The sequence below is a fragment of the Vibrio sp. SSH13-20 genome (assembly GCF_040104475.1).
Classification (GTDB): Bacteria; Pseudomonadota; Gammaproteobacteria; order Enterobacterales; family Vibrionaceae; genus Vibrio; species Vibrio harveyi.
Genome location: NZ_JBECOU010000004.1, coordinates 172,565 through 287,907, shown reverse-complemented (window position 1 = coordinate 287,907; position 115,343 = coordinate 172,565). Strand labels below are relative to the sequence as shown.

Here is a 115,343-nt window from a genome sequence, read left to right as displayed (position 1 = left end):
AAGGTGAGGTTGTCAGCAATTTTGGCAATGTCGCCCGCCTTGTTCCGCAGTTCCATAGTCTCCCTCCGGTCACTGTTTGGTTGTCGGTTCAAGTCGCGCCAAGTACAAAAACTTGGGTGGCTCGACTATAAGTATAAGCAGTGATGGCTGACTTTTTGGCTTAATAGCCGTAAATAATTTAAGGTTATACCCAAGTAACCTCAAGATGCTAGGTTCAGCGAGAATGACTTGGTTTGTAGACGCGGCGCCGATTTAAAGATCTAGTCATTCTAAATCAAGAATCGGCAACAAAGTATACAAGCCAAGGTCCTTACTATTTGCAAAGAGTGCCCTTTGGGAGCGTGTCTTTGACTCGCTTTTTTAGTCAAACAAATGGCTGCGTCAAACAACTTGGAAAGAGCTAGCTATTACCAAGTTGTTTTCCTTACTCTCGAATCAATGACAACGCTCTGAATCCTGCATCTTGAAGTCACTTGGGTATAATTGGGTGATATTTCACATTGGCGTTGATTCCAGTTCAATATCATGGCGATAGAAGACAAAGTGTGATTTATTGACGCCTCAATCGTTGAGATTTTAGGAACAGAAATGGTGATTCTCGACCACACACTCGCGCAGCAAATCGTCGATCGCACTATGTCGATCATTGGACACAACATCAATGTGATGAACGCGGCAGGCACTATTATTGGCAGTGGTGAAGCTGAGCGCATTGGTCAAAAGCACGATGGGGCGGTGCTAGCGCTCAACCACGGTGATTCGCTGGAGTTGGATGAGCAAAGTTGCCAATCCCTGCAAGGCGTGAAACCGGGCATCAATATGTTGCTACACTTTAAAGGTGAAGTGGTTGGTGTGGTGGGCGTCACTGGCAAACCTGAGCAAATCCGAGCGTTTGCTCAGTTAGTTAAGGTGACAGCGGAACTGACCATTGAGCAAGCTTCGCTGGTGGAGCAGTTGCAATGGGATCGTCGCCACCAAGAAGAGTTTGTATCAGCATGGTTAAACCAACAACTCAATGATTCAGATCTGCACGATTGGGCTCAGCGTCTTTGCATCGATTTAGTAACACAAAGAGTTGCCGTGGTGATCGAGCTTATTGCAGATAATGCTCCTGTTAGTTTGAGCAAGGTACGTGAAGTGGTGGACGTACTGTATCGTTCTGAAGATAAACCGTTGGTGGCGATCATGTCGATGAACGAAATTGTCGTTCTCAAGCCTTTGTGTTCTTCCTCTACCTCGAACAGTGACCAAAGTATACTTGAGCGCATTCAGCGCCGATTAACTGCGAATCAGATTGACGATGTTCGCCTTGCGATTGGGCAATATTTTGATGGCGCAAAACAACTCCCTCTTTCCTACCAAAGTGCCAAGCAGGTGCTTGCCGTTGGTCGCCGTTCTCATCCAGAACAAATCACATTGAGCTTCTCTGAGTATCGCATACCTGTGTTACTCGCCCCGTTAGCCGACTCTTGGCAAGGTGAACAACTCGCTCAGGCGATGACTTCTCTTGCTTCAGCAGACAAATCTGGGCAGTTGGTGAAAACTTTAGAGGCGTATTTTCATGCCAATGGCAACGCTAATGATTGCGCTAATGCATTGTTTATTCATAGAAATACATTGAGGTACCGTCTAGATAAAATCAGTGAAGTGACGGGCATTTCAACGCATGATTTTACGGGGTTGGTTGAGCTTTATATTGCCAGTCATCTCAATAAGTTAAGTTGATTTATTGTGCAGGCGCACAAGATTTAAATGATTAAGCTCAGTGTAATTTGGTTGTTTGCCTAAAGAATGCGCCGAGTTTTTGAGTGAGAATAGCTACATTGATGAGTTGCGACTTGTTCCTCGCAGCGCGCTGTTTTCAGGAGAATGAAATGAAAGTTGTGATTGCCCCAGATTCGTTTAAAGAGAGCTTGACCGCTAAACAAGTAAGTGAGGCGATCAAAGTGGGTTTGTCTCGTGTTTGGCGAGACGCAGAGTTTGTCACGCTACCTGTTGCTGACGGCGGCGAAGGTACAGTTCAATCTTTGATTGATGCGACTGAGGGGGAGCAGGTTTTCGTGACTGTAAAAGGTCCGCTCGGTAATGATGTGAAGGCGTTTTACGGTATTCTGGGGGATGGCGAAACCGCAGTGATTGAGATGGCCGAGGCAAGTGGTTTGCATCTTGTGCCAAGTGATCTTCGTGACCCGAAAAACACCAGCAGCTTTGGTACTGGTCAGTTAATTTCGAATGCGCTTGATCGCGGTATTCAACGTTTGATCATCGGCTTAGGAGGTAGCGCAACCAATGACGGCGGTACGGGTATGCTGGCGGCGTTAGGTGTTAAGTTTCTTGACAGTGCTGGTCAGCCAATCACCCCCAACGGTGGCGGTTTGATTGAGCTAGCAAGCATTGACGTATCAGGTCTCGACGCTCGCTTAGCTGATTGTGAGGTGCTGGTGGCGTGTGATGTTGATAACCCATTGTGTGGAGAGAAAGGCGCATCAGCAATTTTTGGTCCGCAAAAGGGCGCAACGTCAGCAGATGTTGAGCTGTTAGATTCCGCTCTCAACAAATTCGGCGAACTGACAGAGCAAGTGACGGGCAAGCACGTTCTGACTCAAAAAGGCGCAGGTGCAGCCGGTGGTATGGGCGCGGCGTTGCTTGGTTACCTCCCAGCACGACTGAAGCCGGGTATCGAGATTGTGCTAGACACCGTAAAGCTCGCAGAGCACGTAGCAGACGCTGATATTGTCTTTACTGGTGAAGGTCGTATTGACCATCAAACCGTGCATGGCAAAACACCAATGGGTGTGGCGAAAGTGGCGAAAGAATATGGTTTGCCAGTGATTGCCCTAGCAGGCTGTACAGGTGATAACTTCCAAGCAGTCTACGAATATGGCATTGATGCGGTATTCGTGTGTGTGCCACGCGCAATGAGCTTGCCTGAAGCGATGGAAGAAGCGGATACAAACCTAGCCAATTTGGCAGAAAACGTGGCGAGGTTGTGGCAGTTGCCACACTAACTCTCGCTGTGTTTAGGAGCGATGAGCTGTGGAGGTTTGTGGTTTTCGTCGTTGCGGAAAACAGGCACAAAAAAGGGGAGGTGTTACCCTCCCCAAGCTAGCACATGATTGCGCCTACTGTTTTACTTCTTAGTTACCGTTACGATTGGTGCCGCCTTGTCTGCCGCATTGAAGTGGAAGTTGTAGTTTCCTGCTTCAGCAATCGTAATTTTAAGGTTTTTGCTACCGCCACCGGCATTCATGGTGACCGCTTTACCTAGCTCCACGCTGCCGTCACCACCAAAGTTGGTCGCATCAGCCCAGTCTGCGCTTGCGATCTTCATTTCGTAGCTGCCTGCTGCTAGAGCGATGTCTAGTGAGTAAACATCAGCGGCTACGTAAGAGAATTTAGCGCTAGAGTCTTCAGCTGGCGTATCCCAAGTGGTGATAGTGCCGCGTAAGAACAGTGACGTGTCACCAAACGTTGGCGCATCTGCTGCTTTCGTTACTGAAATTACTGGTTTTTCTACGCTTTCATCTTGAACATTCAGTGCGTTTAGAGTGAAGTTGTATTTGCCAGTTTCAGCCACTGATAGCTTACAGTTGCCCGCTGCACCTAGGTCTAAAGAGTCACTTGCTTGGGTTGCTGCATCACAACCGATGTTTGGATTTGACCAACCTGAATCTGCAAACTTGAACTCGTGCTCACCAGCTTCAAGTACACCTGTTACTGAGTACAAGCCATTGCCGATAAAGGTCATTGCCCAATCGCTGCTATCAGACCAACCGTTCATCGAACCCTTCACGTAAACCACAGTTTCGCCGTAAGGAGGAATGCTTGATACGTCTTTGTTGTCTTTGTTAACCGGTAGACCGTCGCCTTGTGCACCGCCCTGAGGCTGTACAAATACCGCTGTTGTTAGCGCAGGAACTGTGAACGTCTCACCCGCGAAGCTTGCACCTTTTACGATGTCGTCTGCTGAGTTCTTCTGAATCTCATGCAGTTCGAAACCTGTTGCACCTTTCACTGTGAAAGATTGCTCTTTAGACGTTGAGTTCACCACTGCCACAACGGCATCGTAGTTGGTGTCTAGGTCTTTACCTGCTGATTTACCGTCATCGATAGACATAACGATCAAGCCTTCTACTTGGTCTTTGCCTACGTTACGGAAATCGACGCGGTTCATTACCTCTTGTGCAGTATCTAAGCGGAACAGTTCGCTAGAGCTGCGGATTTTCAGTAGTTCTAGGAATTGCTTCTTAGTTAGCTCGATATCTTCAGCACTTGGTTTCGCAGAACTGTCACCAACGATCTTCTGGATAAGCTCCCAGTTTGCGCCATCTTTATCTTGACGAGGTAGACCAACGTTCCAGTTGTTGTCCGTACCGTTGAAGAACACACGGTTGAACCAGTCACCAGAATCGTAAGAGTCACGCTGCATCGATTTCGAACGTAGCAGCTCAGAACCCATGTGAATGAATGGAATACCTTGCCCCAACATTACCGTAGATAGAGACACGTTTTGCATACGAGCGCGTTCAGCAGAAGGGGTGCCTGTAGCAATCTTGTAAGCGTTGTTGTCCCAAAGCGTTTGGTTATCGTGCTTAGATACGTAAGAGATGTTCTCTGATGGCATCTTAGTGTAGCCCGCAGGTGCACCGTTGTAGTCTACGTTCTTACCAAGTTTAGTGTCGCCCTTGTAATCAAGAAGAACGAATTCAGCCAAGTTACCCGCCATACCTAGGCGAACAAGATCTTGGTTGTGTAGACGACCGTTTACTGAATCAGCGTCTGTCTTCGTTTCTTCGTTAGCGTATGCCGCGTTACCAAAACCTTGGTTGAAGCGAAGTGGGTGGTTACCTTCTGAGTCTTTACCGCCATCGAATGGGCTGCCGCCACGAACTGCATCACGTAGACGGTCCGAGAAAGTACCGATCTCTGTGCCAGCCATGTTGACTTGCGTTGCTTGGTCGAAGCGAGCGTTTTGTGCCACTTCACCAAAGTCCCAACCTTCGCCGTAGAATAGTGTGTTAGGGTCAACTTTACGTACTTGCTCTAGCGCGTAAACCATCACGTCTTTTGGCTGGTGACCCATCAAGTCAAAACGGAAACCATCCACTTTGTAGTCGTCTGCCCATACTAACAATGAGTCAACCATCAGTTTACCCATCATTAGGTTCTCTGTTGCTGTGTTATCACAACAAGTTGAGTTCTCTACGCCACCCGTGTTTACGTTCAGGCGGTGGTAGTATCCAGGGACAATCTTATCCAGAACCGACTTATCATTTACGCCAGATGCGTTAGTGTGGTTGTACACCACGTCCATGATAAGTTTTAGCTTCATTTTGTGTGTTGCTTGAACCATTTCACGGAATTCAACAATACGCTTAGAACCATTAGGATCGGTCGCGTAGCTGCCTTCTGGCACTGTGTAATGGAATGGGTCATAGCCCCAGTTGAAGCTGTCTAGCATACGTAGGTCATTCATCAGAGCCTGAGCTGAACCCGTTGTTGGATCGTAGCTGTTTAGGACATCTTCAATGACTTTACTTTCGTTTTCTGTACCACAAACAGAAGCGGCTGGTTTAATGTCACAGAGTTTGCCAACCGTGTCAGTAATATCCACGCGGTTTGCTTCGTTTTCATCGACGGTAGCGATATCGAATGCTGGCAGAATGTGAAGCGTAGTGAGACCTGCGTCTTTCAAAGCTTGAAGGTGTGAAACCGATTCACGATCCGCTTCTGTCAGAGCAAGGTACTTACCATTGTATGCTTTGGTCCCTTTGGTATCGCTAAAGCTGAAATCACGTAGGTGCGACTCGTACAGTACGTGGTCTTCGTCTTTAGCAAGTTCAGGACGTTTGTAATCATTCCAACCTTGAGGTTTCAAGCTATCGCTGTCTAGGTCTACAACTTGTGAGTACAGAGAGTTTTGAGACAAGCTTAGCGAGTATGGGTCAGTAACAAGGCGGGTTTCTACAACGCCTGTTGTTGGGTGGTAAACCTTAACTTGGTAACGGTAGTATTTGTTTAATACGTCGCTTTGCGCTTCTGATGCCCAGATACCTGTAGCTGGATCTTCTGTCATCGCAACGGTTGCTTGTTCTTTCAAATCTGCATCGTAGATGATCAGGTCAACGTCTTGCGCTGTTGGTGCCCAAAGCTTGAATGTTGCTGCGTTGCCATCAACAATTGCGCCAAGTTCCTGACCGATTGCGTTACCTGCATCTTTGTTAGCAAATACGGCATCAAGTACACCTGGTTTTTGTACTTCAGTTGCAGAAATAACATCGCCATCTGCGTTGTAAGCCACCATGACGATTTGCGATTTTAGAATGGTGTGAAGTACGTCAGCATCAACATCGATACCTGCTGCTTGTAGGCTAGAAAGGTGACGGAAACGTTTTTTCAGTGCTTCAGACAATTCGCCTGCTTTCGTCAGCTCAACTGCTGTACCACCAGTGATTTGCTTGTCTTCATCCATCTTGATGTCGTTAGTCAAGCTGTAGTAAAGCTTCATTGAGTCTGCATTCGCCGCCGCTTCCCAAGCGATGGTATTAGCATCTAGCCAATGCGCTTTTTGACCGTCAATTTCGACAGGACGTTCTTCAATTGGTTCGTAGTAAAGCTCGCTGCTGCCGTGGAAGCCGAACAAACCTTTCGATTCACCTAGCTTAGTCAGCTCAACTTTTGAGTTTGCACTGCCGAATGCCTTCTCATCGCCTTTGTGTAGGATGAAGTTCATACAGTTGTGTGGGTCAGATGCGTCTGGGTTCACTTTCAGAACGTAGTAAGCACCGTAAGTGTCACTGATGCCGTCGAATGGGCGAGGTGACCCCCAGTCCGTACCGCCCTCTGGGAGCCCCATTTCTTCAAGATCGGTACTTGTACAGCCTTCGCCATTCCAAAGGTGTAGACCCCAACCTTCGTAATCGCTTGCTGATGATGCAGCTGCGACATCGCGTTTGTAATAGATGACAACTTCGTTCTCTCCCGCAGGGTGTAGACCAGAGCCAGGGTTCGTTGTGTCATCGCTTGTGCTATCACTGCCACAACCGCTGATGACTGCCACAGAAAGGAGCGGCAGTACGGTTTTAGCAATCGCTGATAATTTAAATGTTTTATTGTCCACGTTTACAAATCCATTGTTATTGAATTGATAATAGATTGGCAAAATGCCGAAAAGGAAATGTTCAACAAGATGCTAATACACTGAACTATCAGCAAAATGTGAGAGCAGGCAGTTAAGTTTTTTACAAGTAAAAATTTTCTGTCACACTAGATTTTGTTCACAAATTAAATAATAAAACGGTCTCATAGTGAGATATTCAGCACAGCCTAAAGATGTAAATTTTTATAGGAGGAGAAAGGGGGGATGATAGGGGCGGAGAATGTCTAAGCCCCAAAACTGTGACTCATTTCTATAAAATTAGGGGTGTTATTTTTTAATTAAAAATAAGTTGCGGTGATATCGAATAAAAATTCGCCATACTCGACCAGTAAACTTCAGATTTTACCTACATGGTCGTTATATAATAGAGCGGAGTACGCCAAAGATGGCGCAATTATACCCCGAGTTAGAATTTTGCAGATTTTCCCAAGCGCGGAAAGTCTCGGTGAGCACTGACCTAAAAAGAGGCGGTTTATGAGTAGTATGGGCATTGCTATTACAGCAACTGGCCTTTCACTCATCCTGATATTTGTTTGGATGATCTCGTTGTCGATGCGTAAGCAACGTCTAGAGGCAGAGAGGAAAGCGCGTGAAGTGGCGTATCGCAAGGCGATGCAAAAAGCGCGCGAACAAGAACGTAAAGAGCGTGAGTTTAAGGCGGAGACCGGTCATATTCCGACAATTCTCTATTTAGCGAAAGAATCAGAGCGAGACAATCTCAAGCGCGCTCTGTATTGGTACGACAAAGCTGCCAAACTGGATAACGTCACAGGTATGTATGGTGTGGTGCGTTTGGCTGAGCGAATGCGTGAAGATGTTATCTTAAGAGAGCAAGCGAATTTTTGGCGTACTGCGATTGCCGGTATGGAAGGTGATATCGACGCGAAATTTGCAACGGGTAAGGCACTTTTGTCTGGACGTGGTACCGAGAAGAATATTCCCAAAGGGCATCAACTCATCGAAATGGCAGCAGATGAGGGTTGTATTCCTGCCATGTTGTATATGGGGGAATGGCAGTTATCACCGGAGAATACGGCAGGGCGTAGTGCTGATGCTTTGTTCTGGTTTATGAAAGCTGCCGAGCAAGACAGTGCTGAAGGTAAAATCCAAGTGGGTTTGTGTTATCTAAGAGGCACTGGCACTGATAAAAGCATGGTGAAAGCGTGTTATTGGCTTGAAAGAGCGGCGGAGAGTGGCAGCGCAGAGGCAATGTTTCACGCGGGAGAAGCGTGGAAAGATACCGGTAAAACAGGCAATGCGATTGCTTATATTTGGCTGTTTTTATCCGCGAACATGGGCTATGAGCCAGCACGTGTCGTTCGTGATGAAGTCGCAAGCAACATCGGCGTGGATGTTGTAGTGGGGCTGCAATCTATCGCTAAACCGCTGCAGAGGAAGCTCGCATCTGGTTTCGTCAAAAAGCACTCTATCATTCGTGCGTTAAACAAGGTCTACAAACGTGAACCTTACTTCCCAGATCAAGATGAACTCAATGAGTTGCTGAGTGAAGAACATCATGAAGAAGAAAGTTTGCTTGATGGCGCACCAGAGCTGAACTTTGATGCTGAGGTTCCACCACAGCAAGAGTTTGCTTCTCCACCCAAGCAACCATCAAAAGAAGTGCTCGACTTTACTCAGAACTTCTTACAGCCACAGAATCTCAACAAGCCTCATTCGTGAGGCTTTTTTATTGCCCGTGTTATAAGAAATCCCACCAAGTGCATATACCCAAGCATCTCTTAGGTATAAAGAGGTGAGTGATCTTTATGCAATTTTTCAACAGAAATCCATCACTTAATCACCTATCGTTATATAAATCGACAAATAGAGGGAAATCCCCCCTTGTTGGAAATACACGAATTAAGCTCCAATCCAATATTATTGATTAGCCAATAAAATGGCTATGAAAATAATTTGTTAGCTTAATTTGTGTTGATCTATCTAGATTCATTACTTTAACTAATATTAGCTATTAAGTTTTATATTACTAAATCTTAATTTCTATTTTCGGTTTTCTATTATCTCTATTGATCTTTAACTTAATTGAGCGCAATATATCCAAAAATAAAATAGCGCACACTCTGCGTATAAATACAGTAAGAAGCAACCTGTTATTATCCTTTTCAACATAAAGGGGCAAACTCACGCTCTTTTTATGTCTATTAGAGATTTGTGTATGTTGAGAATCATTAGTGCAGATAAGTTCATCTCTTCAAGGTTTATCTTGGAATACAGCAAAGTGGAATTTGCATCTTTGTTGGGAGTTTCCGTTGCTAAGATAACCAATATAGAGAATGGCAAAACATCGATTCCTCCGGTGTATGATTATGCCATCAACCACTTGCTCAGTGAGCACCCGTTTAAAGACAGCGCTGTTGAGGCTCTAAGCTCGCATGAAACGCTGAACTTCGCCCGTCGTGTGGATGTAAACAGTAAGGTGCAGCGCTTGTCTTGTAAGCGCTGTGACAGTCGAAGGTTACATGTTATGGCTGGCATGAGTGGTCTGTACTTTGTGGAATGTATGGACTGTAAGCACACCATGTACTCGTCTGGAATCGCGGTGAAACGGTATCAATTGTGGTCGAATAATGGCGTGAGGCTCGATAGCCATTTGTTTGATTAAACTGGCTCTCGCTGCTATCAAAGTAAAACCACCAAAGTAAAACAATAAAGTAAAAAGCCATCAGCAGAAATGTTGATGGCTTTTTGTTTATACCCAAGTAACCTCGATATGCTAGGTTCAGCGAGACTGACTTGGTTTGTAGACGCGGCGGCGATTTAAAGGTTTAGTGGGTCTAAATCAAGAATCGGTAACAAAGTATACAAGCCAAGGCAGCTCGCCCTTTGGGAGCGTGTCATTGACCCGATTGCTGCGTCAAACAACTTGGAAAGAGCTGGCTATTACACTGCGTTGTTTTCCTTGCTCTCGAATCAATGACAACGCTCTGAACCCTGCATCTTGAAGTTACTTGGGTATATAGTTTATAAATTGTTAAATATAGGCATATTTATTGTGTTTATTCTTGCTATTAAATCAATCTAGTAAAATATAGAGTGATGAAAATCGCAAAATTTTATTTTCTTTTGATTCCTTTTTTAATAATAACTGGTGAGGTCACATAATTCTTCACCTAAATTCAATTTAAACCAGAATCTAATATCATTGGCTTATCGAAAGGAAAGTGATAAAGATCGCGAAATTTTATTTCGAGAAAATAAGAGTTTTAATTATGAACTAATAATCACGAAATTTGTTTTTTGAATTTTAAATATTAATTTCGTTTGTAATATCTGTGCTTGTCGTCTTTACAGAACAAATAAGAGATATTTCAAATGAAACGTTTAATTATCGGTGTTAGTAATTACATGCCAGAAGACTTCAGTTTATTATCTGAATCTTTGGATGAGCAATTTAACCGAACTTTAAAACCACTTGAGCACGTCGAATTAACTGACGTTGGCGCTGCAATTATTACTTCTGCAGATATTAAGGCTGGTCTACACAAAATTATTTCTGAAACGGGTTATGGCATTCCGGTTTTCTTGGTCACAGATGAAAACCCAGTTTCAGCAGAAGATTACGTATGGTTAACCGGCGTTATCGATTTGGAAAGACAGTCAATTGAATACTACGGTCGCCAAATCAATGAGGCTGTCACCAAATACGAATGTCGCCTACTTCCACCTTTCTTCAAACAATTGACTCACTACGTGGAAATGGGCAACTCTGCATTCGACTGTCCAGGACACCAAGGCGGCCAGTTCTTCAAAAAACACCCAGCAGGTAAACAGTTCTACGATTTCTTCGGTGAAAACCTATTCCGTAGTGACTTGTGTAACGCGGACGTTGATTTAGGTGACTTGCTGATCCACGAAGGTTCTGCTCACCAAGCTCAAGCACACGCAGCAAAAGTGTTCAACTCAGACAAAACCTACTTCGTACTTAACGGCACTTCGGCTTCAAACAAAGTGGTTTGTAACGCGTTAGTGACCGAAGGTGACTTGGTGATGTTTGACCGTAACAACCACAAATCAAACCACCACGGTGCATTGATCCAAGCGGGCGGTATGCCGGTTTACCTAGAAACGGCACGTAACCCTTGGGGTTTTATCGGTGGTATGGATGAGCACTGTTTTGATGAAGAATACATCCGTGCTCAAATCGCGAAAGTGTCACCAGAGCGCGCTCGTGATGAACGTCCTTTCCGTCTTGCGATCATCCAATTAGGTACTTACGACGGTACCATCTACAACGCACGTTACGTGATGGATAAGATTGGTCATCTCTGTGACTACATCCTATTTGACTCGGCATGGGTGGGCTACGAGCAGTTCATTCCTATGATGAAAGACTGTTCTCCACTGCTACTAGATCTGAAACCAGAAGATGCCGGTGTGATTGTGACTCAGTCTGTTCACAAGCAACAAGCTGGCTTCTCTCAAACCTCGCAAATCCACAAAAAAGACCACCACATCAAAGGTCAGGCTCGCTACTGTAACCACAAACGCTTCAACAACGCGTTTATGATGCATGCGTCCACTTCACCATTCTATGCGCTATTCTCAGCATTGGATGTGAACGCGAAGATCCACGATGGTGAAGCGGGTCTACGCCTATGGCGTGATGCGGTTAAGACTGGTATCGAAGCACGTAAAGAAATCCTGAAAAGTTGTGAGTTGATTCGTCCGTTCATTCCTGACCAAGTTGATGGTCAACCATGGGGCAGTTACGACACCGATCTTATCGCAACCAATAAGAAATTCTTCATGTTCGAGCCAGACGCAAGCTGGCATAAATTTGAAGGCTACGGCGAAGGTCAGTACTTCGTTGACCCATGTAAATTGCTACTCACTACAGCCGGTATTGCTGAAGATGGTAGCTACGCAGACTTTGGTATTCCTGCAACGTTATTGGCTAACTTCCTACGTGAGAACGGCATCATCCCTGAGAAGTGTGACTTGAACTCTATCTTGTTCTTGCTAACTCCAGCAGAGGACATGGGTAAGATCCGTCATCTTGTGGCGCAGATTAACCGCTTCGAAAAATTCATTCGTGATGATGCGCCGCTAAACATCGTGCTTCCTCGTGTTTACGAGGCGAACAAAGAGCGCTACCGCGGCTACACCATCCGTCAGCTATGTCAGGAAATGCATGACATGTACAAAGAGCTGAACGTGAAACAGCTACAAAAAGCGATGTTCCGTAGCGAATACTTCCCAACTATGGTGCACAAACCAGATGTGGCAACACGCAAATACTTCCGCGGCGAGTGTGATTACTTGCCTCTGAAAGAAGCGGTAGGTCGTGTCGCAGCAGAAGGTGCGCTTCCTTACCCTCCAGGCATTATCTGTGTGATCACGGGCGAAATCTGGACTCAACAAGTGGTCGATTACTTCTTATCTCTAGAAGAAGGCATCAACCGATTCCCAGGCTTCGCACCAGAGATTCAAGGTGTGTACCTAGAAGACGTCAATGGTCGCACCACCGCCCATTGCTACGCCCTTAAAGATTAATCTACCCCGTTCGCATCGTGACTTGGTTGTCGCGGTGCGAACCGTTTATTCGTGGAGAATAATTTATGAGTACTGAAACCAAAAAAATGTCGGTGGTGCAGCTAACCATTCTGACATTCATTAACATGGCTGGCTCGGGCATCATTATGCTGCCAAGTAAGCTGGCGCAAGTGGGCACGATTTCGATTCTATCTTGGCTGATTACTGCGGCGGGTTCATTGGCTCTTGCCTATGTATTTGCAAAGTGTGGTCGCTTTAGTAAACGTGACGGTGGTATGAACGGTTATGCGTCGTACGCGTTTGGTAAATCGGGTGCGTTTATGGCGGGTTGGACCTACGGCTTATCTTTGTTGATCGCCAACATCGCGATTGCGATAACCTGTGTTGGCTACGGATCTGCGTTTTTTGAAGTGACCTTGTCGCCAGTAGAGACCTGTCTGTACACCATCGCTATCCTTTGGATTTGTACCTTCGCTAACTTTGGTGGTGCGAAGATTACTGGTCAAATCGGCTCGTTTACGGTCTGGGGCGTTATCCTTCCTGTGTGTTCTTTGGGTATTGTTGGTTGGTTCTACTTTAGCCCAACCATGTACGTAGAAGCGTGGAACCCACACCACCTACCATTTGGTGAAGCGGTAAGTGCGTCGATCGCGATGACACTTTGGGCATTCCTAGGTCTTGAATCGGCTTGTGCGAACTCAGAAGCGGTAGAAAACCCAGAGAAGAACGTACCAATCGCAGTATTGGGCGGTACGCTGATTGCGGCAGTGGTTTACATTGTTTCAACCAACATCTGTTCTGGTATCGTAGCGAACTCTGAGCTTGCTGCATCTACAGCGCCATTCTCAACAGTATGGACAGTGATGCTAGGTTCTACGGCGGGTAAAGTGGTTGCGGGTATGGCAGTTCTTGCTTGTGCAGGTTCACTACTGGGTTGGCAGTTCACTATCGCGTCAGTATTCAAATCATCTTCAGATGCAGGCTTCTTCCCGAAACTGTTCTCACAAGTTGATAAACGCGGTACACCAATCAAAGGCATGGTGGCTATCACGGTTATCCAATCGGTGCTTTCTTTAATGACTATCTCGCCAACATTGAACGAGCAATTTGAAGCGCTGGTTAACCTGGCGGTAGTGACGAACGTCATTCCTTACATTCTATGTATGGGCGCAATCTTCATCATGCAGCAAGTGGCGCACGTGCCTGAGCGCGAGATGAAGACAACGAACATCATCGCTCTGATTGGTTCTCTGTACAGCTTCTATGCGTTGTACGGTTCTGGCTACGAAGCCATGATGTGGGGCTCTATCGTTACCTTCCTAGGTTGGAGTGCGTACGGTCTGATCGCTTCTAAACACGAACCTCTCGTGAACTAAGTTTTTTCAATCGAGCCTTCCCATACGCGGTGTGGAGGGCTCTTTTGCTTTTATCCATAACCTTTTGATTTGAAACACTAGGTAAGTTGAGGACACAACACCACTCATAACGTGAAAACTCATTTTCGACAATTGGGGGACGAAAGATGATTAGCCAACCTGTTAAAATCGGTGACGATACCGTCGTAGTCATTCCAAGCGTGATCCTGACTGAGCTCGGGATAAGGGAAGGGGACACCCTCGAAATTGCGCTCAATAAAGACAAAATGGAAATTAAGAAAATGGTACTGAAAACCAGCTCTCCAATCGATTCGAGCGAAGAAGGCTAGAATTGAGTTAGAGAATCTTGGTTTGTCGGATACACTACTGGTTTCGCAAATCTGGCGCTCGCCGCTGTCTTTGAACTATTGATAACAACAAGAAGAGGTCTGGTACTATGCAAGGTATCCTCTCTATACAATCTCATGTTTCTTTTGGTCACGCTGGTAACAGCAGTGCCGTTTTCCCAATGCAACGCATGGGCTTTGAAGTGTGGCCTATTCACACGGTTCAATTCTCTAACCACACCCAGTACCAAGAAGGTTGGACGGGGCGTGCGTTCTCGGCTGATGACATCAGCGAACTGGTTCGTGGTCTTGGCAACATTGGTGCGCTAGAAAAGTGCAAAGCGGTTCTGACTGGCTATCAAGGCAGTGCTGAGCAATGTCTGGCAGTTGAAGAAACCGTCTCCAAAGTAAAACAAGCAAACCCAGACGCACTTTATGTGTGTGACCCAGTGATGGGCGCGCCAGATAAAGGCTGTATTGTGGCGCCGGGTATTGCAGAAAACTTGTTAAACCGTCTGATGCCAATGGCAGATGTGATCGTGCCTAACCAGTTCGAGTTAAGCCAATTTGCAGAGATGGAAATTCATACGCTGGATGATGCGATCAACGCTTGTCAGCGTGCACTAGCAAAAGGTCCTAAAGTGGTGTTGGTGAAACACCTTTACTGTTTGTCTGACGATAGCTTCAATATGTTACTTGCGACGCAAGAAGGCACTTATTTAGCGAAGCGCCCTCATTTTGAATTTGCTAAAGCCCCCGTCGGTGCAGGTGATTTGATCTCGGCGATTTTTACCGCTGGCTTGCTGAAAGGTTGGACGCCAAAACAAGCCTTCCAACACTGCCACGACGCGTGTTACGGCGTACTTAATGCGACTTACCAAGCGGGCGAATGGGAACTGCAAACCATCGCAGCACAACAAGAGTTCGTTGAGCCGAGCAAGCACTTCCCATTGGAAGAAGTGACATTAAGTTAAGTCTTATCATTGGTAGGAAAGAGGGAGCACAGTGCTCCCTTTTTTGATCTTCATTAACAGCCAGTGGTGTCAATTCTAAAGCTGTGTCCATCAACGCCTTTGCTGTCCATTCGATAGTAGGCGTAACACTGATTTGCCATCAGTGCCTCTGGTGATTCGTCACTGCCGTAACCGACAATTGAATAACGATTGTTTTCGATAAAGACCAAGTCTGCTTGTTTCATCTCATCAGTGATGGTCAGATTGTCGAAAAATCCAACTTGCTCACCACACTCACTCTGAGTTTCTGGATAACCGTTGTAGAAATCTTGATAGCCAAGAGCTGTCAGGACGCACTGGTTTGCGCCTCGGTCCTGCTTAAACGCTTTTGCATTGTTGTGTAGGAGCGAGACGTAATACTGCATGTCAGCGAACAGAACTTGGATTGCAGCACTGCGGGCAGCAGAAGTACGTTGGTTAGAATAATGGACTGTGGCTATGGTTAACCCTCCGAGTACCACGGCGGTCAACAGCCACTCTTTTGCTGAGAATCCAGACAACAATCTCATTGGTTTTTACCCTATGTACAACTCAACCATATGCGTAACTGAGCGGGATTCTACGCATCGATTTTCGAAAATTTAAGGGCAAATAGCGTGTTTCAGAAAAACCTGACAGAAACTTGAAGTACGATCAAAGTATGAAAAGAGGAGCGTATTGCTCCTCTTGATTTTTGGATTAGTTTGGTGTCGGCATGGGAATAAGGCTAGGTGATACAATCAGTTGGGCCTTCGTCGCCGCTTGTACCTCTTCAACGGAAAACTCCGGTGCGAGTTCGGTTAACATCATGCCTTTATTGGTGATTTCGAACACGCCCATTTCAGTGACAATCAAATCTACCTGACCCACAGCGGTCAGCGGTAAAGTGCAATGCTTAAGCAGTTTTGGATTGCCTTTCACCGTGTGTTCCATGGCGACAATAACTTTCTTTGCGCCGACCACAAGATCCATTGCGCCGCCCATTCCAGGCACCATTTTGCCCGGAATGATCCAGTTGGCAAGATTGCCATGTTCATCCACTTGCAGTGCTCCTAGCACGGTTGAATCCACGTGACCACCGCGAATGATGGCAAAAGAGTCCGCGCTATTAAAGTAGCAAGAGCCTGCTATGGCGGTGATGTTTTGTCCGCCGGCATTGACCAGATCAGGGTCGATTTCTGCCTCAGATGCCAGCTTATCAATGCCAATTAAGCCATTTTCAGCTTGCAGAAGCAGTTCCACGTCTTTGTCTACTTCATTAGCAACCAGCGTTGGCAAGCCTATACCAAGGTTAACGATGTCGCCATCTCTCATCTCTTGAGCAACGCGCCATGCAATGCGGCGGCGAACGACTTCTTTATCTAATTGTGCAGTCATTAGTTGTCCTCCACTAAGATGTAATCGACGTACAAACTTGGGGTATGCACGGCTTCAGGCTCAATATCACCCAATTCCACAATCTGCTCTGGTTCCACCACCACGGTTTCCGCCGCAGTTGCCATTAAAGGGTTAAAGTTCTGAGTGGTTTTGCTATAGAAAACGTTGCCACGACGGTCAACTTTAGATCCACGAATCAGTGCTAAATCGGCCTTCAGTGGCATTTCCAAGAGATATTGTTTGCCGTCAATTTCAATCACACGTTTGTTCTCTGCGACGATGGTGCCAAGTCCTGTTGGTGTTAGTACGCCACCCAAACCTGCGCCAGCACTGCGAATGCGCTCTGCCAATGTACCTTGAGGAACAAGCTCCACTTCAAGTGTGCCTTCATTCATTTGTTTGCCCGTTTCGGGGTTAGTACCGATGTGCGAGGCATACAGTTTCTTCACGCGCTTTTCCGCGATAAGTCGACTAGAACCTCGACCCGGTGAGCCTGTGTCTGTGCTGATTAAGGTAATGTTTTTGATGTCTTTTTTGATCAACAAATCAATTAAACGTTCTGGTGCGCCTGTTGCCATAAAGCCGCCAATCATGATGGTCATGCCGTCGTGCAATAGGCTTTCAATTTGCCCTGTAGTGGCTGCTTTTTTCATGTTTTTCGTGTTCATGAGAGGCTCCTTCTAACAACGTTTCAAAATTAACGCCGTGCCCATGCCACCGCCGATGCACAGTGATGCCAAACCGTAATCACGGCGAGTGCGCTGCAGTTGATAAACCAAGGTGGTCACAATGCGGTTACCTGATGCGCCGATTGGGTGACCAAGTGCAATGGCACCGCCACTTAAGTTACTGCGTTCTAGCAGCCACGCTTCATCGATATTGTGTTGCTCGGTAAGGGAACGAACCACGCCAAGTGCTTGCGCAGCAAAGGCTTCGTTAAGCTCAAAAACGTCGATATCTTCAATCGCCATTTCGGCTTTGGCTAAGGTATTGGCAATCGCAGACACCGGACCTAAGCCCATCACCTCTGGGGCGATAGCACCTTGTCCGTATTCGATGAGTTCAGCTATTGGCTTGAGGTTATGGCGTTTTACGGCACTTTCTGAAGCGAGCAAAATTGCGGATGCACCATCATTAATACCGGATGCATTGCCTGCGGTAACACTGCCTTCTTTATCGAATGCAGGACGCAGTGCTTGTAGACCTTCAAAGGTGCTGTCGGCTTTCGGATATTCATCGTTCTTTACTTCGAATTGGCGCTTGCGATCCACTATCGTAATTGGCGCAATTTCTGCTTCAAAATGACCATTTTCTATCGCGCTGATCGCTTTACGTTGGCTTTGTAAGGCAAAGGCATCTTGGTCTTCTCGGCTGATTTGGAGTTGCTTGGCGATGTTTTCTGCCGTAACACCCATGTGGTAATTGTGGAAGGCATCTGTCAAACCATCTTTGATGATGCTGTCTTCTTGGAGTTGATGACCCATGCGATAACCGCGACGAATCTGACCGGAAGAGATGTATGGTGCGTTGGACATACTCTCCATACCACAAGTAAGCACTAGTTCTGCGTCGCCCGCTCGAATATGGCTTGCACCGTCCATGATGACTTTCATGCCACTGCCACAAATCATATTGAGTGTGTAAGCCGGAACGGATTCTGGAATGCCTGCCTTCATTGCGGCTTGGCGACCCGGTCCCATGCCTGCGCCTCCAGTAAGTACGTTGCCAACAATCACTTCATCGATTTGTTCTGGGGCAATGTCCACTTGTTCCAAGGCTGCCTTGATGGCATGAGCGCCTAGTTCAACACTGGACAATGACGCTAATGAGCCATTAAAGCTGCCAATTGGGGTGCGCTTTGCCGCCACAATAAAGATTCGTTCCATACCGCTGTTTACTCCGTAATCGTTCTGTCATAACCAGTGTAGGGAGTGCGATGTGGTCGCGATATAGCCAGGAATTCAAAGCCGCTTTGCGAAAATGCAAAGTACAAACGAGGCGCAAATCACGAACTTTTACCCCTACCAATCTTAAGGTGAAAAGAAATCAACTTAGGAGAAAAACACATGCTTGATCGTATTGCTTGCGCCCCATGTTGCTGGGGAGTGGAAGAGGCATCTCATGCGACCAATCCAAGCTGGGGAAAGGTGTTAATGGATGCAAGTGACAGTGGCTTTCGTGGTATTGAATTGGGACCGGATGGCTTCTTCCCCGAAGATCCTGAACTGGTGAAAAGTGCGTTTCGTGTACGTGGACTGCAGGTGTGCGCTGGCAAGGTACAAGTGCCATTTTGCGACTCTGCAAACATGTCTGCCATTTTGGAAGAAGTCGACACCGCCTGTCAGCGTTTAGATTCGCTGGGCGTAAAGAATTTACTGATCATGGAAGGCATTCATACGGAACGTTATGGCTATATCGGACAAAGCGTCACTGCACCGCGTCTGAATATGGAAAATAAACGGACCATGATTGTTAACCTTGAGCGAATTATTCGCGTGGCAAGCCAATATGGTTTGCGCTGTTTGCTTCATCCGGGCATTGGTGGCTACATCAGTTATAAAGATGAGATCGATTTTGTCATGAGTCAGATTCCCGGGACCAAACTGGGATTATGTATCGATATCGGGCATGTGTTTTTAGATGGGATGGACCCGCTAGGGATCATTCGTCAGTACGGATCACGCATCGAGCATATTCATGTTAAAGATATCTCGACGGACAAATTGAGACTAGCTATCCGTGATAAGTTGGAATGGGTTGACGCCTATAGTAAAGGATTGATCACTCCCTTAGGGGATGGCGATATCAAGCTGCAACAAGTGATGAGTGCACTTAAAGCAGCCGACTATCAAGGTTGGATCGTGGTCGAGCATGAGCACGGCACCGCAGACGTGAGTCAGGTTTCGCGTGATTTAAAACGCAGTCGCGATTATCTCGCTCAGATTGTGGCGTGATTCGAAACTAGATGATGAAAAGGCAGTAATGATGCTCAGCGATCCTTGGTTCTATCTTTTGGCGATTCCTGCGGTGCTAATTTATGGCATTGGTAAAGGTGGGCTCGGTGGAGCGCTGGGCATTTTGGCTGTTCCTATGATGGCGCTGGTGGTGCCGCCAACACAAGCGGCGGCGATTTTATTGCCGATTCTATTGGTGATGGACGCATTTGCGGTGCGTCATCATTATCGAAATGCCGATGTTCGAGTACTCAAAACTATGTTGCCGGGGGCTTTGCTTGGCGTGGTATTAGCGGGGGTATTTTTGAGTATCACCCCAGAGTCGGGGTTGAAGATCACCGTTGGCGTGCTGTCTTTGCTGTTCTGTTTTCAGTATTGGCTAAGTGGTGAAACTCCATCTCAATCAGGGAAGTTAGGCGCTTGGATTTGGAGTACTCTGAGCGGTTTTTCCAGTACCGCAATTCATGCTGGTGGCGGCCCAGCGAGTATCTATTTACTGCCGTTGAAACTGCCTAAAATCAACCTAATAGCGACCATGGCACTGTTGTTCGGCATAGTGAATGTAGCGAAACTCGTACCTTACATTTGGCTTGGCGAGTTTGATTCGACCAACTTAATGACTGCGTTGGTGTTGATTCCACTCGCGCCTGTTGGCGTTAAGATGGGTGTGTATCTTTTGCATCGCGTCAGTCAGGAAAGAATCTATCAGCTCTGTTACTTGTTCTTGTTTCTTTCAGGCGCCAAGCTGACTTTCGATGGCGTGAGCACTTTATTGTTTTAACTCCAATCCGACTTAACAAGGTTTTTCTAATAAGAACTCTTTGAACTTTATTGCCACTGGAGATGCAGTTTTGGGTGAATGGTAATACAGATTCAAACTCCAAATACTGGTCTCATACTCTTCCAATAGTGGTACCAACTCGCCTTTCTCGACTGCTTTTTCGGTGACGAATTGCGGCAAGTAGGCGATACCAGCTCCTTTTAAGGAGCCACTTAGTAATAGGTCGCTGTCGTTCACTTCGATTGTTTTTGGCACTTTGAGCACCATGTTTTCCACACCTTGGCGGAAGATCCAATCATTGCTGCCTGTCAGTGTAGTTGCAATCAGGCAAGCGTGGTCTCGTAGTGCTTCTGGATGTGTGGGCAAGCCATGTTTTTCTAGGTATTGCGGCGAAGCCACGACGATAAACGGGCACTGCATCAGCTCGCGTTTCACCAGTAATAAATCTTTTTCACGGTAGCCTTGGAAGCTGGCATTGGCACTGATCATCAGGTCACAAGTACTGGCGTGATCCAATGCCCAAGGAGTGACGTTGATGTTGAAGGTCACCTTTGGGTTGAGTTTGGAATAGTCGGCGACTTTATCCATCAGATAGTGATTGGCATAGACGGGCGTGCACGCGATGTTGATGTGACCTTTTTCGCTGTCTTGGAAGTCTTCTAACTTGCGACTGATGCGCTCTGCGCTGTCGACTAAAGGAGAAAACTCTTCGTATAAGGTTTGCCCCGCTTGAGTGGCTTCCAATAACCGATTCGAGCGGCGACATAAGGTCGTACCGAAGTGTTGCTCCAGTTCTTGCAGCCAACGGCTTCCTGCGGAGACCGAAATGTTGAATTTTCGTGCTGCGGAGGAGATAGACCCAGAGCGGATCACATAGACAAAGAACGCCATTTTATCGAGCATGAGTTTTGCCTCCAAAGCAAAAAGGGAACAAGTGCGATCACCTGTTCCCTTTGTAAAACATTAAGTTATCTTATGCACGTGCTTCAGTCGCACTTCCAGATACTTTTTTACCCAGTTTTTTCGCCATCGCTTCTTCCATTTTCTCTAAGCTGACGCCTTTCGTTTCAGGCACATACTTAACTACGATGACCATACAGATGAGTGACAAGACGCCGAATAACCAGAAGCTAAATGCGCCATTGAATTGCTCTTTTAAGTAAGGGTTTTCGTTTAGCATTGGGAAAGATTGCGTCACGATGAAGCCTGTAAACCATTGTGCGCCGACGGCGATGGCCATGGCACGAGAGCGAATGCTGTTCGGGAATATTTCTGAAATCATTGTCCAACATGCACAACCCCATGATGTCGCGTAAGACACTACGTACAAACACAATGCGAACAGTGCTGCGTAGCCTTCGGTTTGTTGGTAAAGCACATAGCCGACCACGAACATACCAAATGCACAACCAAAGGTGCCGTATTTCATTAACGGTAGACGACCTACTTTATCAATCAGGTACATACCAAGTGCGTTACCACCGATAAAGACGATGCCGACAAAGGTAGTTTGGAACAGCGCGTTTTCTGTTGAGCCTGTGATCGGTTTTAAGATCTCAGGTGTGTAGTACATGATCACGTTGATGCCCGTTAACTGTTGAGCCGCCGCAACGAACGTACCAATCACTAAGATGGCGAACAATAATGGCGAACGTAGGCTGACTTTGTTCTTCTTCGCACCGACGGTTTCTTTCAATGACTCTTGGATCTCTTTTATCAAACGATCTGCGTGTTTCGGGTTTGAGATACGAGATAACGTCTCTTTGGCATCGTCTACTTTGCCTTTCAAAACCAGCCAACGTGGTGATTCTGGGATGAGGAACAACAACATTGCGAAAAGCGCGGCAGGAATCACTTCAGAGCCAAGCATCCAGCGCCAGCCCATATCCACTAACCAAGCCTCTGACATGCCTTTTGCGATGAGGTAGTTGACGTAAAACACACCCGTTTGACCGATAACTGCCGATTGCTGGAACATGCTCACCGCACGACCTCGGAAGTCTTTTGGTGCGACTTCTGACATATACATCGGTGATACCACACAAGCCAAACCTACAGCTACGCCACCGACGATACGTAGAACCACATAGAAAGAGAAGGTTTGAGCGAGTGCAGAGCCAATGGCGGATATGATGAAGAGAATGGCGGCGATGAAGAGGGTGTTGCGTCGACCGTATTTTAGGGCTGCCCAGCCTGCGCTGACCGCACCGATGATACTACCTAATACCACGCTGGATACGGCCCAGCCAGTTTGAGCTGGTGACAATCCGAAGTAATCACGGATTGGACCAATTGCGCCAGAGATAACAGCAGTGTCGTAACCTAATAAGATGCCTCCGAGCGCAGCGATACAACAAATCCTAACGATGTAGGCGATATTGTGCTTTCGAGCTTCGGCCTTGGATGTAGCTTCCATTATTTTTTCCTTTATTAGATCCCCAAGCTTTCCTTTAACCATCGAATAAGATCAAGTTGGGTAGCGGCCAATACTCTGTTTTGTAGGGTACGAGTATTGGGTATCTATATTGCCGACTTTTAATGTTTATTAGATGTATGAAAATTATTTTTCATTTGCCGGTTGCATTTATCATATTTACTCTTTTGTTATTCGACTAGGTGTCTGTTCGTTTTTTATCCTAAAGTGTTACCCAAATCAAAAAATGAAAAACATTTTTCATTTTTAAATGTCAGTGTAACTTATTGAAAATAAAGGCTTTAGATAAAATGAGATCTGGCGCAAGTTTGCTTGTAGGGCTTGCTGCGATTGGCTTTTTTCATGATTTAACAATTTGATGACATCGATTTTATGTCGTGAAAAATATTTTTCATTTAAAGTTTTTTTCGCTAATGTAATTTCCAGTGAAACGAAATCGGTGAAAGAAAAGCATCTATAAAAACCACGCTTTTACTTCACGACATTTATTAAATAACGGAAACATTGTCGGAGAATAAAAATGAGCAACGTGCAATATGGAATTAGCCCACTGACTTGGACAAATGATGACATGCCAGAACTGGGCGGCGACATCCCATTGGAAACGTGTCTAAGTGAAATGGCGGAAGCTGGTTTCACTGGAACAGAGTTAGGTACCAAGTACCCACGTGAGCCAGAAGTCCTAATCCCTCTACTAGAAAAGCATGGCTTAGTACTCGCTTCTGGCTGGTACAGCGGTAATCTCATGAAGCTGACTGCAGAAGAAGAAATTGCAGCGATGCAAGAGCACATCAAACTGCTTAAAGCGGCAGGCTGTAAAGCTATGGTGTTTGGCGAAGTGAGCAACACGGTTCATGGAGACATCAACACTCCGCTTTCTCAGCGTGTGATCCTGACGATGGACGAGTGGAAAACCTACTGTGCGAAGTTAACTCAAGTTGCTGAATACCTGCTAAACGAGCACGACATTAAACTCTCTTTCCACCATCACGTTGGCACCATCTGTGAAACCGAAGATGACATCAACATCATGATGGAATTCACCGGCGAAGCCGTATACCTAACTCTAGATACGGGTCACATCACTTACGGTGGTGGTAACCCAGTGACCATGATTAAGCGTTGGGGTCACCGTATTGGTCACATGCACTTTAAAGACCTTCGTCTAGAAGTAATGAAAGCTGCACGTGATGCAGACAAATCATTCCTAAATGCAGTGCTTGATGGCGTATTCACTGTTCCTGGTACAGGTGACGTGGATTACGACGACGTATTCGCAGCATTGAAAGAGCGCAACTACCAAGGCTGGTTACTGGTTGAAGCAGAACAAGACCCAGCGAAAGCGCACCCATTGACGTACGCGAAAACGGCTTACGAGAACATCACAGGCTACGCGAAGAAATACGGTCTATAAAAGCACAAGTAAGGAAGGGGAGATTCGTCTCCCCTGTATCAAGCCGTGGAGACAACGCGGCTACAAAAATGATTGATACTACCGGGGAAGACAATGAAAACTGTACGCCTAACTGTTGCAGAAGCGCTAGCTCAGTACCTAGCCGCACAAATGATTGAAATTGATGGTAAAAAAGAACAGCTATTTGGTGCAGCATTCGCCATCTTTGGTCACGGTAACGTGACGTGCTTTGGACAGCAGCTAAAAAATATCGAAGACAAAATTCCGACTTGGCGTGGTCAAAATGAGCAGTCGATGGCAACAGCGGCAATCGCGTATGCCAAAGCGAACTTACGTCGTCGCATCGGTATCGCGACCAGTTCAATTGGTCCGGGTGCAACCAATATGGTTACCGCAGCAGGTATCGCGCACACAAACCGTTTACCAGTGCTTTTGATTTCTGGAGACGCTTACGTCAGTCGTCTGCCAGATCCTGTACTTCAACAGCCAGAGAATTTCTACGATCCTTCGATCACTTGTAACGATGCGTTCAAACCGCTAACACGTTACTGGGATCGCATTATCTCGCCAACGCAATTGATGCACTCATTGCCTCAGGCAATTGACACCATGCTTGATCCAGAAACCTGTGGTCCAGCGTTTATCGGCTTACCACAAGATATTCAGGGCGTGGCTTACGATTTCCCTGAAGTCTTCTTCCAAGAAAAAGTACACCGCATTCGTCGTCCAGAGCCAGAAGTGGCAGATCTAGAGGATGCAAAAGCGGCGCTGCTTAGCGCGAAACAACCTTTGGTTATCTCTGGCGGTGGCGTGCATTACTCACTAGCAACGGACGAGTTGGCTGCCTTTGCGAAAAAACACAACATCCCTGTGGTTGAGACCATTGCTGGTCGCGCCACGATGCTGCAAGACAATCCTCTAAACGCAGGTCCAATCGGCGTGACAGGTTCAGACTCTGCAAACTACATGGCAGCGCATACGGATGTGGTGTTGGCTGTGGGTACTCGCTTACAAGACTTCACGACAGGCTCTTGGTCGGTGTTCAAGAACCCAGATATGAAGCTAGTTACCATCAATACCGCACGTTTTGATGCCATTAAACATCGTGCTATTCCAGTTAAAGCAGACGCAAAACGTGGCTTAGTTGAGCTGTCTAACCTACTGGGCGATTTCCGTAGTAGTGACGAGTGGGCGGCAACGGCGAAAGCGCAAGCGGATGAATGGAAAGCCGTGGTGCATCGTCGTACTCATCCTCAACCAGGCGACCTACTCGACGGTACGTCTTCTTATGCAGAAGTGATTGGCAAGCTCAACAAATCTATGCAGCCGGGCGACACCGTACTTACGGCAGCGGGTGGCTTACCAGCAGAGCTTGCGATGAACTGGCAGAACTACCAAATTGGTAAGTTCGACATTGAATTTGGCTTCTCTTGCATGGGTTATGAAATCGCAGGTGGCTGGGGCGCGAAAGTTGCGAACCCAGATAACGATGTGGTTGTGCTCGTCGGCGATGGCTCTTACCTGATTCAAAACTCAGACATCTACTCGTCAGTGCTGACGGGTCACAAGATGATTGTCGTGGTATGCGATAACGGTGGTTTCGCGGTGATCAACAAGCTGCAAAACAATACGGGTAACGAGTCGTTCAATAACCTATTGGAAGACTGTCGCCGTCCTGATGGCGAGGTAGCTCGCGTGGACTTTGCTAAGCATGCCGAAGCGCAAGGCGCAATCAGCGAGAAGCTGACCTCAATCGACCAGTTTGATGAAGCATTCCAACACGCTAAAGAAGCCGACCGTACTTACGTGATTGTGGTCGACATCGACCCAGTATCGCCAATGGCTTGGTCTAAGTGTGATTGCTGGTGGGAGGTGGGACTTCCTCAAGTGACACGCAATGACGACACCGCAGAGAAAGTGGCTGCATGGGAAGAAGGCAGAGCAGCACAACGCGCCGGCGTTTAAGCCCAAACCGATTTATGTATCAAAACATCCAGCTTTAAAACAGATTTCAATAATTCGATTTATAGGCTCTTGAGCAAGAGCCTATTAAGGAGTCAAACATGTTTAATGAAGAACGTCATTTTGAGCAACCAATCCGTTGGGCAATGGTCGGCGGTGGTCGTGGCAGTCAGATCGGTTACTCGCACCGTAATGCGGCGCAGCGCGATGGTTTGTTTAAATTGGTCGCTGGTGCATTCGATTTGGACGCGGATCGTTGTCGTGATTTTGGTGAGAACTTAGGTCTCGATGGCGACCGTTGCTACGCAAATTACAAAGAGATGTTTGAGAAGGAAGCGCAACGCGAAGATGGCATTCAAGCTGTTTCGGTAGCAACACCAAACTCAACTCACTACGAAATTTGTAAAGCAGCACTGGAAGCTAACTTACACGTGGTGTGTGAAAAACCAATCACCTTCACGACGGAAGAAGCAGAAGAGCTCAAACAGATCGCAGCAGAGCGCAATCGCGTGATTGGCGTGATGTACGGTTACAGCGGTTTCCCAATGGTTCAGCAAGCGCGTGAAATGGTGAAGCGTGGTGATCTGGGTGAGATTCGTGTGGTGAACATGCAGTTTGCTCACGGCTTCCACAACGAAGAATACGAGAAAAACGATCCAGGTTTGAAGTGGCGCGTCAGCCCAGAAGTCTCAGGTCCAACTTATGTTCTGGGTGATGTGGGTACGCACGCTTTCTACCTGTGTGAAGTGATGACGGGTCTTGAAATCGACCGTCTGTCTTGCATGCGTCAAAGCTTCATCAAGTCACGTGCTCCGCTCGAAGATAACGCTCACATCATGATGCAATTCAAAGATGGCGCAGTCGGTACGCTTTGGGCGTCGGCAGTGAATGCAGGTTCGATGCACCAACAAAAAATCCGCATCGTCGGTTCGAAAGCGTCCATCGAATGGTGGGATGAGCAACCAAACCAACTTCGTTTTGAAGTGCAAGGCGAAGCACCACGCATTCTAGAGCGTGGCATGGGCTACCTATACCAAGATGCGCCGGGTGTGGCTTCTAACCGTGTTGGTGGTGGTCACGCAGAAGGTTACTTCGAATCATGGGCGAACTTGTACCACCGTTTCGCGTTGGCATTCGATGCGGCGGACCGCGATGACCAACAAGCGCTGTCTGAAATTTGGTTCCCAGGTATCGATGCAGGCATCGAAGGCGTGCGCCTATGCGAGAAGTGTGTGGAATCTGCAAACCAAAACGCCGCTTGGGTTGATTACAAATAATAGGAACAGACGATGACAAACATTGCACTTGAAACAAATCGACCATTGGATGCCATCGTTTTAGGACGTGCGGGTGTAGATCTCTACGCTCGCGAAGCTAAAACCGACATGGCGGATATCTCTGGCTTCAACAAATTCGTTGGTGGCTCAGCCGCGAACATTGCGGTGGGCATTGCCAAGTTAGGCGGTAAGGTCGGCTTTATTGGCTGCGTGGCTGACGATGCATTCGGTGGTTACGTTAAAGGTTACATGACGGAGCAAGGTATCAACCTTGATGGCATGAGAACCGACGACTCTGGTTCGCGCACCTCGGTGGCATTCACGGAGATGAAGCCAAAAGATTGCACCGTGCTTATCTATCGTAACAACGCATCGGATTTGACCATCAAGCCAGAAGAGATTGATCCCGCTTACATCGCTAGTTCAAAAGTCTTGGTTGTCACGGGAACGGCATTGTCGGAAAGCCCAAGCCGTGAAGCCACTTTGATTGCGATGCAGCACGCGCGCCGCAGCAATACCTTAGTGGTGCTGGATGTTGATTACCGCCCTTACTCTTGGCGTACGGATACCGATGCTTCGATTTACTACGGCATTGCCGCGGGTCTTTCAGACATCGTGATCGGTAACCGTGAAGAGTTCGACATGATGGAAACCGTCATTGCTCCGGGCAACACCGATGATGACCAAACGGCGGCTCGCTTTCTAACGGAGAACACCCAAGTCGTGGTGGTGAAAGCCGGTGAGCATGGTTCGAAAGTGTATGACCGTACGGGTCATAAGTTCGAGCAAGGTATTTTCCGAGTCGAAGCCAATAAGCCATTTGGCTCTGGTGACTCATTCGCCGGCGGTCTAATTTGGACGCTAGTTACTGGTGGTTCGTTAGAAGAGGGCGTACGCAACGGCACGGCAGCAGCGGCGATTAATGTCAGCGGTCACAGCTGCACAGAAGCCATGCCAACTAAGGAACAACTATTCGATTTTATTGAGACGCGAAGTTAAGCACGGTTTGGTGCTTTCGGGCACCACATTGCTGCGCGTTTGGTCTCCCGGGCCGGTATGTCACTTTGAGGGTAACCAAACAGTGCGCGTACACACCATCGTGGCCCGGCTTTTTTGTTAAGCCACTTTCAGAAGGATAGGGCAGCCTCGTTTCACTACGAGCTGTGAGGAGAAAAGAAAAATGGGAAAACACATTCCACCATTTGATAACAAGAATGAACCAATTATTGGTGCGAACGACGAAGTAACGCCGCTATGTTACTTCAACCAAGTGTTCTTGAATCAGAACGAAACCTTTGACCATGTCATCGAAGGGTATGAGTCTGTCATCGTATTGGCTGGCGGCACTTGCAGCATCACCGTGACGAAAGACGGTGAAAGTGAAACGTTCGACAACATTGGTAAACGTAAATCAGTTTGGGACGGCAACCCAGAAGCGGTTTACGTACCACTTGGCTACCGCGCGACCATCCAATGTGTGAGCGACAAGGCTGACGTTATGATTGCGGGTGGTAAGTTTGAAGCGTCACTGGAGCCTTTCTGTGTTCGCGAAGAGAACGTAGACATGGTTCAGTACGGTTCAGATGAGACTAAAACTCACCGCAAAATCAAACACGTGCTGGGTCAATCCAACGCAGACAAACGTGGTCGCTTATTGGTGAGTGAACTATTCACCGTTGGTGCAGGTGGTTGGTCTGGTTTTCCACCACACAAGCACGATGAAGATCGTGTTAAGCCTGATGGCAGCAAAGAAACCCTTTATGAAGAAGTGTACCAATTCCGCTTTAACCCAGATTTCGGCTTTGGTGCGCAGTTCCTATACGAGCATGAAGACGACTTTGGTCCGGTTTACCATGTGCGCACTGGCTCTGTGATCGCCATCGACAAAGGTTATCACCCAAGTGTGGCGGCGCCGGGTTATGAAATGTATTACTTCACCATCATCGTTGGCAAAACAGAGAAATCTTTGATTCAGCATTTTGATCCGCACCACGAATACCAAGTGGAGACGATCCCTGGTATCAAAGACATGATCGCTAAATTTAAGTAGGGGAATCATCATGTTGGTAAATTTGAATGACCTATTGCCGGAGGCTGCGGCGTCTAACTACGCTGTCCCTTGCTTTAATGTGTTCGGCTTTGAAGATGCACGTGCTGTTGTTGAAGCGGCAGAGCAAGTGAACAAACCTGTAATTCTGGCGTGTAATAAAGACGTTGTGGACTTTTATGGCGTCGAAACCGCTGCGGCGATGTTCCTAAATCTAGCGCATAAGAGCACGGTGCCTGTCGTGCTTCATCTTGACCACACTTACGAAGAAGACATCGTCTTTCGCGCGCTTAAAGCTGGGTTTAGTTCTGTGATGTTTGATGGTTCGCAACTGACGTTGGACGAGAACATTGCTCGCACTAAGAAAGTCGTTGAAGTGGCGCATGCTCTAGGAGCATCGGTAGAGGGGGAAATTGGTTCTGTGCCTTACGAAGAAGGTCGCGACCACATAAAATCTATCTACACAGAACCGGAAGATGCGGCGCGCTTTGCAGAAGAGAGTGGCGTAGATTGTGTCGCAATTTCCGTCGGTAATGTTCACCGCTTAACCGAGCCCACTTGTACTATCGATTTTGGTCGCCTAGACCGTATCGCAAATGCTGTGGCTGTGCCATTGGTGATTCATGGTTCGAGTGGTATTCGCGATGAAGACATGCTCAAGCTGAAGCAAAGTCGTGTGTCCAAGTTCAATATTGGCACCTGTTTGCGTCAGGCTCTGGGTCATAATCTTCGCGATTACATGAATCAGGAACCGCAAAAGTTTGACCGTATTTACTTCATGCAAAAGGCGATGCCGTACGTGAAAGAAGAAGCGGTACGAAACTTTGAATTATTATCTTAAAATAGCAGCCCCTTTTGTTACTATAAGGGGCCTCTATCTCCAAGCGTTCATTGATAGGAGAGCAGTATAACTATGGATGTTGAAGTGAAAGCACCTGCAGATTTAGACACACTAAAAGAGTTAATCGCAAAGCGTTACGACAGTTTGAGCGGACGTTTGCAGCAAGTCGCGGATTTTGTAACCGACCAGCCGATGCTGGTGGCGGTAGAAACCATGGCGACCATTGCCAAGCAAGCCAACGTACCATTGTCGACCTTAAGTCGATTCTCTAATGCGATGGGCTTTGATGGCTTCACTTCTATGCAAGTACTGTTTCGCGATCAATATTTGAATCGCCCGAGAGACTACAAAGAGCGCGTTCGTAAAGCTCGTGAGATGGAGGACGTCCCACATGACTCGCCTCAAGCCATCTTCCAAGATTTCGGACACGCAAACATTGAAGCACTAGAACAGCTTCAAATGTCGGTCTCTCCACAAAAACTGGAACGTGCAGTGGCTCTGATGGATGGAGCAGAAACCATCTACATCCAGGGGACTCGTCGCGCTTACCCAGTGGCCTTCTATCTTTGGTACGCCCTCATGAAATCCGACAAGAGCGTAGTGCTCTTGGATGATCACGGTGGCATGTTGTCTCCGTTAACTCGACGAATGAACGAAAAAGACGTTCTGTTTGCTATCACCTTCAATCCATACGCGGAAGAAACCAGCCAACTGATTGATGATGCTTGCAAAAAGAACGTACCGATTGTCTGCATTACTGATAACCAAATGACGCCTCATGGCAGCAAAATGGATGTCTGTTTTGAAGTGCAAGAAGGCGAATTGATGGGCTTCCGTTCGCTCAGCAGCTCCATGTATTTGGCGCAGGCGATTGCGGTGAGTCTGATTTGTCGAGAAGTGAAGTAACTTCATCGCTCAGTAATCTCAAATAGGGACGCGATCCTGCGAGCGAATAAGCAGTAAAGCGCGCAGATTTTTCCATACCTTTGTCCACTGATTAAGTGCAACTTAGCGGTTGCGCTGCGGGTTTGCTCGAGCTGAATTCGGCTTATGTCCTGCAATGTACAGGGCAGTGAGAAGAGGTAAATCTGATGCGTTTTGCTCTACATGGCATGTGCTCTCTGCACAGCAATATCCTATCTGATGTCCGACTTGCCAAAGAAACTGGCTACCAAGGGCTCGAAATTCACACCGAAAAACTCTGGCGTTATATTCAAGCTGGCTTCTCCGCTGAGCAACTCAAACAACGTATGGATGAGTTTGGCATTGTTCCAACGGCGATCGACATCATTGGCGCGGTTGAAGTGACAGATAAAGCCAGCCAACGTCAATTGTTCCAAGATTCAGAAACGCTGTGCCGTTTTGCGCAAGCCGTGGGTGCACCTACCATCCAGCTCAATGCTTTTGAGGCATTAAATGGCTTAACTAAAGAGCAAAACATCGAACTCACGGCACAGAACATTCGCCAGATTGTCGACATTGGTAAGAGCTATGGCATCCGTTTCCAATATGAAGGCGCGGCTTGGACTCCAATCGCCAAATTGGAAGATTACTTCCGCCTGTACGACGCCGTCGGCCGCGACAACTTTGGTTTTGTTCTGGATACATGGCACTTATGGGCATGTCGCGGAGCAACGTTGGAACAAGTGGCAAATATCGATGCCGAGCTGATTTTCAACGTGCACTTGTCTGACGGTAAGCGTCCTGCACCGGGCGAAGCTTGGCCTGATGAGCGCGCTCTACGTGGTTACTTACTAGGGCAAGGTGAAGTGCCATTGAAAGAGTGGGTCGATGCGATTCGACAAACGGGTTACGACGGATTCTACTCTGGTGAATTCCTCAACGACCAACTCTGGGAAGGGGATTATTACGATATCGCCGCAGATATGTTGGCGGGTATGAAGCATCAATTCGACTAGTCGACACATAAGGGATTTTCTATGTTTAATATTGCTTTATTTGGAGCGGGTCGAATTGGTCAAGTGCATGCGGTCAATATCGAACGTTCACCTGAAACCACGATTTATTCGCTTATCGAACCTTTTGAGGTCTATGCGGATCAGTTTTGTGTGCAGTATCCGCAGACAAAGCGCCAAACCGTAGAAGAGGCGATGGCGGATGAGAACGTTCATGCGGTGTGTATTTGCTCGTCAACCGATACTCATGCGGATTTGATTGAGCGAGCAGCAAAAGCAGGCAAAGCAATTTTTTGTGAGAAGCCTATCGACCTTGATTTGGGGCGAGTACGTGATTGCTTGGGCGTAGTAAACCAGCATCAGGTGCCTTTTTTGTTAGGCTTCAATCGCCGCTTTGACCCGCATTTCTTGAGCCTTAAGAAAGCGCTGGATGACGGTCAAATTGGCGAACCAGCAAGCGTAGTCATCACCTCTCGCGATCCTGCGCCACCGCCAGCACAATACAGCAAATCGTCCGGTGGTATGTTCCGCGATATGACGATTCACGACCTCGACATGGCGCGGTTTATCTTAGGGGAAGATCCAATCACGGTTACGGCACATGGCAGCTGCAAGGTAGATCCTGCCATTGGTGAAGCGGGAGATATCGATACCAGTGTGGTGACGCTTACATTCCCTTCTGGTGCGATGGCGACGATTCATAACAGTCGTCGCTCTGGCTACGGATACGATCAGCGTCTCGAAGTGCATGGCGAGAAAGGCATGCTGCAAGTGGCGAATCTGACCGAAAATCTAGTCAGCCACAGCACAGAAATAGGGCAAGTAGGCGCAACACCGAAGTACTTCTTCTTAGAGCGTTATGAGCGTGCTTACGTGGCAGAGTGGCAACACTTTGTTGAAGTACTTAAAGGCGAAGCACCATGCTGCTCGGGTATAGATGGTGAGATTGCTCTGACGTTAGCGGATGCCGCGTTAGAGTCGATGCAAACAGGGAAGACGGTTCGTTTGTAGGTCATCCCTAACAGGAAACAAAAAGGGGAGCCGCATTGGCTCCCCTTTCTATTATTGAGATCTTAAAGATGCTTAAGTCTTACTGAGCTTTTTGCTGTTCTGATTTGCAAACAGCGGCAGTGAAGATAACGTCTGTTGAGCTGTTTAGGGCTGTTTCAGCAGAGTCTTGAATCACACCGATGATGAAACCAACGGCTACAACCTGCATTGCTACGTCGTTTGAGATACCAAACAGACCACACGCTAGTGGGATAAGTAGTAGAGAACCACCAGCAACACCTGATGCACCACACGCTGATACTGCAGCAACAATACTTAGTAGTACCGCTGTCATTAGGTCAACGTCGATACCCATAGTGTGTACCGCTGCTAGCGTTAGGGTTGTGATAGTGATTGCTGCACCCGCCATGTTGATGGTCGCACCTAGTGGAATAGACACTGAGTACGTATCTTCGTCTAGGTCTAGTTTCTTACATAGGTTCATGTTCACTGGAATGTTCGCAGCACTTGAACGCGTAAAGAATGCCGTTACGCCACTTTCACGTAGACATTGGAACACCAACGGGTATGGGTTTTCTTTCGTTTTGAAGTATACGATCGCAGGGTTAACCACTAGCGCAATGATAAACATTGAACCTAGTAGTACCGCTAGAAGGTGAGCGTAGCTTGCTAGTGCACCAAAACCTGTTGTTGCAAACGTTGAGGCAACCAGACCAAAGATACCAAATGGCGCAAGACGAATGATGAAACGAACAATGTGGGAAACACTGTGGCTTAGATCTTCGAATACCGCTTTTGTTGTTGCTGATGCGTGGTGAAGTGCAAGACCAAGACCCACACCCCAAGCAAGAATACCGATGTAGTTTGCTTCTACTAGCGCGTTTACTGGGTTATCAACCAGTTTGAACAACAAGGTTTGGATAACTTCTGCAATACCTTGTGGTGGTGTTGCACCTTCAGCGCCCGTTACTAGCGTTAAATTGGTCGGGAAAAGGAAACTTAGTACTACTGCGGTTAGTGCCGCAAAGAAGGTACCCGCTAGGTAAAGAATTACGATTGGACGCATGTAAGTGTGTTGGTTTTTCTTTTGGTTTGCGATAGACGCAGCCACCAAGATAAATACCAATACTGGAGCAATCGCTTTTAGTGCACCAACAAACAAGCTACCCAGCATACCAACGCTTTCTGCGTGGCTTGGCGAGATAGTCGCAAGCAGAATACCTAAGACGATACCGACGAGGATTTGGAGAACGAGGTTACCGCGAGCGAATCGGGCAACGAGACTGTTGTGTTGCATTTGCATACATCATTCCTGCAATTTTTGACTCAGCAACAGCGCAATATTCAGTCATTACACGGCGTAATGTTCCCTCGCATGAAGGGGCTGAATCTTGTGGTTGTGCTGCTAAGACATCCTGATTATCAATTATCCTGTTTTTATAAATCCAGCCATTTTCTTGCTGAATATCACATATCTTAACTTGGTAATATTTTGTGTCTAGTTTTAGTTTGTTCTTAGTTTAAATGTTTGCTCAATGTTATCGTTATTGGTCTTTTGTGTTGATTTGTATGGCGAAGTATGAATGATGGTTTTTCATAAAGTTATTAAAAAAGGAGGCGTTAGCCTCCTTTGTTCTATTGATTACGCAAATACAACAAACTAGTAACTCTGTTGGCGTTTGCGCTTTCCGTCAACAATACTGCGAACCATTTTGCCGAACTGTTTATTCTGCGCTCTTTGCTCTGCGAGACTCGCTCCGTTATGGGCTTGTTCACGCAATAACTTCTGATAGTTAGTAAAGCGTCGTAGCTCAAGAGAGCCATCTTCAATCGCAGCTTGAACCGCGCAACCTGGCTCGGTTTGATGTTGGCAATCATTGAATCGGCAGTTATCAGCTAAGGCCTCAACATCAGCGAAAGTTTCACTCACGCCTGCCTCGCAATCTGCTAATTGGATCTCTCGCATTCCTGGCGTGTCCATTACGATCCCACCGGATGGTAATAGGTGGATTGAGCGTGAGGTTGTAGTGTGTCGACCTTTGCTGTCATCCTCACGAATACCACCAGTCGCTTGTTCTTGCTCGCCAAGCAGGGTGTTTACTAAGGTCGATTTTCCTACCCCTGAAGAGCCAATAAATGCGACGGTTTGACCTTCGCCGCACCAACTCATTAATTTGGCAACGTCTGATTCATCCAAACCATTAACGCTTTCCACCATAAGCAACGGATCGAGCTTTTGTACCTGAGCTTTGAGCTCGTCAACATCGTCACATAAGTCTGCTTTCGTCAGCACAATCACGGGCTCTACATCAGCTTCATTGATGAGAGCCAAATAGCGCTCAATGCGACTGAGGTTAAAGTCGTGGTTGAGTGAACAAACGATGAAGACAGTATCCACGTTGGCGGCGATAAGTTGCTCGGCGACCTTACTACCTGCGGCTTTGCGACTAAATAAACTGCGGCGTTCAAGTAGGCGAGAAAACTGTTGCTGACCATCCAATACTACCCAATCACCAACGGTCATGCTGGGTAACGAGGGATGGATAGGTAAGTGAGTTTCACCTTGTTCGCTAACAACAACGTAACCACTACGATGGTGAGCAATCACTCGCGCAAAAAGCGTGTCTTGGTAATCGTCTAACGTCAATTGTTGTTGAAAAAAGGGTTTCCAACCTAATAGCTTTAATGGGTTAGGTTGAGTTAGTAGTGTTTCACAAAAAGAATGTGTTTTATTCATTGTTGAATTATCCCAGACGCAACAAAGCGCCTTAATACAAATCGCATTAGGGTCTAATTCGCATAGAGCTGACCCCGGTGAAAACCGGGCAAAGAAGGGAGGTGGTGTGGCTTAGCCACGAGAAAAAGTTGGACGTTACCCTTTCACTGCCCAGTTAGTGTTATTCATTACAATCATCATATTTCCTCTTAAGTTGGTGAGTTAACGGTCGGAGTATAGCGACTGTGCTCTGATTCTTACAACTCCTTTGCGTTTTATATGTGTTTTATTCGACGTTCTTCCATCTCTTGTGAATAGGTGTTGGCTTTTACGCCGTAGATGATTTGGATATGTCGTTCATCAATGATCACGACACCATGTGCTCCATGTTCCTCCAGTGCTTTTTGATTCACAATGGTGGTGTCTTTTAGTGTGAGTCGTAGCCTTGTCGCGCAAGCACCAGTTTCCACCAAATTACTCGTGCCACCAATAGCGTCAATGATGGTATCGACATCCTGTTCTAGGTTTGGATTTACTTGCGTCAGCATTTTAAATACGCGAGAAAGGGCTTTTAACATGGCGAGAAACTCGTTTGCAGCAAAGCCTTGTTTATATCTCAGCAGCGGCTGTTTCGCTCTGATTTAGGACACAAAATCATGCATTGATAGTTTGGCGAATACGGCTTAGAGAAAAGAGAGAGGAATAAAAAAGCTCCTCACGTTGGAGGAGCTTTGAATCGATGAAGTGAAGAGGCACTAATGATGATGTTCGTGCTTTTTCATTCCTGCCATGACTTTTTTGACTGGTGCAGTAAAGCTTTGCTTTTGACCGTTGTCGTAAGTCACTGTCACTTCGATTTCGTCGCCTTCATTAAGCGGCTTTTTAAGGTCGAATAGCATGATATGCAGGCTGCCCGGTTTTAGCTCGGTGGTCTCTTTTGCAGCGAGTGTGATGTGGTCTACTTGACGCATCTTCATTACATCGCCTTCTTTAATCACATCGTGCAACTCGACTTTACCTGCTGCAGGGGTTTCTGCTGCGACAATATTGATGTCTTCTTGGCTTCGGTTAGCAAAGGTCACAAACACAGCGCTCGTCACAGCACCTGGCGCCATTGCTCGTGCATATGGTTCGTGTGGCATCACGTTTAGGTTTGCTTGTGCCAAAGGGCTTAGAAGTAGGGCGGAGAGGGCTAACGTTTTGATTGCATGCTTAGCTTTCATTGGTTTTTCCTTCTGCTGTTAGTTTGGTTATCGCTTCGACAATTGGCGCAGGCGTTAAGGTGTGTGGCACTTTAGTGATGAGTGTGCCGTCAGGCTTCAAGAAGTAAAAGTAAGAGCTGTGGTCGAGCGTGTATTTCAGCTCTGAGCCTTCTAGCTCCGTTTTACGGAAAATGACACCATATTTGTGGGCAAGTGGGGTGGTCACGTCGAGTGGTGCGGACAGGCCTTCAATCATCGGGTGGAAGTAGTGGGCGTACTTGGCTGATGCATCTGCCTCGTCACGTTCTGGATCAAGCGAGATGAACATTGGGCGCAACTGCGCTTTTTGCACATCGTCGATTTGATTGAGTGCACCTGCTAGCATGGCTAATGAGGTTGGGCATACGTCTGGGCAACGCGTAAAGCCAAAGTAAACAATGCGAATGCGATCATCGCTGGTATCGAAGATATCGACAGGTTTATCGCCTTCGCCAAACAACACGCTTTGCTCGGTAGTGACTTGTTGTTTTTTCTCTACGTCTTTTTGTCCATCTAGGTACGTTTTGGTACCAAAGCCAAGGACAAACGCAACCACGAGAAAGAGAGACCAATTACGGCTCATATCAATTCCTTATCTTTGCATTTTGAGGGCTGGGTAGATGGTGTCTTTACCGTCGGAAAGTTCACCAACCCACGTCATTGAATCTTGTGTACAAACGGGCAATGTCACGTCACCCACAAATTTACCTGGTGCCACTTTCTTTAGCATGAATTTTGGCTCGCCCATTTCCATTTCTCGACCAACCAAACTTAATACGAGCTGATCTGCTTTGCAGTCTTGCCATTCGACTTCGAGCTGAGCTGGGATCAGAGGTTGAGCAGTATCGACGCTAAGCGTCATCGCAACATCATGTTGGATGCAAGGTTCAGTAGAGAGGAAACAGTATTCATCGAGCGACTTAGGCTCGGGTGCTGAAGAGAAGTTTTTTATTAGGGTAGGCGCGTAAAAGCCAGCGACCAGTGCCACGGCTATCCCTGCGATTTGTAACACTTTCATTAAGATTCAGTATTTATCACTTAACATTGCTTGCATCCTAGCACAGATGGGATGTACGAAAACTCGCAATTTCAACAAATTGTGCACTATCCCCATCTATTTGAAACCTATTGTTTGTAAAGCGTAAATAAAAAAAGCGGAGCCAATGGCTCCGCTTCTTAAATGATGGAATTGTGGTTCAGATTTACTTGTTTGAATCCGCAAACTTCTCTAAACCAAGTACTAACGCGATAGCGGCTAGCATCATGAGCACGGCTAACAATAGTTGTGATGGTTGAGACGTGATGTGCTCAAACTCAAACGGTGATAAGTTTTGCTCTAGCAATGGCACTTGCTCACCCTTCGAGTTAGTACGCCATGTTAGCGTTTCCTTCCAAGGCCAAATCTTTGGTAGCGTACCGATCATTAAGCCAGTTAGGAACATTAAGGTTAAATCGCGGAATTTGCGCAGTAACCAAGACAACAAGTGAGAGAAGGACAGCAGACCAGCAACACAGCCAACAAGGAACAGCGCAAGGATATCAATTTGGAAACCTTTTACCGCGCCCAATACAGGAGCATACATGCCGATCAATAGCAAAATAAAGCTGCCTGAGATACCCGGTAGAATCATCGCACAGATTGCGATAGCTCCAGCCAGAATGGTGTTGATCGCCGTTGGCTCCATATGAAGTGGTTTTAGCACCGTGATGCTGTAGGCGAAACCAATGCCGATCAATAACGCAACAAAACGGATAGCGTCACGCTTTTCTACTTGGCGAATGATGTGGTAGACAGACACCAAGATCAGACCAAAGAAGAATGACCAAATTGGAATTGGATGAGTTTCCAATAACCAACTGATTAGTTTTGCCAGCGTCGCGATGCTGGTGAAAATACCCGCAAACAAAGAGATAAGGAAGAAGCCGTTAATGTGATTAAACGCAGCTTTGAAGCCATCCTTTTTCCAAATCGAGAAAAGTGAAGGGTTAATACGTCGAATGCTTTCTAGCAGTGTGTCATAAATGCCAGTAATAAATGCAATGGTACCGCCTGATACGCCTGGGACAACATCGGCTGCACCCATCGCCATTCCTTTGAAGTAGGTGATTAGATAGTTCATTTCTCAAGTACTAAGTCATGTAGATGGTCCTGAGTATACAAACATTGATGTCAAAAAAGTATGAAATAGTGGTGAGGAAAATATCTAAATGATTGCTTATCTAGGATCTGTTGAACTTTCGTGGTTAAGTTTTGTTCTGATGGGCGCATGGCTAAAATCGTTGTAGGCAAGGAAAGGAGTGTATTGCTTAGTCATTCTAGGCAAACACTCGCTGTAAAAATCAGCTTGAAAGGCCAACAGAACCTAGCAACGTTAAGCTTTTTGGTTAGTTTAGGTGAATAAAAACAGAAAGATACGCGATAAAGAAATGGATTTGTTATCAGTTGTAAAGGGGCGCTTGACTGAATAAATGTTAGCGTAAAATCGATAAATTTGTTGAATGAAGTTGTTTGGTGACTTATTTATCACTTATGCCACAGAGTTGCGACTTGCAACTGCAATTTGCATTTTGACTTTGCATATTGCAAATGTTGTAACATCTTGGCAGTTTGATATGAGATCTTGTGCCCAAAAATAATGCTTTTCAAATTGGCATGATTAATGCATAATCCTTTTCGACCCTTCTTAAGCCGAGGGTCACCTAGCCAACTGACGTTGTTAGTGAATATACATTGTTCACATCATACATAAGCCAATCGCCTTAATTGCGGTTGGCTATTTTTTTGTCTGTCGTATACCCAAGTGACTTTGAGATGCAGGATTCAGAGCGTTGTTATTGATGCGAGCGCAATGAAAACAACGCCGTGTAATAGCCAGCCCTTTCCAAGTCGTATATATGTACAACGTTTCTTACAGGCTTTGCAATTTGCATGAATGCCCACAAAAAAGGGGCTGACGCAATACGCCAACCCCTGTTTAGCTACTCTCTTTCGAGTGATCAGTAACCCATCAATTGCAGCAAGTTCTCCGCCGTCACAATCGCTTCCTTACGGTTTGCAATGTTGAGCTTTTGGTACAAGTTACGAATGTGAGTCTTAATCGTTGTGCCTGCTACATCTAACTCTTGAGCGATTTGCTCATTGCTAAAGCCTGAGTAGATCAAACCAAGCACTTGCCATTCACGTTGCGTGAGTGGACTGGTTCGAACCAGCTCCGGCACGTTCGGGTGGTTCACCAGTTTCTCAATAAAGTCTTCATCAAAGTGAATCGAACGGCTGCGTTGGTTTGAAGAGATGTCTTTCATCAATTGCTGAGCACGGTGACGTTCTAAATCGCCCAGCTCATGACGAAGACTTAGCTTCTCTAGTAGACCACCAATCGTTGCACCGTCGATTAAGAAGTTGCCGACCATACCGGTTTGGTTTGTCATCACTAGTGCTTCTTTCAATAGTGCTTTTGCTTGCTCTTCGTCTTTCTGACGCGCGGCAAATACCGCTTCAACCACAAGGTTGCGATTGGTATCGGTCACCAAGTTAGTACGACGAGCTTCGCTTTGTAGGAAGTCCAAAGCTTGTCGCGCTTCGTCATATTGGCCAAGGTTGATGTGAGCACGAGCAATATTGCGCCACTGTAACTGCAAGAAGTGGTTACACGCTGATTCCGGGCGAACTGCGGTGTTCAACCATTCTTGAATTGCTTCTGTGTTGCCACGAGCTTGCCAAAACAAAATCAGAGAGAGCGATGCGTTTGCCGTCCAGTCTACGTGATAAGTGGATTGTTTCATCAAGTGCTGGATGTGTTCGATAAACTTACCCGCTTTGTCTAGTTCACCGCGACCAATCGCAATACGCGCCAACATTGAGTAGCTATGTAAGTGCTTACTTGGTGAGTGGTTTTCTAGAATTTGTAGCCCTTTGTATGAGCACTCTTCTGCTTCATCCAAGCGGTTCCAGCACCACAATACTTGCGCGCGAATTCGTAACAAAAACTCGTGAAGAGGAACATGCTGAAGCTGTTGATCTTCAATCAAGCGGAAGCCGGAATCTTGCAGCTCAAATGCTGCTTGGACGTAACCTTGCGCGATCATGATTTCACTTTGTTGCAAGATTGCCCATAACGCTTGGTGGTAAACCTGATACTGACGTGCCAGTTTTTCGGTTTGTTGCATCATTGGCAATGCGCGGTCAAGTTTACCCAGTACGTGGTTTACTTCACCAACGACTGACGTCGCCACGATACGGCTGCGGTACACCGTTGGGTCAAGTTGGCTCAGTGCTAACTCGGCTAACTCTAATGCACGCTCTGGTTGGTTGCTGTTGATTGCAACCTGAGCGAGTAGGGCATTAGCTTGACCTTGATAGCCAGAATCAAGTTCGATATTACGTTTCTTATGCTCTTCTTCGGCTTCTGCCAGTAGCTCACCAACCTGGTTGTAGCGGTGTTGGCTTTGCGCCAACCATGCGCGCAACATCGACAGTTTCGGGTGGCTGAAGAGTAAGTCTTTATCAAGCTGGTTGATCGCCGCTTCTAGCGTTGTTAACTCACCTTGGTTGAACATCTTCCAACCAAATTCATTCAAGATTTCTACGATTAGATCAGTGTCGTCAGATTTCTGTGCGTGGTGAATAGCTTGATGCGGTGCTTTCTGTTTTAGCCAGGCGACAGCTGCGTTGCGGTGTAGATCTTTCTCTTGTTGAGGAATACGCGCTTGACGTTCATGCGACAAAAATTCGCCAAACAGATTGTGGAATCGGAACCAGTTTTGTTCACCTTCCAGTGGATAGATAAACAAGCCGTATCGATTGAGTGACTCAATCATGCCGAGTGCATCTTCACGTTGTGTCAATGCAAAGACGAGTTCGTCGTTGAAATGGTCGAGTACCGACACTTGCATTAAGAAATGACGTGTCTCTTTGTCTAATAGATCAAAGACTTCTTCAACTAAGTAATCCCATAAGTGTGCATGATTAAACTGAGACACCGACTCTACGGTTTGTGCCAGAGTGCGGTTCTGATGCTGTGCTTGTAGGGCGATAAGTTGTAACGCTGATGGCCAACCTTCAACGTAAGTACGTAAGTTGTTCGCCATGTCTTCATCGATGCCATCGGCAATGCGTTGGTTGAAGAAGCGTGTGGTTTCTTCGGTATCGAATGCCAACATTTCGTTGCCGATTTCGATCATCAAGTCACGGACACGAAGGTTCGCAGTGCCTAATGGCGGTGCCGCACGGCTAGTAACCACTACAGTAAGGTTGTCTGGCATGTGCTTTAAGAAAAAACGCATGGACTCGTGAATTTCGTCGTTAGTGATCAAATGGTAGTCATCGAGTACGACGTAACACTCATGCTGAAAATCTGCCATTTCAGCGAAAACTTCGCTGAATAAAGAGCGTAAAGAAGAGAACTGACGCTTTTCAGCCAATTTTTGAGCGTTAGAGCAGTTGTAGTTGGTCGCTTTGTTTAAAGCTTGCAGTAGATAGTTAACGAAGCGGAAACCATCGTTATCACTGTCGTCGATACTGTACCAACCTACATTGGGTTTGTCTGACAGCCACTGTGCCGCCATGGTGGTTTTCCCGTAACCAGCCGGCGAGCGAAACAATACCAGTTTGTAGTAAGGCGCTTGTTGCAGTAAGTCCAACACTCGCGGACGGACGATTGCGTTGTGCAGGCGACCCGGGCGAGTAAGTTTAGATGGAATCCACATTATAAATTCTGTCCTTAATTTTTTGAGCTAGCGAAACTAGAAACTGACTCACACCACTAAATTCTAGTTTGTATAAAAAGTGTACAGGCTTGCGAGTCGTTTTGGATGTTACGACAACAGAATTGGTTGTTACTTTGATCCACTTCCTAATTCTCAAGAGTTGATGCAAATGCCACCAACTACGCCCTGTATTTGTGATTTTGGTCACTTAAACATCGATGGTATTGATCCCATGTAGAGAGAGTTGCACATCTATTAAGGAGAAATTATCAATGTTAAAAGACGTAATGTGATCGATAAGACAGTTTTTACATTGGAGTTGGAAGGGGGAATAAAAAACGTCATGAACAAATTTTAATCTTTCTCACAGGTGGCTGTGATCCGAATCACTAAGAATAGGGTTATAGGCTGCCGTGTTGCGATTTGGATCACTAAGTTTGCAAGCTTACGCCCTCTACGCCCTACCCCCTCCTCCTTGTAGGGAGGACAAATGGGAGGATGTTTATTCACAGAGGGAAATGCACGATGTATGGCAGATGAATTACTAAAAGACGTGAGAATTTCTTAATGAAACCTACTCAACAGAAACAATTTGACAAGAAGTCGTTCCAAGAAAGCGTAAAGAAACATCTATCTGTGACTTACGCTCACACGGTTGAAAATGCAGATAGCCGCGCATGGTACCTAGCAATGGGTCGTGCATTGGCTGAGTTTACGACTTGTGATTTGCTTGCTACTGAAGCAGACGCTCGCATCCAAGAAGCGAAAAGTGTTAACTACCTTTCACTAGAATTCCTTATCGGTCGTTTGACTGGTAACAACCTAATCAGCATGGGTCTTTACGAAGAGATCACTGAAGCGATGGCTGAGCTAGGTCACAACCTAACAGACCTTCTAGAAGAAGAGCGCGACCCATCACTGGGTAACGGTGGTCTAGGTCGTCTAGCTGCATGTTTCATGGATTCATGTGCGGCTCAAGAATTCCCAACAGTAGGTTACGGCCTACACTACGAATACGGTCTATTTAAGCAGTCGTTTAAAGATGGTCGTCAACAAGAAGCACCAGACGCATGGCGTGGTGTAGAAGGTTACCCTTGGGAAGTGGCTCGTCCAGAGCTAGCGCAAGAAATCGGCTTCTACGGTCACGTTGAAGTGGTAAACGAAAACGGTAAAGAAGTTCGTAAATGGGTTCCTGGCATGTCTGTAAAAGCAATGCCTTGGGATCTGCCTATCGTAGGTTACGAATCAGATACTGTTTACCCTCTACGTCTTTGGGAATGTCAGGCAATTGCACCGTTCTCGCTAGAAAGCTTTAACAACGGTGATTACTTCGAAGCTCAGCACGCACTGATCGACGCAGGCAACATCACTAAAGTGCTTTACCCGAACGATAACCACGAGAAAGGTAAAACACTGCGTCTAATGCAACAGTACTTCCACTCTGCAGCATCTGTACGCGACATCCTACGTCGCCACGAAGCAGCAGGCTACTCGCTAGCGGATCTACCGAAGCAAGAGACTATCCAGCTGAACGATACGCACCCAACGATTGCTATTCCTGAGCTAATGCGCATCCTAGTGGACGAGAAAGGTCTGACTTGGGAAGCGGCTTGGGAAATCAGTTCTCAGACTTTCGCGTACACTAACCATACGCTACTTCCTGAAGCACTAGAGACATGGCCAGAGTCGCTAATCCAGCGTCTACTTCCACGTCACATGGAAATCATTTTTGAAATCAACCACCGCTTCCTACAAGAAGTTCGTAAGATGTGGCCTGGTGACGGTGAGAAGCAAGCTAAGCTTTCTATCATCCAAGAAGGTTTCAACCGCATGGTTCGCATGGCAAACCTATGTGTAATCGGTTCTTACGCAGTTAACGGCGTAGCAGCACTTCACTCTGAGTTGGTTAAGAAAGACCTATTCCCAGAGTTCCACGAGATGTACCCAACTCGTCTACATAACGTAACAAACGGTATCACGCCACGTCGTTGGTTGAAGTTCTGTAACCCAGGTCTATCTAAGCTAATTACCGACAAGATCGGTCCTGAATGGCCAGCAAAACTTGAGCAACTAGAAGGTATCGCTAAGTACGCAACAGACGCGAAATTCCAAAAAGAGTTCATGGCTGTTAAGAAAGAAAACAAACAGCGTCTTGCTGATTGGGTTCTAGATAACATGGGTATCGAACTAGATACTAACGCTATCTTCGACGTTCAAATCAAGCGTCTACACGAGTACAAGCGTCAGCACCTAGATCTGCTACACATTCTGTCTCTATACCACCGCATCCTAAACGAACCTGGTTTCGAGTGTGAGCCACGCGTATGTTTCTTCGCTGCGAAAGCCGCTCCAGGTTACCACCTAGCGAAAGAAATTATGTTCGCAGTGAACAAGGTTGCAGAGAAGATCAACAACGATCCACGCATCGGCAACAAACTGAAAGTGGTCTTCATCCCTGACTACCGCGTGAGCATGGCTGAAATCATCATCCCTGCGGCAGACGTTTCACAACAAATCTCTCTAGCAGGTAAAGAAGCATCTGGTACAGGTAACATGAAGATGGCTCTTAACGGTGCCCTAACTATCGGTACGATGGATGGTGCTAACGTTGAGATTCGCGAAGAAGTGGGCGACGAGAACATCTACATCTTCGGTCTTGATGTTGAAGGCGTGAAAGCGGTTAAAGCCGCTGGCTACAACCCTTACGACTACTACAATGCTGACCACTTACTAAAAGCGTCTCTAGACCTACTAACAGGTGATGAGTTTACGCCAGGTCAACCAGGTCTACTACGCGCTACATTCGATAGCCTACTAGATGGCGGTGATCCGTACCTATGTCTTGCTGACTTCGCATCTTATGTGAAAGCGCATGAAGAAATGGGCAAACAATACAAAGACCAAGCTGGCTGGGCTAAGAAAGCCATTCTTAACACTGCCCTAGTTGGCAAGTTCACATCAGACCGCTCAATTCGTGACTATGTGAACAACATCTGGAAACTTGAAGCAGTGAAACGCTAAAAGAACCCAGTTAAGACCAAGGTAGCCGAGCGCTACCTTTGGTCATTTTCAAGAATTAGTTATTGATAACAATAAAACCCTACATGGAAGGTGTCGGTATTACCTTCGGAGAAAGCGATGAAAGAACAAACAGCATTAAAGAAAGTCGCAGACATGGCGCGATTAGCTGATAGCTACGTCAGCGCGTGGGGAGACGAGGCAAAAGTTTCTGAGGAGACACTACGCCGCTTGCTCACTTCACTTGGCTACGATACTAGCAGCGATGAGAAGCTATTGGCTTCTGCTGAGAAAAAACATAAGAAAGACGTACTAGCCCCTGTTCTTGTTTTACGCGACGGCGACCCAGTCGAAGTGGAACTAAACCTAGGTACGAGTGCTCGTGAGAGTGAATTTAGCTGGCGTTTAGAAACAGAACAAGGAGAGGTACTTGAAGGCTATCTTCAGTCGCAAATTGTTCGTGATGAACGAGCTGAGGGTGGCCCTCTAGTGTTTGCATTGCCAAAGAATTTGGCATGGGGTTACCACAAACTGATCATCAGCCGTAAACGCCGTAAGACACCTTACGAAATGTCGCTGATCATCACACCGAAAGCGTGTTTCAAACAAGAAGATCTAAACCAGCATAAAAAGCTATGGGGTCCAAGCATTCAGCTATACACACTGCGTACTCAGCACAACTGGGGTATCGGTGACTTTGGTGACCTTAAGCAGTTGGTCAGTGATATCGCCTCTCGTGGCGGTGACTTCATTGGTTTGAACCCAATTCATTCATTGTTCCCAGCGAACCCTGAAGGTGCGAGCCCATACAGCCCGTCTTCTCGTCGTTGGCTGAACATCATGTACATCGACGTAAGCTCTGTGCCTGAATTTGCACTAAGTGCAGAAGCACAACAACGCGTTGGCAGCGCTGAGTTCCAACAGCGTCTGCAAAAAGCTCGTGAAGCACACTGGGTGAACTACACAGAGGTTTCTGAGCTTAAGATGAACATTCTTCCGCTGCTATTTAGCGAGTTCAAAGCACGTCATCTAGACAAGAACACTGATCGTGCGCGCGCGTTCCTAGAGTTTGTAGAACTTGGCGGTGAGAGCCTACTTCACCAAGCGGCATTTGATGCTCTGCATGGTGAATTACACGCTGAAGATTCAAGTGTTTGGGGCTGGCCGGTATTCCCTGAGAAATTCCGTACGTTTGATGCTGCGGCAACTCAGAAGTACATCAAAGACAACTCTGACCGCGTTCACCTGTACATGTACCTACAGTGGATTGCAGACGATCAGATCAAAGAAGCACAGGCTCTTGCAGAAGAAAAAGGCATGGCGGTTGGTCTATACCGAGACCTTGCTGTTGGTGTTGCAGATTCAGGCAGCGAGACTTGGGCTGATGATGGCAACCTAGTACTGGATGCAAGCATCGGTGCGCCACCAGATATCCTTGGTCCTCTGGGTCAAAACTGGGGTCTGCCTCCGCTAAACCCACAAGTGTTGGAAGCGACAGGCTACGACGCGTACATCAAGTTGCTACGTGCAAACATGAAGCATTGTGGCGCACTGCGTATTGACCACGTTCTTGGTCTGCTTCGCCTTTGGTGGATTCCAAAAGGTGAGAAGGCGACAGAAGGTGCATACCTGTACTACCCAGTTGAAGATATGCTAGCAATCCTAGCGCTAGAATCTCATCGTCATCAGTGTTCTGTAATCGGTGAAGATTTGGGTACCGTGCCTGATGAAATCGTTGATATCCTTCGTGACGCAGGTGTTCACTCATACAAAGTATTCTTCTTCGAAACATCAAAAGACGACGGCGGCTTCATTTCTCCGAAGCATTACGCTGAGCAGTCTATGGCGGCATTGTGTACGCACGATATGCCAACCCTACGTGGCTTCTGGCACTGTGATGACTTGAAGATGGGTCGAGAGATCGGTCTGTACCCAGACGAGCAACAACTGGAAGGTCTGTTTGATGACCGTTTGAAGTGCAAACAAGGCATCCTAGACAGTGTTCGTTGGCATGGTTACCTACCAGAAGGTATCGGTCATGATGCGCAGTACGTACCAATGGATGGTTACCTAAGTGAAGCATTGCAACTGCATGTGGCTGCGGGTGACTCAGCACTACTAAGTGTTCAGCTTGAAGACTGGCTAGAAATGGACCAACCGGTAAACATTCCAGGTACTGTTGACGAGTATCCAAACTGGCGTCGTAAACTATCGATGAACCTTGACGAAATCTTCAGCCGTGAAGACGTTAACCGTATTTCTAAGCGCCTCACTGAAGTGCGTGCGAAAGCGAGCAAATAAGGTGGAATGGGTGATGTAGGAGTTCGCGAATTTAATTGCGCTGAGGTACGAAAGTACAGCCTAGGTCACTCATTAAATCGGCACAATCCGTTAGGATAAAGTACCGTTATTATGCCCGCAACAATAGCGGGCATTTTTGTTTTTTGACGCTATTTTATTCATCTCTTGGATAGAGTGCGGTTTTTTATAATTGTGTGAATTCACAACGTTTGGCTGAGGAAATCCGATGTTCAAAAACCATAAGGAGAATATCGGTGCTAGGGAGAAAGATTTGAAAACCAAGGTAAAGAAAAAATACGAACGCGCCTATGAATTACTAGCTGAGGCGGCTTACTCAGACCCATTTGCGTCACTTGGTCCATTCATCGATGATGGCGAAGGATCGTTACGAATTTGGATGCCGGGTGCAGACAAAGTTGAATTGGTTGTCAGCGGTGAACCTCGTGTTGAGTTAGAACGCGAAGGCGAGAGCGGCTTCATCTTGAAAGAGAAGCGTGACCTGCACCTAACTCACTACCAACTTGCTGTGGATTGGGATGGCGTGGAACAGCTCATTGACGACCCTTACCAGTACCACAACATTTATCAAGAATACGAGCACCTGCACACGCCAAAAGACATGTACCGCTACATGGGATCGCAGTTTGTGACCATCGAACGCGGTGGTGAAAATATCTCTGGTGTGCGCTTCCTTGTTTACGCCCCTCATGCTTCTGCAATCAGCTTAGTGGGCAGCTTCAACCAGTGGGATGGTCGTCGCCATCCAATGCAACGTCTCGACTACGGTATCTGGGGCTTGTTTATTCCTGGTTTGGAAGAGGGCGTACAATACAAATTCGAACTCAAAGGTCCAAATGGGGAAGGGCTCCCTCATAAGCAAGACCCTTGGGGCTTCTACTCTGAACAATACCCATCATTCGCGTCGATCACTTACGATCACAACCGTTACCAATGGCAAGATGCAAAATGGCAAAATCGTCCCGTCACACAGAAACGTGATGAAGCTTTATCTTTCTACGAACTGCATGCGGGTTCTTGGAAGCGTAACGCAGATGGGGATTTCCTAAATTACCGTGAACTCGCGGCTGAGTTAGTGCCTTACCTTGTGGATATGGGCTACACCCACGTTGAGCTGATGCCAGTTTCAGAACACCCGTTCTTTGGCTCTTGGGGTTACCAACCTGTAGGGTTGTTTGCGCCGACGAGTCGCTACGGCTCTCCAGATGATTTCAAGTTCTTCGTTGATGTGTGTCACCAAGCGGGTCTTGGTGTAGTACTGGATTGGGTTCCAGCACACTTCCCATCGGATGATCATGGCTTAGCGAACTTTGATGGCACACCACTGTTCCACGATCCAGATCCTCGCCGCGGTTGGCACCAAGACTGGAACTCTTACATCTACGATCTAGGTCGTGAGCATGTGCGCCGTTTCCTTGTGTCTAACGCGCTGTACTGGTTTGAGCAATTCCATATTGATGGTATCCGTGTGGACGCTGTTGCGTCGATGCTCTACCTAGACTACTCACGCAGTCACGATCAGTGGATTCCAAATGTGGACGGCGGCAACGAGAACTACGATGCGATCGCAACGTTGAAGTGGATGAACGAAGAAGTGTACAAGCACTTCCCGAATGCAATGACCATTGCAGAAGAATCGACCGCATTCCCAGGTGTATCCGCGCCGACCTTTATGGGCGGTTTAGGCTTCGGCTTTAAGTGGAACATGGGTTGGATGCACGACAGTCTTTCTTACATCCAAGAAGATCCTATTCATCGCAAATACCACCACAATACCATCACGTTCCCGCTTGTTTACGCACACAGCGAGAACTACGTACTGTCGCTGTCTCATGATGAGGTGGTGTACGGCAAGGGCTCGATCCACAACAAGATGCCAGGTGATGAGTGGCAACAAACCGCGAACCTACGTGCTTACTACGGCTACATGTATGGTCAACCGGGTAAGAAGCTAAACTTCATGGGTGCAGAGCTTGGTCAAACCGCAGAATGGAACCACGATGACCAGCTACAGTGGTTCTTGCTGGAGTTTGGTCGCCACCAAGGTGTGCAAGCACTGATTCGCGACTTGAACCACTTGTACCGTGACGAAGCGGCGATGCACGATCAAGATTGTGTGCCTGCTGGTTTTGAATGGCGTCTGCAAGATGAAGCGGAAGCAAGTATCCTTGCGCACGAACGTATTAGCCAAGATGGCGAACGTGTATTGGTGATCAGTAACTTCACACCAGTGCCTCATGAGCGTTTCCGTTTGGGTGTGCCGATGGAAGGCAAGTACGAACTTCTGTTGAATACTGACGACGCGAAATACGACGGTAGCGGCTTTGAGGTACTAAGCAGCGTCGAAACGCAAGAAGTAGAAAGCGAGTCGTTACCTCAATCTCTTGAGCTGCGTTTACCACCTCTATCGACAGTATTCTATAAACTGACGAAATAACTTTCATTAATCAAACAGTAAGCCCGGTTTACATTGTAAATTGGGCTTTTTTTAACCAATTTTTGACCTTGTAAACTTGTTGTTCTACCTTGAATCAGGCAACCTTCGCTCCCATTTACTTGAACACCCACACGTGTAAAAGTGGCGTATTCCTTACTCTGGCTAGGCAAATAAAGCATGCTGAAAAGACTGAAGTCGTTTCTATTCAAAATTTCATTGGTTTTGTTACTGACTCCCGTTTTGCTGGTGGGCTTCGTCAAATACGTGAATCCGCCTCTATGGGGATGGAAGATCAGCCGCATGATCTCGCCACCAGAAGGCTATCCAGAGAGTAGTCAGCAAGAGTGGGTACCGCTGTCTCAGATTTCAAAAAATATCCAACTTGCGGTGATGGCTACGGAAGATCAGAAATTTCCTCATCACTATGGGGTGGATTTTGATTCACTGTTTTCTGTTATCTCACAAGCCGGCGAGAACGGACCTTCTCGTGGTGCAAGTACGATTACTCAGCAAACTGCAAAGAACGTATTTCTGTTCCCTTCACACTCTTATGTGCGCAAAGCGTACGAGCTCTACTTTGCTCTTTTAATGGAGGCAATGTGGAGTAAAGAACGCATCCTTGAAGTGTATTTGAATGTCGTGGAGTTTGGTCCCGGTATTTACGGTATCGAAGCTGCAGCACAAAACTATTACGGCATTCGGGCTAGCCAACTGACCCAATGGCAAGCGGCGAGGTTAGCGGTGGTTCTGCCGAATCCTTACAAGATCAAAGTGTATCCGCACACTAATTACACTCAACATCGCACCAATTGGGCTCTGACCCAAATGCGCAATATTGGCAACGTCGAGTTATAAGTTTCTCTTTTCCTTAACTATCTTGTGTCCGTAAATAGAACTACGCCCCGATAAAGGCAAAATGTGAAGCGTCACAAGCTTTAGGGCGTAGCCTTATAGAATGATGTGCTCAGTTTTTCATCCATTTACTATTAGTGTGAATAAAACTACAACACGAATACTGCGTCTATGCGCAACCAATGGACTGAACGATGAAACTGAATCTGATTACGACTACCTTATTGCTTGCATCGGCAAGTGCCATCGCCGAGCCAAACATCACCATATCTACCACGACCAACAGCCGTGACTTTCCTTTAAGTGCAGAGCAGCCTTTGGTTGTGCCATTAACCAAAGACGGCTATACGCTTAAAATCACTGGCGTTGAAGGCGATTGCGTTGCGCCCGATGGTCAGAAAGTTAAATTCAACAAACCGATCGCGCTGAATTGTGGAAAGCCAACGGAATTGCCGTTAAAAATCCGTTTTACTGGCGATTACTCTTTCGCTTTTGATGCGGAAGCGAAAACACTGCGCTTCAAGCGTGAACCTAAGAAAGCTGCCAAGACAGAATTCAAACGCCCAATCCCACAAGTGCAATGTGAGGTTTACCAAGGTGGCGAAGTCACCATCGCGTTAGGTGACAGTTTCCCAGATGGCACCAAGTTGCGTGATGCTTACACTGGGCAAATGGTTGAAGTAAAAGATCAGCAAGTATCGCTGACGCCAAGCAAAGACTCCGGCGGTTTGGTGCTACTAGAGCCAGCGAAGAAAACCAAAGAAGCAGTGCCGTTTGATTATCGTAATGCCAACATTTACTTCGTGATGGTCGACCGTTTCAACAACGCCGATACGAGCAATGACAATAGCTATGGGCGCAAGAAAGACGGCAAAGAAGAGATCGGTACCTTCCACGGCGGTGATCTAAAAGGCGTGATCGAGAAACTGGATTACATCAAGAGCCTAGGTACAGATGCTATTTGGTTATCGCCAATCGTTGAGCAAGTACACGGCTTTGTGGGTGGCGGCGATAGCGGCTCATTCCCGTTCTATGCTTACCACGGTTACTGGACGCGTGATTTCACCAAGATTGATGAGAACTTTGGTAACGAAGATGACCTTAAAGTGCTGGTGGAAGAGGCGCATAAGCGTGGTCTCAAAGTCTTGATGGACGCGGTAATCAACCACACTGGCTACTCAACGTTAGCCGATTTGCAATTTGACGGTATTGAGGTGTTAAAGCCAAACGCTGACCTACCGAAGAAGTGGGGGGATTGGCAACCAAAAGCGGGCGAAAATTGGCATAGCTACCACCAGAATATTGATTACCAGAGTCCAAACTGGGCGAAATGGTGGGGCGGTGATTGGGTAAGAACCGGTTTGCCGGGCTACCCTGCACCGGGCAGCAGCGATATCACTATGTCATTGGCGGGTTTACCTGACTTTATCACTGAATCAGACAAAGCCGTGAAGCCAGCGCAATGGCTATTGGATAACCCGGGCACACGTGTAGAAGTGCGTGACAATTACACCGTTTCCGATTACTTGATTGAGTGGCAAACTGATTGGGTGAAACGCTTTGGCATTGATGGTTACCGTGTTGATACGGTGAAGCATGTTGAAGGTGATGTGTGGAAGCGCTTGAAAGAAGAAGCATCAAGCAGTCTAGAGCAGTGGCGCAAAGAGAACGGAAAATCGGGTCAGCCATTTTGGATGATGGGTGAAGTATGGGGGCATACCGCTTATCGCAGCCCTTACTTTGACGATGGCTTTGATGCGTTGATTAACTTCGACATGCAGAAGAAATTAGATAAAGGCGCGGCGTGTTTCAGCCAAATGGCAGACACCTACCAAAGTTACGCAGACACAATCGCCAACGAGAAAGACTTCAACCCAGTGAGCTACATGTCTTCTCACGATACCGAGTTGTTCTTCTCTCGCTTCAAAGACTATGGCATGCAGCGTAACGCCGCGAATGCACTGCTTCTAAGCCCTGGTGCTGTTCAGGTTTACTACGGTGACGAAGTGGGTCGTAACATTGGTCCTTACGCGGATGATTTCCACCAAGGCACACGCTCTGACATGGTATGGAAGCTATCTGATGAGAAGCAAGCGCTGCTCAAACACTGGCAAACTCTAGGTCAGTTCCGTAAAGCGCATCCAGCGATTGGGGCGGGTCAGCATCAAGTGATTGAACAAGAAGGCGCGTACGTGTTCTCTCGTTCACTTGGCAATGACAAAGTCGTTGTGGCGTTTGTGGGGCGCGATAAGTAACCAAACGTTCTTTATTTCGATAAATAAAAAGCCCTTCTTTGAGATATCAGGGAAGGGCTTTGTTGTTTTTGATGGTTACTTACTATTTCAATAGCTATCGATTTCGATAGTTATTTCTTTAGCTCTTGGTCGATAACTTTCTCAAGCTCTTCGAAAGGCACATAACCCGGAATGACTTGGTCATTAATGATGATCGCTGGTGTGCCTCGTAGACCTAAGCGAGTGAAGTACTCGTAGTTTTTATCCAACAATGCTTTGGTCTCTTTGTCGTCGACAAGCTGTGCTTCTGTGCCGGTCTTCTTAGCGATTTTTTGTAGTGAACTTGCATCATGTGGACCCGGCTTCTTCACCAACAAGTCGTGCACTTCTTTGTACTTGTCATGTTGGTTCTGCCAAACGTTCAATGCGTAACTTGCCGAGTTGTAACCGTTCTTTTCGTACTGTTCTTTGAACGATACAGTCATGTTCAGCACTTTTACCTGTGGGTATTCTTTCTCTACCTTCACCAACTCTCCTTCAAGGCGTTTACAGAAAGGACAGCTGTAATCGGTCACGTTGATGATCGTCAGCTCTGGATTCTCTGCACCGAAGTAAGAGTGCTTGCCGTCATTCAAATACGCACGTGCTTCATCCAATGTCGCGTTGAAGGTCTTTTGATAAGCGACATAATCTTGCAGATTCTGATGTAGTGCGTCGAGGATCTGCGGGTTTTCTTTCAGCAGTTGAGTAATTTCTTGCAGCTTCTCTTCTGACGTTTTTTCTGCTGCGTGTGAAAATAGCGGAACAAGTGCGATAACCACAGTTAATAGTGTGCGAGTGAATTTCATGATTTTTCCTAAAACTCTTTTTCTTCGCGTTTCTTGTGCGAAGTGATTAAAAATAAAACAATTGATTTGGGGGTGAATAGCAATCGGGTTTTATTCTCTAAACACACATAGCTTGAGGTGCACCCGATATTTGTCGGGTATCGGTTCAGTATGATGGCGGAAAGCATTGCGCTCGCTGCCACTGATAGACAGCAAGACAAACGCAAATAGGAATAAGGGCACAATGAAGCTGTCGAGATGGTTTTGTGAAACCTGAATCAGTTTTTCAGACAATTCACACTGCTTAGTCAGTCCTTTTTCGCTCTTTTGCTGTTGCCCAGTGGCATGCTCAGTCGTCACTTGATCGCCAATGAGAGGACAAGATTGAAAGAGACCTACATTTTTACTTAAACAGATCACGACAACCCAAGCCACAAGGGCGAGTGTCCATCGAGCGATGTTGGATTGTGATCGAAGCAAAAGGCAAACCCTGAGTAAGTCTCTAAGTAATGACCGCACCACCCTAAATTAAATTGCACAGAAAATTTGTTAGTTTTCGGTCAAGAAATCTTAAATAAGCAACAAATCATGAAGCACGTCTAGAATGTGGCTAATAGCAAACTTGTTCCAAACTTTAACTTGCTTTGTTAATGGATTGAACTTGCTGATTCTCAGATAAATCTACCTTATCTTGGTCATAAATATTTATTATCTTTTAAATGTGATTCAAATCATAAAATAAAACTTCATAACTAAGCAGCATGGCTGTTCGGTAAATGGATTGATTTTGATCATCTCTCTAGCACGTCGTTCAGGGGATCATCTATGCGTTCTGTTCCACATATATAGGTGAATTTATGACAAGCCCTGTTCATGCTGAACGCAAGGTGACGATCGGGTGTTACATTGCACTCGCGTTTGCGGTTGTGTTCTTTTCTGGTCTGATGCAATCCAACGAATGGTACGGTGTATTCGACTTTACAACGCTTAATGGTTCTTTCGGTAAAGTCGCTTACGGCGTGACGGAAGGTGCAGATGGCGCAGTACAAGCTGCGACCACATCTTTCCGTGGTACTGGTGGTAGCGGTGCTCGTGACGGTTTCATTTTTGCGCTTACTTTGATTCCAACCGTTATGTTCGCGTTAGGTATGATCAACGTACTTGAGCACTACGGTGCACTTGAAGCCGCTCGTAAGCTTCTTACTCCTCTTCTACGTCCTCTAATGGGCATCCCTGGTAACTCTGGTCTGGCTCTGATTGCTTCTCTACAAAGTACCGATGCAGGTGCGGCTATGACGCGTCAACTAAAAGATGAAGGTCACCTAACTAAGCGTGAAACGGACGTATTTACCATGTTCCAGTTCACTGCGGGTGCAACCATCGTGAACTTCTTCTCATCGGGTGCGGTATTGTTCACGTTGACGATGGCTGACGGCTCTCTAGCAGTAACTTCTTCTATTGGTTTGGCGGTTGTGGTGATGTTCGCGTTTAAGATCATTGGTGCGAACCTGTTCCGTATCTACCTAAACATGACGGAAGGTAAAGAAGACAAGCAAGACCAAAACAAATCAGAGAACCTAAAAGAGGAGACGGCATAATGGGTGACGTTAAAGCGAAAAAACCAATGGTGACGGATATCTTCGTCGAAGGTGCTAAGAAAGGTTGGGTGATTGCGACTACCTCTACGGTGCCTAACGTATTGATGGCGTTCGTTATCATCAAAGCGCTACAAATCACTGGTGCGCTGGATCTGATGGGCACTGTGTTCTCTCCAATCATGGCAGTGTTTGGTCTTCCGGGTGAAGCAGCAGCGGTATTGATCGGGGCTTGGATGTCGATGGGCGGCGCGGTTGGCGTAGTGATTACACTGTTTGACCAAGGCATCCTGAACGGCACGCACATTGCGATTCTTGCGCCTGCTATCTACCTAATGGGCTCTCAAGTTCAGTACATGGGTCGTATCATGGGCCCAATTGGTACTGAAGGTCGTTACATCCCAGTTATGATTGCAATCTCAGTATTGAACGCATTTGGCGCAATGCTAGTGATGAATCTGTTTGTCTAGGAGTGAGTCATGCAATTCTCTCTAAATGAATATCTAGAAGAGCTACGTCCGCTAATCAATGTGGATTGTGGCACTTACACCACTGATGGTATCGAATTCATCGCTTCTCAATTTGAAGAGAAGTACCAAGCAATGTCAGGTTGGAGCGTAAAACGCATCGACTGTGGCAGAGCAGGCGTTGGTCTTGAAGTTCGAAACAAGCCTGAAGCTGCTCACATTGATGTGATGCTGATTGGTCACATGGATACCGTGTTCCCTGTGGGTACTGCTGAGCTTCGTCCAATGTCTCAAGATGCAGAGAAAGCGTACGGTCCAGGTGTGTCTGACATGAAATCTGGTTTGCTTAACATCGTATACGCGATGCGCAATCTAGACCAAGCGGTGTTGGATACGTTATCTATCGCTATCTGCATGAACCCAGATGAAGAGACAGGCTCTTTGGATTCTGTGGATTGGATTCAATCAGTTGCGAAAAACGTAAAGAATGTTCTGGTTGCAGAAGCGGCACGTGCAGACGGCGGTTTAGTGAAAGCGCGCAAAGGCATGGCTCGCTACAAAATGACCTTTAATGGCGTTGCTGCTCACGCAGGTAACGAGCCAGAAAACGGTCGCAGCGCAATCACTGAGATGGCGAATTGGATTTTGGCTGTCAATGCAATGACCAACTTTGAATCTGGTACCACGTTGAACGTCGGTATTGTCTCTGGTGGTAACGGTGCGAACATAGTTCCGGAACATGCTGAAGCGATCGTGGATGTGCGTTTCTGGAGCAACGAAGAATACGATGATGTCGATAGCAAGCTAAATGGCATGCTGGAAACACCATTCGTTGATGGCGTGAGCATTGAGTTGGTTCGTGAAGCATTTAAGCCTTCTATGGTGCCAAGCCCCCAAACAGAAAGCTTAATGACATTAGTTGAAGAAGCGGCAAGTGAACTGGTTATCGACATCAACTGGAAAGAAGTGGGTGGCGGCTCTGATGCAAATAACACGGCGATTCTTGGTGTTCCAACTTTGGATGGTCTAGGACCTATCGGTGCGGGCTTCCACAGTGACCAAGAGTACTTGTTGCTTGAGTCTATCGAACCACGTATCAAAATGTTGATGCGTGTATTGGAGAAGATTGCTCAATAAGGCATTCTGCTTCTAAAGCTTGGTTTTCAAAGCTGTTGGTTTCAAAACCAGCTGATTTCCAAGACTTTTTGTCTCCAAAGCAATAATCCCCGGACTTCGGTTTGGGGATTTTTTTATCTAGCCAATTGGCTTCCTTTCTTCATTATCATTACTCGCTATTAATCCTACGTTCAGGTTCATCGTCTTAATATCTATGCCACAGTCATAAGTTTAGGAGGCACGATGACCACAAGCATGTCTGTAAATTCGGCGTCCGATGACGTCTTAGACCAAACGATGCAAGCACCAGATGAGAAAACCTTCTGGCGTAAAATGAAAAATTCCGTCAAGAAAGCAGGCGAAGAGATTGCTGTTATGGGCATCAAATCATGGCTTGCGATGGCAGATTCCAATACCTCTGTTCGCCACAAAGCTATCTTAGGTGGCGCACTGGCTTATTTCGTCCTGCCAACAGATATGGTACCAGACGTACTAGCAGGTGTCGGCTTTACCGATGACATGGCTGCACTTACCCTAGCGGCGAACTCGGTCGGCAATGCCATCACCGACGAGCATGAAGAGCAAGCGAGAGAAAAGCTGAGTTTGATGTCAGATTAAGTTTTATTGTACAGCACTAATAGCCATTTGTGCTGCTCGATAAAGTTTTCCAAATACCATAAGAAAAACATTTCTAATAAACTTTGCAGACATATCTTCAATTGCTGTTACTGATTTTCCAATAAACACTAGCATATGGCCTAACAGCCCTTTGACTTGTGATTCTCTTACTGTAGAAGCTTTAGCTACTTTTTCTATATTTCTGGCGAGTATATCATAAAATGTCATTCCAGTAGATACTGTGGCTTGGGCTGCTATTGCTGAAAACAAGCCAGTATCTTTTAATAAGGTTATTAACGCTGCTTGAATTCTTTCTGACCAATACTCTGTAAATGATGCTTGGTTTCTGTGTTCAAACTTAAATCTAGTAGGCGTATACAAGTACTTGTTAGATCTGACTTTTATTGCTCCCCACGTTTCGGAGTTAGCATTATCTAAATACCCTAAACTTGTTTCGCTAGACATACTATGAGCATTTAAATTAAAGCCAGCACTAGCGTCTAAGCGGTACTCATCGCCATTATATGGAGCATGAATAAATGGCCAGACAGGTACTTTAGGTACAGGATCTGCGCCGTGAGTACAGCGGTATACTTTGTCGTTGCTTTTACTAGATTTACGGGAATATTGTTCTAAACCAACTCTAGGTGCGCCAAAAGTATATAAATTCACTCGTAATGAATACTCTTCTCTCAGCCAATCAGAACATAATGAAGCCAGAGCTCCTCCTAAGCTATGCCCAACACAATGAATACGGTTAGGTAAAATTTGGCATTGCTGTAAATATTGTTTTATGCTTGGTTTGATACTTGAAAATGAATTAATAAATCCAGCATGAGCGATAGAGCCATTTGGAGAGCCTTTAAGACCGACATTTAGGTTGGTTACCCAATCATTGGCGTTTTGCGTCCCTCTAATGGAAATTACTAAATCTCCCTTATATTTTCCTTTCCCAATACCAATTACCGCAAACGCTTCAGATGTTCTCATTACACCAGGTACCACTTTTCTAAACAATGGTATACGATCTAATCCTGAGATACCTCCAGTTCGGCCACTAAAAACATCTTGCTGCGAAAATACAAAGTGTTTTTCAAAACCTCCTTGTCCCTTAAACGCTAGTCTCCCTTGTCCCTGATATACTCCATACGGTATGTTCGCGATCTCTGACGCAAGTTTTGGTGTTAAAGACGGCATTATGTATCCTCCGTAAACTCTGTTTTATATAAAAATCCATTTAAATTGCAGTTGCTAATAACCATTAGATCTCGAGCATTATCTAGGTTTATATTCTTGAAAAAGTATCGAAACTCGGTATCTTCAAGCTCACAGTAAAGATTACTTAAGTTGTCCTCTATAAATATAGGTGGTGAAACGTAGTTTAACTGAGACTCCCAAATATATTTCTTTTCTTCATTTATATAGGTATATATTCCGATATATGAATATGTTTGATTCAAAGCTGATTCTTTGAACCTTTGAGAATGTATGACTGGTTTAAAGTGAAATTCACCGAACTCATTAGTACTTGAACTCCTTTTGTAATTATTCTTTAAAAAATTAGCTTCTAAGTAAACCGTTACATTTTCTAGAGGTCTTTGATCAAGAACTAAAGTACCTTTTATCTCTGGGCTTAATGTATATTTAAATTTCTTAAAAAAATCGAACATACTTTCGTTGAAACCTAATGCAAGTATTGGAAATGAGAAAATGAATAAAAAAAGACTATTTTTAAACATGAAATTATGATGTGTGTATCTTAGTACCAACTTAATTATCAGACTACTATCTATCGCGATTTGGTTTTGATCTTTAATTTGATAATGGAATTTGTATCTCTATATGATGAAAATGTCCCATATATCATTTTCAAAGTGATAAACATAGACCAGTTATCTTAACCCTCTAGATGAACTAATATAGAATCTAACTACTTACCGATTAGTAATTGAAACAACCTCGGGGGACGAGAATTTTATCTAAACCTTTTTGATTTCGGGTTTATTGGAAATAAAAAACCACCTCAGAATAAGGTGGTTTTTGCTTAGACAGGATAATTTAGTTTAGAAGGGTTTAAGCTTCCGCGCGTTTCAGATGCACTTCTTCTTCGGCGACCCCAGCTTTTGGATCGTTGAAGCGAGCTTCATCCAGTGCGCCTTCTGATTTAGCAACAATGATAGTCACTGCGCTGTCACCGGTGATGTTTACTGCGGTACGAATCATATCAAGTAGACGGTCAACACCCATGATAAGTGCAATGCCCTCTAGTGGCAGACCTACTTGGTTCAATACCATTGCTAGCATTACTAGACCAACACCAGGAACACCTGCGGTACCGATAGACGCCAATGTTGCCGTCATGATAACCATTAGGTAGTCACCCATAGTTAGGTCGATGTTGAATGCCTGCGCGATGAAGGCTGTCGCTACACCTTGCATGATCGCCGTGCCGTCCATGTTCACGGTTGCACCTAGCGGTACTGTGAACGATGATACGCGGTTCTCAACACCCATACGGTGCTTAGCCGTTTCCATTGTCACTGGAATGGTCGCGTTCGATGATGCAGTAGAGAAAGCAAACATGATTGCGTCTTCCATCTTACGTAGGAACGTAATTGGGTTTAGACCAGTGAAGCCTTTTAGCATCAAGCTGTAAGTCACAAGACCATGCAGCAATAGCGTACCTGCTAGTACTACGAAGTATTCAGCAAGGTTGAAGATTGCGCTTAGACCAAGACCTGTAAACAGCTTCGCCATTAGGAAGAACACACCGTAAGGCGCAAGGTTCATCAGAATCGCAACCAATTTCATGATTACTTCATTCAGATCAGAGAAGAATGCTGCGATACGCTCGCCTGGCTTACCTGCTGCACTGATCGCGATACCGAATAGGACGGCGAACACGATAACTTGCAGGGTTTTACCTTCTGCCATTGCGCTGATTGGGTTAGTCGGGAACATATCAATGATCACCTGACCCAAAGATGGCGCTTCTGCTGATTTGAATGAACTTGCTGCGGTTAGGTCTGCACCAGCACCCGGCTGGAATAGCGTACCCATGGTTAGAGCAAGTGTGATTGCGATAGCGGTTGTTGCTACGTAGAAAGCAAGGGTTTTACCACCCATGCGACCCAATGTAGATAGGTCTTTTAGAGAGCTGGTACCACAAACTAGCGAAACAAATACTAGCGGGACAACAAGCATTTTTAAGCTGGCAACGAAGATCTGTCCACCAACTTCGAATAATCCATTAACAATGTATGCGTCGACAAATCCGTTGTCGGCAAAAAGTGTGCGAATTGCAAATCCTGTCAAGATACCCGCTACCATACCCAAAATTACGCGGCTGGTGAGCGACATCGGTTTCTTGGTATTCATGAGAACACTCCTTATAGTTATGCACCTTGAGTTCACTTCAAGGCGGCGTGCAGATTAGCAGCGGAGTGTGAAAATACGAAAGAATAATCCTCTGAATGGTCGATAGATGTGAAGTTAGTCACTTTAAAAAATAGAATATTAACTAAATGGCAACTAAAAGGCTGGTTGAAAAGTTTGTTAATTAACAAATTTATCGAATTTACAACCGATAGAAATGAATTCTTACATTCTTGATTGGTAGAAAACTGTTTGCATACAAGTAGAGGGCAAGATGCCAAGTGCATAACTAGGCATCTTTTATTCAGTTGTTTATTGCGGTGTTATTTCAATGGAGGGCGGGTTTGGTTATCGATGGTACGAGCAAAATTTGAAATCTGTTGATAATCTGTAGGTGTCCAAATTGATTTTGAGGTCAGAGACTTAGGCAGTGCTGAGAAGGCTTTTTCATTGTCGCTTGCTCTAAACTCTACGCTCATCCACTGGTCAATTGGTTGTTGATCGGCAAAGGTCGCGGATAACGAAAGCTCATGGTTTGCACCAGAGTAGTTGGGCGTTAAGTTCAGTGCCATATGGTAATCTCGGAATCGAACTACCCATTTATCAGGTAAGCGTCGCGAGCTATCCCACCAATCACCATCGAGTTGCTGGATTTTCTGTTTCGTTATCGCTTTCGATTGAGCTTTTAAATCCTTTAAAGCTTGTTTGAAAGCGCTGTCCATGGCTCTAGAAAAGCCTTTTTGATCGAGCTCGGGGTTGTCCAGTAATACTTGCTTGGCTAATTTTGCGCCGAGCATGTTGGAGTAGAGGTCTTCGGATGAAAAGGCAGATGCCAGCTCTTTAAATCCGCTAACGGACACCATACCGAACCACTGAGCTATTTCATGCCATTGAGCCAGTCGAAACGCGGTTAGCGCTGCTGCTTGAGCACTGCGATCTAGCTTCTCTTCTTCGCTAAGCTTCTCTTTTTGTTCATACCAACGAATACGACGAACACGAAGTTCTTCAGGCAAGTCCAGATGCGCTGCGCGACCGAGATAATGTTGATTTAGGGTGAATAAATAATAGGTGTAATCTGCGGTATCACGGACGTGGGCAGTATCAATAAACCCGCCTAGTTCGGTAAAGATAATGCCGTTAGCTTCTTCATTCAGACCTAGCAGGCTACCAGAGACAGACTCACTGCCATCGTTATAGTGGTGAGTACCCACTTCGTTGCTGGATAAGACATTCTCAAGAGAAAAGAATGGAACAGGCACGCTTCCTAGTTGCGCTTTGAGATCGACACCAAATGCACAGCAAGGTCTTACGCCAACCGGTGCTTTCAGTTCTTGCGCGTGGACGAGTCCACTACAAAGGCTCAGTAGTAATACTGCTGTTTTCTTCAAACCCTACTCCTAGAATGCTTCATTAATTTGGAAATAAAAACCAGTGCTGTCTTTGCCAACGCCCAAATCGACGCGCACGTTAATACGTGCCTTAAAGGCAAATCGATAACCAACCCCTACAGTAGGTAACCAGCTACTTTTAAAGAGGTCGTGATAAGTCGGTGCGATATTACCGGCACCTAGCCACCCAACCACACCATGACGACCTGCAATGGTATGGCGAATCTCTACTTGTGTAGAAAGCTGGTGTTTATCGCGATATTGCCCTTGGTAGTAGCCACGCATACGCTGGTCATCACCTAGCTGGGCGTAATCAAACCAAGGAGCGTCACCGAAAATCGATTGTGAATATACCTCCATTGCGATAATCGTAGTGTCAGACCATTGTTGGTAAACACGATAGTTAGCAACGAGGTTGTCGTAGTCTTCATCACTACCGAGTGAATCTCGGTTCGCTATCCATTCAATATCGAGAAACTGTCCACGCATTGGGTTCGGTTCGAAATCACGCGTGTCGTATTCCATTCCAACTAAGACACCACTGCTGGTGGCATCGGCAACTTCTGAAGGGAGAATATCGCCATCGACACCGTCGACCTTACTGAATGACTGCCATTGCCAGCCAAGTTTGGCGTAAGTATTTGGTGCGACTTCAACGGCGATTTTTGGGCTCAACTGTAAACGTTGCCCTTCATACTGCACTTTGTTGTTCTCGTTTTCTGCGGCTTGGCTACCAATACCCCAATAGTAACCGGGGGTATGGCTTATCCATGCCTCACCTAAAAGACGGACTTTGTCATTTTTTAAATAGGTGCGATTGTTTAACCCCAAGCCGTAAGAACCTGAGGTTGAACCATAAGAAGTAACGGTGACGGTCGAGTAAGGATCGCCTTTTTGCCAGTCATAGGGCGTGTACAACCCCACTGCGGCAACGCCAATACCAAACCCTTGTTCTGGGTTAACAAAAGGACCTGGTAATACGCCCCAGTCGATTAACTTAGATTCATCCACGGTCTCACTTGAACCAAGCTTGGTCAGGATGTCATCCATTAAGCTACTTTCGTCTTGCTGCATAGCAAAAGCAGATGATGAACTAAGCAGCGCGGTGAGCGCAAGACTATAAGAGGTTTTCATCTTCTCGTTACCCTAGAAACGACGGTCTAAAGAGAAGAAGATGCTTTGACGATCTCCAAAACCGGCTTCACCCAAAAGGTACCAATCTTCATTAATTTGGTATTGCATGCCTGCGATGGTGTTCCATTCAGATTCTAAACGCTGTTTTACTTCAAAACGCGCGCCTGATGGGATTACGCCACCTAAAGATTGTGGTAGTCCAAGATCTTTGAGTGAACCAGAGAGTTCTTGTTCGACATCTTGATACATAGCACCAACCCAAAATCGAATTGGCACGCCATTTTGATGGAAGTCGTAACCAACACGAGGAGATACAACAAGCGCATCAATTGAACCGTCAATAACGGTTAAATTGGTTTGAGTGTAACTTGCATCGACCAGTGCGAACCATTGGTCGTAGCCGCCGGCAAGTACAAAGCCAAGACCTTTGGTGTAACCGTCAAGGTCTAGACGAAAGTTCTCAATACGTTGTGGTTTCACAAACGGCAACTTAACTTTGACGTTTACATCCGTTTCTGAATAGCCGTCGAGCGTGCCGATCAAGCCATAAACGTTTAAGAAAGGAAATAGCCAGACATCAGCACGCAATGTCATTACATCGGTGGCTTGTTTACCTGGTTCTGCTTGCATATCGACTAGTTTTTCAATCCCGCCCAAGCCTCTTAAAGCGATAGAGTCGACATTGATGCCTTGTTCCATACTCATATAGCTGAGGTTTAAACCGAAAGGTTTTGGCAAATTGTAGCCAAGCGCCTCTGCTTTCTCTTTCCAAATAGGAAGAGAAATGGAATCCGCATTCGCGACTCCGGTAAACAAGCAAGATGCAGCAACAAGCAAAGAAGGTAATTTCATAAGTCACATCATAAATCGTGGCGATCTCAATGTAAGCGGAAGATAGGTTACTTTTAGCTTATGAGATTCAATTATCGTCACGGAAAAATCACTGCTTTCTCATAAGGAAAAAGCGCCAAAACGAGAGTTAAGATCCGCGGCTTTTATGTGTTTTTAGAGAGGCTTCTTAACTTCGGCGAGCGCATCTTACTCTTAAAATTTAAAAAGTAAACTTTAAAGTGTACTTTAGATTCTTGCGCGCTATACTCTGCAGCCACTTACATGAGGTTGGTGAATCTAGAACGATGAAACTTTCGGAAAAAAAACGCATTGCGCTGATTGAAGCGGCTCAACAGGAGTTTATTGAGCACGGATTTAGTGGCGCAAATATGGATAGAGTGTGTGAGCGAGCTGGGGCATCGAAGCGTACCTTATATCGCCATTTTGAAAGTAAAGATGTGTTGTTTATCGAGTCGATACAAAGCGTGCTCGAAACTCAGCGTGCACGATTGCAACTCAATTACTCACCAGAGAGCGATATCGAAACACAACTTAGAACCTATCTGCATGCCAAGTTGGACTCTATGTATGAAGACTTTGGTTTGCCGCTCGCCAAGATGGTGATCAGTGAGTTTATGCGCACACCAGAATTGGCAGAGAACTACTTACACCAACTTCAACGCCAAGATGCATTGCTGGAAAACTGGTTTAAAGAAGCCATTGCGGATAACAAGGTCAAAGCGCTTGACCCAGTCATGATGAGTTGCATGCTAATGTGCTTATTGAAAGGAAACTGTTTGTGGCCACAATTGGTTGCTAATCAAGCGGTGCCGAATATTGAGCAGCGCAAGAAAGTCGTTGAGGATATTCTTACGCTGTTTTTAGATGGCTACCGACGTTAGTTTGCTTATTGCTTATTGCTTATTGCTTATTGCCTCAAATGTTTAGCTCATCACGACATGACGCAGTGTTGATAGAGAGGTGTGATCCCACGTCCAATAGGCTTGTTCTCGGTTATGGAACCCTCCGACCCAATAGTCTTGAATGAAAAAGTCTTTCCCACTCAAACAAGCTTTGCCACGAGCATTAATACTGACTTGTTGTTCCCACCAATTTTTATCAAATGAATCCACAGCAAACAGTGGTTTTTCCGCTCGTGCGAGTGGTAGTAGCAATGCATAAAACATTACGTCACCGAGGGTGGGAAAGGGCTCTCTTTGCTGACTTCTTTGAAACCAATCTTTAACGGTGATGGCTGTGTTTTGCTCGCCCAATACTTGCAACGCCAAATATTGGGTGAAGCTCAATCCTGACTCCGAGTGAGGCAGTTCTTGAAGGTGTCGTTTCATCACTGCTTTGATATTCGGTAAGCAATCTAATTCATGTTGTTCTAGCAAGTTAAGGAGCGGCTGCGGTGTTTGAGCCCGCAACGCTTGCCAGCAGCGTTTGGCTTGACTGAAAAGCTTCGCTGTAACCGGCTTTCGGTGTTGCCAACATGAGCGAATAGCTTCGGCAGGGAGTTGCCCAAAGCCAATAAACCGTTCTGTTCCTGGAAACTGGCTGAATTCGATGATCTCTATCACTTTACCTACTGTGTTCTCTAACAAGGAGAGTCCTCGAAGTAGCATGAATTGATCATAGGCATCGTATTCAACCCAAAACACAATACGTTCGTATTGATGGTTAAGTAGAGTATGGATATTGTTTTGCTCAAACTGCGCTACATTTTGAACCGAATCTTTGCGAGCCATCACGGGCAGCAATGTGCCTACGACGTATTGTGCTCGAATGGCGACAAAGCCTTTTTCATCATTGGGAATAGGGCCGATGCACAGTGGATCAATCATAGGTAAGAAATCACCTTCAAACCCGCAAGTTTTTAATAGCTGCTGAATATCGTGCCCACAGCGGACGTGGAGTGTTTTTAAATCTGCATCAAGCGGGTTTGCTTGGTGGTCAATAGCGTGCTTGTGCCTTTCTAGTTCCTCTATATGTGCTTTTAACTTGCTCCAACTGGGCAAGCCAAGCTCTCTAGCTAGAGCGTGTTGAACGTCTGACAGCTGGATAGAGTCAGGAGTAAGCGTTTCTGGTTGAGAGTGAAACTGTTTAACCTGTTTGAGTGCAATGGTGTCTTTTTGGCGGATCGCCTTTAAGCGTTTTTTTGCTACAGACTTTTGCTGGTTAAGGTTAATGGAGAAGCTATTGTAAGATTGCATTTTTCACCTTTCTTATCTCTTCCACACTCGCTTTATTAGAAGTTAAAAAGAAGGTAAAAACAGATTGTTCCTGCTAACAAAAGCAGGGTGGTTGAGGTGCCGTGAACCGAGTTCTTTCCGCGAGTGTTGGGTGCTTTAGGCTTGAGCTGCTTCAATGGTATGTAATCGAAACAGGTATCGCAACTTTGAATAATATAAAGAAGCAAAACTGCACTTAACTTCACATAAAACAGTTCTAGAACTTAAGCGAGGAGTAAGTTGGAGAAGAGAAAGCATCCATGATGAAGGCTTAAGAATTGCGCCTGTTGAGCTTGTTTTGTGTCGCTCTATCCAACTCGCACTTTGGCACTATCAAGTAGTGTTTTATAGAGGGCAAGGGCGGCGGGTCCACTTTTCGCCCCTTTCGGTAAGGTAAGATGTAGAGCGACTTGATATTGGTTCGAATGTTCAAGATCTATCTCTTTGATATGGTCGTTTTGACGGTACTCGACGAGATGTTTTGGGAGGCGGCAGAAGCCGACGCCTTGCTCAACCGCTCTAAATGCGTGGTCAAAATTATCTACCGTGATTCTTTGACGCGCGCGTAACCAGCCTACGTCTCGCTTCTCTTTGTTTGATTCCCCTAAGTCTCGAACCACAATTTGGCTGGTGGTTGCAAAGTCCGCCAATGAAATATGTTCCTTTTTTGCTAGTGGATGTCGAGCTGCGATCACAGGGACCATAGTGGTAGTGCCGAACGCTTCAGCAGGGTAGTTGGTGATCGGAAGGTTGATGATGGCAATATCCGCAAGTTCATTGATCACCATGTCTGTGGTTTTACTCAGAGAGGTCTCTACAACTTGAACGGAAGTCGTGTTGTTATGTGTGAGAAATTCACTAAGTGGAGTATAGAGCCAACTTGGGTCGCACAAGTGATCGATCGCTACCGTTATTTGTGATTCTACACCGCTATTTAGCTGCTCACTGATAATTTCAAGTTCACGAGCCTGCTCAAGCATTGATTGTGCACGGCGCAACATCGTCTGACCGTGTTCGGTTAATCCGGCCTTACGGCCTTTTACTTCTATCAGCTTGATACCTAATTGGTCTTCGAGCTTTTTCACCGAATAGATAAGCGTGGTATGGCTTTTATTGAGCATCACTGCGGCTGACTGAATGCTCCCCGCCTGTTCAATTGCTTGTAGTGTTTGCCATTGCTCTAAGGTTGTTTTGAGTCTCATTGGTCAGTTTTTTCCACAGTTAATGGCAAAATTATGAACTTTTTTGTCAGTTTTATAAAGGTAATAATCTTCCCATCAAAAGCGAGTCAATAAGAAGAGGAGACTCAAGATGGCGAAACTATTGCAAGTTGATTTTGAATTTCATGGTCCGTTTGGTGAAAAGATGTCGAATGCTCTGATCGATTTAGCTAAATCAATTAACCAAGAACCGGGTATGATTTGGAAAATTTGGACGGAAAGCGAGACAGATAAACTTGGTGGTGGCATCTATCTTTTTGAAGATGAAGCCACGGCGCAAGCTTATCTCGAAATGCACACTGCTCGTCTGAAACAGATGGGGGTTGAACGAGTAAGAGGGCAGATATTTGATATCAACGCGTCACTAAGTACCATCAACCAAGGTCCAATCGGAGCGTAATATTATGACTAACCGCACCTTTCTAACCGTTCATGGCACGATTTATACGGTATTTGCTTTTGCGTTATTTTTTGTTCCAACCATGATGTGGCCGATGTATGGTGTACAAATCAATGACCAGTACGCACTGTTTTTGTCCCAGCATACGTCAATCTTTTTAGGTGGGGTTGCTGCGGTAAGTTTGATGTTGCGTGATGTTGAATCTGGCAACACGGCGAAACAACTGTTTAAAGCTTTGTTGGTCACGAATGTCTTGGGCGTAGCGATCACTACTTATGCTGGCATCACGGGGGTGTTTGTTGGCTTTGGTTGGAGTGATCCCGCCTTCTTCTTGCTATTGAGTGTGCTCACTTTTCTTCAATTGAAGAAGCAATAATAGAAGCTATCTTAATTAGATCATTATTAAAAAGCCCCGCGATAATTGCGGGGCTTTGTGTTTCTATTTATGGTTTTCCCCAAGTATGCTTAAGTCACTTGGGTGTAGCGACATTACTCACTCTTATAGGCGTAGTTGTAATAACCGTAGCCGTATGAACTCGCCGCTTTCTTCTCAATTGCGTTAAGAATGACGCCTTTGACTTCTACACCCGATTGTTCAAATCGACTGCGAGCGACTTCAAGCTCTTTCGATGTCGTTTGGTCAAAGCGAGCTACCATCAGAGTGGTTCCTGCAATCGCACCAACGATACTAGGGTCAGTCACTGCCAATACTGGCGGTGTATCGATGATCACTAGGTCATACTCTTGTGATGCTTTTTCTACAAACTCAACAAATCGTGGGTGCATCAAAAGCTCAGAAGGGTTTGGTGGTACTTGACCACGAGTAATTACATCTAAGTTCTCAACTTTAGTCGGCTTGATCACCATATCTTGACTAATCTTACCGCTTAAGAAATCAGAAAGACCGTTATCAGCCGTCAGACCAAAACATTGTTGCAAGTAACCTTTACGCATGTCCGCATCGACCAACAACACTTTTTGACCTGTCTTCGCTGCTACTGCCGCAAAGTTTGTCGATACAAATGTCTTACCAATTGAAGGCGCTGGACCAGAAATCATCAGTACGTTGTTTTTCGCTTCCATCATCGCAAAATGAAGGCTAGTACGAAGTCCACGTAGTGCTTCAATCGAAAGATCCGCAGGGTTTTCTTCTGCCAATAGAAGCAGGTCTTTGTTGCTCTTGCGCTTAAGTTTGCTCGCAACTTCTAATTGTTGTACCGACTTAGGAACACTTGCGTAAACAGAAATACCCGTTTGTTCAATCTCGTCTGGAGAAGTGACGCCGCGGTGGAAAGCGGTTTTAACCAGAACAAAAGCAACGGCAACCATACCGCCTAATAGTGTCGCTAGAACAACGATAAGAGGCTTCTTAGGCTTCACTGGAATAGCGTAAGACTGTGCACTATCGATAATGCGTACGTTACCAACGGTACCAGCTTTAATAATGTTCAACTCTTGAACTTTGTTTAGAAGCTGAATGTAGATCTGTTGGTTAACTTCAACGTCACGAGTCATACGTAGGACTTCACGCTGCGTTTTTGGCAGCTTCTGAACTTGTCGGTTCAAACGAGCTTTTTCTTGCAGTAACGTCTGACGTTTATCCAATAGTGATTTATATGCTGGGTGATCCTGCGTGAACTTTTGGCTGATTTCACTTTCTTTGAATGTCAGTTCGTTAAGCTGCGCTTCAAGAGCGACCATCACTTTGAGTGTTGATTGTGCTTCAAGGTTTAAGTCGATCGATTCGTTTTCTTGTCTAAAACGATTCAGTACGTCTTCAGACCCTGTCAGTTTCTCTTTGATTTCCGGTAGGTGATCTTTTAGAAAGTTTAGGCTCTGTTCCGCTTCCGCTGAGTTTCTTCTTACATTCTGTAGGAAGTAGTTTTGCACAACGTCATTCAAAATTTGCTGGTTACGTTCAGGGTATTCGCCTTCAATACTCAGTGACACAATACCTGTTTTCGCGCCACGTTCTGAAATAGACAGTTGTGAAGCCAATCGGTTGATCGCGTCAAGCTTGCTAATTTTTCCGATTGAAAAACTGTCTTCGTTTTGCGCAACCAGTTCACGTACTTTGATGCGGTAGCCATTCATTTCAATCGTTTGACCAACAACGCCAGAAAGCACAATTTGATCTTCAATCATCAGATCAAAACTGCCTTTCTCTGCATCTGTTACCACAAGGTGATGTTTGTAGCCTTGCGCGGTACGTGGCATCTCGAAAGTTGAAACTGAGATGTAATCTTGAGTGCCATTGATGCGAGCAAGACCTTTACCGACAAAAGGAAGATAGTCCGGAGTGGCAATCGTCGTTAGGTTAAATTTATCGACCGTATCACCAAGGATCATACGTGATTTGATGATCTCAATCTCAGTCGTTGCTGACGATTCTGCAGCAAAAAGCTCGCCCATATCGCCGACCATCGCCGAAATACCACCAGAGCTTTTCTGTTCGATCTGAATCAGAGCATCAGCTTTGTAGATAGGTGTCGATAGCAATGCCACGGCAATACCGATTGTTGCAAAGAGAAGCGTAATGCCAATGATGAACCATTTCGCATCTATCAATATGCCAAACAGTTTACCGAGATCGATTTCATCATCGGTTGGTGCAGATGAACTTATAGTTTGGTTAGCCATTGTTTTTTTATTTCGCCAAGTAATCTGAAGTTATAGTTTTTTTGCCCAAGCCTGAGCGGATTGCTCAATCAGAGAAAACGCATGATCAAATGCTTCTCTGCTTTGTCTGTATGGATCTGGAATGTCGACAGAATTCATCCAATGCCCAAACAGCATGGTCTTGCCTCTTGCTTCTGGAACGATCTCAGTTAATGCATCGATATGACCTTGTTCCATTACCAAGATAAGATCTTGTTTCGCACAAAGCTGCGCAGTAAGTTGTTGCGCTTGGTGATTCTCAAGAGAAAACCCTTTTTCCGAGGCAATGAGCGTTGCTGTCTCATCCGCTGGTTTCCCAGTCAGTCGACTTTTCTCAACGGCAATACCGGCTGAAGAAATGGTTTTATTCGGAAGAAGTTGTTGAAGCACTCGTTCCCCAGTCGGAGAGCGACAAATGTTACCTACGCATACGACAAGAATGTTTGAAAACATGGTTTGTTCCTTATCAATAACTATTGGAAAGGGCTTACCTCTTCACATAAGCCCTCTCAAGAACGTCTGAACTACGGCCAGTTTCTAACGCGTAGAACACCTTCTGTAAGCTCATTGAAGCCTGAAATCGTCGGTACTAACTGTGCAATAACGCGGTTCCAACGACTGACTGGTGCAGCAGTAACATACACAATGTCGTAAGGTTCCAAATCAAATTCAGTACCAATCACTAACGCCGCTGCGTCAGAGACATCAAGTTGGTAAATGTCGCCTAATACTTGATTGTCTTGAGATTTTCTGATGACAAAAACGCCAGTTGCATCCGCAGAAAGTTGGTTGATACCACCAACATTGCTTAGAGCCTCGGTCAAGCTCATGCCTGCGCGATCCATTTTCAGTAGCTTAGGATCGTTAACTTCACCCATAACAAACACTTTTTGAGTGTCATTTCTTGGCACATGTACGATGTCGCCAGGTTGAAGTAATCGGTTTTCAGTAAGGTCACCCTCTTGCATTAGCGCATAGAGAGAAATGTTTTCGACTTTGCCTTGGCGTGTCAGTGTGACGTTACGCCAATCCGCATCTTCTGCTAGACCGCCAGCGCGGTTAACTGCATCAAGAAGCGTAAGTGGGATATTGGTGATAGGTTGTTGCCCTGGCTTGTTAACTTCGCCAGTGATGTAAGATTTCTTGGAACGAAATGCCGCAACACTCACATCCACTTGTGGACTCTCAATGTACTTCGCCAACTTGTTAGCAATAATGGTACGAATTTGGCGAACATTTTTACCCGCAACTTCAACAATACCTATGTATGGATAGAAGATGGTGCCATCAGCATGCACCCAGTTACCTGCTTCTTCAGAGCTACGGTAAGAGCCAGCTGGAATGGTAAGTTCAGGGTGATCCCAAATAGTGATATTCAGAATATCGCCAGGACCGACTTCATACTCGTAAGCCGCGAGTTGATGGTCAAGTGTTGGGTTCGCTTTGGTCTCTACATCTGAGCTTTTTAGCTGCGAGACTTTATCAAGAGTCAGTGGAAAGACGTTAAAATCTGCCGCCGTATTGGCGCTGTTGTCTTCAACGATGTGCTTTCCACTCGTGGATAAGTGACTGCCCGGTACTGTACATCCAGCGAGAAGTACAGAGGAAAGGAGTAAACTGCCTAGCTTTGTATAGTTGAAATTCATGCTTTTTCATTCATCTGACGTAAAGAGCGAGTTGCTAAGAACAACATTGTTTTTTGCCTAAACAACAACACGTCACAATTTTATTGGGCAGTATTATTTGTTTTAATTTATAAAATACTCAATAAGAAACGGGTTGCATCTGGCGAGCGCACTCTAAAGAATTTTTTGAGGAGGGGCAATAGACGATAAATTGATAAAAAGCCAGCTATATATTGCTGAATTTTATATTTCTGTGCGTTGAGTTGCGTGGATTTGACAAAAGTGTTTATTAATTAGCTCTAATTTTCCGTATCAGCTCACGAAATTTGTAATTTGACAGTTTTTCAATTAGTTATTAATGCGACCATTTTTCTAAAAAAATTTATATGCTTTGTTTTAAAATGTGATGTGTGTCGTATTTTTTATTCTGCGTCAATAGCGCTTTGTTATGGTTTTGCCAGAAAGTTGGCAACGTATGGTCAAAATTTGATGTGGGTTCAACAAAGTGATGGTTTGATGAACGACTTCATACAACAAACCATCATTTCAATGATATTAGCGTTTTGCTAGCCCCTTACTGTTCAAGTACGGCAGAATATGAGGTCGCGACTCACCAGCAAGCTTCCCAGTGACTTCTTGCGACCATGTACTCAGTTTTTGATTGTTTGTACGGCTCGCATAATACGCTTGCATAGTTTGATCGTAGCTCTGAATATCATCTAAATTTAGCTCTTGGTATTGATTTTCATGAACAACCACATGTGCAGGTAGGCGTGGCTTTACTTCGGGATTTTGATCGGGATGCCCTAAGCACATACCAAACAACACCGCGCTATTTTCCGGCAAGCCCAATAGCTCATCAACTTGAGCGGCGCTATTCCTTAGTCCTCCAATATATACGCCACCTAATCCCATGGACTCGGCTGCAAGCAAGCAGTTTTGTGCCATGATTCCAGAATCTACTGCTCCAATCAGAGTTAGTTCTGTAAAGTCTGCCTGTACATCAGGATTGATGGTTGCATGGCGCTGATAATCAATACAAAACACTAAGAACTCAGCCGCACTTTCAACATAAGCTTGGTTACCAGCAAATTGAGCCAATTGCTTACGCTTTTCAGAGTCAGTCACTCGAACGATTGAGACGACTTGAAGCATACTAGAAGAAGACGCAGCTAAACCTGCTTGAATGATGGTTTGTCTTTGTTCATCAGTAATAGGAACTGCGGTGAATTTTCGGATAGAGCGATGAGCAAGAATGGTTTCAATCGTATTGTTCATGATGTTCTGGCTTCCTGAAGAGTGGTTCTATTTGGCTGAATCTTCACCATAACGGCATTTATTGGGAGCGTAAACAGAGATGCACTACAAAGTGTGCCACAGGACAAAACTTGACGAAGTGCAACCGAGCAAATTGAACATAAAGTAACGTTATTTATAAACTTGGGTATATACTGATTTTTAATAATCAATAGCTTACCAAATGTGGAGAACATGAAAGAGCTAATACTTCATACGGTCACAGTGTTTATGGGCTTTTTTGCCATCATGAACCCTATCGCTAACATTCCTATCTTTTTAAGCCTAACAGCGGATGATGATAAACAAACGGTCCGCTCAATTGCATTTCGTTCGGTCTTTATCGCTTTTGTTATTGTTGCTGTGTTTGCTGTTGCGGGTAAGGTGATTTTCGACTTGTTCGGCATTACGTTATACGCGCTGCGTATTACCGGCGGCATCTTAGTCTTTTTAATTGGCTTTCACATGCTGCAAGGTGAATCAACGCACAAGAAGACCAAAGAGAAAGCCTACTCACCAGAGCAAGAACAGGCGGCTTTAAGTATTGCAGTTTCCCCACTGGCAATGCCGATTTTAGCTGGTCCGGGCACTCTCGCGACAGCAATGAACTTTGCAACAGCGGGTGGAATAACGGAAACCATTATTACTATCGCATCCTTTGCTGTGCTCTGTGCTATTACTTACGTTTTGTTTCTCTTTGGCGACAAGTTAGTGAAAGCTGTTGGTCCAAGTGCGTTAAATGTGATCACCAAAATGATGGGGCTGATCCTCGCCGTGATTGGCACACAAATGTTCATTGATGGCGCTGCAGAGGCGTATAAAACCGTTTTTGCTTAATTCGAAGAATCCTCGATGCCCGATTGGTTTAACCATTCGGGCTTTTTTTTGCCAATTTCCATAGCCTTTGCCCGTTTTCCACATCAAATGCCCGCTTTTTTGTGTGGTTATTCACCATTTCGGGCAAAAGTGGGCATGTTGAAATCTGGTGTGATGGTTATCTCAGATTTTCTCCCTACTTAATCTAATATCTCAGTCATTGATTGAAGTTGAGTAGTTTATCAATGCAAGCAGCATCGAGAGCAAGCCACATATTAAAAGTAATATCTAAAGTCGGCCAAGTGTCGGTTCTTGATTTATCTGAAGAATTAAAAGTATCTGTGGAAACAATTCGACGAGATTTAAAGTTACTCGATAAAAAAGGTGAATTAGTAAGAGTTCATGGTGGGGCAATTGGCAAGCAATACAAAGATGAAGGGACATCTTTTAATAATCGTGCTGGAAATAATATTGATGATAAAAAGCATTTGGTTGAGAAAGTTATTTCAAATATATATGAAGGTTCGGTAATTGGTTTAGACGCTAGTTCATCTAGTTGGCTTGTTGCTCAAGCTATGCCCGATATTCGTTGCACCGTCGTAACAAATTCAATAAATAACATTAGCGTACTCTGTGGAAAAAAGAACATTTCCATTATTAGCTTAGGTGGTTACTTTTCCGAGAAGTACAAAGCATTCTACGGAATGATTGCTAGGAATACTTTATCTGAGATGGCGTTAGACCTATGTGTTATTTCTTGTGTTGGCTTTGATGAACAGTCCGGCGTATGGGATTCAAATGAATACAATTACGAGATTAAAAAAACATTTATTGAAGTCTCAGAGAAAGTAATTCTATTGGCTGATAAAAGCAAATACAAAAAAAAGAGCTTACTAAAAATATGTGGTTTAGATGAAATCGATGTATTGATATCTAATGCCACGTTAAATAACTAAATAAAAATATAATTCAATAACGTGAAACTCATTCCTGAAAATTAATGAGAGGAATGACCGTACCTAAAGGAATTTAAAATGACTGACATTTTATCATCCGCTCCACAAACAGAAATAAAGAAAGGGAATCATGATGTAATTCCTAAGTCTGTTCTATTCCCATTTATTTTGCTGACTTCATGCTTCGCTTTATGGGGACTAGCAAATAACATGACCGACGTTTTAATCGCGCAATTCCGAAAAGTATTTACTTTGACGGATATGCAATCAGGTTTAGTTCAAACTGCGTTTTATGGTGCTTATTTTATCTTGGCTTTGCCTGCTGCGCTTTTTATTCAGCGATACAGCTATAAGGCTGGGGTATTACTAGGGTTGGGGCTTTTCGCTTCGGGAGCTTTATTATTCTATCCTGCGGCACAAGCAATGGAGTATTTACCTTTCTTAATGGCTCTGTTTGTTTTAGCTGGCGGTCTATCCATCCTAGAGACCAGTGCTAACCCATACATTATAGCAATGGGGCCTCAAGAAACTGCAACACGCCGATTAAATATTGCTCAAGCGTTTAATCCTGTAGGGTCTATTACAGGGGTTCTAATTGGCAAATTCTACATTCTTTCTCAGCTTCACCCAGCTTCTGATGCAGAGCGTGCAGTCATGGCGCCGGAGCAACTTAGCGCAATTCAAACCGCAGAGCTTGATGCTGTCATGATGCCTTACTTGTCTGTTGCTGCTGTCATTCTCGTTGTCTGGCTCGCCATTGCTTTTACTAAGATGCCAAGAGCCAAAGAGGTCGTAGTTAGTGACGGTACCGATCATTCTCTGAGAGCGACATTTGCTCGTCTAGCGGAGAAAAAACACTTCGTGAGAGGCGTTATCGGTCAGTTTTTCTATGTCGGGTGTCAGATCGGTTGCTGGTCTTGGACTATCCGTTATGTGATGACTCAGGTCGGTGGAACAGAAGCTGACGCATCAAATTTCTTATTGGCATCTATCGTTGTCTTCAGCGCGTTCCGCTTTATCTGTGTTGGTTTAATGAAGTACATCGCACCAGAGAAACTCCTTGCTGTATTAGCCATGGTGGCAGCCCTACTAGTGCTGGTTCTAATGAGTGTTGGTGGTGTTACAGGGGCGTATGCATTGGTTGGCATCTCTGCATGTATGTCACTGATGTTCCCAACTATTTTTGGTCTATCTCTACAAGACCTAGGCGGTGATTCAAAATTCGGCGGTAGCTGTCTAATTATGGCAATTCTTGGTGGCGCTGTGTTGACGGCCGTCATGGGAAAACTATCGGATTCAATGGGTATTCAAGCTGCTTTCGTTATTCCTTTAATTGGCTTTGCGTACCTCGTTTACTTTGGTCTTAAAGGCTACCAAATCGAAAAATAACTCAGATTAACGTGAAAAAAGAGAATTTTAATATGAACAACTTAGTCAAAATCGGTATCCGTCCAACGATTGATGGTCGTCGTCTTGGTGTGCGTGAGTCGTTAGAAGAACAAACGATGAATATGGCAAAGAACCTGGCGAATTTCATTAGAGAAAACCTGCGCCATGTAAGCGGAGAGTCGGTCGAGTGCGTTATTGCAGATTCTACAATTGGTGGCGTCGCTGAAGCTGCTGCATGTGCTGATAAGTTCAAACGTGAAAATGTGGGACTTAGTATCACAGTTACACCTTGCTGGTGTTATGGCACAGAAACCATCGACATGGATCCTCATATGCCAAAAGCAATCTGGGGGTTTAATGGGACTGAGCGCCCTGGGGCTGTGTATTTAGCGGCAGCAATGGCGGGCCATTCTCAAGTAGGCTTACCTGCCTTCTCTATCTACGGTGAAGAAGTTCAAGATAAGGATGACACTTCTATTCCATCTGATGTTCAAGACAAAATTTTACGATTCTGTCGAGCGGGTCTAACCGTCGCGAGCATTCGTGGGAAGTCATACCTATCTATGGGCTCTGTCTCTATGGGAATCGCAGGTTCCATTGTCGATCAGCCGTTCTTCCAACATTACTTAGGCATGCGTAATGAATATGTCGATATGACAGAGATTAAACGTCGCTTAGACAGAGAGATTTTTGATAAAGAAGAATTTGAACTTGCTCTGGCTTGGACTAAAGAACACTGCCAAGAAGGCAAGGATTATAACCGTACACCAATGCTCGAAGAGCGTAAAAAAGAAGATTGGGAAACGGTAGTCAAGATGACAATGATCATGCGTGACCTGATGGAAGGTAATTCTAAGCTAGCTGAAATGGGTTTTGGAGAAGAAGCGCTAGGTCATAATGCGGTTGTTGGTGGCTTCCAAGGTCAACGTCATTGGACAGATCACCTACCTAATGGTGACTTCAGTGAGGCCATTCTAAACTCTTCATTTGATTGGAATGGCATTCGTGAGCCATTTGTTATTGCGACTGAGAACGATAGCTTAAATGGCGTAAATATGCTCTTTGGCAAGATGCTGACAGGTCAAGCTCAAGTGTTCTGCGATGTTCGTACCTATTGGTCTCAAGACTCTGTTGAGCGCGTAAGTGGGTATCGACCAGAGGCGGGCTTTATCCATTTAGTGAACTCTGGCTCGGCAGCGCTAGATGGCAGTGGTGAAGCCAAAGATCAACATGGTGAATCGGTGATTAAGCCCCATTGGGATATGAGTGCTGAAGACGCCGAAGCATGTTTAAGTGCGACTTGTTGGCCGCCAGCAGATGTCGAATACTTCCGTGGGGGTGGTTTCTCTTCAAACTTCCTAACGCATGGTGGTATGCCATTTACGATGCACCGTATCAATATCATCAAAGGCATAGGTCCTGTGCTGCAAATCGCGGAGGGTCATTCAATTACACTGCCAAAAGAAGTCCATGAAACTTTAAATGAACGCACTAATCCAACTTGGCCAACTACCTGGTTTGTGCCTCGTATCAATGGTGAAGGCGCATTCAAAGATGTTTATTCTGTGATGGCTAATTGGGGAGCAAACCACTGTGTGATCACTTACGGTCACGTTGGTGCTGACCTAATCACTTTGGCCTCTATGCTTCGTATCCCTGTTGCGATGCATAACGTTGAAGACAAGGATGTATTCCGACCACATACGTGGAGTGCATTTGGTCAAGACAAAGAAGGTCAAGACTACCGTGCTTGTGCCAACTTCGGTCCACTTTACAAGTAGCTGCAATGGGCGGAGGAAACTCCGCCCCGATAGGAGTTTCTATGTCTGTAGTGATTGTTTTGGATTGTGGTGCAACTAACTTGCGCGCGATCGCTATTGATCCTCAAGGTGACATCGTTGCATCACATTTTATGAAGAATACGACTAAGCAAGATGAAAATAACTCAGATTTTCATATTTGGGATTTCGAAGATATCTGGCACAAGTTGATTGAATGTGGACAACGTGTTGTAGCTGAAGTTGGTGCGAAAAATGTCATTGCTTTTACGGTTACAACATTTGGTGTTGATGGCGCACCATTCGACCGTAATGGTAATCAAATATACCCGATTATTTCATGGAAATGTCCGCGTACCCTCAGTGTAATGAAGCAAGTTGAAACAGAGTTGGACCGTATTGATCTTTATCGTAATAACGGAATTGGCGATTACAGCTTCAATACCCTCTATAAGCTTCGTTGGTTAAAAGAGTACGAGCCAACCGTATTCAAAGAGATGGATAAATTTGTGTTTATTTCTTCGATGATTACGCACCGATTAACCAGCACTTTATCGACGGATTACACCATGGCGGGTACATCCATGATGACCGACTTAAACAGTTGTAATTGGAACACATCAGCACTCGACTATTTAGGGCTATCGGAGTTGAATTTTCCACCTCTCGTGATGGCGGGAGAGATTATTGGCACCGTGACCCCATCTGCTGCTGAATGTTTTGGTGTTAAGAGTGGGCTTCCTGTGGTGTCTGCAGGTCATGATACGCAATTTGCCTTGATTGGTTCTGGTGCGAAAGAGAATCAAGCATTCTTAAGTTCAGGCACTTGGGAAATATTGATGGCTCGAAGTCAGCGCCCTCAACTTAATACCGAAGCGTTAGAAAATGGTGTGACGGTCGAGTTGGATTCCGTTAAAGGGTTCTACAATCCAGCAACGCAATGGTTATCAAGTGCAGTGATTGAATGGGTTGCGACGCAGTTTTTTTCTGCGGAAAAAAGTACGGGTGATCTGTATAACACCATGATCCAAGAAGCGAATGAAGCTGGTAGCGGGGCTGGAGGGGTTGTCTTCGTACCACGGTTTGCACCAAACGCGGATGGTATTGGTGAAGGTGCGATCGAAGGATTATCCATTCATACCACCCGTGGACAAATTGTTCGTGCAGTCTTTGAAGGACTAAGTCGTCAGCTTAAACATCGATTCGACTATTTGAATCAACTTTGTCACCTCAATGATGGACCAGTCGTGGTCGTTGGTGGTGGTACCAAGAATGCCCTTTGGAACCAGTTGAAAGCTGATGCTTTACAAAGACCACTGCATATTGTTGAACAAGCAGAAGCCACGGTGATTGGCGCTGCCATGTTCGCTTTCTTCGGCGTGGGGTTCTACCCAAATATCCAAACTGCACAATATCAAATGAAACCAAGTTTGCAGGTGGTTAACCCAACCTCTTGCGTATCAACAAAAAAAGACAAGGAGCGCAGCCATGCTTAAAGGTATTCATCCAGCGATTTCGCCACAGCTTTTAGCCACTCTGTCCGAGATGGGGCATGGCGATGAAATCCTCTTTGCTGACGCTCATTTTCCAGCGCATACCTTTAATCACAATGTGATTCGTTGTGACGGTGTCGGTGTAGACACTTTACTAGGTGGTGTCGTTGAGTTGTTCGAACTGGATCAATATGTCGATCAGCCCGTGATCATGATGCTGGCAGTACCGGGCGACGAACTCGACCCTAGTGTCGAGAACAAATATTTGGAAGCGATGACAGTTTCTAACGTCAGCCAAGAACAAATTGAAAGAGTAGAGCGCTTTGCTTTTTATGAGCGAGCAAAGCAGTGCTATGCAGTGGTACTCACTGGGGAGGTTGCGAAATACGGCAATATCATTCTCAAAAAAGGTGTCACAACTCTTTAAAGAAATAAAAGGTTAAGGAATAAAAATGAATCGAGTAGAACTTTCCCAACAAATTATCGATACCTGCTTGGAAATGACCCGTCTAGGTTTGAACCAAGGTACAGCAGGAAATGTGAGTGTACGTTTTGATAACGGCATGTTGATTACCCCAACCGGTATTCCTTATGAAAAACTCACTCCAGACCACATTGTGTATGTAGCCGAAGATGGGACTTTTGAAGAAGGAAAGCTGCCATCGTCTGAGTGGTTATTCCATCTAACTTGCTATAAAAAGCGTGATGATGTGAATGCTGTTGTTCATAACCATGCGATTCATTGCGCAGCGGTTTCGATCTTGAATAAGCCAATTCCTGCCATTCACTACATGGTAGCTGCATCGGGTACTACCGAGATTCCTTGTGTACCTTATGCGACATTTGGTAGCGCTAAGCTTGCTCAATATGTTGAAGACGGGATATCTAAGAGCAAAGCAATTTTGCTACAGCATCATGGTTTGATTGCGGGCGAAGCAAACTTAGAGAAAGCATTGTGGTTAGCGCATGAGGTGGAAGTCTTGGCAGATCTTTATCTCAAAACTATGGCTATTACGGCTGATGTGCCTGTGTTGGATGATGCCTCAATGGAAGTCGTGCTTGAAAAGTTCAAGTCTTATGGGTTACGTATAGAGAAGTAAGGAGTGATAAACCATGGCTTTTGCATTAAATCTTCCTAAGCTCAGTTATTCTGGTGTTGGGGCAATAGATGATGCTATCGCGACACTGAGCCAACAACCAGTAAAGCGGGCATTAGTCGTAACGGATAAAAACTTGGTTGAACTTGGTCTTCTTGATCATTTATTTGATTTACTAGATCAAGCCTCTATTGATTATGAATTGTTTGATAAGGTCACGCCAAACCCGACGGCGACCTTAGTTAGAGAAGGCTTATCTCTTTATTTAGAGGCGGGCTGTGATTGTTTTATTGCGGTCGGTGGAGGAAGCCCTGTCGATTGTGCGAAGGCAATTCGTATTGTAGCAGCTAATTCAGGTGATATTGTCGATTACGATGGTGTAGGTAAAGTTACGCAAGCGGGTGATTTCTTTATTGCGATCAATACGACTGCGGGTACCGCTGCGGAAATGACGTCTAATTCAGTGATCACTGATGAAGTGCGCCAAGTAAAAATGGTAATTATCGACGCTAAACAGATCCCAGATATAGCGGTTAACGATCCATTGTTGATGGTTAATTTACCGGCCAATGTTACTGCTGCAACTGGTATGGATGCCCTGACACATGCCATCGAGGCTTATATCACGCCGGGTGCTCATACGTTGACGAAACCGACAGCACTTGAAGCGATTAAACTGATAGCGCAATGGCTTCCTGTTGCTGTAGATGATGGTAAAAACATTGAAGCTCGTGAGCAACTGGCTAATGCGCAGTTTTTGGCTGGCATGGCATTTAATAGTGCAGGATTAGGACTTGTTCACGCAATGGCTCATCAACCAGGGGCGACGCATAACCTTCCTCATGGCGTGTGTAACGCGATTTTGTTGCCACAGGTTTGCGCATTTAACGCTGAAAAATATCCGGAAAGATTCCGTGATATTGCTCAGGTAATGGGAGGAGATATCGCAGATCTAAGTAACGAACAAAGCGCTGAATTGGCGATCACTTTGATTCGTAATTTGTCGAAACGAGTCGGAATTCCTGCTGGTTTCTCTACATTGGGTATCAATAAAGAAGACTGTCATAGTTGGATTGGTAAAGTATTAGCCGATCCATGCCTTGGTGGTAACCCAAGACAGCCGACACCACAAGAAATCGAAGACCTCTACTTATCTTGCCTCTGATTTTGTTTGTTAAATCAGTTTCTTAATTCAGCCTCGTTCATTGTTTTGTTCGAGGCTTTGCACATTTAGTTTTCATTTTAAGAGCCAAAAACACATAGACTTCGCCTATCTCAATAATAAGAATAACCAATTGTTGCTGTAGCACGAATTTCAGTAACCTTTTCAGAGCAATTATTGGGGGGAAACATGGCAACAAAAGCAATCGTAGTCGAAGGTGGTGCAATGCGTGGTGTCTTTGCTAGCGGCGTATTAGATGCATTCTTAGAACAAGACTACAAACCATTTGATTTTGCGATTGGCGTATCGGCAGGGGCTTCAAATTTGATCGGTTATTTGACCGATTACCCGCACCGTAGCATCAACGTCATTACTAAATTAGCAACCAGCAAACGCTTTTTCGATCCTACTCGTTTTTTAAAAGGCGGTGATTTGATCGATGTGAAATGGTTGTTTGAAGAATCAAATCGTTTGTACCCAGTCGATGAAGCGAAACTGTTTGAAGGCATTCCTTTCTTAGCGGCGACAACGAACGTAAATACGGGTAAAGCGGATTATTACCGTGTAAATCGTCATAACTTCCATAATGCGATGGAAGCGACGACGGCACTGCCTATTGCGTACAAGCATACTCCTTGCTTCTCTGGTGGTTGTTATACCGATGGTGGTGTGGCGGATTCCATTCCGGTTCGAGAAGCACATCGTCGCGGCGCTCGTGATATTACGGTTATCCTTTCTCATCCTTTGGCTTATGAGAAAAAGCCGGTAAAAACGCCTTGGTTAATGAAGAAGTTGTTCGCTGAGCATCCACAGATGGCAGAGGCAATGTTGCGCCGTTCAGAGAACTACAACGAATCGTTAGATTTCATTCGTAATCCTCCAAAAGACACGCACATTCGCGTTATTGCACCGCCGGATGAATTCAGTGTACAACGTCTATCAATGCGCCAGTCGGTATTGCTAGAAGGTTACGAAATGGGATTGGAAGCAGGGCGCGCCCACCTTACCAACCGGGCCGGTGAACACGGCTTAGACAGAGAAAACTGCCACTTCTGTATTTAGCTTTTGATGTCTAAAGCGGTTAGTCCATATCAACTTCAAGTGCTCCCCAAGATGAAGGTTCTCCCTCCCTCGTCAGAGGGAATAGGCGAGCGTCTGGTTTGGCATAACTTAACCTATGCAGACGTTGCGTGACGTGGTAGCTGTCGAGCCCGGAAATGGTCACTAAGTCGAGTAGCTCTAGATCTAGGTAGCCATCGGGCATGATGGCTCTTTCAGGTGCGTGTACCATCAACACTTCACCAATCAGCATCTCTGTCTGATTGCTTTCAATCTTGATGTGTTCTCTCAACACCAACCCCATTTTGAGATTGCTCTCTAGGACAAATGGCGCAGGAAACGCATCATCATAGTAAGGAGTAAGTCCTACCGCTTCAAACTCTGATATCTGTTTTGGATAGCGGGCGGAGGTTTGATGTGCTTTTTGGACGAAATCGACGCCGACGGCATTAATGGTGAAGTGCTTGGTATCGAGGATGTTTTCTAATGTATGACGACGGCTTTTGCGTGGACGAACAATAAAACCAAACAGTGGCGGATGTGAGCCTAAGTGGATCACAGAGCTTACGATAGCCAGGTTCTCTTGTCCTTGCCTGTCTCTTGTTCCGATGAGGTTCGCGCTTTTGTATCCCGCAAGGGAGTTGACCAATCGAGTTCTTTGGCGCTGCTCCATCGTTTGTATATCATGCTTTGAGAGTTTGATGTTTTCCATGTCCTAAAAAGGGGCGAGAAACCTCGCCCTTCCATGTTGTGTCACTATTTCGGCATGATGACGGTGTCGATCACGTGTATCACACCATTCTTAGCTTTGACGTCGGTGGCAATTACGGTAGCGTTATTGATCATCACTTTATCGCCCATGGTTTTGATCATCACCTCTTGCCCTTGGACTGTCGTCGCTTTATTCATTTTGACTACGTCTGCAGCCATCACTTTTCCCGGAACCACATGGTAAGTGAGAATCGCAACCAGCTTATCTTTGTTCTCGGGCATGAGTAGCATTTCGACTGTTCCATCTGGAAGCTTAGCAAAAGCTTCATCTGTGGGTGCAAATACAGTGAATGGACCTTTACCTTTTAGCGTATCCACTAAGCCTGCGGCTTTGACTGCTGCGACCAACGTATTGAAAGAGCCATTTGCTGCGGCCACATCAACGATGTCTTCTTTCATCATTCCATGTTCATGTGCTTTCGCTGGCAGTAAAAAAGTTAGGGTGGCGAACAAAACCGTGGTCGTAACCAAGATGCGTTTCAACATAATGCATTCCTTTTGTTGTTTGGGTACCGCTCTCTCCCTGATAAAGTCCCTGTTTGTACGCACGCCCTTTTCTTGGCGATCAACTGGCTTTCTTTTTATTAGAAGAACGGACGTGCTGAGCTAAAATGCGTGTACCTTCCATTTTTACGTCGGTACGTTTTCGCCAAGCCCACAATCGTTCTCTGGCTGCTTTCGCACTCGCTTCTACATCGACTATTGGGGCGAGGTATTTTGAGTCCGGTTCTAACTGGTACATCACGACTTCCATTGCGGTCATTTTCCAAGGTTCAAACAACAGTGGGGTGGGTACCTTGGCGAGCTCCGGAATCCACTTATGAATGAATTCACCATCGGCATCGTGTTCTTGTGCTTGTTTCGTCGGATTGTAGATGCGGATGGTATTGGTGCCCGTCACTCCAGCCTGCATTTGAAATTGTGGATAATGGATGCCCGGCTCAAAGTCGAGAAAGAGCTGCGCTAGATGAGTTACGCCATCGCGCCAGTCCATGTTCATATGATGTGTTAAAAAGCTCACTAACATCGCACGCATACGAAAGTTGATGTATCCGGTGTGATGAAGGCAGCGCATACAAGCATCGACGAGAGGTATGCCAGTGATTCCCTCCTTCCAAGCCTTTAGTCGGATTTGGTCGAGGTTGCTCGCTTGGCGAAGCAAAGGGTCATAGGCTTGGTTCACACAGCGAAATTCCATCTCACATTCAGATTCAAATTTCTGCATAAAATGACAATGCCAATGAAGCCTTGAAGACAACGCAATTAGGCTGCGACGAAACCCCGTCACTTGCCAATGTTGCAAGAGGTACTGATACACTTCTCGAAGCGAAATATTACCCCATGCAAGATAGGGAGAGAGGCGAGTACAGGCTGTTCGAGATGCCGTCGGGTTGGAAATACTGCGGTAATAATCTCGTCCTCGGCGTTGAAAAAAGTCTTCCAATGTTTGCCAAGCGAGTGAGCTCCCGCCAGTTTGCATGCCTTTTACTTTTTCTAACCAAGAAGGGGGAGGAGTAAAGGTGAAATCTAGCGCGTCGATGTCGAGGGTAATAAGAGAAGCGCTTTCAAGTTCAATCTTTTCTATGGGAGCTCGCATAACGGTATCCCAGTGTTTGTCCCAGCCGAATCGGTCTTTTGCGCCTCGCACAACTGCGCCATGTTCAAACTCATGCCATAGAATGCCTTGTGCTTGAAGCCATGCTGATACTTGTTTATCTCGCTCAAACGTACAATTCAATCCAATTTCTTGATGGGAGAAAACGGCATTGATGTTGAATTGTTTTTGAATTGCACTCAAACAATCCCGAGCATTGCCAAACATTACTGAGATCTTTTGATCATGTTGGGCAAGCTGTACGTCCATATCTTGGAGTGACTGCCAAACAAAGCGCCAATGACGTTCGGAGTAATGTGGGTCATCTAGCAGCATGGGCTCAAAAATATAGAGCAGCACTGTTGGATTCTCAGAAGATAGAGCATGCTGCAAAGGAAGGTGGTCGGTCAGGCGTAAGTCGCGTTTTAGCCATACTAAGTTGATTGTTTGCATCGGAGCCCTCACTGGTTTTCCGACTTCTACGCATGAGAGAGGCAAATTTCTCACTCGGTGATCGATTTTATTACGGTTGACGTAGAGGCACGGAGCAAGGAGGTGCTTTATGTCTATGCCACTCAGTAAACTGGAAAAATTCTTCTATATCGACAAGCTTGTCATCCACTCTCTCGATCTCGCTTTGTATCAGGTTTCAGTATTTGTCGATGGAGAAGAGCACTTTGTCACAGATGACAAAGGGAAGTTTTTAAGGGCGCATTCGATACTGGAGTTGCAAAAACAGTGTCGTAATTTGAAAGCGAACAAACAGGTGCTTCGCCAACAAAGTGCCTATGATGAAATGGTTGGGCAGCCAAGCAGGAGTGGCACTAATGAGCTAGAAGTGTTGCTGAAAGGCAACGACCTCTATTGAAATTAGATTGAAAGGGGAGAAAGTGCGAGCTAGGTTTGTTAGCTCGCACCTTACTAATTACGCTTGTTTACGCTGTGCGTCTTTCTTCGCCAGTTTTTCCGCGCGTCGCTGTTCACGTTGTTTGGCACTTTCACCACCGACGTGTTGTTCGCCACGAACCGCTGCTAACGACACTTGCTTTTCACGTTCGCGGAAGCGCGCTACTTGCTCTTCACTGTGTTTACCAAAACATTTCGGGCAGCTTACGCCTTGCTCAAACTGCTCTGATTGTTTGTCTTCTTCCGTGATTGGTAGTCGGCAAGCATTACACAAGTCGTAGTCGGCTTTTTCTAGCTGGTGGTTCACCGCAACGCGACCGTCGAATACGTAGCAGTCGCCTTCCCACAAGCTTTCTTCTTCTGGTACTTCTTCAAGGTATTTCAGAATACCGCCTTCTAGGTGGTACACCTCATCAAAGCCCTGCTCTTTCATGTAAGCAGTCGACTTTTCACAGCGGATACCCCCAGTACAGAACATCGCGACTTTTTTGTGTTTCTCAGGATCCATGTTTTGTTTTACATAGTCAGGAAATTCGCGAAACGTGTCAGTATTTGGATTAACTGCACCTTTAAATGTTCCGATCTCGATTTCATAGTCATTGCGAGTATCAACCACAAATACTTCTGGATCAGCAATCAGCTCGTTCCAATCTCGCGGCTTCACGTAGGTGCCAACGACATGGCGAGGATCGATGCCTTCAACGCCCAATGTCACGATCTCTTTCTTTAGCTTCACTTTGGTGCGGTTAAACGGTTGAGTATCTGAGTACGACTCTTTGTAAACAATACCAGTAAGGCGAGGCTCGGCATTTAGCCATGCAAGCAGTGTATCAATACCTTCGCGTTTCGCTGCAATCGTACCGTTAATACCTTCACTCGCCAGTAGCAACGTTCCATGTACACCGTGGGCTTCCATTAGTGCAAGCAATGGCTCGCGTAACTCTTGGTAGTTTTCCAGTTCCACAAATTTATACAGGGCGCAGACAACATACTGACTCATGATTATTCCTTACTTTAAAAGGTTGATGGTTCGACGACTCGATACCTAACAATTTTAGCGGCTCGGAGTATACCTGAGTAATTTAGTCGGAAATACGGACAAACTATGCGGATATTTTTAGTCATGTTTCCCCGGCGTTTTTTTCAACAAATTTCAGCGCGTAGCATTGGAAGTTAAAGGGTGTGAAAGTTTGAACTAGATCACATTTGTTATTCTTTTCTAGAAATGAACTAAGTTAATGAAAATTAAAGCTTTGCGGAAAACTTCATCACTTTATCAGGGTTGCGGTGCTTGTCTCTAATTGCAGTTCCTGTCGAGCTTGGTGTCGGTGTCAATATATTTCCTTACCCTCTCCATGGTCAGTTCTAACTTTTAAAAAACTTTCTTGTAATGATAACCATTATCATCTAGATCTATTGCGTACATATGGTGCTCAATATTTAAACTACACACAAGATATAGATTATGGACGTTATAAAACGAGATGGACGGAAAGAAAAAGCCAGTCTAGATAAGGTGACTCGAAGAGCCGAAGCGCTGGCTGATGGACTAAAAGTCGAACCTATTGCGGTTGCACAACGCGTGGTAAGCGGTTTGTACGACGGCATTAAGGTGACGGAAATCGATGTGTTCCTCGCTGAAACGGCAGCAAGCCTTGCGACGGAACACCCTGATTATGCCAAGCTTGCGGCTCGCGTGATGGTGAGTTCTCTGCAAAAAGAAACCAGCGGATACGCAACTGCAACACGTGAGCTCTCTGAAATCGGTATTCTTTCCGATACTTACGTCGACTTTGTTGCCAAGAATCAGTTTGCGCTCGAAGACATGATTGACTACAAACGCGACTATCAGTTTGATTATTTCGGCTACAAAACTCTCGAGCGTTCCTACTTGTTGAAAGTAAAAGGTGTGGTGGTTGAACGACCACAAGATATGTTCATGCGTGTAGCGGTCGCTGTCGCGGGTGACGATCTTGAAGAAATTAGAGAGCTATACGATTTGCTCAGTCTTGGCTACTACACCCACGCTACGCCAACGCTGTTTAATGCTGGCTGTAAGATGCAGCAACTGTCTTCGTGTTTCCTATTAGCGATGCAAGAAGATTCCATTAACGGCATTTACGACACCCTCAAAGATTGTGCGCTGATTTCTAAATCGGCGGGTGGCATTGGGCTACACATCCACAATATTCGAGCGACTGGGGCGCCAATTATTGGTACTAACGGTGTGTCGAATGGCATCGTGCCAATGCTGAAAGTCTTCAATGAAACTGCTCGCTATGTCGACCAAGGTGGCGGTAAGCGCAAGGGCTCGTTTGCGGTTTATCTGGAGCCTTGGCATGCGGATATCGAATCCTTCCTCGATTTACGTAAAAACCACGGTAAAGAAGAGTTCCGCGCACGTGATTTGTTCCTCGCTCTATGGGTGCCAGACTTGTTCATGGAACGTGTCGAAAACGACGCGGAATGGACTCTGTTTAGCCCACACAATACCAAAGGTTTGTCTGATTTATACGGCGCTGAATTTACTCAGAAGTACCAAGAATACGAGCGTATGGGCTTGGGCGTGAAGACCATCAAAGCCCGCCAATTGATGACGCAAATCATTGAGTCGCAAGCTGAGACGGGAACACCGTACATGCTCTACAAAGATGCGTGTAATGAAAAGTCGAATCAGAAAAACCTCGGCACCATCAAATCTAGTAACTTGTGCGCAGAGATCATGGAAGTCTCAACACCAGATGAAACGGCGGCTTGTAATTTGGCGTCTATGGCACTGCCTAAGTTCGTCACAGACACGGGGTTTGATTTCGACAAACTTCACCAAGTTACCAAAGTCGCGATTAAGAACCTCGACCGCGTTATCGATGTGAACTATCACCCAACCGATAAGATTGAAAAATCGAACCACGCGCATCGTCCTGTTGGTTTGGGTATCCAAGGTTTGGCGGATGTGTTCTTCAAAATGCACCTTCCATTCGATAGCGAAGAAGCATTGCAGCTTAACCGTGACATCGCGGAAACCATGTATCACGCCTCCCTTGAAGCGTCTTGTGAAATCGCGGCGCAAAAAGGCGCGTACTCCAGTTATGACGGCTCACCAATCAGTCATGGTCAGTTCCAATTTGATCTGTGGGATGAACAACCAAGCAGCCGCTGGGATTGGTCACAGCTCAAGCGCCAAATCGCAGAGCATGGTGTGCGCAACTCGTTACTGATTGCTCAAATGCCAACGGCGTCGACAGCGCAAATTTTAGGTAACAACGAAGCGTTTGAAGCGCAAACCAGCAATATCTATAAACGCCAAACATTGTCGGGTGAGTTCATCATCATCAACAAACACCTGGTCAGCGATCTGGAACAGCGCGGACTTTGGACGAGCAAAATTCGTGACGCCATTATTCTTAATAACGGTTCAGTACAAGGCATCGATGCCATTCCAGACGATCTTCAATCCGTGTATCGCACCGTGTGGGAAATCTCTCAGAAAGTGATCATTGATATGTCGGCAGAACGCGCCCCGTTTGTTTGCCAATCGCAAAGCCTCAACTTATGGCTAGCATCACCAACGTTCGCCCAAATCAATGCGATGCACTTCTACGCGTGGAAACGTGGTCTGAAAACCGGCATGTACTACTTGCGCTCTAAGCCATCGACGAATGCGGTGAAAGTCACCGTTGGTCAGCAAAGCGAAGATGAAGAGTGCCTAAACTGCGGCGCATAAACCTATCTCGTCAATTAAAAAGATTCACATCAACCGAAAGTAAGGAAACGGTATGATTGTTAAAAACAAATTTAGCTTGTTCCCCATTCAATACGAAGAGATTTGGCAAGCGTACAAAACTCACGAAGCGGCTTTCTGGACCACAGAAGAACTCGATTTTGCTCAAGATCTTGCTGATCTTGCCAAGCTGACCGAAGGCGAAAAGCACTTCATTCGACATGTGTTGGCGTTCTTTGCTCAGAGCGAAGGGATGATCAACGAGAACTTATTGACTCGATTTTATGGCGAAATTGAAATCGCAGAAGCGCGCTGCTTCCTGGCTTTGCAGGCATTTAATGAGGTCATTCACGCAGAGACTTACGCACTGCAACTCGAAACTTACATTCCCGATGTTGAAGAGCGTGAGCGCTTGTTCAATGCGATTGAAAACGTCCCGACCGTGAAGCGTAAGGCGGAGTGGGTAATGAAGTGGATCTCTTCCGATAAACCATTGGCAATGCGTTTGATCGCCTTTGGCTTGGTGGAAGGCTTGTTCTTCGCTGGCAGCTTCTGTGCCATTTACTACTTCCGTAAACGTGGTTTGCTGGCTGGTTTGGCAGCAAGCAATGACTTGATTGCCCGTGATGAAGGGTTGCACTTTAGCTTTTCTGCGCTGCTATTCAAAACCTTGGGGCAGGGTAAAGTGACACAACAAGAGTTTGAAGAGATTTGCCGTGAAGCCGTTTCAATTGAGAAAGAGTTTGTAACGGAAGCCCTACCAGTGGACTTGATTGGTATGAATGCTGAGCTGATGTGCCAATACATTGAGCACACTGCTGATGTTATCGCTGGTTTGTTTGGTTTCAACCCGATCTTTGGTGCGGAAAACCCATTTGATTACATGCGTTTATTGGATATGGAAGGAAAGACCAACTTCTTCGAAAAACGCGTTACTGAGTACAAACGACCTCAAGATCGCCAGTTGAGTTTTGATGCAGATTTCTAACGGCAAGGAATAGCAGAGAAGAGTGATGAAAATAGAAATGTACAGCAAGGAGCAGTGCTCCCAATGTGAAACCGCAGCAATGTGGTTGCAGAATCAGGGCTTTAACGTGGCAACGCTCAAGTTAGGTGTGGAGTTTGAGCGGGAAACCTTGTTCGAGTTATTCCCAACCGCAAGAAGCTACCCGCAGTTTATGCTTGATGGCGAACCCATTGGTGATTTCAGTCGCTTAAAATCGGCACTCGCTTTTGAGCAAAGCGCTGCTTTCTAAGTTAGGTCTCTAATCCCCTTTTATTGAGAAAAGGGGATTTTTATTTCCACTTAAATTTTGTGGATGTTCAAATTATCAGTAAAAACTCGTAAAACTGTTGAAAACGTACTCGACATAAATGGTCGAAATTTGTACTGTTGATTCGCTTCACATTCCTAAAACTTCTTATCCGATAATCAGTTGAAGCAAAGATCTGTGCTTGATACAGGTCGGTTGGCAAAGGAATTCAACATGCAACAGTTTCATATCAGAAGACTAAGAGAAGAAGACGTCCCACTGTTGAAAACGCTCTTGGTCGAACTCGACACTTCTCACCATGATGCTGAGCCAGATTTCTACCGTTCTCCGGAAGAAATGGCGCAGTTAAGGGAAGATCGCAACATCTTCGATAAATATTTTGATGGCAGCATCACGGCTTTTATAGCTTGTTCGAACCGACAGGTGGTTGGTTTTATCTCTGGTACCGTGCGAGAGGTAAACTCGATTCTCTCTCCGGAAAGACGCGTTGGATATATCAATGAGTTGGTGGTGTCTGAAAGCCACCGTAACTTAGGTATTGGCTTATCTTTGATGGATAAAATCGAGAGTGATTTGTGCAGCCAAGATATTGAAGAGCTCGGTTTAACCGTGGCGTCATTTAATCACGAAGGTGAAGATTTCTACCATAAGATGGGCTACCGAGTGATCACCAAAATGATGACCAAGCGAGTCAAAGACTAACGCCACATTATGTTGTGAGACACGCTCCCCAACCTTAAACTGAAAATGCCAAACGTTGGGGAGTGCTATATCGTTTAATCATCTAGTTTCTTCGCACTTCATTGAAGATTTCACAAGATAACTGATAATTGTGCTGTCTTGCTATTTTCTGTGAAAAAAACAATTGTGGTAGTTCATATATAATGAGTAACGCGAGGATAAGGAACGCACTAGGATGTCCAAGAACAAAGCCAACGATACTTACGATTAACAATATTAGCTCTAAAGCAAACAAAGCATATTTACCTAGGTAGCAATGGTGAAAACCGCCAAGAAAGAACCAGTTTAACGTTGCGTAGGTATCGGGGTCCTTGAGACTTTTAGACTGGCGTTCATAGAATTCTTTCTTTTGATGTTCAGGTAATGAGTTTACCTGACTTCTCAGTAATTCTTCCTGTTTCTCTAGCTGTTCAATTGGCTCAAATAAGCGCATTACGGTACCTCGTCATATATTTTTTCAATGAGGTCGGGTTGGTTACACCGCTTAATTCTTGCCAAACCAAGTTTCCAACCTTTTATTGCCCCATACTTAGCAATACATTGTTTGGTGTACTCTGAGCAAGTGGGCTCAAAATTACATTCAATATTCAATAACTGCTTTGAACCACCGCTAGCCTGGTAGCGATGGATCAATTTCAAAGAGATATATTTAAGCAAACTTATCGGCCGAGAGTGATAATTACAGCCTCACGCTTCCAAAATAGCATAAAGCGTTTTTGTTCCACTACTTGGAATACAACTTGCCAACCATCTTGTGCGTACTTGTTCAGCTCTGCTTCCATCTTTTGTACAGGCAAGCCACTTGCACCTAGTAGAATTGTGCCGCAACCACCTTCAACAATGTGAACCACTTTATATTCTGTAAACTTTGTCATTTTTATAACCAACTAATTTAATAAAAACAGGATGTTACAATAAGAAATAAAATGCATCAAGATGCATTTGTCTGGTTTGCCTAATGGTATTTATTAATATTTGATGCTGAACTAAAAACGCCTCTCTATCTTGTGATAAAGAGGCGTTTTTCTATCTAGGTTTTTTTGGCGAATTCTGAGCGCTAGCTGCTCATTTCAACGTTGCTGCGGTTTGTTTACCCATCGCAATTAACTTGTCGAGAATGCGCTCACCATCTGCACGGAGACCGTTGTGCTCATATTCATTGGTGATCCACGCTTTTGAGTTTGGCATTGTAGCGAGTGTTTCGCGGCTAATGTCCATTTCTACAAACATATCGTCAGCATAGACAGCGCAGCTCACAGGCACCTTATTGTTTGCCAGTTGCTGCGCATCGTATAACGGCGTCCAATCGGCTTTCTCTGCCAGTAATTCTGCCGCTTCTTTCAGTGGCTTTAGATTCACGTATTGATCGAACATCCAAGGGAAGACCATTTCTCCGGTGAAGTAGAACGGCTTGCCTTGTTCGTAATTGAACGCGTTGTGTTCTTGACGTACTCGGTGCGCGCTCCATTGAGAAGCAAACCCTTGGCAGTAAATCGACTCGTGCAGAATCGCGTAAATTGGATTGGTCTGGAAGTTTTGCTGCGCCAACATGTCGTTGAGGAATTCATAACGAAGCTGAGGTTTACCGTTCACTTCAATCAAGGCACTTTCTAGCCAGTAGTAAGTTGGCAAGAAGGTATCACTGACACCAAAGTTAATCCCAATTTGTTGGAATTGTTCGACAGTAAAACGCTGACCATTTGGCAGAAACTCTTCGTGCTCCAATAAGTGATTGGCAATGTTTTGGGACAGTTGCTGCGCTTGTGGGAATTGCTGGAAGAAGGCTTGGTTCTTCTCCATGGTACGCTTGAATGTTGCGTGATACACATCATCCGCATGACGAGAAACCGAAGGCACACCACCCGTGATGTAGCTTTGGAGCAAACTGTTCGGGAACAGCGATAGGTAAGTTAGTGAGCAGAAACCACCAAAGCTCTGACCCAAAATCGCCCACTTCTCAACACCAAATTGTTCACGGATAAATTCCGCGTCGCGAACAATGTTGTCTGCGCGGAAGTGGCTTAAGTAGTCTGCTTGTTGCTCCGATGTGAGGTGCGCAAGCGTCTGGTGATTAATCACGCTGCTGTTACCAGTGCCGCGTTGGTCGAGCAGCAGTACACGATACTCACTCAGAGCGCGCTTGATCCAACCGTTGTTTCCGTTTGGACGAGGAGAAGGGAAGCCCGGACCGCCTTGAAAATACACTAACCACGGTTTGTCGGAATCTTCATCGCCGACTAAACAAACGGAGCGAGCGAAGACGTTGATCGTGCCTTTGCTTAGATCTTGGTAATCCAGTGGCACGGTGAATGAGTGGGGTGTGTAATGCAGTCCTGCGTCGATAAATGATTGAGCGTTCATTGTTATGGTCTGTCCTTGTTTATAGTCGCTTTACGATATCGAATTCCTTATTAGAAACAATAGATTTGTTGTAAGAACTCGATTTTTGAAGCCTGAAAGGCAAGGAATGGCACTCAAAACAGAAACTCTTCGATCTTTCCGTGTTGGTATGCACTGAGTGAACTATGATCTGATAAGTGCAGTTTAGACATCACTGTCTTGCCGTTTTTATGAAACGAGACATTTGGCGGTCATTGACCATGGAGGATGCTTGATGAACACGTCACTAACCCGAATCACGCTCGCTTGTTTATTACTACAGACCATCAGTGCCCCTGCATTGGCAGTTGTAACGCCGAATCCGCCTCAGTTACAGGCAAAAGGCTATGTGTTAATGGACTTTCAGTCCGGTGCCATCATTGCGGAGCAAAACGCGCGTGCCGGATTAGCTCCAGCCAGTTTAACTAAGCTGATGACCGCTTACGTCGTGGGGCAAGAAATCAAATCTGGGCGGCTTCAATGGGATGATAAAGTGACGGTGAGTGAGAACGCGTGGTCAGCCAAATTCCCAGACTCCTCAAAAATGTTTATTCAACCTAAAGATGAAATCACCGTTGCCAACCTAATGCGTGGTGTGATCGTTCAATCTGGTAATGATGCTTGTGTGGCGCTCGCCGAACATGTTGCCGGTAGTGAAGGGGCGTTTGTCGCCTTGATGAATGGTTGGGCGGATAAACTCAGCCTGAACGATACCTACTTCGTTAACTCGCATGGTCTAGATAGCGAAGGCATTCAAACTTCTCCTAATGATATGGCGACGCTGATGCAATCCATCATCAATGACGTGCCCGAAGTCTATGCGCTTTATAGTGAGAAGGTATTTAAGTGGAACAAGATCACCCAATACAACCGCAATAAACTGCTGTGGGACAAATCAATGGATGTCGATGGCGGCAAAACGGGCTACACCAGCAATGCGGGTTACAGTTTGGTGAGTTCTGCTAAGCAAGGGAAGATGCGACTGATCTCGGTAGTAATGGGAACGCCAAGCAAACAGTCACGCATTAGTCAGTCTAAGAACCTGCTTAGTTATGGCTTCCGCTTCTATGACACCAAACAAGTGGCAAAACAGGGGGAAGTTCAGGCGAGCGCTAAAGTGTGGAAAGGCGATGTCAGTGAGATTGATTTGGGCTTCGCTCAAGATGCGTACCTGACGCTGCCTCGCTCTTTAACCGCTGGTTTAGACAAGAGCGTGGTCGTGAATGAGCCGCTGATTGCACCCATCGCAAAAGGGGATGTGGTTGGTAAAGTCGTGTGGAAGAGTGACGATAAAACCGTCGCGAGCTATCCGTTGGTCAGTAATCAAGCTGTGGAAGAGGGCTCATGGATTGGGAAGTTATGGGACAGTTTAGTGCTGTGGGTGAAGTCGTTGTTTAACTAGCGCAAGGGCGAGTTTCGCGATAGTGATTTCAGAATTTCAAACAAAGAAAAGCAGCTCGAAGGTGAGCTGCTTTTTGCTTTCGCGTTTATTGTGGTTTCAGTGATTATTCAGACAAGGTGATGATTGGTAAGTCATCCCAAATCTTGCTCTCATCCGAAGCGCCGCCAGAGAAGTTCCAAGGACCTTTGTCTTGTTCCAGTGGACGGTAAGTGGCAGACAATCCATCCAAGTCCCAAGTTGTCACATAGAATCGAATACCATCCAGTGAATCAGGTCGACCCAGCGCGTCACTCGCGAAGTCCATCGAAATGGTGTTGTTGGCTTTGTCTACCGTCACCATTGGTGCTGGCGTTACTGCTTCGCCCCATGTTGTCGCGTTTGCGCCTTGGGTGTTGTAAATCGAGCTTTGCCAGCCGAAGACCACAGCATTGCGACTCCATGTTCCGCTTGGCATAGAAGCGTTGATCTTAGGCAGTTCCGTTAGGTTGGTTGCTGCTTCTTCCGGTAAATCAATGAAGATGGTGAAACCAACGTGGTCAAAGCCATTTGGCGGCAACCAAGTATCGGTGATCTTGTCCATGGTGAAGGTCAAGCGTACGTTACTGCCGACGGTAAACACCTCGGCTTTGTTGATTGCGAGTTGGCTGTTGTCTTTGTCGAACGTTGGATCCGTTGGTAGCGAGTAGTTACCGTTAGGACCGCCCATACCATCTTGTGCATCACCTGCGTCATCAATCGTGTCGTCTGGCGTGTTTGACCAGCTTAAGTCCGACACAAAGTTCACATCTTCAATGCCTGCTTTTTTCTCTGTGGAGTATATCGCGAAGCGGTGTTGCTGTTCGCCAATTGCAAAGTGACGGGTAGATAAAGTCACGCTGAATTGACCGTCAGCACCTACGGTAATGGCTTGTGCTGTTTCTAGATTACCGTCCACGACAAGGTTTAATTTCTCGTTTGCGTTAGCAGTACCAGCAATCACGATGTCATCAGTGATGGTTTGTCCTTCCCAATCCTGTGCCAGTTGAATGTTGAGGTCTGGTGTATCTACCGATTGGGTGTCGTTAGTTTTTGAGTAAATTACTGCTGATTTGGCTGGCAGCTCAAGGGTTACGTGACCATTTTCATCGGCGATTAACTGCTCTGGAGCGTCTGCCCAGTTAGACATGATTTGTTGTTGGAAGACGGTGCCGCCCGCTTGCTCTACATCGAGTTGGTTCATCAACATCGGGGAATTCGATGTGTTCATTACCACCAAGACTTCGTCGTTATCCAACGTTCGGGTAAAGGCGAACACACCGGCGCCAGCTTTATCGCTGCCAATCACTTTCATTTCGCCGCGTGTCATGACTTTGTTTTCGGTACGTAACTTAGCAAGCTCTTGGATGAACAAGTACATCTCGCTGTTTTGGTCGAATGAATCTACGTAGTCGCCGTCTTCACGGTAACCGCCAGCAAACATTGCATCGCGCGCCGCTGACATTGCCTGTTCAGTACCTTGGTAAATCACAGGGATGCCCGGTACCGCCATCATGGTAATCAGCGCTTGTTTCATATCGTTGACGCTGCCTTGCGATAGAAAACGCGGCATATCGTGGTTATCAATGAAGTTCGGCATGATGTATGGATTCGGGAACATCTCCATCATTTTCTCAAGACGGAAGCGTAAGTAATCGGTCGGTTGTCCTGCTGCAAACACGCGAGTCATGGTTGCTTGCAATGGGAAGTTCAACACCGAGGTTAACTGCTCCGGTGAGCCGCTTTCACCGATGTAAGTTAGCATCTTCTCTTCGCCTTCGGTGTTGTAAGGCGTAGATGTTTCGAAGACTTCACCAAAGGTCAGGAAGTTATCACGACCAGTATCAACGGCTTGAGTCATCACACCATCGTCGGCGTGCAGGAAGTCGTTCCAGAAATCGTGCTCAACAAACTTCACGGTATCGATGCGGAAACCGTCAACGCCCACCTCGCGGATCCATTTACGGTAGCTCTCTTTTAGATAAGCGCGTACTTCAGGATCGGACGTATTTAGGTCATCCAGATCCGACAGTTGCCAGGTTTTTTCTTGGACGGGATCGTTGTGGTCGGTGATGCTTGGTGTCCAGTGGTAAATGCCCGTGCCATCTTCTTTACACTCATTCATGTTGAGCGGATAAGGCAGTTCTTGCCCTGCTGGCAGCGCATTTTCAATCAAGCGGAAACCTTGGCAAGGTAGGCTAGGATCGTAATTGTATGGGTCATCGTAAGTGAAGAAGTTACCAACGTGGTTGGTCACGATGTCTTGAATCAAGAACATGTTACGAGCGTGCACTTCTCGCGCTAACGCTTGGTAGCTTCCCATGTCACCAAAGTGCTCATCCACTTTTTGGAAGTCACGCGCCCAGTAACCGTGGTAGCCGCCATAGTTTTGTTCTGCATCCCACCATTGGTTTGCCACTGGCGGTGTAATCCAGATAGAGGTAGCGCCTAGGTCTTCGATGTAGCCCAGTTTGTCGCTGACACCAACAAGGTCACCACCACTGAATTTTTTGTCTGAGGTAGGATCGTACTCATTCTGACCTTGATCGTTAAGCGTGTTGTCGCCGTCGTTAAAACGGTCGATCATCAAGAAGTAAATGATCTGGTCTTGCCAATCAGGAGATGCCACGTGGCTTCCTGTATCGGCTGGCGTAGTTTCATCGCTACCACAGCCAGAAAGAGCTAGTGCGATCGCTAAAGGTAGTATTTTTATTTTATTCATAGGGTTAGGTAAGATTTCAAGCACGGTTTTTGTCTCCGTTATGCAGCAATGTGGAAACGATAAATCAAAGGTTTGAAATTGAGAGTGTCATTTGGCGCCAAAAGAGACGTGAAATGATGTCACGAAGAGCTGAATTTGAACTGTGCTACATATTTAACTGAGTGGTTGCACAATTGGGTATTGAATCGGGTAATGGTCTTTGGCTAACTCATTACCAGAATGATCATAGAGCCGGAATCGACACTGTTTAGCCGGCTGAGTGAGGAGCAGCTGCAGTACCCAGCATGTGTAATCTTCTGCGTCTTGAGTCAGGCTCATTGCGTGCGGAGTTAGCGCATCACCCACGTAGCAATCGATCTTCACCACGTCTTTTAATCTACACGCGAGTTCCACAAACAAGGTGTACTGAGTGCCGAGTTGGATCAGTTGTTTTGTCGGGACAATGTATTCCGTTGCGCCAATTAAAAGCCCTTTAGAAACCACGTAATCGCGCTGGTGGTTGTTATCAATGTAGCGTTCACCATCGACTTCATAACACAGTCTAAACGTAAGTGGATGAGCAACAGGAAGCTCGGTTGTTGCCCATAGTTCAGTGCCATTATTCAAAAAACGCTCGAAGAAGGCTGGGTAGCGACGCCACGTGCCATCACGGTCTCGACACTCAACGGAGACCACTTTTTCAAACGCAATATTATCCACTTCCATCCAGATTTTACCGACGGGTTGGTCAATATCGTTATCGGCTAAAGTATTGGCTTTGGCATAGTACAAGCGGATTGGTTGGTTATTGGGATGAGTGCGGTTATCCAAGCACTGCTGACGATATTGCATTGGCGAAAACGGATACCAACGGCGAAAGGTTCGATGGAAGTTGGAAGGCTCTTCATAACCCAACTGATAAGCGATTTGCTGCGTTGTGAGTTGAGTATCTGCAAGTAGAGCTAATGCGTGTTTTTTCTTGGCGAAGTCGACGCATTGCGAATAGCTCATTTGTTTTTCTTGCAGGCGACGTTGTAAGGTGCGCTTGGACACGCCCAGTTGCAGCGCGGCTTGTTCTAATTTCAGTGCGTAGTTGCTGTTTTTGACGAACAGAGCATTAAGCACACTCAATAATTCCGGTTGTTCAATTGGTTGGTGAGAAAGCAGCAAATAAACATGTTTTACCAAGTCGAACACCACTGAGTTCCGTTTCGGGTTGTTCTCTTCTTCTAGTTTGAAATGAGCAGAGTAAAGGTCATGGCTGTGAAGCTGAATGAGTACAGCTCCACTTAAGCCTAGTTGATCCAACTGCATTCGCAGCAGGTCATAAACCGATTCTGCCCAGCTTGGCATCTCAGTAGCTCTGCACTCTAGCTGCATTTGAATTTGGTTATCATTGTGTTCGAAAACAACGTATAGCCGACGGTCGAACAGCGAAACACTTTTGCTCCACCACAGCAGACCTTCACGCAGCGTCGGTGCCTCATGCAACATCATACATTGCAAGGCAACCAGCTTTTCAATGTGCCAATATTCGCCAGCAATTCTTAGGTGATTATGCCCAAGTTTTTTGCAGAGAAAGGGCGTGATGATGTTGTCTTGAGGCAGCATGAAAGTGGTTCTGTAACAGAGCAAAGGCGACATTATTGCTTAAACCGAGTGTTGCTTCAGTGAGAGTGCTCAAAGCTTGTTACATCGGCGATTTTCAAATTTATTTTGAAGATGTTTTTAACTGAAATCGGTTTTTCCCTGTAACTCATAAGGTTAAAGTGATAACCAGCATAAACTACTCGACTGGAGACCCTGATGGACATCGTTCAAGCTGCTAAATCCCGCTACTCAACCAAAGTCTTTGACCCTACTCGTAAGCTGCCACAAGAGAAGATCGACGCAGTCAAAGAGCTGATCCGTTTTAGTCCATCGAGCGTGAACTCTCAGCCGTGGCACTTCATTCTGGCAAGCACAGAAGAGGGCAAGCAACGTATCGCAAAAGCAGCGCAAGAGAACTACGCATTCAATGCTGCGAAGATCTTGAATGCGTCACACGTGTTGGTGTTCTGTGCCAAAACGGGTATCGATAACGACTACATTGAAGCACTATTGGCACAGGAAGAAAAAGACGGTCGATTCCCAACCGAAGAGGCAAAAGCAGCGGTACGTGGCGGTCGTAGTTACTTTGTAAACATGCACCGTTTTGACCTAAAAGATGCTAATCATTGGATGGAGAAACAGGTTTACCTCAACGTGGGTACATTGTTGCTGGGTGCTTCAACGCTAGAAATTGATGCGGTGCCAATCGAGGGTTTTGACCCGAAAGTGTTGGATGAAGAATTTGGTCTACGTGAAAAAGGCTACACTGGTGTTGTGATTGTGCCGCTTGGCTACCACGCGGAAGATGACTTCAATGCCAAGACGCCGAAGTCACGATGGGAAGAAAGCTCTGTGTTTACTGAGATCTGATCAAGATGATTCATTTAGTTGCAGAAATTAAAGCGTACCCAGATAGTATCGACAACCTAACCAACTTACTTTCTGGTCTACTAGAACCTTCTCGTGAAGAAGAGGGTTGTTGCCAATACGAACTGTATTTGGATCAAAAGATCGAAGGCTTGTTTATGTTCCAAGAAATTTGGGCATCGCAAGAAGCGTTAGATAAGCACTTACAAAGCCCACATATCGCGCAGTTTATCTCGACGCTAGAAGATAACGACTGGGTTGAATATTCTCAGATTCGCCCAATGACGTTTGTCGGCTAACCTTCTGAGCAGAATGTTGCCAGCACTTTCTTACGTTGCTGGCAGCATTTTTCATGAATGAATTCACGGAAGGTGCGAATGGTTGGCGTCAGCAAACGACGATCGGCGCACACCATGTATAGCGGTACCGGACCACAATCCCATTCAGGTAATACTCTGACTAATCTTCCCTCAATCAAATCTTGGCTGATGTCCATCAGTGATTTGTTGGCGATGCCTTTGCCTTTGATTGCTAAGCGATGGGATAAGTCACTGTCGTTGCTAAGCAGCTTGCCACTCACGACAACTTGTTCTGTTTCGTCTCCGCGAGTCAGCGTCCATTTGTTGTAAACCGAATCAGCCACCATGTAACACAAACAGTTGTGTTGGTTGAGATCTTCCGGTTTGGTCAGCACAGGATTATTTGCGACGTATTCTGGAGATGCGCACAGGATTCGCTCATTTGCGCCACACAACGCCAATACGACGAGGTTAGAGTCAGCAGGTTCGCCGTAACGAATCGCGATATCGACAGGCTTGGTGTACATATCGGTCAAGCTATCAGACAGCTCTAACTTGATAGAGACGTTCGGGTACACATCAATAAATTCATCAACCCAATCAAGCAGCATGTTACGCCCAAAATCAGATGGCGCGGTGATGTGCAGTTGACCCGATAGCTCGCCACGCGCGCTTGAGATCTGATCTAACCCTTCTTGCAGCGTTGCGAGTGCTTGGGTGGTTTTGTCTAGGAACAGCTCGCCTTCCGAGGTTAAGCGAAGGCTGCGAGTGGAGCGTACAAACAGCGGGAAGCCAATTTGTCCCTCAAGACGTTTGATCGATGCACTGATGGCTGCAGGTGTCATGTCCATGCTGTTGGCGGCTTTCGAAAAACTGCCTTGGCGTGCGGTTTCGACAAAGATATTCAGATCGTTGAGGGCTTTCATAATGAAAAGGGCTTTTAAGAAGTTTGGGCTACTATAGGGGAGAGTCGCAGGGCAATTCAAGGTTAAAACATTAGGTTGCACGGCGAGTTTGAGTTAGATTAGCGCGCAACTTCACTTTACCGGATCAATAGCATGAGCCAACAGCAGCCGAATAACCCACTTCACGGGTTGAGTTTAGAGAAAATCCTTACCCGTTTAGTTGAGCACTTTGGGTGGAACGGAATGCATGAGCGCGTTCGTGTGAACTGTTTTAAGAAAGATCCTTCAATCAAATCGTCGTTGAAGTTCCTGCGCAAAACGCAGTGGGCAAGAGATAAAGTGGAAGCGCTGTACATCGAGACGTTCTGCTAATTGGATTTGGTACACGTCTAAAAGCGAGATTCCGGATGGCTCGCTTAGTCCCGTCCGGAATGACGCAACTTTCTTATCGCATAGGCTGGAATAGTTCCTCTGCGTCATTCCCGATAGCGACGAAGGAGCGCAGTCGGGAATCTCGATTCTAATCTCTCGCTTCTCGCCTCTTTATTATTCCAAATGATGCGTACTGCCCACGGTGCCTTCCAAGTCTAAAATCGACTGGCGGACGTGGTCTGGAATCGCGGCTTTCACGTTGTTCTTAAAATCAAACATTACACCAGTAGCGGTCGCGATGGTCGCAATCTTGCCCCACTTCTTACTCAGCACTTGGTATTCCATCGTGATGCGATCTTCTTGCATGTCGATTACGCGTGAGCCAATCAAAAGCGTATCTGGAAACGTAACGGGTAGCTTATAGCGACATTGGGTTTCACTTAGAACCGGACCGATGTGAGACGTCTGCAGATCTACCAACAGATTAATCTTGTTGAAGTAGTCCAAACGCGCAGTTTCGAAGTAACGAAAATACACCGCATTATTGACGTGTTGCAGGGCATCCATCTCTCCCCAAGCGACTTTGATTTCCGTAATCACTGGGAATTCTTTTAATAAAGTATCCATTACTCATGTTCCTTTTTCATCGACGTTGCCGCAATTTGCCAAGCGACTTATCACTTTGAGTATTTATTCTAGATGGAACCGATTAAGATGTAATAAAATTGTATGTAAAATGTGAAATGAATTAGATGCTTATTTTTGTAAACTAAAAACTTTACATAGTCAGTTGTGAGGCGTAGGTTTAAGTAAGCGTAACCAAAAGGAGATGTCCAATGACAGAACTGAAAGGTTTCAATCTTGCCAAAGTAGAAAAACGAATCGACTGGACAGGTGAGCTGTTCAGTTTACGAGTTTCCGGTGCGCCTCTCTCCTTCAAAGCCGGACAATTTACCAAACTCGCCTTGCTCGACGAACAGGGCAATCCCATTAGCCGTGCATACTCGGTGGTGAATGCGCCCAGTGAACAGTTCGAGTGGCTCGAATTCTTAGTCGTCGCGAACCCTGAAGGGCAACTGACGCCAAGGCTGCAACAGCTTCAAACTGGCGATAGCATTTATGTTGGTGAAACGGCTCATGGCGATCTTATCCACGATACCATTCCCAAACACGCAAACGATCTATGGCTGCTTTCAACGGGGACAGGCATTGGTCCATTTCTCTCTTTGTTAGACGACATCAATCTACTTCCACACAGCGACCACATTGTGCTGGTGCATGGTGTGCGTTACGAAAGAGATTTAGTTTACAAATACCTGATTGAGCAGCTCCAACAGCGATATGAAGGTCGTCTGCGTTATGTGCCGATTGTCAGCCGTGAGAGTATTCCGGGTAAGCTTCAAGGCCGCATTCCAGAGTTGATTGCGTCGGGAGAGCTTGTTAATCGTGCTGACTTGCCGTTTTCTAAACAAAGCAGTTTTGTGATGATGTGTGGTAACCCAGAGATGATTAAAGATACCTCTCCAGTACTGCAAGGTTTAGGCTTAGAGAAGTATCGTGCCCGAACAGGTGGCAATATCATTTACGAGAGATATTGGTAAGGTTTGATTGATATTTGACCATCTCAGTTCTGAGAGAGGGTCACAAATATGGCTTCTCACAATTGAGCGCCTTACAACCCATCCCTAGAATGCATCAGCTTGCATTTCAGGGGGAAGTATGTGGTGCTCAATTGCCGATAGAAGGCGAAGATTTATTGGTGGTTTCATCGATCTGATGATCGTGACTGGTTTAGTGCTTACAATCGCTTTGACCATCAATTCTGTTGTAAATGGCTTCGAACTTTCTTTGAGTGAAAACCTTCAATTAGTTAAGGACACAAAAGCAAGCTACGTGCTAACCATTCCTATGTTGATGATGGCGAATTGGAATTTTCTCCGTGAGGGACAAACTGTTGGGATGCGTTTGGTTAGGATCAAAGTGGTGATGAAGAACGGTCACGACACGACGAAAGTGACCACGTCTTTACGATTGTGTATGAGCTATTTGATTGAAATGCTTATCCCGTTTACACCATTGGTCAACCTTGCTCTATTTTTATTTCACCCTGAGCGTCGTTTGTTGCACGATTTGCTTTCAGGTACCAAAGTGGTGAATTGCTAACTCAACTGCTGATTTGACGTTGAATGATCAGTTTCATGCAGAGTTGCGATCGAATCGTCTTTCCATATCTTTCTTCCTACGACTACACTTACTTCAAACATAAATTCAATCGCTTAGGACTCAAGGATGATGAACAAAGCTGGTTGGACAGTGTGCCTCGCTACTCTCATTTCTTCCGGCGTTGTTGCTGGAGAGTGGGAGATTGAAGCGGGGGGATTTTTCTCTCGCACTGACACCAAACTTAACGCCTACGACCCTTACCTCGACCAAATACGTACCATTGATTTCGAATCTGATCTCGATTTGAAAGAGTTTACCGTGCTGCCTTATGTTGAAGTGGAGTATTACTTCAATAAAAAACATAGCGTGTATCTTGATTGGCGTAGTTTGCACCGTGAGGCAACCCGCACAGCGGTAACCAAACCTTTTGAAATTACCGTTGATGGCACCACTTATGCGGTTCAAGCTGGCTCTAAACTGACCACCGAACTGAACATTGATATTGCACGCCTAGGCTACGGTTACCAGTTTTACACCAGCGATAAATGGGCGGTGGATGTATTAGCGGGGCTGCACGTGATGTGGCTGTCATTAGGTTTAGATGGCAAGCTTGGCGCAAAAGTGAGTGGGGTGGATGAAATTCCAGTAATGTTTGTTGATGATGCGGTTTTAAATGATGTTACTGCCCCTTTGCCTGATTTGGGGATTCGAGCAGAGTATTCACTGACGCAAGACTGGATTTTAAAAAGCCACGCACAGGTGTTCTATTTAGCTGTGGATGATATAGAAGGCTATTTGTTTGAAGTGGACATTGGCGCAAAGTACTTCTTTACCGACCAATTTAGCATGACGGGTTCATTTAACTATTACGAAGTAGGGGTTGATTACGAAAGCGACAATTCTGCGCTCGATGTTACCTACCGATTCTATGGTCCAATGCTGACCATGGCGTACAAATTCTGAATTAAAAAAGCCACACAGGAGTGTGGCTTTTTGTATTGAATATTTCGTCTACCAGACAACGAGCTATTGCTTGTTGATGTAGTCTTTAAAGCGCGCTTGTGTCTCAGCGTCTGCTTTTTGGTACCAGAAGTGCAGCATTTCTTCAGCCGTTGAATCTGCTTTCATCGTCGCAGGCTTAGTTTGCTTCATGTCTGATGGAATTGCTGCTGGAAGCGTTACAGGCTGAACGACCGCTGCAGTTGCAACGCCGATTGCCGCTACACCGCCTGCTTTATTGTAGTCTTCCACTTCGCGAACGTAGTCACGACCAATTTGCATACCTGGTTTGATTAGCTTGTCTTGCTCTACCGCAATTGCATTGCCTGAAGCATCAACCAGTTTCCAATCTAGGTCTTTGATTCTTTCTTCTGCTTGGCGAAGGTCACGGTATTCAGGAAGCTGGAACGCTAGCTCAGCATCGGTTGCGTCGAAACGAGCTACGATAACGTCACTCTCAACACTTAGGCGATCATTGCCTTGGCTGAAGTAAGGTGCGTAGCGGAAAACAACTTGGTTTACACCGTCAGGCAGAGTGAATGATCTTTCAGAAGCAAAAAAGCCACCAGATAGTTTTACTTTTTCACCGTTAGCCGCATAGATTGAAACGTCGTCAGGAACGGTTACCGTCACATCCGCGAATGCCATGCCACTCATTGCCAAAGCAAGCGCGCAAGTTAAAGGCTTGATCAATTTCATTGTTTTTATCCTAAGCACTGTCATTAGTGGTCATCGAGATTGCATTGTTCATTGTCTGATTGCAACTCTCGAATGTTAGAAGATTGAAAATTTAACAAGAACGTCATTTTAATCTGATTCCAAGCGATGAAACTGTGAGCTAAATAGCTCAAACCGCTGCAAAGACAGCGGTTTGTTTCAAATGCTTGCAAGGTTAGATACCAGCGCCGTGACCAGATTCCGCTTGCGACGCTTCTTTCTCTTCGATGACCGCTTCTTCTTGCTGTTGTGCTTTCTCTATGCTCAACCACCATACGAATAGCTCATACCAAATCGCTAGGATAACGGCACCTAAGAACAGACCAACGATGCCGTAGAAGAGCATGCCGCCAATGGCACCAAGTAGAATCACAGGCATCGGTACGTCAACACCGCGTCCCATTAGCATCGGCTTGAACAGGTTCTCTGACAATGCCGCAACCACAACCCACACAGTAAACATAGTCGCAGTGCTGGTGTCTTGGGTCATGTACATGTAGCCAATTACAGGCAGTACGGCAAGCAGTGCTGGAAGCTGTGCTATACACAGGATCATCAGAATAAGTGTGAGTAGACCTGCAGCAGGTACGCCGAAGATGAAGAAACCTGCACCAATCAATAGCGCTTGAATCGCAGCGACACCAACCACGCCAAGCAACACACTCTTAATGGTTGCGGCGATAAGTGTTGTCCAGCTCTTGGCGTTGTCGCCAGCGGTGCGAACGGCAATGGTGCTAAGACCTGATGCCAAGGACTCTGAGTAAGTCATAAAGCCAGCAGCAATCGCAAGCGATAGGATAGAAAGAAGCAGACTACCCAAAGCACCGCCTACCATGCCAAGTAGAGACGTTAAGCCTGACTTGATTTGTGGCATAAAGGTTTGAATTGCTTTCTCTAAGTTTGTCGCGAACAGCGTCCATACTTCGTAAAGCTTGTCACCGACAAGTGGCCAATCAGCAACAGAAGGTTTTGGACCAGGGATTTTGATGTCACCATTTTGCAATACTTCTAGTGCGTGCGTTGCGCCATCAACAATGGAGCCTGATACCATCACTAGAGGCGTGACCAGTAGGGCGATACCCAACAACGCAATTGTCGTTGCAGCGAGACCTCGTTTACCACCGTACACTCTTTCTAGTTTTTTACAGATTGGCATCAATGCAACCGCGATGATCGCACCCCAAATCACAGGAAGAATGAAAGGTTTGATAATGTCATACGTAAACATCAGCAAGACTAAGATCAAGCCGATACGTATCGCAGATTCCACCATATTACTGATGAAAATCTTACTCTCTGTTTTTTCCGATTGTTTATCCATTTTTGTTTACCTGATGTTCAATGTTGGAACTGACGAGACTTGAAACAACAATCGCCATATAAAACACGCCTACAATGGCCTCTAAGTACACAACGACTTGTGCCAATGGTGTTAGAGGGCTGATGTCGCCGTAACCTAACGTGGTTAAGGTGACGAAACTGAAATACGCTGCATTAGAGAAGTTCTGACCCCAAGAGATGGCTTCCATCCCGGTGAATGAGTTTGGAGAGAACTCAAGAAGGATGAGATAGGCAATTGCCCACATCAGTCCCAGCAGCAAAAATAGGGCAACCGAACCAATCACTTTGTTGGTGTTGACATGCCCAGTGAACAGAATCTGTCTTGCGATGGATTTGAATGTCCCGAAGAAGAAGGCGAAGGTGAGGGCGAGCATCACCACGTCCATTTCTTTGATACCGAGAGCGGCTTTAATACCAATCACCAATACCCAAGTACCGAGCAAGGTATAAAGAAAACGTGACCAGTTTTTGTCAAAGCGTAAGCTCGCCATACAAACGATAAAAGTGATGATGGTGAACCCTTGTAACAGGTGTTCCATCGCTCCTTCTCCTACAACCTGTACAAACGCACCGCCAATTAAGAGCCCGATTAACGCTAGGGTCAGATAGAAGAAGTTGTTTTCTTCATTGATGTTTTTGAGTTTTTTTCCGATAGCCATGGTTATGTCTGTTTAACTCCTATTCTTGCTCTTGTGATGAGTCCTTCATTACCATGATGGAAGCAGAAAGACCAAAGCGTAGGTCGACGCCTTCTGGTAATTCATGCAATGACACGCGAACGGGAATGCGTTGGGCTAAGCGAATCCACTGGAATACAGGGTTCACATTAGGGAGAAGGTTGTAGCCAACGGTGCCGTCTTTAGGGGCGATACCCCAACCGATGGAGTCCACCGTAGCGTCGATAGGTGTGTCTGGGTGAGACATCAAGGTGACACGAGCTTCATTGCCCGGGGCAATTTGAGCCAATTGGTTTTCGCGGAAGAAGCCAAAGACCCAGAAGCTGTTTTTGTCGATAAGTGCCACTAACGGTTGGTTTGCAACCGCTTGTGTACCGTCACGGATATCTAGGTTTGATACAAAGCCATCAACCGATGCGTACACTTTGGTGTAACCAAGGTTCAGGCGCGCAGACTTAAGCTGTTCTTCTGCTGATTTGATTTGCAGTAACGATTCTTCGTAGGTGATTTCACGACGAATGAGATCTTTGTGAGAAACTGCGCCTCGGTCTTTGGCTCGGATGTCTTTTAAACGATCGTATTCGATCTTTTTACCGCGTGAACTGACGATGGCTTTCTCTAACGCCACTTCTGCTTGTGATAGGGCAACGTCGTAAGTGGTTGGATCGATCTCAAACAGCAGATCGCCTTTCTTCACTTCTTGGTTGTCCATCACGGCAACATGAACGATAGGACCAGATACACGAGGTGCAACCTTGATAACGTTCGCACGTACCTGACCATCGCGGGTCCATGGGTTATTAAAATACTCTTCGAACTTCTGATAGCCGAACCACGCCGCGCCACCAAGAATGACAAGATTGAGTGCAATAACGAGTAGTTTTTTCATCTTGTTGGGCACCTAAAACTGTATATAAAAACTGTCGATGGCCACCACGTAAAACACCATGATGGCAATGAATGTCAGAGACGGAAATGCAATGAAGCGTGACAAGCGTGTCTTGTTCAAGATGATCACCGTTATCCATGTGGCAGTGACGGCAAGAATCAGCACCAGTAACAAGGGAGAAAAGTAAACGTCCCCCCAAGAGAGTTCGTGTGGCATTACTGCACCTCCCCATCTTGCTCGGAACTATTTTTCTGGGTACTTAGTTGCTCGGCACTGTCTGCTTGCGCTTTGTCTGAAGATGGCTCGATGCGAATTGGTGGCAGAACACGTTCTTCTTCGTCCAGCAAACTATCCCAATCGCTGCGGTCTTGCATCTGTTTGGCGACGGTTTCAGATAAAAATGGTTTACCTGTTTGAGCCTCCCATCCACCGCCGAGCGCTTTGTAAAGTGCCACAACTTGGTTTGCGACGTTACCTTTGATGGTGGCGTAGCTGTCTTCTGCGCGAGTCATTTTCTCTACTGAATTCAGAAGGCGCTCAAAGGAAATCTGACCGTTTTCGTACTGCGTCATCGATATATTGAACGCGCGAATCGACGAATTGACCGATTGCAGACGCAGCGATTTTTGCTCCAAATACAAGTCATAAGCTTCCAGTGCATTAGTCACTTCATTAACCGCTTGCAGCACCTTCTTGTTGTAGTTGGTCAGCGTTTCTTGAAACTTCGCATCTTCAAATCGAATGTTGTTTTTCACTCGTCCGTATTGGAAGATATTCCAACTGAACGTTGGACCTACCACCATGGTTAACGAGTCACTGAAACTGAAGCTGCTGCCATCTGGAACCGTGCTATCGATACCTATAGAGCCGAACAGAGAGAAGCTTGGGTACAAGGCTGTTTCGGCAACGCCAATCTGAGCACTCTGAGCACGAGCTTGCATCTCTGATACTTGAAGATCAGGTCGGCGCATCACCAAATTTGCATCCACTTTGTTATCCAGTAGAGGTGGGCGAGGTACGATGGAGCGTTCGTCGTTGCCTGATAGTGCGGGTTTTCTGCCTGAGGATTTAAACTGGTTTTCGTAATCCGCCATCCGCTGAGCAAAGCCATCAGATTGCAACAGCTTTTCAACGTCTTCTGGCAGCACACCCAACAGCAATGCTAATGCAGTGCGCGACTGCTTCATTGCAATTTCAAGCGAAGGTTGCGCCGCTTTAGTATTGAAGAGCTGGTTTTTCGCTTGCTGAACGTCGAGCTCGGTTACGTTACCAGAATCAAATTGCACCTGAGTAATATTCACTACGCGCTCTTGGATCTCGATGTTTCGACGAGAGAGTAAAATACGCTCTTGGAACGTGCGGTAGTTGATGTAGTTGCGTGCCACTTCCGCAGTGATGGTCACCATGATGTCGTGGTAAGACGCAATCGACGCATAGTAGCCAGCTTCAGCAGATTCAATGCCACGCGCGTATTTGCCCCAGATGTCCATTTCCCACCCAGCATCAAATGACAGCGCGGCGTTATTTACACCTTGGTCGTTCACATAAGCTCTGGCTAAGTTACCGGAGACAGTTTGCACTTGTGGGTATTGCAATCCTGTGGAGATGCCCAATAGCGAACGTGCTTGGACGATGCGCAAACCCGCCGCCTCAAGATCGAGGTTTTGTTGGCTCGCCATCTCAACCAGTTGGTTCAGTGTTGGATCGTTGAACTGCTGCCACCACTGCTGCAGTTTTTGCTTGGACTGCTGTGTGTCTTGCGCCGCTTTTTCTAATGACCAATCACTTGGCAAGGCGGTTTGCTCTGGATGGACGTAATCCGGACCCAAAGTCGTACACGCACTCAATCCGAGTACAGAGAGTATGGCGAGGCTAGGTTTAGTTAGTTTTAGAAGCATCATATCCTCACCTTTAAAACCGCTTCTGACGTAAGTTCACCCAATCGATATCCTCGTAGGTTTGCTTGCATTGGTTTATTGCTTCGAACACGTTCCGTTTTAAATTCAGCAAGATATAAAAACCAGCTATCTCTGAATAAGCGTAGTCAGATAAATCCAACTCACTAAAGAATTCTTCCAGTTTATTTTCAAAGGATTGGTAATCCTGGCTGTATTTTTCGAACACAGAATCGAGTTCGTCAGTCGCCTGATGGCTTGCTAGTGCGCCAGCCATCAGAGGTAATATGGAATCGGTGTGCTTGCTGCGTAACTGTTTGATAAGGGGGTTACTTAACAGCTTTTGTTCGGCAGCAATCAAAATGTTGACGTGGTTACTTAGGGCATTGCATGACTTGCTGAATGCGCCGATGGCCTCTGGCGGCGTTTTATCAAATAACTTGTGGTTGATCTTTGAGCCCCAAACCATCAGTTTTTTGGAAGAGACGTTTAGTGTCACCAAATGCAAAGAACGTTTCAGCTTTTTAAAAGAGGACTCAGATTGTTGGTGATAGCTAGCAAATAGGTCACCAACATGCCTGAAATACCGCTCTTTCAGCGTTAAGAACAAATGCTCTGGACGTGAACTGAAAGGGAAGTAATGAGCGAAAATGATCATGAACACCACCATGTAGAACAAGGTCATGATCGTCATTAGGATGCCAAAGTGATAGGTCATATTGTTGTCGAGACCGAGCACGAACAAGCCAATCATATAGAAGATGGTCACCGGTCCTTTGAATAGATAGAAACCGATAAAGGTATAGATAAAGATGAACAAGCCCAGTTCGGCACCTAGCTCTAAACCCGGCAAAATAAAGACGTACGAAGGCACTGCAAATAGGAAGCCAAACGTAAACAAAATCAGCAACATGAATGGGTGAACAGGTACAAACGACAGCAGTGACATAAAGATGGTTGAGAAGGTAACAAACGAGTAGCCACCTGGCGGGTTGAAATAAATCCAAATTAACCCTGCCACCCAGTAGGTGGTGAAGGTTTTCACTGCGGTTTTGAAGTTCTCAGCATCCCACCAAAGGAACTTACTTTTCTGCTTCGGCAATTCTTGCTTAAACGACACATTGTTGGTCACAGAATCAATACAGCTAATGCTCTCAGCTAAGCGAGACAAGCTTTGGTGCATGAGTTTAAGTAAGTGACCAAGTGTGAGTGCTGAGCCTTTCACAAGGTGAGACGCGTCTGCCAGCGCAGCTTGGTTGTATTCGATGTTTAATTCTTGAGCTCGGTAAGCCGCTCCCTCGTTGTCCCACATCTCTTGACTGATCTTGAACAGTTGTTGGATTTCTTGAGTCGCTTGATCAAAGTTGTTGATACAGCTTCGGTCTTGCTGGTGGCTAAAGTGACTATGTGCAGCCACGCTAAGCTCTTGAGTGATTTGCTTATTGAAGTGGACCGCGAGTTGCCACTCTTTCATATAGACCGAGACATCACTGCACTCGACACTGACGGTTGCAAAGCGTTGTTCTAGCGCGTTTTGTGCGGCGAATACTTTTTCTAACAACTCATCGATGGTTGGTGACGGTGCTTCATCGTTTTCAGTCGCTTCCACATTGGTGACCACATCCTGTTGTAGCGCTGTTTTTTGTTCGAAGTTTTGCAAAATGGCATTAAACAACGCTTGTTGAGCTTGATTCAGTTGCTCAATGAGCTGACGCAGATTTTGCTCTGTCTTGGTCGGCCATAGGAATGTGCCCACTAAGGTGTAAAGCACTACACCAAAGATCGTCATGTACGCGCGATCAACGCCATACATGAATGCGCCTTCTGCATCTCCACCATTCGACATCATTAAGACCATTACGCCAGTTAAGGCAAGTAAGGTCGGGTCTTTTTGGTACGCGTTGCGGAAATAGAAAATAAAGGAAACAACGACAGAAACGCTGAGCATATACAGCAAGCGATCTTGGGCAAACATGCCGACAAGCAACAAACCGATTACCGCACCTACTAAAGTACCCAGCACACGCAATGTGCCTTTGGCGAGAGACTCACGTCGACTACCGGTAGAAGCGATTAACATGACTGTCGTAGCCGCGGTAGATGCTTGCGGCCAACCCATTGCAAACGGGATCAGATAAGCCAGAGTTAGGCTAAGCGCTACTTTTGTGGCGAATTTGATTTTCTCGTTCATAGTGTCAACGTTAGCTCAGGCTTATGCTTGTAAGTGGATGAATTTATTCAATCAATAATCAGAACTTCGTTCTGAAAAAATTGCGGACGCGGAATATAGCGATTGAAATGAAGAGGTTTGTAAATCCTTTGTCAAAACCCAATCGGACTGAAAAGCCTAAATCGTTCTTCGAGCCCCGTTGCTCATAGCGTGGGAGGAAAAACGACCAAGAAAACGTTTAACTAGAAAGTCTCATTACTGATACAGTTTTGCAGGAATTATCAAACCAAATTTCTATTCAAGGCTCATCGCCAGCATGTTAGGTCTTGCTCACTTCCAAATTATTGTGAAAACAAGTGCCTAACAAAAAGCATAGATGATGAGGAATAAGTTGAGAGGGAAGTTTTTGTTTTTTACTGGCTTGTAGATGTGGTTTTGGATTTTTGGGAGCGAGATAAAAAGACCAATGCAATGCCGCCAAGAATGATAGCACTGGTTATTAACGAATGTAGGGTCA

Annotated in this window: 102 protein-coding genes (2 of these 102 running past the window's edge); 52 read left to right on the top strand and 50 right to left on the bottom strand. The window is 45.8% G+C overall.

Annotated elements, in window-relative coordinates:
* Positions 1-56 carry the start of a hypothetical protein gene (locus tag ABMY42_RS13340; protein WP_005428284.1) on the bottom strand. Its footprint begins 118 nt before the window's first position, so 56 of the gene's 174 nt are visible here — the first part of the coding sequence; it begins with the start codon at positions 54-56; its stop codon lies beyond the left edge, outside the window.
* 532 nt (positions 57-588) lie between these two features.
* Here ABMY42_RS13340 and ABMY42_RS13335 point away from each other — a divergent pair.
* Both ABMY42_RS13335 and ABMY42_RS13330 read left to right on the top strand, forming a co-directional pair.
* On the top strand, positions 589-1,725 hold the full coding sequence (locus ABMY42_RS13335; protein WP_239214764.1) for a sugar diacid recognition domain-containing protein: 1,137 nt from the start codon (positions 589-591) through the stop codon (positions 1,723-1,725).
* A gap of 149 nt (positions 1,726-1,874) precedes the next feature.
* Complete coding sequence (locus ABMY42_RS13330) at positions 1,875-3,008, top strand: glycerate kinase (RefSeq protein WP_050921318.1); 1,134 nt, start codon at positions 1,875-1,877, stop codon at positions 3,006-3,008.
* Positions 3,009-3,130: 122 nt separating this feature from the next.
* Here ABMY42_RS13330 and pulA read toward each other — a convergent pair whose 3' ends face one another.
* Positions 3,131-7,120: a pullulanase-type alpha-1,6-glucosidase gene (gene pulA, locus ABMY42_RS13325; RefSeq protein WP_009697267.1), complete on the bottom strand. Its 3,990-nt coding sequence runs from the start codon at positions 7,118-7,120 to the stop codon at positions 3,131-3,133.
* A 513-nt stretch (positions 7,121-7,633) separates the two neighbouring features.
* Here pulA and ABMY42_RS13320 point away from each other — a divergent pair.
* From ABMY42_RS13320 to pdxY, 6 genes are all read left to right on the top strand, one after another.
* Positions 7,634-8,839, top strand: a complete 1,206-nt coding sequence (locus ABMY42_RS13320; protein ID WP_005447367.1) for a tetratricopeptide repeat protein — start codon at positions 7,634-7,636, stop codon at positions 8,837-8,839.
* Positions 8,840-9,335: 496 nt separating this feature from the next.
* Positions 9,336-9,782 (top strand): helix-turn-helix transcriptional regulator, encoded by a 447-nt coding sequence (locus ABMY42_RS13315; RefSeq protein WP_005447369.1) that lies wholly within the window; start codon positions 9,336-9,338, stop codon positions 9,780-9,782.
* Positions 9,783-10,492: 710 nt separating this feature from the next.
* Positions 10,493-12,673 carry an ornithine decarboxylase SpeF gene (gene speF, locus ABMY42_RS13310; protein ID WP_005429232.1) on the top strand — a complete coding sequence of 727 codons (2,181 nt, stop codon included), beginning with the start codon at positions 10,493-10,495 and terminating at the stop codon, positions 12,671-12,673.
* A gap of 65 nt (positions 12,674-12,738) precedes the next feature.
* Positions 12,739-14,049, top strand: coding sequence for a putrescine-ornithine antiporter (gene potE, locus ABMY42_RS13305; RefSeq protein ID WP_005447372.1), 1,311 nt, complete (start codon positions 12,739-12,741; stop codon positions 14,047-14,049).
* A 146-nt stretch (positions 14,050-14,195) separates the two neighbouring features.
* The gene (locus tag ABMY42_RS13300) at positions 14,196-14,378 is read left to right on the top strand and encodes an AbrB/MazE/SpoVT family DNA-binding domain-containing protein (protein WP_005447373.1); all 183 of its coding nucleotides are present in this window, start codon (positions 14,196-14,198) and stop codon (positions 14,376-14,378) included.
* Positions 14,379-14,485: 107 nt separating this feature from the next.
* Positions 14,486-15,349 carry a pyridoxal kinase PdxY gene (gene pdxY, locus ABMY42_RS13295; RefSeq protein WP_269990726.1) on the top strand — a complete coding sequence of 288 codons (864 nt, stop codon included), beginning with the start codon at positions 14,486-14,488 and terminating at the stop codon, positions 15,347-15,349.
* 53 nt (positions 15,350-15,402) lie between these two features.
* On the opposite strand, the gene ABMY42_RS13290 is transcribed toward pdxY, so the two are convergent.
* From ABMY42_RS13290 to ABMY42_RS13275, 4 genes are all read right to left on the bottom strand, one after another.
* Positions 15,403-15,897: a hypothetical protein gene (locus ABMY42_RS13290; protein ID WP_009698044.1), complete on the bottom strand. Its 495-nt coding sequence runs from the start codon at positions 15,895-15,897 to the stop codon at positions 15,403-15,405.
* A gap of 169 nt (positions 15,898-16,066) precedes the next feature.
* Entirely contained in the window at positions 16,067-16,744 is a 678-nt protein-coding gene (locus tag ABMY42_RS13285; RefSeq protein ID WP_349266408.1) for a 3-oxoacid CoA-transferase subunit B, read from the bottom strand.
* Complete coding sequence (locus ABMY42_RS13280) at positions 16,744-17,397, bottom strand: CoA transferase subunit A (protein ID WP_101905893.1); 654 nt, start codon at positions 17,395-17,397, stop codon at positions 16,744-16,746. The genes ABMY42_RS13285 and ABMY42_RS13280 overlap by 1 nt, the downstream gene beginning before the upstream one ends.
* A gap of 27 nt (positions 17,398-17,424) precedes the next feature.
* Positions 17,425-18,630: an acetyl-CoA C-acetyltransferase gene (locus ABMY42_RS13275; protein WP_110416112.1), complete on the bottom strand. Its 1,206-nt coding sequence runs from the start codon at positions 18,628-18,630 to the stop codon at positions 17,425-17,427.
* 180 nt (positions 18,631-18,810) lie between these two features.
* On the opposite strand from ABMY42_RS13275, the gene ABMY42_RS13270 reads away from it, so the two are divergent.
* Both ABMY42_RS13270 and ABMY42_RS13265 read left to right on the top strand, forming a co-directional pair.
* Positions 18,811-19,698, top strand: a complete 888-nt coding sequence (locus ABMY42_RS13270; RefSeq protein WP_349266407.1) for a TIM barrel protein — start codon at positions 18,811-18,813, stop codon at positions 19,696-19,698.
* A gap of 31 nt (positions 19,699-19,729) precedes the next feature.
* The gene (locus ABMY42_RS13265; RefSeq protein WP_053053513.1) at positions 19,730-20,479 is read left to right on the top strand and encodes a sulfite exporter TauE/SafE family protein; all 750 of its coding nucleotides are present in this window, start codon (positions 19,730-19,732) and stop codon (positions 20,477-20,479) included.
* A gap of 12 nt (positions 20,480-20,491) precedes the next feature.
* Here the strand turns inward: ABMY42_RS13265 and ABMY42_RS13260 are convergent, their stop codons facing one another.
* On the bottom strand, positions 20,492-21,382 hold the full coding sequence (locus ABMY42_RS13260; RefSeq protein ID WP_349266406.1) for a LysR family transcriptional regulator: 891 nt from the start codon (positions 21,380-21,382) through the stop codon (positions 20,492-20,494).
* Positions 21,383-21,452: 70 nt separating this feature from the next.
* Complete coding sequence (locus ABMY42_RS13255) at positions 21,453-22,895, bottom strand: sugar porter family MFS transporter (protein ID WP_005447390.1); 1,443 nt, start codon at positions 22,893-22,895, stop codon at positions 21,453-21,455.
* Positions 22,896-23,433: 538 nt separating this feature from the next.
* On the opposite strand from ABMY42_RS13255, the gene iolE reads away from it, so the two are divergent.
* From iolE to iolG, 9 genes are all read left to right on the top strand, one after another.
* Complete coding sequence (iolE, locus tag ABMY42_RS13250; RefSeq protein ID WP_005437833.1) at positions 23,434-24,327, top strand: myo-inosose-2 dehydratase; 894 nt, start codon at positions 23,434-23,436, stop codon at positions 24,325-24,327.
* Positions 24,328-24,420: 93 nt separating this feature from the next.
* The gene (gene iolD, locus ABMY42_RS13245) at positions 24,421-26,292 is read left to right on the top strand and encodes a 3D-(3,5/4)-trihydroxycyclohexane-1,2-dione acylhydrolase (decyclizing) (protein ID WP_349266405.1); all 1,872 of its coding nucleotides are present in this window, start codon (positions 24,421-24,423) and stop codon (positions 26,290-26,292) included.
* A 98-nt stretch (positions 26,293-26,390) separates the two neighbouring features.
* Positions 26,391-27,566 (top strand): Gfo/Idh/MocA family oxidoreductase, encoded by a 1,176-nt coding sequence (locus ABMY42_RS13240; RefSeq protein ID WP_045486136.1) that lies wholly within the window; start codon positions 26,391-26,393, stop codon positions 27,564-27,566.
* Positions 27,567-27,578: 12 nt separating this feature from the next.
* Positions 27,579-28,565 carry a 5-dehydro-2-deoxygluconokinase gene (iolC, locus tag ABMY42_RS13235; RefSeq protein WP_017189702.1) on the top strand — a complete coding sequence of 329 codons (987 nt, stop codon included), beginning with the start codon at positions 27,579-27,581 and terminating at the stop codon, positions 28,563-28,565.
* A gap of 181 nt (positions 28,566-28,746) precedes the next feature.
* Positions 28,747-29,616, top strand: coding sequence for a 5-deoxy-glucuronate isomerase (locus ABMY42_RS13230; RefSeq protein WP_047514349.1), 870 nt, complete (start codon positions 28,747-28,749; stop codon positions 29,614-29,616).
* A gap of 10 nt (positions 29,617-29,626) precedes the next feature.
* Positions 29,627-30,454 (top strand): class II fructose-bisphosphate aldolase, encoded by an 828-nt coding sequence (locus ABMY42_RS13225; protein WP_005437843.1) that lies wholly within the window; start codon positions 29,627-29,629, stop codon positions 30,452-30,454.
* 72 nt (positions 30,455-30,526) lie between these two features.
* On the top strand, positions 30,527-31,360 hold the full coding sequence (locus ABMY42_RS13220; RefSeq protein WP_005447408.1) for a MurR/RpiR family transcriptional regulator: 834 nt from the start codon (positions 30,527-30,529) through the stop codon (positions 31,358-31,360).
* 185 nt (positions 31,361-31,545) lie between these two features.
* On the top strand, positions 31,546-32,373 hold the full coding sequence (locus tag ABMY42_RS13215; protein WP_017189700.1) for a sugar phosphate isomerase/epimerase family protein: 828 nt from the start codon (positions 31,546-31,548) through the stop codon (positions 32,371-32,373).
* 21 nt (positions 32,374-32,394) lie between these two features.
* The gene (gene iolG, locus ABMY42_RS13210; protein WP_349266404.1) at positions 32,395-33,381 is read left to right on the top strand and encodes an inositol 2-dehydrogenase; all 987 of its coding nucleotides are present in this window, start codon (positions 32,395-32,397) and stop codon (positions 33,379-33,381) included.
* A gap of 79 nt (positions 33,382-33,460) precedes the next feature.
* On the opposite strand, the gene sstT is transcribed toward iolG, so the two are convergent.
* The 8 genes from sstT to malT all read right to left on the bottom strand — a co-directional run bounded on the left by sstT (position 33,461) and on the right by malT (position 43,044).
* On the bottom strand, positions 33,461-34,678 hold the full coding sequence (gene sstT, locus ABMY42_RS13205; protein ID WP_026000277.1) for a serine/threonine transporter SstT: 1,218 nt from the start codon (positions 34,676-34,678) through the stop codon (positions 33,461-33,463).
* A gap of 363 nt (positions 34,679-35,041) precedes the next feature.
* Positions 35,042-36,118, bottom strand: a complete 1,077-nt coding sequence (gene rsgA / locus ABMY42_RS13200) for a ribosome small subunit-dependent GTPase A (RefSeq protein WP_272760091.1) — start codon at positions 36,116-36,118, stop codon at positions 35,042-35,044.
* A 254-nt stretch (positions 36,119-36,372) separates the two neighbouring features.
* The gene (locus ABMY42_RS13195; RefSeq protein WP_349266403.1) at positions 36,373-36,675 is read right to left on the bottom strand and encodes a PTS glucose/sucrose transporter subunit IIB; all 303 of its coding nucleotides are present in this window, start codon (positions 36,673-36,675) and stop codon (positions 36,373-36,375) included.
* A gap of 177 nt (positions 36,676-36,852) precedes the next feature.
* On the bottom strand, positions 36,853-37,320 hold the full coding sequence (locus tag ABMY42_RS13190; protein WP_005447418.1) for a copper chaperone PCu(A)C: 468 nt from the start codon (positions 37,318-37,320) through the stop codon (positions 36,853-36,855).
* Entirely contained in the window at positions 37,310-37,921 is a 612-nt protein-coding gene (locus tag ABMY42_RS13185) for an SCO family protein (protein ID WP_069687867.1), read from the bottom strand. Before ABMY42_RS13185 ends, ABMY42_RS13190 begins: the two co-directional genes overlap by 11 nt.
* A gap of 9 nt (positions 37,922-37,930) precedes the next feature.
* Positions 37,931-38,356, bottom strand: a complete 426-nt coding sequence (locus tag ABMY42_RS13180) for a hypothetical protein (protein WP_349266402.1) — start codon at positions 38,354-38,356, stop codon at positions 37,931-37,933.
* A gap of 184 nt (positions 38,357-38,540) precedes the next feature.
* Positions 38,541-39,458 (bottom strand): DUF368 domain-containing protein, encoded by a 918-nt coding sequence (locus ABMY42_RS13175; RefSeq protein ID WP_033008608.1) that lies wholly within the window; start codon positions 39,456-39,458, stop codon positions 38,541-38,543.
* Positions 39,459-40,335: 877 nt separating this feature from the next.
* Positions 40,336-43,044, bottom strand: a complete 2,709-nt coding sequence (malT, locus tag ABMY42_RS13170) for an HTH-type transcriptional regulator MalT (RefSeq protein WP_009698026.1) — start codon at positions 43,042-43,044, stop codon at positions 40,336-40,338.
* A 567-nt stretch (positions 43,045-43,611) separates the two neighbouring features.
* On the opposite strand from malT, the gene ABMY42_RS13165 reads away from it, so the two are divergent.
* From ABMY42_RS13165 to ABMY42_RS13145, 5 genes are all read left to right on the top strand, one after another.
* On the top strand, positions 43,612-46,065 hold the full coding sequence (locus ABMY42_RS13165) for a glycogen/starch/alpha-glucan phosphorylase (protein ID WP_005447423.1): 2,454 nt from the start codon (positions 43,612-43,614) through the stop codon (positions 46,063-46,065).
* 117 nt (positions 46,066-46,182) lie between these two features.
* Positions 46,183-48,363 (top strand): 4-alpha-glucanotransferase, encoded by a 2,181-nt coding sequence (gene malQ, locus ABMY42_RS13160; RefSeq protein WP_005447424.1) that lies wholly within the window; start codon positions 46,183-46,185, stop codon positions 48,361-48,363.
* A 226-nt stretch (positions 48,364-48,589) separates the two neighbouring features.
* On the top strand, positions 48,590-50,818 hold the full coding sequence (gene glgB, locus ABMY42_RS13155) for a 1,4-alpha-glucan branching protein GlgB (RefSeq protein ID WP_349266401.1): 2,229 nt from the start codon (positions 48,590-48,592) through the stop codon (positions 50,816-50,818).
* Positions 50,819-50,995: 177 nt separating this feature from the next.
* A complete protein-coding gene (gene mtgA, locus ABMY42_RS13150) occupies positions 50,996-51,673 on the top strand; it encodes a monofunctional biosynthetic peptidoglycan transglycosylase (RefSeq protein WP_349266400.1) in 678 nt (225 codons plus the stop codon).
* A gap of 191 nt (positions 51,674-51,864) precedes the next feature.
* The gene (locus tag ABMY42_RS13145) at positions 51,865-53,925 is read left to right on the top strand and encodes an alpha-amylase (protein ID WP_349266399.1); all 2,061 of its coding nucleotides are present in this window, start codon (positions 51,865-51,867) and stop codon (positions 53,923-53,925) included.
* Positions 53,926-54,035: 110 nt separating this feature from the next.
* On the opposite strand, the gene ABMY42_RS13140 is transcribed toward ABMY42_RS13145, so the two are convergent.
* Both ABMY42_RS13140 and ABMY42_RS13135 read right to left on the bottom strand, forming a co-directional pair.
* Positions 54,036-54,752 (bottom strand): DsbA family protein, encoded by a 717-nt coding sequence (locus tag ABMY42_RS13140; RefSeq protein ID WP_005447441.1) that lies wholly within the window; start codon positions 54,750-54,752, stop codon positions 54,036-54,038.
* A gap of 90 nt (positions 54,753-54,842) precedes the next feature.
* Positions 54,843-55,166 carry a hypothetical protein gene (locus ABMY42_RS13135; RefSeq protein ID WP_005447443.1) on the bottom strand — a complete coding sequence of 108 codons (324 nt, stop codon included), beginning with the start codon at positions 55,164-55,166 and terminating at the stop codon, positions 54,843-54,845.
* Positions 55,167-55,588: 422 nt separating this feature from the next.
* On the opposite strand from ABMY42_RS13135, the gene ABMY42_RS13130 reads away from it, so the two are divergent.
* From ABMY42_RS13130 to ABMY42_RS13115, 4 genes are all read left to right on the top strand, one after another.
* Positions 55,589-56,329, top strand: a complete 741-nt coding sequence (locus ABMY42_RS13130; RefSeq protein WP_005437881.1) for a nucleoside recognition domain-containing protein — start codon at positions 55,589-55,591, stop codon at positions 56,327-56,329.
* Positions 56,329-56,796, top strand: coding sequence for a YjiG family protein (locus tag ABMY42_RS13125; RefSeq protein ID WP_005374849.1), 468 nt, complete (start codon positions 56,329-56,331; stop codon positions 56,794-56,796). The genes ABMY42_RS13130 and ABMY42_RS13125 overlap by 1 nt, the downstream gene beginning before the upstream one ends.
* Positions 56,797-56,805: 9 nt before the next feature.
* Entirely contained in the window at positions 56,806-57,930 is a 1,125-nt protein-coding gene (locus ABMY42_RS13120; protein ID WP_349266398.1) for a M20 family metallopeptidase, read from the top strand.
* A gap of 222 nt (positions 57,931-58,152) precedes the next feature.
* Entirely contained in the window at positions 58,153-58,527 is a 375-nt protein-coding gene (locus ABMY42_RS13115) for a YkvA family protein (RefSeq protein WP_005447445.1), read from the top strand.
* A gap of 3 nt (positions 58,528-58,530) precedes the next feature.
* On the opposite strand, the gene ABMY42_RS13110 is transcribed toward ABMY42_RS13115, so the two are convergent.
* The 6 genes from ABMY42_RS13110 to ABMY42_RS13085 form a co-directional block, all read right to left on the bottom strand.
* Positions 58,531-59,724 (bottom strand): lipase family protein, encoded by a 1,194-nt coding sequence (locus ABMY42_RS13110; RefSeq protein WP_239924358.1) that lies wholly within the window; start codon positions 59,722-59,724, stop codon positions 58,531-58,533.
* On the bottom strand, positions 59,724-60,197 hold the full coding sequence (locus ABMY42_RS13105) for a DUF6795 domain-containing protein (RefSeq protein WP_307718073.1): 474 nt from the start codon (positions 60,195-60,197) through the stop codon (positions 59,724-59,726). Before ABMY42_RS13105 ends, ABMY42_RS13110 begins: the two co-directional genes overlap by 1 nt.
* 403 nt (positions 60,198-60,600) lie before the next feature.
* Positions 60,601-61,905 (bottom strand): dicarboxylate/amino acid:cation symporter, encoded by a 1,305-nt coding sequence (locus tag ABMY42_RS13100; RefSeq protein ID WP_005447448.1) that lies wholly within the window; start codon positions 61,903-61,905, stop codon positions 60,601-60,603.
* Positions 61,906-62,225: 320 nt separating this feature from the next.
* Entirely contained in the window at positions 62,226-63,290 is a 1,065-nt protein-coding gene (locus tag ABMY42_RS13095; RefSeq protein WP_349266397.1) for a DUF4056 domain-containing protein, read from the bottom strand.
* A 9-nt stretch (positions 63,291-63,299) separates the two neighbouring features.
* On the bottom strand, positions 63,300-64,424 hold the full coding sequence (locus ABMY42_RS13090; protein ID WP_009698019.1) for a BamA/TamA family outer membrane protein: 1,125 nt from the start codon (positions 64,422-64,424) through the stop codon (positions 63,300-63,302).
* A 12-nt stretch (positions 64,425-64,436) separates the two neighbouring features.
* The gene (locus ABMY42_RS13085) at positions 64,437-65,276 is read right to left on the bottom strand and encodes a TonB-dependent receptor (RefSeq protein WP_272760084.1); all 840 of its coding nucleotides are present in this window, start codon (positions 65,274-65,276) and stop codon (positions 64,437-64,439) included.
* 284 nt (positions 65,277-65,560) lie between these two features.
* On the opposite strand from ABMY42_RS13085, the gene ABMY42_RS13080 reads away from it, so the two are divergent.
* The gene (locus ABMY42_RS13080; protein ID WP_069687860.1) at positions 65,561-66,157 is read left to right on the top strand and encodes a TetR/AcrR family transcriptional regulator; all 597 of its coding nucleotides are present in this window, start codon (positions 65,561-65,563) and stop codon (positions 66,155-66,157) included.
* 42 nt (positions 66,158-66,199) lie between these two features.
* Here the strand turns inward: ABMY42_RS13080 and ABMY42_RS13075 are convergent, their stop codons facing one another.
* Positions 66,200-67,471, bottom strand: a complete 1,272-nt coding sequence (locus ABMY42_RS13075; RefSeq protein WP_349266396.1) for a DUF1835 domain-containing protein — start codon at positions 67,469-67,471, stop codon at positions 66,200-66,202.
* Positions 67,472-67,797: 326 nt separating this feature from the next.
* A complete protein-coding gene (locus tag ABMY42_RS13070; RefSeq protein WP_349266395.1) occupies positions 67,798-68,691 on the bottom strand; it encodes a LysR family transcriptional regulator in 894 nt (297 codons plus the stop codon).
* A 109-nt stretch (positions 68,692-68,800) separates the two neighbouring features.
* On the opposite strand from ABMY42_RS13070, the gene ABMY42_RS13065 reads away from it, so the two are divergent.
* Together ABMY42_RS13065 and ABMY42_RS13060 are read left to right on the top strand one after the other, a co-directional pair.
* Complete coding sequence (locus ABMY42_RS13065; protein ID WP_349266394.1) at positions 68,801-69,109, top strand: monooxygenase; 309 nt, start codon at positions 68,801-68,803, stop codon at positions 69,107-69,109.
* Positions 69,110-69,113: 4 nt separating this feature from the next.
* Positions 69,114-69,485: a hypothetical protein gene (locus ABMY42_RS13060; RefSeq protein WP_050908428.1), complete on the top strand. Its 372-nt coding sequence runs from the start codon at positions 69,114-69,116 to the stop codon at positions 69,483-69,485.
* A 113-nt stretch (positions 69,486-69,598) separates the two neighbouring features.
* Here the strand turns inward: ABMY42_RS13060 and ABMY42_RS13055 are convergent, their stop codons facing one another.
* The 4 genes from ABMY42_RS13055 to nfsA form a co-directional block, all read right to left on the bottom strand.
* A complete protein-coding gene (locus tag ABMY42_RS13055) occupies positions 69,599-71,749 on the bottom strand; it encodes a polysaccharide biosynthesis tyrosine autokinase (protein WP_154202942.1) in 2,151 nt (716 codons plus the stop codon).
* 30 nt (positions 71,750-71,779) lie between these two features.
* Complete coding sequence (locus tag ABMY42_RS13050) at positions 71,780-72,220, bottom strand: phosphotyrosine protein phosphatase (RefSeq protein ID WP_005447459.1); 441 nt, start codon at positions 72,218-72,220, stop codon at positions 71,780-71,782.
* Positions 72,221-72,291: 71 nt separating this feature from the next.
* A complete protein-coding gene (locus tag ABMY42_RS13045) occupies positions 72,292-73,413 on the bottom strand; it encodes a polysaccharide export protein (protein ID WP_017818404.1) in 1,122 nt (373 codons plus the stop codon).
* A 534-nt stretch (positions 73,414-73,947) separates the two neighbouring features.
* The gene (gene nfsA, locus ABMY42_RS13040) at positions 73,948-74,670 is read right to left on the bottom strand and encodes an oxygen-insensitive NADPH nitroreductase (RefSeq protein WP_349266393.1); all 723 of its coding nucleotides are present in this window, start codon (positions 74,668-74,670) and stop codon (positions 73,948-73,950) included.
* A 213-nt stretch (positions 74,671-74,883) separates the two neighbouring features.
* On the opposite strand from nfsA, the gene ABMY42_RS13035 reads away from it, so the two are divergent.
* From ABMY42_RS13035 to ABMY42_RS12995, 9 genes are all read left to right on the top strand, one after another.
* A complete protein-coding gene (locus tag ABMY42_RS13035) occupies positions 74,884-75,525 on the top strand; it encodes a MarC family protein (RefSeq protein ID WP_005447464.1) in 642 nt (213 codons plus the stop codon).
* A 224-nt stretch (positions 75,526-75,749) separates the two neighbouring features.
* Positions 75,750-76,460 carry a DeoR/GlpR family DNA-binding transcription regulator gene (locus tag ABMY42_RS13030; RefSeq protein ID WP_009698010.1) on the top strand — a complete coding sequence of 237 codons (711 nt, stop codon included), beginning with the start codon at positions 75,750-75,752 and terminating at the stop codon, positions 76,458-76,460.
* A gap of 78 nt (positions 76,461-76,538) precedes the next feature.
* Positions 76,539-77,849, top strand: coding sequence for an L-fucose:H+ symporter permease (gene fucP / locus ABMY42_RS13025; RefSeq protein WP_017189684.1), 1,311 nt, complete (start codon positions 76,539-76,541; stop codon positions 77,847-77,849).
* Positions 77,850-77,881: 32 nt separating this feature from the next.
* Entirely contained in the window at positions 77,882-79,630 is a 1,749-nt protein-coding gene (fucI, locus tag ABMY42_RS13020; RefSeq protein WP_009698008.1) for an L-fucose isomerase, read from the top strand.
* 41 nt (positions 79,631-79,671) lie between these two features.
* Positions 79,672-81,123 (top strand): L-fuculokinase, encoded by a 1,452-nt coding sequence (gene fucK / locus ABMY42_RS13015; RefSeq protein WP_050935880.1) that lies wholly within the window; start codon positions 79,672-79,674, stop codon positions 81,121-81,123.
* Entirely contained in the window at positions 81,116-81,547 is a 432-nt protein-coding gene (gene fucU, locus ABMY42_RS13010; protein WP_009698006.1) for an L-fucose mutarotase, read from the top strand. Before fucK ends, fucU begins: the two co-directional genes overlap by 8 nt.
* Positions 81,548-81,572: 25 nt before the next feature.
* A complete protein-coding gene (gene fucA / locus ABMY42_RS13005) occupies positions 81,573-82,220 on the top strand; it encodes an L-fuculose-phosphate aldolase (RefSeq protein ID WP_009698005.1) in 648 nt (215 codons plus the stop codon).
* 13 nt (positions 82,221-82,233) lie between these two features.
* Positions 82,234-83,382, top strand: a complete 1,149-nt coding sequence (gene fucO, locus ABMY42_RS13000; RefSeq protein WP_049534954.1) for a lactaldehyde reductase — start codon at positions 82,234-82,236, stop codon at positions 83,380-83,382.
* Between the two features lie 186 nt (positions 83,383-83,568).
* A complete protein-coding gene (locus ABMY42_RS12995; protein ID WP_005447466.1) occupies positions 83,569-84,441 on the top strand; it encodes a patatin family protein in 873 nt (290 codons plus the stop codon).
* A gap of 19 nt (positions 84,442-84,460) precedes the next feature.
* On the opposite strand, the gene ABMY42_RS12990 is transcribed toward ABMY42_RS12995, so the two are convergent.
* From ABMY42_RS12990 to ABMY42_RS12980, 3 genes are all read right to left on the bottom strand, one after another.
* Positions 84,461-85,150, bottom strand: coding sequence for a flavin reductase (locus ABMY42_RS12990; protein ID WP_005447467.1), 690 nt, complete (start codon positions 85,148-85,150; stop codon positions 84,461-84,463).
* 44 nt (positions 85,151-85,194) lie between these two features.
* Positions 85,195-85,695 (bottom strand): fasciclin domain-containing protein, encoded by a 501-nt coding sequence (locus ABMY42_RS12985; protein ID WP_349266392.1) that lies wholly within the window; start codon positions 85,693-85,695, stop codon positions 85,195-85,197.
* Between the two features lie 79 nt (positions 85,696-85,774).
* Complete coding sequence (locus tag ABMY42_RS12980) at positions 85,775-87,256, bottom strand: deoxyribodipyrimidine photo-lyase (RefSeq protein WP_349266391.1); 1,482 nt, start codon at positions 87,254-87,256, stop codon at positions 85,775-85,777.
* 109 nt (positions 87,257-87,365) lie between these two features.
* Here ABMY42_RS12980 and ABMY42_RS12975 point away from each other — a divergent pair, with 109 nt between their 5' ends.
* On the top strand, positions 87,366-87,671 hold the full coding sequence (locus tag ABMY42_RS12975) for a DUF6482 family protein (protein ID WP_074051194.1): 306 nt from the start codon (positions 87,366-87,368) through the stop codon (positions 87,669-87,671).
* A 57-nt stretch (positions 87,672-87,728) separates the two neighbouring features.
* Here the strand turns inward: ABMY42_RS12975 and ABMY42_RS12970 are convergent, their stop codons facing one another.
* Complete coding sequence (locus ABMY42_RS12970; protein WP_272760078.1) at positions 87,729-88,709, bottom strand: rhodanese-related sulfurtransferase; 981 nt, start codon at positions 88,707-88,709, stop codon at positions 87,729-87,731.
* Between the two features lie 465 nt (positions 88,710-89,174).
* Here ABMY42_RS12970 and ABMY42_RS12965 point away from each other — a divergent pair, with 465 nt between their 5' ends.
* The 4 genes from ABMY42_RS12965 (at position 89,175) to ABMY42_RS12950 (ending at position 93,406) form a co-directional block, all read left to right on the top strand.
* A complete protein-coding gene (locus tag ABMY42_RS12965) occupies positions 89,175-91,433 on the top strand; it encodes a ribonucleoside-diphosphate reductase subunit alpha (RefSeq protein WP_349266390.1) in 2,259 nt (752 codons plus the stop codon).
* A gap of 52 nt (positions 91,434-91,485) precedes the next feature.
* Positions 91,486-92,418: a ribonucleotide-diphosphate reductase subunit beta gene (locus ABMY42_RS12960; RefSeq protein WP_005447479.1), complete on the top strand. Its 933-nt coding sequence runs from the start codon at positions 91,486-91,488 to the stop codon at positions 92,416-92,418.
* Between the two features lie 25 nt (positions 92,419-92,443).
* Positions 92,444-92,686, top strand: coding sequence for a glutaredoxin domain-containing protein (locus ABMY42_RS12955; protein WP_026000276.1), 243 nt, complete (start codon positions 92,444-92,446; stop codon positions 92,684-92,686).
* Positions 92,687-92,917: 231 nt separating this feature from the next.
* Positions 92,918-93,406, top strand: coding sequence for a GNAT family N-acetyltransferase (locus ABMY42_RS12950; RefSeq protein WP_009697997.1), 489 nt, complete (start codon positions 92,918-92,920; stop codon positions 93,404-93,406).
* A gap of 82 nt (positions 93,407-93,488) precedes the next feature.
* Here ABMY42_RS12950 and ABMY42_RS12945 read toward each other — a convergent pair whose 3' ends face one another.
* From ABMY42_RS12945 to ABMY42_RS12930, 4 genes are all read right to left on the bottom strand, one after another.
* Positions 93,489-93,878: a hypothetical protein gene (locus ABMY42_RS12945; protein ID WP_005447482.1), complete on the bottom strand. Its 390-nt coding sequence runs from the start codon at positions 93,876-93,878 to the stop codon at positions 93,489-93,491.
* Positions 93,878-94,084 (bottom strand): membrane protein insertion efficiency factor YidD, encoded by a 207-nt coding sequence (gene yidD, locus ABMY42_RS12940; RefSeq protein ID WP_226982152.1) that lies wholly within the window; start codon positions 94,082-94,084, stop codon positions 93,878-93,880. The genes ABMY42_RS12945 and yidD overlap by 1 nt, the downstream gene beginning before the upstream one ends.
* Positions 94,085-94,104: 20 nt before the next feature.
* Positions 94,105-94,320, bottom strand: coding sequence for a DUF4177 domain-containing protein (locus ABMY42_RS12935; RefSeq protein WP_005447484.1), 216 nt, complete (start codon positions 94,318-94,320; stop codon positions 94,105-94,107).
* 190 nt (positions 94,321-94,510) lie between these two features.
* Positions 94,511-95,806, bottom strand: coding sequence for an alpha/beta fold hydrolase (locus ABMY42_RS12930; RefSeq protein WP_349266389.1), 1,296 nt, complete (start codon positions 95,804-95,806; stop codon positions 94,511-94,513).
* A gap of 253 nt (positions 95,807-96,059) precedes the next feature.
* Here ABMY42_RS12930 and ABMY42_RS12925 point away from each other — a divergent pair, with 253 nt between their 5' ends.
* Positions 96,060-97,226: a D-alanyl-D-alanine carboxypeptidase family protein gene (locus tag ABMY42_RS12925; protein ID WP_009706471.1), complete on the top strand. Its 1,167-nt coding sequence runs from the start codon at positions 96,060-96,062 to the stop codon at positions 97,224-97,226.
* Between the two features lie 103 nt (positions 97,227-97,329).
* Here ABMY42_RS12925 and ABMY42_RS12920 read toward each other — a convergent pair whose 3' ends face one another.
* Together ABMY42_RS12920 and ABMY42_RS12915 are read right to left on the bottom strand one after the other, a co-directional pair.
* On the bottom strand, positions 97,330-99,987 hold the full coding sequence (locus ABMY42_RS12920) for an alpha-amylase family glycosyl hydrolase (RefSeq protein ID WP_349266388.1): 2,658 nt from the start codon (positions 99,985-99,987) through the stop codon (positions 97,330-97,332).
* Positions 99,988-100,116: 129 nt separating this feature from the next.
* Entirely contained in the window at positions 100,117-101,553 is a 1,437-nt protein-coding gene (locus tag ABMY42_RS12915; RefSeq protein WP_349266387.1) for a helix-turn-helix transcriptional regulator, read from the bottom strand.
* Positions 101,554-101,748: 195 nt separating this feature from the next.
* Between ABMY42_RS12915 and ABMY42_RS12910 the strand changes: the two genes are divergently transcribed.
* Entirely contained in the window at positions 101,749-102,402 is a 654-nt protein-coding gene (locus tag ABMY42_RS12910; protein WP_009706468.1) for an oxygen-insensitive NAD(P)H-dependent nitroreductase NfsB, read from the top strand.
* A gap of 5 nt (positions 102,403-102,407) precedes the next feature.
* A complete protein-coding gene (locus tag ABMY42_RS12905; RefSeq protein WP_349266386.1) occupies positions 102,408-102,698 on the top strand; it encodes a putative quinol monooxygenase in 291 nt (96 codons plus the stop codon).
* Here the strand turns inward: ABMY42_RS12905 and ABMY42_RS12900 are convergent.
* The gene (locus ABMY42_RS12900; protein WP_009697990.1) at positions 102,695-103,624 is read right to left on the bottom strand and encodes a LysR family transcriptional regulator; all 930 of its coding nucleotides are present in this window, start codon (positions 103,622-103,624) and stop codon (positions 102,695-102,697) included. The two genes, ABMY42_RS12905 and ABMY42_RS12900, sit on opposite strands and share 4 nt — an antisense overlap.
* A 132-nt stretch (positions 103,625-103,756) precedes the next feature.
* Here ABMY42_RS12900 and ABMY42_RS12895 point away from each other — a divergent pair, with 132 nt between their 5' ends.
* Entirely contained in the window at positions 103,757-103,975 is a 219-nt protein-coding gene (locus tag ABMY42_RS12895; RefSeq protein ID WP_005436214.1) for a VF530 family protein, read from the top strand.
* A 174-nt stretch (positions 103,976-104,149) separates the two neighbouring features.
* On the opposite strand, the gene ABMY42_RS12890 is transcribed toward ABMY42_RS12895, so the two are convergent.
* Positions 104,150-104,602 (bottom strand): thioesterase family protein, encoded by a 453-nt coding sequence (locus tag ABMY42_RS12890; protein ID WP_005453229.1) that lies wholly within the window; start codon positions 104,600-104,602, stop codon positions 104,150-104,152.
* Positions 104,603-104,811: 209 nt separating this feature from the next.
* Between ABMY42_RS12890 and ABMY42_RS12885 the strand changes: the two genes are divergently transcribed.
* The 3 genes from ABMY42_RS12885 to ABMY42_RS12875 all read left to right on the top strand — a co-directional run bounded on the left by ABMY42_RS12885 (position 104,812) and on the right by ABMY42_RS12875 (position 107,101).
* Entirely contained in the window at positions 104,812-105,576 is a 765-nt protein-coding gene (locus ABMY42_RS12885; protein WP_009697988.1) for a ferredoxin--NADP reductase, read from the top strand.
* A gap of 118 nt (positions 105,577-105,694) precedes the next feature.
* Positions 105,695-106,138, top strand: coding sequence for an RDD family protein (locus tag ABMY42_RS12880; protein ID WP_009697987.1), 444 nt, complete (start codon positions 105,695-105,697; stop codon positions 106,136-106,138).
* A 126-nt stretch (positions 106,139-106,264) separates the two neighbouring features.
* The gene (locus ABMY42_RS12875) at positions 106,265-107,101 is read left to right on the top strand and encodes an outer membrane beta-barrel protein (RefSeq protein WP_005453224.1); all 837 of its coding nucleotides are present in this window, start codon (positions 106,265-106,267) and stop codon (positions 107,099-107,101) included.
* A gap of 63 nt (positions 107,102-107,164) precedes the next feature.
* On the opposite strand, the gene ABMY42_RS12870 is transcribed toward ABMY42_RS12875, so the two are convergent.
* The 8 genes from ABMY42_RS12870 to ABMY42_RS12835 form a co-directional block, all read right to left on the bottom strand.
* Positions 107,165-107,836 (bottom strand): DUF2057 domain-containing protein, encoded by a 672-nt coding sequence (locus tag ABMY42_RS12870; protein ID WP_005453222.1) that lies wholly within the window; start codon positions 107,834-107,836, stop codon positions 107,165-107,167.
* Positions 107,837-108,029: 193 nt separating this feature from the next.
* Positions 108,030-109,175: an AI-2E family transporter gene (locus tag ABMY42_RS12865; RefSeq protein ID WP_005453220.1), complete on the bottom strand. Its 1,146-nt coding sequence runs from the start codon at positions 109,173-109,175 to the stop codon at positions 108,030-108,032.
* Positions 109,168-109,854: a potassium channel family protein gene (locus ABMY42_RS12860; RefSeq protein ID WP_005453218.1), complete on the bottom strand. Its 687-nt coding sequence runs from the start codon at positions 109,852-109,854 to the stop codon at positions 109,168-109,170. The genes ABMY42_RS12865 and ABMY42_RS12860 overlap by 8 nt, the downstream gene beginning before the upstream one ends.
* Before the next feature lie 19 nt (positions 109,855-109,873).
* Complete coding sequence (locus ABMY42_RS12855) at positions 109,874-110,761, bottom strand: HlyD family secretion protein (protein WP_005453216.1); 888 nt, start codon at positions 110,759-110,761, stop codon at positions 109,874-109,876.
* 12 nt (positions 110,762-110,773) lie between these two features.
* A complete protein-coding gene (locus tag ABMY42_RS12850) occupies positions 110,774-110,977 on the bottom strand; it encodes a DUF1656 domain-containing protein (RefSeq protein WP_005453214.1) in 204 nt (67 codons plus the stop codon).
* Positions 110,977-112,662, bottom strand: a complete 1,686-nt coding sequence (locus ABMY42_RS12845; protein ID WP_349266385.1) for a TolC family protein — start codon at positions 112,660-112,662, stop codon at positions 110,977-110,979. The genes ABMY42_RS12850 and ABMY42_RS12845 overlap by 1 nt, the downstream gene beginning before the upstream one ends.
* A 10-nt stretch (positions 112,663-112,672) precedes the next feature.
* A complete protein-coding gene (locus ABMY42_RS12840) occupies positions 112,673-114,847 on the bottom strand; it encodes an FUSC family protein (RefSeq protein WP_349266384.1) in 2,175 nt (724 codons plus the stop codon).
* Between the two features lie 392 nt (positions 114,848-115,239).
* Positions 115,240-115,343: the final stretch of a DMT family transporter gene (locus tag ABMY42_RS12835; protein ID WP_017189666.1), read on the bottom strand. Its footprint extends 766 nt past the window's final position; the window shows 104 of its 870 coding nt (coding positions 767-870); its start codon lies beyond the right edge, outside the window; the stop codon is at positions 115,240-115,242.

Coding starts and splice junctions, on each gene's coding strand:
- rsgA (WP_272760091.1), bottom strand. CDS start 36,118: ATGAATAAAACACATTCTTTTTGTGAAACACTACTAACTCAACCTAAC.
- iolE (WP_005437833.1), top strand. CDS start 23,434: ATGAGCAACGTGCAATATGGAATTAGCCCACTGACTTGGACAAATGAT.
- ABMY42_RS12990 (WP_005447467.1), bottom strand. CDS start 85,150: ATGGAAAACATCAAACTCTCAAAGCATGATATACAAACGATGGAGCAG.
- ABMY42_RS13335 (WP_239214764.1), top strand. CDS start 589: ATGGTGATTCTCGACCACACACTCGCGCAGCAAATCGTCGATCGCACT.
- ABMY42_RS12865 (WP_005453220.1), bottom strand. CDS start 109,175: ATGGATAAACAATCGGAAAAAACAGAGAGTAAGATTTTCATCAGTAAT.
- ABMY42_RS12915 (WP_349266387.1), bottom strand. CDS start 101,553: ATGCTGCCTCAAGACAACATCATCACGCCCTTTCTCTGCAAAAAACTT.
- ABMY42_RS13035 (WP_005447464.1), top strand. CDS start 74,884: ATGAAAGAGCTAATACTTCATACGGTCACAGTGTTTATGGGCTTTTTT.
- ABMY42_RS12925 (WP_009706471.1), top strand. CDS start 96,060: ATGAACACGTCACTAACCCGAATCACGCTCGCTTGTTTATTACTACAG.
- ABMY42_RS13120 (WP_349266398.1), top strand. CDS start 56,806: ATGCAATTCTCTCTAAATGAATATCTAGAAGAGCTACGTCCGCTAATC.
- ABMY42_RS13185 (WP_069687867.1), bottom strand. CDS start 37,921: ATGAGCCGTAATTGGTCTCTCTTTCTCGTGGTTGCGTTTGTCCTTGGC.
- ABMY42_RS12945 (WP_005447482.1), bottom strand. CDS start 93,878: ATGCGCTTATTTGAGCCAATTGAACAGCTAGAGAAACAGGAAGAATTA.
- ABMY42_RS13080 (WP_069687860.1), top strand. CDS start 65,561: ATGAAACTTTCGGAAAAAAAACGCATTGCGCTGATTGAAGCGGCTCAA.
- ABMY42_RS13090 (WP_009698019.1), bottom strand. CDS start 64,424: ATGAAAACCTCTTATAGTCTTGCGCTCACCGCGCTGCTTAGTTCATCA.
- malT (WP_009698026.1), bottom strand. CDS start 43,044: ATGTGGATTCCATCTAAACTTACTCGCCCGGGTCGCCTGCACAACGCA.
- ABMY42_RS12985 (WP_349266392.1), bottom strand. CDS start 85,695: ATGTTGAAACGCATCTTGGTTACGACCACGGTTTTGTTCGCCACCCTA.
- ABMY42_RS12855 (WP_005453216.1), bottom strand. CDS start 110,761: ATGAAAAAACTACTCGTTATTGCACTCAATCTTGTCATTCTTGGTGGC.
- speF (WP_005429232.1), top strand. CDS start 10,493: ATGAAACGTTTAATTATCGGTGTTAGTAATTACATGCCAGAAGACTTC.
- ABMY42_RS13315 (WP_005447369.1), top strand. CDS start 9,336: ATGTTGAGAATCATTAGTGCAGATAAGTTCATCTCTTCAAGGTTTATC.
- ABMY42_RS13260 (WP_349266406.1), bottom strand. CDS start 21,382: ATGCTCGATAAAATGGCGTTCTTTGTCTATGTGATCCGCTCTGGGTCT.
- sstT (WP_026000277.1), bottom strand. CDS start 34,678: ATGCAACACAACAGTCTCGTTGCCCGATTCGCTCGCGGTAACCTCGTT.
- ABMY42_RS13225 (WP_005437843.1), top strand. CDS start 29,627: ATGTTGGTAAATTTGAATGACCTATTGCCGGAGGCTGCGGCGTCTAAC.
- ABMY42_RS13240 (WP_045486136.1), top strand. CDS start 26,391: ATGTTTAATGAAGAACGTCATTTTGAGCAACCAATCCGTTGGGCAATG.
- fucO (WP_049534954.1), top strand. CDS start 82,234: ATGGCTTTTGCATTAAATCTTCCTAAGCTCAGTTATTCTGGTGTTGGG.
- ABMY42_RS13085 (WP_272760084.1), bottom strand. CDS start 65,276: ATGAAATTACCTTCTTTGCTTGTTGCTGCATCTTGCTTGTTTACCGGA.
- ABMY42_RS12980 (WP_349266391.1), bottom strand. CDS start 87,256: ATGCAAACAATCAACTTAGTATGGCTAAAACGCGACTTACGCCTGACC.
- iolD (WP_349266405.1), top strand. CDS start 24,421: ATGAAAACTGTACGCCTAACTGTTGCAGAAGCGCTAGCTCAGTACCTA.
- ABMY42_RS13070 (WP_349266395.1), bottom strand. CDS start 68,691: ATGAGACTCAAAACAACCTTAGAGCAATGGCAAACACTACAAGCAATT.
- ABMY42_RS12970 (WP_272760078.1), bottom strand. CDS start 88,709: ATGAGTCAGTATGTTGTCTGCGCCCTGTATAAATTTGTGGAACTGGAA.
- ABMY42_RS12875 (WP_005453224.1), top strand. CDS start 106,265: ATGATGAACAAAGCTGGTTGGACAGTGTGCCTCGCTACTCTCATTTCT.
- ABMY42_RS13290 (WP_009698044.1), bottom strand. CDS start 15,897: ATGAGATTGTTGTCTGGATTCTCAGCAAAAGAGTGGCTGTTGACCGCC.
- ABMY42_RS13045 (WP_017818404.1), bottom strand. CDS start 73,413: ATGAATTTCAACTATACAAAGCTAGGCAGTTTACTCCTTTCCTCTGTA.
- ABMY42_RS12950 (WP_009697997.1), top strand. CDS start 92,918: ATGCAACAGTTTCATATCAGAAGACTAAGAGAAGAAGACGTCCCACTG.
- ABMY42_RS12870 (WP_005453222.1), bottom strand. CDS start 107,836: ATGAAATTGATCAAGCCTTTAACTTGCGCGCTTGCTTTGGCAATGAGT.
- ABMY42_RS13060 (WP_050908428.1), top strand. CDS start 69,114: ATGACTAACCGCACCTTTCTAACCGTTCATGGCACGATTTATACGGTA.
- ABMY42_RS12930 (WP_349266389.1), bottom strand. CDS start 95,806: ATGAACGCTCAATCATTTATCGACGCAGGACTGCATTACACACCCCAC.
- fucU (WP_009698006.1), top strand. CDS start 81,116: ATGCTTAAAGGTATTCATCCAGCGATTTCGCCACAGCTTTTAGCCACT.
- fucP (WP_017189684.1), top strand. CDS start 76,539: ATGACTGACATTTTATCATCCGCTCCACAAACAGAAATAAAGAAAGGG.
- malQ (WP_005447424.1), top strand. CDS start 46,183: ATGAAAGAACAAACAGCATTAAAGAAAGTCGCAGACATGGCGCGATTA.
- glgB (WP_349266401.1), top strand. CDS start 48,590: ATGTTCAAAAACCATAAGGAGAATATCGGTGCTAGGGAGAAAGATTTG.
- ABMY42_RS13265 (WP_053053513.1), top strand. CDS start 19,730: ATGCTCAGCGATCCTTGGTTCTATCTTTTGGCGATTCCTGCGGTGCTA.
- ABMY42_RS13055 (WP_154202942.1), bottom strand. CDS start 71,749: ATGGCTAACCAAACTATAAGTTCATCTGCACCAACCGATGATGAAATC.
- ABMY42_RS13075 (WP_349266396.1), bottom strand. CDS start 67,471: ATGCAATCTTACAATAGCTTCTCCATTAACCTTAACCAGCAAAAGTCT.
- ABMY42_RS13140 (WP_005447441.1), bottom strand. CDS start 54,752: ATGAAATTCACTCGCACACTATTAACTGTGGTTATCGCACTTGTTCCG.
- ABMY42_RS12890 (WP_005453229.1), bottom strand. CDS start 104,602: ATGGATACTTTATTAAAAGAATTCCCAGTGATTACGGAAATCAAAGTC.
- ABMY42_RS12935 (WP_005447484.1), bottom strand. CDS start 94,320: ATGACAAAGTTTACAGAATATAAAGTGGTTCACATTGTTGAAGGTGGT.
- ABMY42_RS12975 (WP_074051194.1), top strand. CDS start 87,366: ATGTCTATGCCACTCAGTAAACTGGAAAAATTCTTCTATATCGACAAG.
- iolC (WP_017189702.1), top strand. CDS start 27,579: ATGACAAACATTGCACTTGAAACAAATCGACCATTGGATGCCATCGTT.
- ABMY42_RS12995 (WP_005447466.1), top strand. CDS start 83,569: ATGGCAACAAAAGCAATCGTAGTCGAAGGTGGTGCAATGCGTGGTGTC.
- ABMY42_RS12895 (WP_005436214.1), top strand. CDS start 103,757: ATGAGCCAACAGCAGCCGAATAACCCACTTCACGGGTTGAGTTTAGAG.
- ABMY42_RS12845 (WP_349266385.1), bottom strand. CDS start 112,662: ATGATGCTTCTAAAACTAACTAAACCTAGCCTCGCCATACTCTCTGTA.
- ABMY42_RS13215 (WP_017189700.1), top strand. CDS start 31,546: ATGCGTTTTGCTCTACATGGCATGTGCTCTCTGCACAGCAATATCCTA.
- mtgA (WP_349266400.1), top strand. CDS start 50,996: ATGCTGAAAAGACTGAAGTCGTTTCTATTCAAAATTTCATTGGTTTTG.
- ABMY42_RS13330 (WP_050921318.1), top strand. CDS start 1,875: ATGAAAGTTGTGATTGCCCCAGATTCGTTTAAAGAGAGCTTGACCGCT.
- ABMY42_RS13030 (WP_009698010.1), top strand. CDS start 75,750: ATGCAAGCAGCATCGAGAGCAAGCCACATATTAAAAGTAATATCTAAA.
- nfsA (WP_349266393.1), bottom strand. CDS start 74,670: ATGAACAATACGATTGAAACCATTCTTGCTCATCGCTCTATCCGAAAA.
- ABMY42_RS12840 (WP_349266384.1), bottom strand. CDS start 114,847: ATGAACGAGAAAATCAAATTCGCCACAAAAGTAGCGCTTAGCCTAACT.
- ABMY42_RS12850 (WP_005453214.1), bottom strand. CDS start 110,977: ATGCCACACGAACTCTCTTGGGGGGACGTTTACTTTTCTCCCTTGTTA.
- ABMY42_RS12900 (WP_009697990.1), bottom strand. CDS start 103,624: ATGAAAGCCCTCAACGATCTGAATATCTTTGTCGAAACCGCACGCCAA.
- ABMY42_RS13320 (WP_005447367.1), top strand. CDS start 7,634: ATGAGTAGTATGGGCATTGCTATTACAGCAACTGGCCTTTCACTCATC.
- ABMY42_RS13280 (WP_101905893.1), bottom strand. CDS start 17,397: ATGAAAAAAGCAGCCACTACAGGGCAAATTGAAAGCCTATTGCACGAC.
- ABMY42_RS13065 (WP_349266394.1), top strand. CDS start 68,801: ATGGCGAAACTATTGCAAGTTGATTTTGAATTTCATGGTCCGTTTGGT.
- ABMY42_RS12905 (WP_349266386.1), top strand. CDS start 102,408: ATGATTCATTTAGTTGCAGAAATTAAAGCGTACCCAGATAGTATCGAC.
- ABMY42_RS13270 (WP_349266407.1), top strand. CDS start 18,811: ATGCTTGATCGTATTGCTTGCGCCCCATGTTGCTGGGGAGTGGAAGAG.
- fucI (WP_009698008.1), top strand. CDS start 77,882: ATGAACAACTTAGTCAAAATCGGTATCCGTCCAACGATTGATGGTCGT.
- fucA (WP_009698005.1), top strand. CDS start 81,573: ATGAATCGAGTAGAACTTTCCCAACAAATTATCGATACCTGCTTGGAA.
- pdxY (WP_269990726.1), top strand. CDS start 14,486: ATGCAAGGTATCCTCTCTATACAATCTCATGTTTCTTTTGGTCACGCT.
- ABMY42_RS13145 (WP_349266399.1), top strand. CDS start 51,865: ATGAAACTGAATCTGATTACGACTACCTTATTGCTTGCATCGGCAAGT.
- ABMY42_RS13110 (WP_239924358.1), bottom strand. CDS start 59,724: ATGCCGTCTTTAACACCAAAACTTGCGTCAGAGATCGCGAACATACCG.
- ABMY42_RS13050 (WP_005447459.1), bottom strand. CDS start 72,220: ATGTTTTCAAACATTCTTGTCGTATGCGTAGGTAACATTTGTCGCTCT.
- ABMY42_RS12885 (WP_009697988.1), top strand. CDS start 104,812: ATGACAGAACTGAAAGGTTTCAATCTTGCCAAAGTAGAAAAACGAATC.
- ABMY42_RS13230 (WP_047514349.1), top strand. CDS start 28,747: ATGGGAAAACACATTCCACCATTTGATAACAAGAATGAACCAATTATT.
- ABMY42_RS13220 (WP_005447408.1), top strand. CDS start 30,527: ATGGATGTTGAAGTGAAAGCACCTGCAGATTTAGACACACTAAAAGAG.
- ABMY42_RS13275 (WP_110416112.1), bottom strand. CDS start 18,630: ATGGAACGAATCTTTATTGTGGCGGCAAAGCGCACCCCAATTGGCAGC.
- ABMY42_RS12965 (WP_349266390.1), top strand. CDS start 89,175: ATGGACGTTATAAAACGAGATGGACGGAAAGAAAAAGCCAGTCTAGAT.
- ABMY42_RS13125 (WP_005374849.1), top strand. CDS start 56,329: ATGGGTGACGTTAAAGCGAAAAAACCAATGGTGACGGATATCTTCGTC.
- ABMY42_RS13130 (WP_005437881.1), top strand. CDS start 55,589: ATGACAAGCCCTGTTCATGCTGAACGCAAGGTGACGATCGGGTGTTAC.
- ABMY42_RS12860 (WP_005453218.1), bottom strand. CDS start 109,854: ATGGCTATCGGAAAAAAACTCAAAAACATCAATGAAGAAAACAACTTC.
- ABMY42_RS13105 (WP_307718073.1), bottom strand. CDS start 60,197: ATGTTCGATTTTTTTAAGAAATTTAAATATACATTAAGCCCAGAGATA.
- ABMY42_RS12960 (WP_005447479.1), top strand. CDS start 91,486: ATGATTGTTAAAAACAAATTTAGCTTGTTCCCCATTCAATACGAAGAG.
- ABMY42_RS12910 (WP_009706468.1), top strand. CDS start 101,749: ATGGACATCGTTCAAGCTGCTAAATCCCGCTACTCAACCAAAGTCTTT.
- ABMY42_RS13285 (WP_349266408.1), bottom strand. CDS start 16,744: ATGACTGCACAATTAGATAAAGAAGTCGTTCGCCGCCGCATTGCATGG.
- fucK (WP_050935880.1), top strand. CDS start 79,672: ATGTCTGTAGTGATTGTTTTGGATTGTGGTGCAACTAACTTGCGCGCG.
- ABMY42_RS12880 (WP_009697987.1), top strand. CDS start 105,695: ATGTGGTGCTCAATTGCCGATAGAAGGCGAAGATTTATTGGTGGTTTC.
- ABMY42_RS13300 (WP_005447373.1), top strand. CDS start 14,196: ATGATTAGCCAACCTGTTAAAATCGGTGACGATACCGTCGTAGTCATT.
- ABMY42_RS13190 (WP_005447418.1), bottom strand. CDS start 37,320: ATGAAAGCTAAGCATGCAATCAAAACGTTAGCCCTCTCCGCCCTACTT.
- ABMY42_RS13175 (WP_033008608.1), bottom strand. CDS start 39,458: ATGAACTATCTAATCACCTACTTCAAAGGAATGGCGATGGGTGCAGCC.
- potE (WP_005447372.1), top strand. CDS start 12,739: ATGAGTACTGAAACCAAAAAAATGTCGGTGGTGCAGCTAACCATTCTG.
- ABMY42_RS13195 (WP_349266403.1), bottom strand. CDS start 36,675: ATGTTAAAAGCCCTTTCTCGCGTATTTAAAATGCTGACGCAAGTAAAT.
- ABMY42_RS13180 (WP_349266402.1), bottom strand. CDS start 38,356: ATGAAAGTGTTACAAATCGCAGGGATAGCCGTGGCACTGGTCGCTGGC.
- iolG (WP_349266404.1), top strand. CDS start 32,395: ATGTTTAATATTGCTTTATTTGGAGCGGGTCGAATTGGTCAAGTGCAT.
- ABMY42_RS13115 (WP_005447445.1), top strand. CDS start 58,153: ATGACCACAAGCATGTCTGTAAATTCGGCGTCCGATGACGTCTTAGAC.
- ABMY42_RS13255 (WP_005447390.1), bottom strand. CDS start 22,895: ATGGAAGCTACATCCAAGGCCGAAGCTCGAAAGCACAATATCGCCTAC.
- ABMY42_RS12955 (WP_026000276.1), top strand. CDS start 92,444: ATGAAAATAGAAATGTACAGCAAGGAGCAGTGCTCCCAATGTGAAACC.
- ABMY42_RS13100 (WP_005447448.1), bottom strand. CDS start 61,905: ATGAATACCAAGAAACCGATGTCGCTCACCAGCCGCGTAATTTTGGGT.
- ABMY42_RS13165 (WP_005447423.1), top strand. CDS start 43,612: ATGAAACCTACTCAACAGAAACAATTTGACAAGAAGTCGTTCCAAGAA.